General features: G+C 68.6%; 67 protein-coding genes (1 of these 67 only partly in view). 35 read left to right on the top strand and 32 right to left on the bottom strand.

What is annotated here, in order from left to right:
* From NR810_RS07095 to NR810_RS07085, 3 genes are all read left to right on the top strand, one after another.
* The coding region (locus tag NR810_RS07095) for an IS4 family transposase (protein ID WP_306817904.1) at positions 1-314 on the top strand (314 nt) is incomplete at its 5' end.
* Positions 315-508: 194 nt separating this feature from the next.
* The gene (locus NR810_RS07090) at positions 509-1,051 is read left to right on the top strand and encodes a YqhA family protein (protein WP_257449277.1); all 543 of its coding nucleotides are present in this window, start codon (positions 509-511) and stop codon (positions 1,049-1,051) included.
* Between the two features lie 51 nt (positions 1,052-1,102).
* On the top strand, positions 1,103-2,338 hold the full coding sequence (locus NR810_RS07085) for a M48 family metalloprotease (protein WP_257449275.1): 1,236 nt from the start codon (positions 1,103-1,105) through the stop codon (positions 2,336-2,338).
* Positions 2,339-2,462: 124 nt separating this feature from the next.
* Here the strand turns inward: NR810_RS07085 and NR810_RS07080 are convergent, their stop codons facing one another.
* Together NR810_RS07080 and NR810_RS07075 are read right to left on the bottom strand one after the other, a co-directional pair.
* On the bottom strand, positions 2,463-2,978 hold the full coding sequence (locus NR810_RS07080; RefSeq protein ID WP_257449273.1) for a tetratricopeptide repeat protein: 516 nt from the start codon (positions 2,976-2,978) through the stop codon (positions 2,463-2,465).
* A 7-nt stretch (positions 2,979-2,985) separates the two neighbouring features.
* Positions 2,986-4,122, bottom strand: a complete 1,137-nt coding sequence (locus tag NR810_RS07075) for a hypothetical protein (protein ID WP_257449271.1) — start codon at positions 4,120-4,122, stop codon at positions 2,986-2,988.
* A gap of 208 nt (positions 4,123-4,330) precedes the next feature.
* On the opposite strand from NR810_RS07075, the gene ruvX reads away from it, so the two are divergent.
* The 4 genes from ruvX (at position 4,331) to NR810_RS07055 (ending at position 7,526) form a co-directional block, all read left to right on the top strand.
* Positions 4,331-4,786 (top strand): Holliday junction resolvase RuvX, encoded by a 456-nt coding sequence (gene ruvX, locus NR810_RS07070; RefSeq protein ID WP_257449269.1) that lies wholly within the window; start codon positions 4,331-4,333, stop codon positions 4,784-4,786.
* Between the two features lie 159 nt (positions 4,787-4,945).
* Positions 4,946-5,899: a hypothetical protein gene (locus NR810_RS07065; RefSeq protein WP_257449267.1), complete on the top strand. Its 954-nt coding sequence runs from the start codon at positions 4,946-4,948 to the stop codon at positions 5,897-5,899.
* A 264-nt stretch (positions 5,900-6,163) separates the two neighbouring features.
* Positions 6,164-6,961: a YsnF/AvaK domain-containing protein gene (locus tag NR810_RS07060; RefSeq protein ID WP_257449265.1), complete on the top strand. Its 798-nt coding sequence runs from the start codon at positions 6,164-6,166 to the stop codon at positions 6,959-6,961.
* 199 nt (positions 6,962-7,160) lie between these two features.
* Positions 7,161-7,526, top strand: coding sequence for a response regulator (locus NR810_RS07055; protein ID WP_257449256.1), 366 nt, complete (start codon positions 7,161-7,163; stop codon positions 7,524-7,526).
* Here NR810_RS07055 and NR810_RS07050 read toward each other — a convergent pair.
* On the bottom strand, positions 7,504-9,963 hold the full coding sequence (locus NR810_RS07050) for a GAF domain-containing sensor histidine kinase (RefSeq protein ID WP_257449254.1): 2,460 nt from the start codon (positions 9,961-9,963) through the stop codon (positions 7,504-7,506). The genes NR810_RS07055 and NR810_RS07050 overlap by 23 nt on opposite strands.
* Before the next feature lie 264 nt (positions 9,964-10,227).
* Here NR810_RS07050 and NR810_RS07045 point away from each other — a divergent pair, with 264 nt between their 5' ends.
* Complete coding sequence (locus tag NR810_RS07045) at positions 10,228-10,539, top strand: type II toxin-antitoxin system RelE family toxin (RefSeq protein ID WP_257449252.1); 312 nt, start codon at positions 10,228-10,230, stop codon at positions 10,537-10,539.
* A gap of 87 nt (positions 10,540-10,626) precedes the next feature.
* Complete coding sequence (locus NR810_RS07040; RefSeq protein WP_257449251.1) at positions 10,627-13,074, top strand: sensor histidine kinase; 2,448 nt, start codon at positions 10,627-10,629, stop codon at positions 13,072-13,074.
* Positions 13,075-13,131: 57 nt separating this feature from the next.
* Here the strand turns inward: NR810_RS07040 and NR810_RS07035 are convergent, their stop codons facing one another.
* From NR810_RS07035 to NR810_RS07025, 3 genes are all read right to left on the bottom strand, one after another.
* Positions 13,132-14,826 (bottom strand): M28 family metallopeptidase, encoded by a 1,695-nt coding sequence (locus NR810_RS07035; RefSeq protein ID WP_257449249.1) that lies wholly within the window; start codon positions 14,824-14,826, stop codon positions 13,132-13,134.
* Between the two features lie 72 nt (positions 14,827-14,898).
* Positions 14,899-15,804 carry an SPFH domain-containing protein gene (locus NR810_RS07030; protein WP_257449247.1) on the bottom strand — a complete coding sequence of 302 codons (906 nt, stop codon included), beginning with the start codon at positions 15,802-15,804 and terminating at the stop codon, positions 14,899-14,901.
* Positions 15,801-16,832, bottom strand: coding sequence for an SPFH domain-containing protein (locus NR810_RS07025; protein ID WP_257449245.1), 1,032 nt, complete (start codon positions 16,830-16,832; stop codon positions 15,801-15,803). The genes NR810_RS07030 and NR810_RS07025 overlap by 4 nt, the downstream gene beginning before the upstream one ends.
* Before the next feature lie 112 nt (positions 16,833-16,944).
* Here NR810_RS07025 and NR810_RS07020 point away from each other — a divergent pair, with 112 nt between their 5' ends.
* The 3 genes from NR810_RS07020 to NR810_RS07010 all read left to right on the top strand — a co-directional run bounded on the left by NR810_RS07020 (position 16,945) and on the right by NR810_RS07010 (position 19,336).
* Complete coding sequence (locus NR810_RS07020) at positions 16,945-17,295, top strand: hypothetical protein (RefSeq protein WP_257449243.1); 351 nt, start codon at positions 16,945-16,947, stop codon at positions 17,293-17,295.
* Positions 17,296-17,341: 46 nt separating this feature from the next.
* A complete protein-coding gene (locus tag NR810_RS07015; protein WP_257449241.1) occupies positions 17,342-17,710 on the top strand; it encodes a hypothetical protein in 369 nt (122 codons plus the stop codon).
* Positions 17,711-17,911: 201 nt separating this feature from the next.
* Complete coding sequence (locus tag NR810_RS07010) at positions 17,912-19,336, top strand: RtcB family protein (RefSeq protein WP_257449239.1); 1,425 nt, start codon at positions 17,912-17,914, stop codon at positions 19,334-19,336.
* Here NR810_RS07010 and NR810_RS07005 read toward each other — a convergent pair.
* The gene (locus NR810_RS07005) at positions 19,240-20,130 is read right to left on the bottom strand and encodes a hypothetical protein (protein WP_257449237.1); all 891 of its coding nucleotides are present in this window, start codon (positions 20,128-20,130) and stop codon (positions 19,240-19,242) included. The two genes, NR810_RS07010 and NR810_RS07005, sit on opposite strands and share 97 nt — an antisense overlap.
* A gap of 56 nt (positions 20,131-20,186) precedes the next feature.
* On the opposite strand from NR810_RS07005, the gene NR810_RS07000 reads away from it, so the two are divergent.
* Both NR810_RS07000 and leuS read left to right on the top strand, forming a co-directional pair.
* Positions 20,187-20,345 (top strand): hypothetical protein, encoded by a 159-nt coding sequence (locus NR810_RS07000; RefSeq protein WP_257449235.1) that lies wholly within the window; start codon positions 20,187-20,189, stop codon positions 20,343-20,345.
* 477 nt (positions 20,346-20,822) lie between these two features.
* On the top strand, positions 20,823-23,309 hold the full coding sequence (gene leuS, locus NR810_RS06995; protein ID WP_257449233.1) for a leucine--tRNA ligase: 2,487 nt from the start codon (positions 20,823-20,825) through the stop codon (positions 23,307-23,309).
* Positions 23,310-23,473: 164 nt separating this feature from the next.
* Here leuS and NR810_RS06990 read toward each other — a convergent pair whose 3' ends face one another.
* Positions 23,474-24,127 carry a hypothetical protein gene (locus NR810_RS06990; RefSeq protein WP_257449231.1) on the bottom strand — a complete coding sequence of 218 codons (654 nt, stop codon included), beginning with the start codon at positions 24,125-24,127 and terminating at the stop codon, positions 23,474-23,476.
* Positions 24,128-24,663: 536 nt separating this feature from the next.
* Positions 24,664-25,536: an SDR family oxidoreductase gene (locus tag NR810_RS06985; protein ID WP_257449229.1), complete on the bottom strand. Its 873-nt coding sequence runs from the start codon at positions 25,534-25,536 to the stop codon at positions 24,664-24,666.
* 123 nt (positions 25,537-25,659) lie between these two features.
* Here NR810_RS06985 and NR810_RS06980 point away from each other — a divergent pair, with 123 nt between their 5' ends.
* Positions 25,660-26,388, top strand: a complete 729-nt coding sequence (locus NR810_RS06980; RefSeq protein WP_257449227.1) for a TetR/AcrR family transcriptional regulator — start codon at positions 25,660-25,662, stop codon at positions 26,386-26,388.
* A 257-nt stretch (positions 26,389-26,645) separates the two neighbouring features.
* On the opposite strand, the gene NR810_RS06975 is transcribed toward NR810_RS06980, so the two are convergent.
* The 3 genes from NR810_RS06975 to NR810_RS06965 form a co-directional block, all read right to left on the bottom strand.
* Entirely contained in the window at positions 26,646-26,906 is a 261-nt protein-coding gene (locus NR810_RS06975) for a hypothetical protein (RefSeq protein ID WP_257449225.1), read from the bottom strand.
* Between the two features lie 217 nt (positions 26,907-27,123).
* Entirely contained in the window at positions 27,124-27,528 is a 405-nt protein-coding gene (locus tag NR810_RS06970; RefSeq protein WP_257449223.1) for a hypothetical protein, read from the bottom strand.
* 13 nt (positions 27,529-27,541) lie between these two features.
* A complete protein-coding gene (locus tag NR810_RS06965) occupies positions 27,542-28,027 on the bottom strand; it encodes a hypothetical protein (RefSeq protein ID WP_257449221.1) in 486 nt (161 codons plus the stop codon).
* Between the two features lie 555 nt (positions 28,028-28,582).
* Here NR810_RS06965 and NR810_RS06960 point away from each other — a divergent pair.
* A complete protein-coding gene (locus tag NR810_RS06960; RefSeq protein ID WP_257449219.1) occupies positions 28,583-28,819 on the top strand; it encodes a hypothetical protein in 237 nt (78 codons plus the stop codon).
* A gap of 61 nt (positions 28,820-28,880) precedes the next feature.
* On the opposite strand, the gene NR810_RS06955 is transcribed toward NR810_RS06960, so the two are convergent.
* The 3 genes from NR810_RS06955 to NR810_RS06945 all read right to left on the bottom strand — a co-directional run bounded on the left by NR810_RS06955 (position 28,881) and on the right by NR810_RS06945 (position 32,557).
* The gene (locus tag NR810_RS06955; protein ID WP_257449217.1) at positions 28,881-29,657 is read right to left on the bottom strand and encodes a carboxypeptidase-like regulatory domain-containing protein; all 777 of its coding nucleotides are present in this window, start codon (positions 29,655-29,657) and stop codon (positions 28,881-28,883) included.
* A 195-nt stretch (positions 29,658-29,852) separates the two neighbouring features.
* Positions 29,853-30,872 (bottom strand): DUF4440 domain-containing protein, encoded by a 1,020-nt coding sequence (locus NR810_RS06950; protein WP_257449215.1) that lies wholly within the window; start codon positions 30,870-30,872, stop codon positions 29,853-29,855.
* A 29-nt stretch (positions 30,873-30,901) separates the two neighbouring features.
* Positions 30,902-32,557, bottom strand: coding sequence for a formate--tetrahydrofolate ligase (locus tag NR810_RS06945; RefSeq protein WP_257449213.1), 1,656 nt, complete (start codon positions 32,555-32,557; stop codon positions 30,902-30,904).
* A gap of 118 nt (positions 32,558-32,675) precedes the next feature.
* Between NR810_RS06945 and NR810_RS06940 the strand changes: the two genes are divergently transcribed.
* Entirely contained in the window at positions 32,676-33,557 is an 882-nt protein-coding gene (locus NR810_RS06940; protein ID WP_257449211.1) for a class I SAM-dependent methyltransferase, read from the top strand.
* A 10-nt stretch (positions 33,558-33,567) separates the two neighbouring features.
* Here the strand turns inward: NR810_RS06940 and NR810_RS06935 are convergent, their stop codons facing one another.
* Both NR810_RS06935 and NR810_RS06930 read right to left on the bottom strand, forming a co-directional pair.
* Positions 33,568-34,437 (bottom strand): phytanoyl-CoA dioxygenase family protein, encoded by an 870-nt coding sequence (locus NR810_RS06935; protein ID WP_257449209.1) that lies wholly within the window; start codon positions 34,435-34,437, stop codon positions 33,568-33,570.
* A 119-nt stretch (positions 34,438-34,556) separates the two neighbouring features.
* Positions 34,557-35,912 carry a hypothetical protein gene (locus tag NR810_RS06930; RefSeq protein ID WP_257449207.1) on the bottom strand — a complete coding sequence of 452 codons (1,356 nt, stop codon included), beginning with the start codon at positions 35,910-35,912 and terminating at the stop codon, positions 34,557-34,559.
* A gap of 308 nt (positions 35,913-36,220) precedes the next feature.
* On the opposite strand from NR810_RS06930, the gene NR810_RS06925 reads away from it, so the two are divergent.
* Positions 36,221-36,571 (top strand): HU family DNA-binding protein, encoded by a 351-nt coding sequence (locus tag NR810_RS06925; RefSeq protein ID WP_257449205.1) that lies wholly within the window; start codon positions 36,221-36,223, stop codon positions 36,569-36,571.
* 48 nt (positions 36,572-36,619) lie between these two features.
* Here NR810_RS06925 and NR810_RS06920 read toward each other — a convergent pair whose 3' ends face one another.
* Complete coding sequence (locus tag NR810_RS06920) at positions 36,620-37,546, bottom strand: pirin family protein (RefSeq protein WP_257449203.1); 927 nt, start codon at positions 37,544-37,546, stop codon at positions 36,620-36,622.
* Between the two features lie 186 nt (positions 37,547-37,732).
* On the opposite strand from NR810_RS06920, the gene NR810_RS06915 reads away from it, so the two are divergent.
* The gene (locus NR810_RS06915; RefSeq protein ID WP_257449201.1) at positions 37,733-38,140 is read left to right on the top strand and encodes an OsmC family protein; all 408 of its coding nucleotides are present in this window, start codon (positions 37,733-37,735) and stop codon (positions 38,138-38,140) included.
* Positions 38,141-38,176: 36 nt separating this feature from the next.
* Here the strand turns inward: NR810_RS06915 and NR810_RS06910 are convergent, their stop codons facing one another.
* From NR810_RS06910 to NR810_RS06900, 3 genes are read right to left on the bottom strand one after another with little or no spacing between them, the layout of a single operon-like run.
* Positions 38,177-41,458 (bottom strand): efflux RND transporter permease subunit, encoded by a 3,282-nt coding sequence (locus NR810_RS06910; RefSeq protein ID WP_257449199.1) that lies wholly within the window; start codon positions 41,456-41,458, stop codon positions 38,177-38,179.
* Positions 41,459-41,461: 3 nt separating this feature from the next.
* Positions 41,462-42,895: an efflux RND transporter periplasmic adaptor subunit gene (locus NR810_RS06905; protein ID WP_257449197.1), complete on the bottom strand. Its 1,434-nt coding sequence runs from the start codon at positions 42,893-42,895 to the stop codon at positions 41,462-41,464.
* A gap of 13 nt (positions 42,896-42,908) precedes the next feature.
* Entirely contained in the window at positions 42,909-44,348 is a 1,440-nt protein-coding gene (locus NR810_RS06900; protein ID WP_257449196.1) for a TolC family protein, read from the bottom strand.
* 223 nt (positions 44,349-44,571) lie between these two features.
* Here NR810_RS06900 and NR810_RS06895 point away from each other — a divergent pair, with 223 nt between their 5' ends.
* Entirely contained in the window at positions 44,572-46,017 is a 1,446-nt protein-coding gene (locus NR810_RS06895; protein ID WP_257449193.1) for a sensor histidine kinase, read from the top strand.
* Between the two features lie 3 nt (positions 46,018-46,020).
* Complete coding sequence (locus tag NR810_RS06890; RefSeq protein ID WP_257449191.1) at positions 46,021-47,421, top strand: sigma-54-dependent transcriptional regulator; 1,401 nt, start codon at positions 46,021-46,023, stop codon at positions 47,419-47,421.
* Positions 47,422-47,439: 18 nt separating this feature from the next.
* Here NR810_RS06890 and NR810_RS06885 read toward each other — a convergent pair whose 3' ends face one another.
* The gene (locus NR810_RS06885; protein WP_257449189.1) at positions 47,440-47,853 is read right to left on the bottom strand and encodes a cupredoxin domain-containing protein; all 414 of its coding nucleotides are present in this window, start codon (positions 47,851-47,853) and stop codon (positions 47,440-47,442) included.
* Positions 47,854-48,007: 154 nt separating this feature from the next.
* Positions 48,008-48,289, bottom strand: a complete 282-nt coding sequence (locus NR810_RS06880) for a type II toxin-antitoxin system RelE family toxin (RefSeq protein ID WP_257449187.1) — start codon at positions 48,287-48,289, stop codon at positions 48,008-48,010.
* Positions 48,290-48,611: 322 nt separating this feature from the next.
* On the opposite strand from NR810_RS06880, the gene NR810_RS06875 reads away from it, so the two are divergent.
* Together NR810_RS06875 and NR810_RS06870 are read left to right on the top strand one after the other, a co-directional pair.
* Positions 48,612-50,174, top strand: a complete 1,563-nt coding sequence (locus NR810_RS06875) for a sensor histidine kinase (protein WP_257449186.1) — start codon at positions 48,612-48,614, stop codon at positions 50,172-50,174.
* Positions 50,167-53,061: a PAS domain S-box protein gene (locus tag NR810_RS06870; RefSeq protein WP_257449184.1), complete on the top strand. Its 2,895-nt coding sequence runs from the start codon at positions 50,167-50,169 to the stop codon at positions 53,059-53,061. Before NR810_RS06875 ends, NR810_RS06870 begins: the two co-directional genes overlap by 8 nt.
* A 4-nt stretch (positions 53,062-53,065) precedes the next feature.
* Here the strand turns inward: NR810_RS06870 and NR810_RS06865 are convergent, their stop codons facing one another.
* Together NR810_RS06865 and NR810_RS06860 are read right to left on the bottom strand one after the other, a co-directional pair.
* Positions 53,066-55,363, bottom strand: a complete 2,298-nt coding sequence (locus NR810_RS06865; protein ID WP_257449182.1) for a PAS domain-containing protein — start codon at positions 55,361-55,363, stop codon at positions 53,066-53,068.
* Positions 55,364-55,530: 167 nt separating this feature from the next.
* Complete coding sequence (locus tag NR810_RS06860; RefSeq protein ID WP_257449180.1) at positions 55,531-57,123, bottom strand: ArnT family glycosyltransferase; 1,593 nt, start codon at positions 57,121-57,123, stop codon at positions 55,531-55,533.
* A gap of 242 nt (positions 57,124-57,365) precedes the next feature.
* Here NR810_RS06860 and NR810_RS06855 point away from each other — a divergent pair, with 242 nt between their 5' ends.
* The 6 genes from NR810_RS06855 (at position 57,366) to NR810_RS06830 (ending at position 68,389) form a co-directional block, all read left to right on the top strand.
* Positions 57,366-60,590: a CHASE3 domain-containing protein gene (locus tag NR810_RS06855; protein ID WP_257449178.1), complete on the top strand. Its 3,225-nt coding sequence runs from the start codon at positions 57,366-57,368 to the stop codon at positions 60,588-60,590.
* 501 nt (positions 60,591-61,091) lie between these two features.
* Entirely contained in the window at positions 61,092-63,164 is a 2,073-nt protein-coding gene (locus tag NR810_RS06850) for a PrkA family serine protein kinase (RefSeq protein ID WP_257449176.1), read from the top strand.
* 21 nt (positions 63,165-63,185) lie between these two features.
* A complete protein-coding gene (locus tag NR810_RS06845; RefSeq protein WP_204225908.1) occupies positions 63,186-64,295 on the top strand; it encodes a DUF444 family protein in 1,110 nt (369 codons plus the stop codon).
* Between the two features lie 20 nt (positions 64,296-64,315).
* Positions 64,316-65,809, top strand: coding sequence for a SpoVR family protein (locus NR810_RS06840; protein ID WP_257449173.1), 1,494 nt, complete (start codon positions 64,316-64,318; stop codon positions 65,807-65,809).
* A gap of 164 nt (positions 65,810-65,973) precedes the next feature.
* Positions 65,974-67,146 carry a peptidoglycan DD-metalloendopeptidase family protein gene (locus tag NR810_RS06835; protein ID WP_257449170.1) on the top strand — a complete coding sequence of 391 codons (1,173 nt, stop codon included), beginning with the start codon at positions 65,974-65,976 and terminating at the stop codon, positions 67,144-67,146.
* A 160-nt stretch (positions 67,147-67,306) separates the two neighbouring features.
* Complete coding sequence (locus NR810_RS06830; RefSeq protein WP_257449168.1) at positions 67,307-68,389, top strand: class I SAM-dependent methyltransferase; 1,083 nt, start codon at positions 67,307-67,309, stop codon at positions 68,387-68,389.
* A gap of 18 nt (positions 68,390-68,407) precedes the next feature.
* Here the strand turns inward: NR810_RS06830 and NR810_RS06825 are convergent, their stop codons facing one another.
* Complete coding sequence (locus tag NR810_RS06825; protein ID WP_257449166.1) at positions 68,408-68,995, bottom strand: DUF2378 family protein; 588 nt, start codon at positions 68,993-68,995, stop codon at positions 68,408-68,410.
* 303 nt (positions 68,996-69,298) lie between these two features.
* On the opposite strand from NR810_RS06825, the gene NR810_RS06820 reads away from it, so the two are divergent.
* Positions 69,299-71,815 (top strand): glycogen/starch/alpha-glucan phosphorylase, encoded by a 2,517-nt coding sequence (locus tag NR810_RS06820; protein ID WP_257449165.1) that lies wholly within the window; start codon positions 69,299-69,301, stop codon positions 71,813-71,815.
* Positions 71,816-71,899: 84 nt separating this feature from the next.
* Here NR810_RS06820 and NR810_RS06815 read toward each other — a convergent pair whose 3' ends face one another.
* From NR810_RS06815 to dnaE, 5 genes are all read right to left on the bottom strand, one after another.
* Positions 71,900-72,352, bottom strand: coding sequence for a hypothetical protein (locus NR810_RS06815; protein WP_257449164.1), 453 nt, complete (start codon positions 72,350-72,352; stop codon positions 71,900-71,902).
* A gap of 215 nt (positions 72,353-72,567) precedes the next feature.
* Positions 72,568-78,171 carry a lamin tail domain-containing protein gene (locus tag NR810_RS06810; RefSeq protein WP_257449162.1) on the bottom strand — a complete coding sequence of 1,868 codons (5,604 nt, stop codon included), beginning with the start codon at positions 78,169-78,171 and terminating at the stop codon, positions 72,568-72,570.
* A 132-nt stretch (positions 78,172-78,303) separates the two neighbouring features.
* A complete protein-coding gene (locus tag NR810_RS06805; protein WP_257449152.1) occupies positions 78,304-79,107 on the bottom strand; it encodes an SDR family oxidoreductase in 804 nt (267 codons plus the stop codon).
* 5 nt (positions 79,108-79,112) lie between these two features.
* The gene (locus tag NR810_RS06800; protein WP_257449150.1) at positions 79,113-79,940 is read right to left on the bottom strand and encodes a crotonase/enoyl-CoA hydratase family protein; all 828 of its coding nucleotides are present in this window, start codon (positions 79,938-79,940) and stop codon (positions 79,113-79,115) included.
* Positions 79,941-80,008: 68 nt separating this feature from the next.
* Complete coding sequence (gene dnaE / locus NR810_RS06795; RefSeq protein WP_257449149.1) at positions 80,009-83,581, bottom strand: DNA polymerase III subunit alpha; 3,573 nt, start codon at positions 83,579-83,581, stop codon at positions 80,009-80,011.
* Positions 83,582-83,937: 356 nt separating this feature from the next.
* On the opposite strand from dnaE, the gene NR810_RS06790 reads away from it, so the two are divergent.
* Both NR810_RS06790 and NR810_RS06785 read left to right on the top strand, forming a co-directional pair.
* Positions 83,938-84,387, top strand: a complete 450-nt coding sequence (locus NR810_RS06790) for a Spy/CpxP family protein refolding chaperone (protein WP_257449147.1) — start codon at positions 83,938-83,940, stop codon at positions 84,385-84,387.
* Positions 84,388-84,475: 88 nt separating this feature from the next.
* The gene (locus NR810_RS06785; RefSeq protein ID WP_257449145.1) at positions 84,476-85,291 is read left to right on the top strand and encodes a M14 family zinc carboxypeptidase; all 816 of its coding nucleotides are present in this window, start codon (positions 84,476-84,478) and stop codon (positions 85,289-85,291) included.
* Between the two features lie 19 nt (positions 85,292-85,310).
* Here NR810_RS06785 and NR810_RS06780 read toward each other — a convergent pair whose 3' ends face one another.
* Positions 85,311-86,312: an MBL fold metallo-hydrolase gene (locus tag NR810_RS06780; protein ID WP_257449144.1), complete on the bottom strand. Its 1,002-nt coding sequence runs from the start codon at positions 86,310-86,312 to the stop codon at positions 85,311-85,313.
* A 169-nt stretch (positions 86,313-86,481) separates the two neighbouring features.
* Between NR810_RS06780 and NR810_RS06775 the strand changes: the two genes are divergently transcribed.
* The 3 genes in view from NR810_RS06775 to NR810_RS06765 are tightly spaced (at most 52 nt apart) and all read left to right on the top strand, a layout consistent with a single transcriptional unit that may run on beyond the window.
* The gene (locus NR810_RS06775) at positions 86,482-88,068 is read left to right on the top strand and encodes an FAD-binding oxidoreductase (protein WP_257449142.1); all 1,587 of its coding nucleotides are present in this window, start codon (positions 86,482-86,484) and stop codon (positions 88,066-88,068) included.
* 27 nt (positions 88,069-88,095) lie between these two features.
* Complete coding sequence (locus NR810_RS06770) at positions 88,096-89,709, top strand: glycerol-3-phosphate dehydrogenase/oxidase (RefSeq protein ID WP_257449140.1); 1,614 nt, start codon at positions 88,096-88,098, stop codon at positions 89,707-89,709.
* A 52-nt stretch (positions 89,710-89,761) separates the two neighbouring features.
* On the top strand, positions 89,762-89,924 hold the 5' portion of the coding sequence (locus NR810_RS06765) for a cytochrome P450 family protein (RefSeq protein ID WP_257449138.1). It continues 1,037 nt past the right edge of the window; 163 of the gene's 1,200 nt are visible here — the first part of the coding sequence; its start codon is at positions 89,762-89,764; its stop codon lies off the right edge, out of view.

The following is an 89,924-nucleotide window of genomic DNA, read 5'->3' as shown; positions in this document are numbered from 1 at the left end:
GCGTGCTCTTCAGCGTGGCCGTGAGGATAGAGCGACTCAAACGCCTGGCCCGAGAGGCCCCGGAGCTACCAGCGGACGTGGAGCTGTCACGCTGGGAGATTCGGGGTCTGCAACTGCGCTACGACACCCAGGGCTTGCGCCGTGAGGACATGCCCAACATCGCCCAGGCCGTCTTGTGGATTGCTCGCCTGGGCGGCTACTCCAAATCCTCAGGAGGTCCGCCCGGCTCAATCACCATCGGCCGTGGTCTCAAAACCCTGGCCATCATCGCCGATGACCTCCAGCGTCTCCAGGAGCTGGGCCTGAAAATGTGACTAATGCTCAGCTCTGGGAGAGGGTTGGGGTGAGGGTCTACCGGCCAGCCCGAGCCCCTCCTGGGGGAAGCCACGGCGTCAACTGCCCATCACGGACCTGCCCTGTCCGACCATCGCCTCCGGACAACGCGCTCGCCAGATTGCACGAGACGACGCCCACCAGGGCGAGTCTGCGGCGAGGGATACGAACCCGGATGAGGAAGCTGGAAAGAGCCTTCGAGCAGGTCCTCTGGGCCAGCCGCTTCATCATGGTGGGCGGGGTCATCTTCAGCGCGCTGATGGCGGTGGGCGCCTTCTACATGGCGACGCTGGATGCCCTATCGCTGCCGGGACTGCTGCGCGACTACACGGGCGCGGTGGGTGGGGAGGGGGACCGAACGGAGCTGCGCGCCAAGATCCTCACGCTCATCGTCAAGTCGATGGACGGCTACGTCATCACGGCCATCCTGCTCATCTTCTCGCTGGGCCTGTACGAGTTCTTCATCGGGAAGCTGGAGGTAGCGCGTGAATCCCCCCTGGCCCCGCGCCTGCTCCACATGGGGGGGTTGGAGGATCTCAAGGGGCGTATCGCCAAGCTGCTGGTGCTGGTGCTCGTCATCGAGTTCTTCCAGCGGGCGCTGCAGCTGAGCTTCACGCATGCGCTGGACCTGCTGTACCTGGCGCTGGGCATCGTCCTGATCGGGCTGACGCTCTACCTGGGCAGGCTCAAGCCGAGAGGCTCCGACGAGGAGCACTGACGGGCCCCCCCTGGGAACGGACGGGGCCGAGGGTCTACGATTCCCCGGCCCATGGACCCCATCTTCACACCCGAGCAGCTCGCGGAGATCAAGGCCTACCACCTGCCGCTCTACATCCGGAGCGCGGTGAGCCCGGCAGTGTACCTGGGAGTCCTGCTGCTCATCCTGGGCGTGCTGGTGAGGCCCTTCTACCGGGGAGCCGAGGCATGCGCGGCCTGGCTGTCCCAGCGGCTCGCGTTCCTACGGACGGCGCCGGTGCTGCGCGTCGTCATCCAGGCCATGGACCGGCTCTGGGGCGAGCCGGGCTGGGGCGCGGCGATCCTCTTCGCGCTGTTCGTGGACCTCTTCCTCGAGCTCGTCTACGCCCCGTCGAACACGTACTTCGGCTACGTGCTGGAGCACCGCTACGGCATGTCGGCGTACACGCCGCTGCGGTACGCGCTGGACGAGCTCAAGGGCATCGCCATGGAGGGGGTGGCCACCTCGGCGCTGGTGCTGGGTCTATACGGGCTGGCGCGGCGGGTGAAGCGCTGGTGGCTGGTGCTGGGCATCCCCTCGGCGCTGCTGCTGTTGGTGGCCTCTGCGCTCGACCCGTATCGCAGCCGCGTCTTCTTCGACCAGGAACCGCTGGAGCAGGGCCCCTTGCGCGAGCGCATCACGGCGCTGATGGCGAGCGCGGACATCCCCTTCCAGGACGTGCTGGTGGAGAAGACGTCCGTGGCCAGCAAGCGCCTCCAGGCCTACTTCGCGGGCCAGGGCCCCACGCGCACCATCGTGCTCAACGACGTCCTGATCCACGAGCTCGCGCCGGACGAGCTGCTCGCCGCGGTCGCACACGAGGCGGGCCACGTCCACGAGCCGAAGTGGCCGGGGCGCATCGCCTCCTCGCTGGCGCTGGTGGCGCTGCTCTTCGCCATCGACCGGCTGCTGCGCTCCTCCGCCACGCGAGGCTGGTTCGGGACCACGCGCTTCGCGGACATCCGCACCCTGCCCCTGCTGTGGTTGCTCACCTTCGCCATCTTCTTCCTGAGCACGCCCCTGTCCGCGGCCTTCTCGCGCGAGCGCGAGCGCGAGGCCGATCGCTACGCCCTGCGCCTGACCCAGGACCCCGGCGCCTTCCGCCGCATGCTGGTGAAGGCCGCCCGGGTGAACAAGATGGACCCCGAGCCGCCGCGCTGGGTGGTCCTCAAGGGCCACAGCCACCCGCCCATTGGCGAGAGACTCGCCGCGGTACCACCCCCGGCGCCCGGCCCACAGGCCCCGCCCGCCGCGCGGGACGAGCCCTGAAAAAAGAGCGCCAGCGGGCGGGCCCACCTCCTCGGTGAAACCCACCCGCCGGCAGCTCCCGCCGGGCCGCATGACCCCTTGACCGCACCCCTCCGCGGCCCGGCGATTCCCACGGGCCCGGCCACTACGCCTGGGCCTTCGTCTCCTTCATCTTCTCCACGGCCGCCAGCGCGATGGCCTTCACCAGCGCCCTGGCCCGCCGGCCCGCCGACGTCTCCCCGTTCGGGTCCGCCTCCACCGCGTTGGCGATGTCCGTGAAGCCCTGCCGGTTGCCCTGCCGCAGGTACAGCTCGCCGCGGTTGACCAGCGCCACCGGGTTGCGCGGATCCCTCTCCAGCGCCGCCGAGTACTCGGTGATGGCGTCCTGCAGCCGCCCCAGCTTCTGGTACACCGTGCCCAGCGCCGCGCGGCTCGCCGTGTCCTTCGGGTTCCCCTCCACCAGCCCCTCGAAGAGGATGCGCGCCTCCTCGCACCGCCCCGCCGCCGCCAGGTCACACCCCACCTGCGCGATCGCCCTCGCCTCCTGGAAGGTCATCCCCTCCACCTCCGCCCAGGTCATCTCCCCTCGCACGAACGCCTTCAGCTTCTCCGTCGTCGCCGTATCCATGAGTCCTCCCTCGTACTTGATGACGCGTCCCATCTACGCCTCACGCGCTCCGCATGTTGGAGAGCGCCGTCTTGGCCATCTCGTTGAACTTCATGGACATCGTGCTCATCATCTCGAACATCATCTTCCGCTTCTCCATGAGCTGCTGGAGCCGCATCGTGATGCGCTCGATGTCGCGCTGGGCATCCGCGCTCGCCTTCTCGTTGCCCTTCTCGTTCGAGATGCCAGCCTTCTTGTCCTGGGCCGCCGCGAGGGCATCCATCGTGTCGAGGATCTCCCCGTCCATCCGCTCCGTGAGCGCCATGAGGATGGCCTGGATCTTCTCCTCGAGGCCCATGCGCGGGTCGTTGATGATGTTCTTGACGCTGGAGCTGGCCGAACCGCTGCTGGTGGACGGCGTCGACGACACCGGCTCATCGGTCCTCTTCCCACCGGCCGGAGGCTGGGTCCCGACGGGCTTGCCCGGCGGGGGCGGCGGCGCGGCCTGGCTCTCACCGCGCACGCCGTACTTCGCGATCCGCGTCTCCACGTCGCTCAGCGCCGCGCGCACGTCCTTCGTGCTGAAGGTGCCGTCCACGAACCCGCCCTTCTGGCTCGCCGTGTCGAGCTGGGTGCGGTACTCGGGATGGGCCAGCAGGAACCGCGCCGCGTTCCGCACCGACTCCGGCATGCTCGCGCTGTCGGCCACCTTCTCGAGCGTCTGGCGGGTGAACTTGCCGTTCTTCACGTTGTCCACCGTGTCGAACAGGGTGAAGTTCGCATCCAGCGTCTTCAGCGCCTCGCGGTACTCCAGGATGCTCGGGTCCAGCGCACCATCGGAGCGCACTTCGCCCGGCGCCGCGGAGCCCTTCGTCCCCTGCGTCGCCGGTGGGGCATCCTGGGTCGAGCCCTTTCCCCCCGGCTTCGCGTAGCCCTCGCAGGCCACCTTGTCGTCCTTCGAAGACACGAACTCGGTGACGGCCGCCTGGTTCTGCGACAGCTCCTTCGCGAGCCCCATCACGCCGTCGGCCGCCAGCAGCACGTTGCCCGTCACCGCCCCCGCCAGGGTCTTCGCCGCGTTGGTGATGACCGGCGGCAGTCCCACCGCGTTGCCCAGTGCATCGATGAGCCCGCCGCCCGAGAGAAAGTTCACACCGCCGCCGATGGCCTTCCCAAGACCCCCCAAGAAGTCACTCATGGATCCTCCCGCGCGATCCGAGAGGCTCCATGCCTCCTTCCGCCGCGCCGTGTTCCGCGCCCGACGCATTGCAGCGGCGATGCCGACTCCGGAGTGGGGCCCGACTCCAACGAATTCAGCGGGTTGGGACGCTCCCCTGGCCAGGCGACGTCCTGCCCCACGGACGGAGCGGTCCACGTCGGGAGATTGCGATTAGATTCCGCCGCGCATGCGCGCGCTCGGCCTCGACTACGGAACCAAGACCATCGGTGTCGCCGTCTCGGATGGGCTGGGACTCACCGCCCAGACGGTCACCACCATCCGCCGGACCAACCTCAAGGCGGATCTCGCCGCCCTGGGCGAGCTGGTCCGAGAGTACGAGGCCGAGCGCTTCGTCGTCGGGCTCCCCCTCAACATGGACGGCTCCGAGGGCCCTCGCGCCGAGGCCACCCGCAAGTTCGTGGACGCCCTCACCCAGACGCTCGGCCTGCCCGTGGAGCTGTGGGACGAGCGCCTGTCCACCGTGGCCGCCCAGCGCACCCTGCTCGAGGCGGACCTGTCGCGCGCGAAGCGCCGCGAGGTCATCGATCAGATGGCCGCCCAGTTCATCCTCCAGGGCTGGCTCGATGCCCGGCGCCCGGCGCACGAGGAGCACGAGGCCTACGATGACGACCCGGAGACGTGAGTGAGGAGAGTCCGTGCCGTCCTGCGGCCCGGGAAACGCCCTCCCCCTACCTTCCTCCACGGCCTTGAGAACGGGTGCAGCGGGGATGCTCTCTCTTCGAGCCGGGGTGTCCACCTTTGGAAAGCAAGGGACTGATCCCTTTTCCTCCAGAGGTGGGCCATGGCGACGACGACACAGGACAGAGCACGATTGGGCTTCCTGGCGGGCCCTCCAGTGAAGGTGAGCTGGGGCTCCATCTTCGCGGGGGCCGTGACCGCGCTGGGGTTGTGGGTGTTGCTGTACGCGCTGGGTCTGGCCCTCGGGTTGTCCTCCATCAATCCGCAGGACACCGGAAGCGCGAGGTCCTCCGGCATCTTCACCGGCATCTGGAGCCTCGTGTCACCGTTGATCGCCCTCTTCGTGGGCGGCATCGTGGCCGGACGCGGTTCGGGGGCCCAGACGAAGGCGAGCGGAGGCATCCACGGGCTCGTGATGTGGGGTCTCACCACGCTCGTGGGCCTCTGGTTGCTCGGCAATCTGGTGTCCGCCCTGGCTGGCGGCCTGTTCTCCGTGGGCAAGACGGCTGTCCAGGCCACCGGCTCGGCGGTGTCGGCGGGGGCCTCCCAGTCCGGAGACCTCGGCCAGGTGGCCCGCGGCTTCGGGCTCGATGCCGATGATGCCCTGCGCCCCGTCAACGAGCGCCTGCGCGCGGAAGGCAAACCCCCGGTGACGGCGGACCAGCTCCAGGCCGCCACGAAGGACGTGGTGCAGACGGCGGTGCGGCAGGGCCGGCTCGACCGGCAGATCCTCGTGAGCTCCATCGCCCAGAACACGGCCCTCTCGCGCGCGGATGCCGAGGATGTGGCGAGCCGGATCGAAGCGCAGTTCAACAGCGTCCAGGCCCAGGCGGGTCAGGCGGCCCAGACAGTGCAGACTGGCGCGCTCCAGGCGGCGGATGCCACGGGCAAGGCGTTCTGGGGCGTCTTCGGCGCCCTCTTCCTGGGGCTCATCTCCGCCATCCTCGGGGCCACGGTGGGCGTGAGCAAACACCAGCGCATCTACGCCGAGGGCGCGGTGGTGACTCCGCCACCGGAGGGCGGTCTGCCTCCCACGCGCCGCGAGGTGTACCCGTAGGCGCACCGACGCGATGAAGCACGGCGGCGGGCCCGGGGCGTCACTCCGCCCCACTCGCCGCCAGATCCGAACCGCCCGGATTCCTGGCCGATACCTGGAACGGAATGCGGCCGGACAACCAACGCGCTCCTGTGCCCCGGGACAACAGTCCCCATCCTCACTCCTGGCCGCCGCGCTCGTCTCCCCTCCCCTGGCACCCGCCACGAACGACGGGGAACGGAAGGAGCGCGGTCCGCCAACGTGACCACGAAACAGGAGGCAGCCATGTTCCAGCGCAGTCAGTTGAAGGAAGGCATGACGGTCCGCAGCTTCGACGGCGAGAAACTCGGCAGGGTGTTCGCCTTGAGCGACGACGCGTTCCACATCGAGAAGGGTCTCTTCTTTCCGAAGGACTACCTCGTGCGGTACGCGGACGTCTCCGACATCCGCGATGGAGAGATCATCCTGCTACACGGACGGGAGAGCCTCCGCCGCCTATCCGGCGACGAGAAGTACAGCACGGCGAGCGGGCTGGGCACGGACACGACGGCTGGCATGAGCACGGGTGCGGCGAGTGGTCTGGGCCTGGGCGCGACGGATACCGGACTCAGGGCGGATGCGAGCACCACCCGCACCGAGCGCTCCTGGGAAGGCCGCGACACGGACGAGGTCGCCATCCCGGTACACAAGGAGGAGCTGGACGTCGCCAAGCGCGAGGTCCAGGCCGGAGAGGTGCGCATCCACAAGGATGTGGTGGAGGAAGTGAAGACGGTGGACGTCCCGGTACGCCGCGAGCGCGTCCGCGTGGAGCGCCGCGACGTCAACCCGGACCGGCCCGCGATGAACGCCTCCTTCCAGGACGAGACGGTGGTGGTGCCCGTGCGCGCCGAGGAGGTGGACATCCACAAGCGCGCGGTGGTGGATGAGGAGGTCGTCATCCACAAGGACGCCATCGAGGAGGAGCGCCGGGTCGCGGAGCCGCTGCGGCACGAGGAGGTGGACGTCCGCACGTCGGGGGAGACGGAGGACTCGCGCAAGCTGAACCTCGGTCCCGATGACGATCCGCTCCTGCGCCGACGCTGACAGCCCGGAGGCAGACCCGTGCGGGTTCATGGGCGACCAGGCAATCGGGGGCACGGTGGCCCCAGACCCGCACGAGCCAACATTCGTCCCATTCCCTCCTCCCACCTGGGAGAAGCACTCCGCCAGGGCGCATCCAGCACTACGCCCAGCGAGTGCCCGACGTGCCCAGGTTGGGGGGGAGGAACGCAAAACCACACTTATGACCGAGCCCCCGAGCTCCAGGCCCATCCTGGTCATCGATGATGACCCCGACATCCGCGAAGCCGTCCGAGAGGTCCTGGAGTTCGATGGCCACGAAGTCGTCCTCAAGGCGAACGGACGCGAGGCGCTGGAGGCACTCCCCCACCTGACGCAGCCGTGCCTCGTGCTGCTGGACATGATGATGCCGGTGATGGACGGCGCGGCGTTCCTCCAGCACTTCCGGCGGATTCCCGACTACAACACCGTCCCCGTCATCCTCTGCACGGCGAGCATCCATGCCCCCCCGCCCGGAGCGCAGGGGCTCCTCGGCAAGCCCTTCGAGCTGGATGCCCTGCTGGCCATCATCCAGGAGCACTGCCACTGACCGCTTCGCCACGGGCTTCCGGAGCGCCTCCCACATACCGGGGCAGCCGGACGGTGAAGGTCGTCCCGTCCCCCTCGTGGGAGCGCACCTCGACGGTGCCACCATGGGCCTCGGCGATGCGCTGGACGATGAAGAGGCCCAGCCCCAGGCCCGAGCTCGGGTGGCCATCACCTCCCATGGCCCGCCGGAAGGGCTCGAAGATGCCCGACAGCAGCTCGCACGGAATGGGCGGCCCCTCGTTGTGCACCTCTACGCGCACAGTGTCGCCCTCGTCGTACAGCGTGAAGTCCACCCGCGTGTCCGGAGGGCTGTAGTCGAGCGCGTTCTTGCCCAGGTTGCCCAGGAGCTGGGCCAGCCGGTCCGGGTCCCACGCCCCCCGGAAGGAGCCCTCCGCCACCAGCCGCAGCTCCCGTCCGGGATGGCTGATCTCCAGCTCCTCCACCACGTGACGGCACTGGTGCCTCAGGTTCATCGGCTGGCGATGGATGGGGATGCCGCCCCCCAGCCGCCCCCGCGTGAAGTCGAGCAGCTCGCCGATCATCCGCCCCATGCGCTCGCCACTCGCGGCGATGCGGCGCACGGTCTTCAGCCGGTGGGGGGGAAGGTCATCGGCGTGCAGCAGCGAGTTGGCGGACAGGAGGATGGCGTTGAGCGGGTTGCGCAGGTCGTGCGAGACGATACCCAGGAAGCGCTCGCGGAACTCCGCCGTCTGGCGCAGCGTCTCCTCCTGGCGCTTGCGCTCGCTGATGTCCATGACGACGCCTCCCACGCCGAACACCCGCCCGTCCCGTGCGCGCACCGGGAAGTAGTCCCCCGCCCAGTGGTGGAGGGCACCCGGGTCATTCGCGGGGGCCCCGCTGAACTCGTGTCCCCGGACCGCCTCGCCCGTCTCCAGCACCCGCCGCATGAGGGACTCGATCACCGGCGCACTGGCGGGGACCACCTCGGACACACTCTTGCCCAGGTGGGCCTCCACGGGCAGGCCATTGGCGGAGGCCAGCGCCTCGTTGATGCGCACGTAGCGCAGCTCCGTGTCGAGCAGGGCCAGGCCCGCGGGAGCCGCCTCCACCAGGGCATCCACCTGCGCCTCCCGCAGGAGCCGCTCGGTCTCGTCCCGGGCGATGACCACGGCCCCGGCCCGGGAGCCATCCGGCAGGCGCAATGGAGAGATCGTGCCCACGCAGGTGCGCACCGCGCCATCCGGGCGCCGCACCTTCCACCGGGCATCGCTCACCGCCTCCCCCTGAAGCGACCAGTAGAGGAATGACTCCTCCAACGGCAGGGGACGCTCGTCCAGGGTGAGCAGTCCGTAGGACTCGGTCCACTCGGAGGGACCCACCTCCTTCAGGCCGATGCCCATCAGCCGCTCGGCCTCGGCGTTGACGATGCGCACCACCCCCCGCGCGTCCACCATCACGATGGCGTCGCCGCTCTGCTCGATGATGAGGTGCAGCAGCTGCTTGTGCTCCTCCGCCTCCTGGCGGGCGGCGCGCTCACTCGTGGCCAGCTGCGTCTGCACGACGAGCGCGGTGGTCCGGCTCACCATGGCCCGGAAGAGCAGCTTGTCCTCGTTGGAGAACTCGAAGGCCGTGCGGCTGCCCATGTGCACCACGCCGATGACCTCGCCGCCGTACAGCAGCGGAACCCCATAGAGGGCGCGAGTGCCCCGGGCCCGGATGGCCTCGCTCCTCACCAGGGGATCCGTCGCCGCCGAGCGCAGCTCCACCGGGCGCCCCTCCGCGGCGATCTTCCCGCAGAAGCCCTCACCCACCCGAGAGGTGAAACCGGAGGTCACCTCGTCCTCCAGCCCCACCGAGGCGCGCACCCGGAGGAGGTCTCCCTCGCGCAACATCAGGCTGACGGAGTCCACCGCCTCGGTGGTCTCCAACATGACGCGCAACAGCTTGGGCAGGAAGGTGTCCAGGTCCTCCGTGCCGAGCGCCGCCTCGGAGATGCGGTCGAGCGCCACCAGGGTGCGCTCACGGGCCTTCGCATAACGGGAGACGGCGGCGGCCACGGCCTCGTCGAACGTCCGGTTGAAGTGCAGCATCTCCCGCATCGCCAGGGCCATGTGCTCCGCCCCGGCCGAGGCCACATGCTCCCCATAGAGCTGGAGGACACAGGCCCGGAGCAGGGCGTACTCCTCGGCCACCGCGTCCAGGTCGAAGCCCGAGTCCAACCGCTCCAGCGCATGCACCTCCGGCACCGCCTCGAGCGTCGGATGCTCGTCCGTCTGGGCGCTCTCCACCACATGGGCCATGCGCTCCAGCAGCTCCGGGAGGTGATCCAACAACCGGGGCCGCGAGAGATCCCGCGTGTAGGGCAGCTGGCGTACCTCCACCTCCCAATGCGACAGGATGTGGGAACCGTGCCGCCGGATGAAGTCTCCCAGACCGCCCCGCCCCTGCTCCCCATCGACTCTGTCGTGCTTGACCATGCGCAGAGGGGGAAACGCCCGCCGGACCGCGTTTTCAGCGGCTTCCTCCCGGGTCCCCGGTTGCCCGCTCCTGGGGTAGGCGGCCAGGCGTCGCACCGTTTGAAGGTTGAAAGCGATTGAAGGCAGCCGGTCGAGCGCCGTCCGGGTTGAAACTCATTCGTCGGATGCCCAACGGGTGCGAGAGATCCGCGCCGGAGAGGAGCGCCCCTCCTGGCACAGGAGGATTGCCTGCCCTAGCTTCGCGTCTCGGGGGGCACGGGGGAGATGCGCAACTTCAACCCTCAACGACAGCCGTACACCGTGGACATCGCACCGGCGGCCTGGCGTCAGCTCGGCGCGGTACCGGGGGAGATCTTCCAGCGCATCCGGCGCGAGCTGGACGCCCTCGCCGCCCTGTCGACGCAGCGGCCCCCGCCCGGCCTGGAGGCATTGATGCACTCCAGCCTCCCCACCCTGTCATTCTTCGTCGAACGCTTCGTGGTCATCTACGAGATCGACGATGACCGCCAGGTCGTCACCCTCCTGGAAGTCTCCCAGCGGCTGCCCATCGACTCCGAGCCGGAGGATGGAGGATAGAACTTCCAGGAGGAGTGACTCCCGCCGCCGTTGGGACTGGTACAGGGGGCCGAGCATCCACATCGTCTGGGCTCGGGAACCAACTGAATGCCCAGGGTCGCTGACTTCATCGAGAAGAACCGCGAGCAGCTCATCGAGCGCTTCGTGCGGGAAGCAGGCAAGCTGGAGTCCGCCCGGGGGCTCAAACCCCATGAGCTCGTGGACACGCTGCCCGAGTATCTCTCGACGCTGACGGCCATCTCCCGCCAGGGACAGCGGAACGAGCCGGAGAAGACGAGGAAACGGCTGGAAGAGACGCACATCAGCCTGCGCCTGCGGCACGGCTACAACCAGGAGGAGGTCACGGGAGAGTACGTCCTCATCGGCCGGCTCATCACCTCCCTGTGGGAGGGCCTTCCACGAGAAGAGCAACCCCACCCGGAGGACGCGGCGCTTCTCTTCGCGGAGCTCCAGGATGCGATGAACCAGGCGGTGGCCACGTTCAGCGGCTACTCCCTGGAGGACCGGCAGCGGGAGAAACGCGCCCTGCGCCGCCTCGACGCGCTCGCGTCCGAGCTCATCGGAGACGCGGAGAACCCGCCTCCCCTCCACGAGCGGCTCGGGGCCCTGGTGGAGGTGGTGCAACAGGCCATGAAGGCGGACGGAGCCGCGCTCCTGCTCGTGGACCCGGGCGGCACGAGGCTCCTCCCCACCACGTCCACCGGCGCGTGGAGCACCGGGGCCGCCACCGACCCGGTCCCGGTGGACTCCAGCTCCTTCGTGGCCCGGGTGGCTGCCTCCGACGAGGCCGTGGAGCTGGCGGACGCGGCGAGCACCAACCTCGAGGTGCCCGAGACCGTTCGCCGAAGCGGCGTGCACTCGCTGCTGGGCCTGCGGCTGTGGCCGCACGGCAAGCTCCTCGGGGTGCTCTACATCGGCACCACGCAGCTCCGTCCCTTCGAGCCCCAGGCGAGGCGCTACCTCGAGACGCTGGTGGAGTACCTCTCCGGCATCATCGAGAAGGCCCTCCTGCTTCAGCGCTTCCGCCAGGCCAACGAGCGGCTGCGCCAGTCCGAGACGCGCTACCGGCTGGCGACCGAGGCCATCAGCGATGCCGTCTGGGACTGGGACCTCCTGACGGATGGCCTCTCCTGGGGCCCGGGCGTCGAGAAGCTCTTCGGACACACCCGCGAGCAGCTCGGCGGGCACATCTCCGGCTGGTACGACCACATCCACCCCGAGGACCGGGAGCGGGCCGTCCAGAGTATCCACGCGGCCATCGACGGCGAGGCGGAACGCTGGCGGGGCGAGTACCGCTTCCGCCACCGGGACGGGCATTACGTCGATGTCACCGACCACGGCCTCATCGAGCGGGACGCCAAAGGCAGGGCCTTGCGGATGGTGGGGGCGATGCAGGACGTCACCGCACGCAAGGCGGCGAGCGAGGCGCTCCGGGCGAGCGAGGACCGGCTGCGTCAGACGTTGCGCGCGGCGGAGCTGGGCACCTGGGACATGGACCCCGTGACGGGCGCGCTGCGCTGGGACGAGCGGTGCAAGGCCCTCTTCGGCATGCCACCCGAGGCGGAGGTGACGTACGACTCCTTTCTCGAGGGAATCCATCCGGAGGATCGCGAACGCACGAATGGGGTGGTCCAGCGGGCGCTGTCCGGGGAGAACGGGGGGGAGTACGACACCGAGTTCCGGACGAGGGTGCCAGACTCGGGAGTGGAGCGCTGGCTGCGCGCGACCGGCCGGGTCTTCTTCGAGGAGGGCCGGGCCGTGCGCTTCATCGGCACCATCCACGACATCTCCGACAAGAAGCGTCAGGAGGCGGAGAGGCGGACGCGGGCGGAGTTCGAGGAGCAGCTCATCGGCATCGTCTCGCACGATCTGCGCAATCCCCTCAATGCCATCAACCTGTCGGTGGCGGCGCTGCTGCGCAATGAAGACCTGAGCGAGCGCCAGGCGAAGGGCATCGCGCGCATCGCGGCGGCGGCCGAGCGGGCGACGCGGTTGATTCGCGACCTGCTCGACTTCACCCGGGCGCGGCTCGGAGGGGGCATCCCCATCGAGCGCAAACCCTTCGATCTCCACCTCCTGACCCGGCAGACCGTGGAGGAGGTGCGGTTCGCCCACCCGGAGCGGGAGGTGGAGCTGGTGCAGAGCGGCCAGGGCCGGGGCGAGTGGGACGGGGATCGGCTGGGGCAGGTGGTCACCAACCTGTTGAACAACGCACTGACCTACAGTCCGCCAGACACGCGCGTGCGCGTGGAGACGCGCGGTGAGGACGGCACCTTCCTCCTTCGCGTCCACAACGAGGGTAAGCCCATCCCCGTCGAGCTTCTCCCGCGCCTGTTCGAGCCGATGATGCGCGGCACGAGGAAAGGGGACACGTCGAGCCGGAACATCGGGCTGGGCCTCTACATCGTGAACCACATCGTGCAAGCGCACGGCGGCATGGTGGAGGTCTACTCCACCGAGGCCGAGGGGACGACCTTCACCGTCCGGATTCCCCGCGGAGCCGCTTCCTCCTCGAAGAGGAGATCCGCCGTTTGACCGTCTTGCGCGTATAGGCGGCGAGCTCCCCGGAAAGCACAAGGGAGAGTGTCCGTGTCATGGCTTTTCCTGGAGGGCCGAACCTGCTCGCGCGGCCGCGGACCGGTCACGCACGGCCTTGAACTCAGACCCTGGCTTCCAGTTCGGCCAGCGATTCGAGCTCGCCAGGTCGCGGCCCAGCTCATAGAGCAACTGCATGTCCTGGGCGGCGCCGCGCAAGTCCCAGTCGGCGCGCCACGCGTCGCAAGGCTTGTGGTAGCAGCGCGCGGTGTAGTCCGCGACCCAGCGATCTCCCGCTTCCCTGCCCCCGTTCACCAGGTCCGCGCCACCACCCAATCCCATCAGTAGCAGCACCGGCACGCCACGCCTGGCCAGGGAGAAGTGGTCGGCGCGGTAGAACAGACCCCGCTCGGGTTTCGCATCCGGCGTCACCGTGCGCCCCTGCTTCGCGGCGGCCTGGGCGAGCGCGTCCTCGAGCTCGTTCTGACCATGGCCCACCAGCACCACGTCACGGGAGGGCCCCGCCGTCTGCAACACATCCATGGTCAGGTTGGCCACCATGGTGTCGAGGGGCTGGAGCGGATGCGCACCGTAGTACTCCGAGCCCAGCAGGCCCGGCTCCTCGGCGGTCCAGGCGGCGAAGAGGAGCGAGCGCGCGGGCCGGGGTCCCGCTTGGAACGCGCGGGCGATCTCGATCAGTCCGGCCAGGCCAATGGCGTCATCCACGGCGCCGCGGCGGATCCTGTCGCCCGAGGCATCGGCGGGACCGATTCCGTAGGCATCCCAGTGGGCCGCGTACATGATGGACTCGTCCGGGCGTTCCTTCCCCGGCAGGCGCCCAATCACGTTGTGGCTGTCGGCGCGCGTATGGATCAGGGCGTAGTCCGCGCTGAAGCTGGCGCCCTTGAGCGCCACCGGCTTGAAGCCCGCCTTGCGCGCCTCGAGCTTCAGCGTGTCGAGCGACAGTCCCGAGCGGGAGAACAGCTCGACGGCGACGTCGCGCTGGAGCCAGCCCTGCAACAGCACCTTCTCCTTGGTGGGGTTGGCGCGGACGATGTCGAAGCTCTCGCCGGTGCCGGACTGGAGCGTGGACCAGCCATAGCCCGCCCCCGGCGTCTCGTGGATGATCAGCGCGCCGAGCGCCCCCTGCCGCGCCGCCTCCTCGAATTTGTAGGTCCAGCGGGCGTAGTAGGTCGCCGCCCGGCCCCCGAACCTGCCAAGGACGGGCTCTCCCTCCTGGGCCTCGAAGTCCGGATCGTTGATCAGGAAGACGGCGATCTTCCCGCGCAGGCTCACGCCCTTGAAGTCGTTCCACTCCCGCTCGGGAGCCGAGACCCCGTAACCGACGAACACCAGCGGGGCCTTGTCGATCTTCACGCGGTCCACGGGGCGCAGGGTGGTGACGATCGCCTCCTGTCCCTGGCGCAGCGGGGTCGTCTTGCCTCCGGCACGCAGGCTCAGCCTGGCGTCACCGTTGCGCACCTGGAAGTGGACCAGGGGCACCTTCTGCGTCCAGCCGCCGTTCTCGCCCCCGGGTTCCAGGCCCACGGCCTTGAACTGGCTGATGAGGTACTCGACAGTCCTGGCCTCGCCCGGCCCTCCCGGTGCACGGCCGGCGAACTCGTCGGAAGCGAGTGTCTGGATGATGCGTGACACCCGGGCCGGATCGATCGGCCCCGAGTCCTGCGCCCGGCTCACCTCCGCATGCAGCAGACAGACCACGAGGACCAGGGCACCAGGGGGGACGCGCATCGACACTCTCCGGGAAGTCGGGAGCGCGACCCTAACGTGAACCCGGGGTGGAGGGGTGCTCCGAGGAGCACCTCACCGGGAGGGGACCGGTGCCGCCGCCACCAACTGCGCGAGCAGCTCGCCCTTCTCTCCCTCGGGGATGAGCGTCACCTTCGCGGCGCTCTCCTGGAGCCGCTGCACCTCGAGGATCTCGAACATCGCCGACGCGACGGCCGGGTCCTCGGAGATCCGCTGCAACGCCGCGCCGACGATCCTCGGACGCAGGGCCGCCGCCTTGGCGAACTCGATGGCGGCCTGCCGCTCGGCGGTGCTGGTGATGATGCTCACCTGGTTGGCTCCGTCCTGGCGGATGGCCGAGGTCACCTGCCTCAACCGGTTCACCACCTTCTCCTCGATCTGGCGGATCATCCCCACGTCACGGAAGTGCACCTTGCGGATGTAGACCGAACCGAGCTGGTAACCGTAGGCATGCGACATGGGAGAGACCTCGGTGCGTACCGTCCGGCTCATCCCGTGCCGGCTCTCGAGCATGGTGGCCAGCTTCATGTTGGACAGGCAGCGCACGGTGGCGTTGCTCACGTTGGCCGCCAGCGAGCCGCGCGGATCCGCGTTCTCGAACAGGTACTTGAGGGGATCCGAGATGAACATCTCGTACCAGATGCCAATCCCCATCGGCGCGCCCTCCTCGGAGTTCACCGCCTGGCTGCGCAGGTACTGCTGGTCCAGCCGCAGGTCGAGCACGTGGCAGCGTCCCACCCAGTTCACCAGGAGCGCCTTCCACCCGAGCCGGGCCCAGAGGAAGTGCAGCCCAGGCTCGTCGAGCACGGCCACCACCTTGCCCAGGAACACGTAGACCCGGCACGTGCGCTCCTGCACGGTGACGTAGAGGCCGAACATCCGGCACAGACCCAGGAAGATGGGCTCGCCCACCGCCATGATGACGAAGCCGAGGATGGCGCCCATGAGGAAGCCCATCATGACTTCACCCCCAGCACGACCTGGCTCGCCTTGGAGAAGAGGCCGAGGCGGGTGTTGCGCAGGTAGGCCTCCAACGCGCCGGGTCCGCTCTGGTGGAGCATCGAGAGCTGCGCGGCCAGGGCGGTCAAGGGCTCCACCTCGGCCTGGGCCTTCAAGGTTTCGATCTCCACGGCCCGGCGGGACTGGACGATCTTCTGGTCCGCCGCCGCCTGCGCGAGGCTGATGTCCGAGGAGACGTGGTTGTGCGCGGTGTTGATGGCCGCGAGCGCCGACTCCACCTCCGCCGGGGGATCGATGCCGGTGATGAGCGAGGCATCCAGGACGATGCCGTAGCGCGACAGGCTGCCGCGGCACTCCCGGTCCATGTGCTCGTTGAGATCGCGCAGGTTCTTGCGCAGGTCGTTGATGGAGACACCGGAGACGGCCGTCGCCTCGACGGCCTGCAGGGTGCCCTCCTCGGCCAGGTGCGGAGGTGGTGCCTCGAAGCTGGCGATGCGCTCGCGCAGGATGGAGATGAAGTAGCCCATCACGTGCGCGATGGGGTTCTTCACCGCGAAGAGATAGGCATAGAGGTTCTGCTCGGAGACACGGTAGCGCAGCTGCCCGGTGAGGCCGGTGTTGAGCTGGTCCTTGGTGACCGCCTCGAGCACCGTGCCACTCTGGTTGGCGCTCGGGGACTCGGGGTCATGGGCCATGCTGAGCGTCTGGGTGGACACCGACACCTTGACCACCCGCTCCCAGGGCCATTTGAAGTAGGGGCCGCCCGGCTGGATGACCTCGAGCTGGGGATAGACGTAGCGGTCCTCATCCGCGCGAGCCAGGCCCTCGCTGACGGGACCCCGCTTCGTCGTGGGCTCCCCGGCGAGCCTCACCGCGCGTCCGAAGCGCACCTTCACCGCGCGCTCGCTCTGGTCCACGGTGAAGAAGCCGGTGAGCACGCAGCGCATCACGAACCAGCCCACGGCTCCAAAGACGATACCCGTGCCCAGACCCGCGAGCTCGAGCCCCAGCGCTTGCAGCAATTCCATCGGCCACTCCTCGGAAGGTGTCGCGAACGAGCGGACATCATCCGTCGTGCATTGCCAAGCCCGAATGTCCCAGCTTGCCTCTTCAACCTCCCCTCTCCGACAATCCGTGCCCATGGCTCCTTTCAATCGACGATGGGCTCCCACCCGGTGGCTCTGGCTCGTGGCGCTCACGCTGACGGCGTGCACCGGCCTGGACTTCGGTGGAGACGACGGAACGGGGGAGCCCACCCAGATGGAATGCACCACGGAGCTGCGGCCCTACTTCGATGGCGAGGGGTGCTGCGGCGAGCCGGTGGGAGAGCCGCTCTGCTACACCGGGCAGATCGCATTCTGCGAGGTTCGCGACGCCCGCCACGAGCCCATCCGCTGCTACTACAAGCACAACGGCGTGAAGCTGCGCTGCGGCAGTTGCAGGAACACGAACGACTGCGTGGCCGAATCAGTCCGGGTGTGTGCGGCATGACGCGCCCACGTCAGAGCTCCGACAGCCCCCTGACCCGCCCCACCCCGTGAAGCTCGAGCGCCACGTCGGAGGACTCTCGCTCGCCCGCAAGGCCAACTACCTGCGCGCGCGGGGCTGGCATGAGGAAGAGGGCGGCTGGTCGAGCGGGATCTTCGGCCTGCTGCCGATGGCCAAGGCCGTTCACCACCAGCTCACCGACGACCTCAGCCAGGCGCTCCGCGAGCGTGGGTGGCAGGTGCTCGGATTCTCCGAGCGGGGTTATGTGCGGATGCGCGATGGCGAGGGCGGCAAACCGTGCTCGCTGCCGAAGGCGCTGCGCATCCAGGCCCGCCGCGAGAAGCGGCCAGTCGCCGAGCTGACCTACGAGCTGTTCCTCGCGGCACTGCTCGAGGAGGATGGCCCACCCCGTCCATGACCCAGACACGGGTCCGTCGCTCTGAGCGCGCCCGGGAGCACGCGCCTTCCTGATCCACCGTCAGGCACGGAGGGGCCGCTGCGTCCCTGGAAGTAGCGGACGCTCCGGCGTCCACGACCGCGGCTGCTGACCCGAGGTCTCGAATCCATTCGTCCAGGTCCCCCGTGCCCCTCCGGGCGCGGGCCAGATTCCGAGAAGGTCATGCAGCCGAAATCGAACCGGCTCCTGCGGGCACTCGCCCGTGAGGGGCTCGATGTGACGTACGACGGTCGTGTCTACACCGTGCGCCTCCAGGGCGACACGAACGCGCCTCCCGCCGAGGTGCTCCTCCCACCCGACCTGCCCGTGGAGGGCAAGGCCTTCCAGCAGCTCGCCGCGCTCGCCGCGCTGAAGCACCCGGGCGGCGGCACCGTGAAGCGCGTGCGCGCCACGCCGGACTTCCACCCGGGAGACTCCGGGGTGGCCATCGGCTCGGTGGTGCACACGGAGGGACTGGTGGTGCCCGGCGCGGTGGGCACCGATATCAACTGCGGCATGCGCCTGCACGTCGCGGACATTCCCGTGGAGGCCTTCCTCGCCCGCCGCGATGCCTTCGTCGAGCGGATGAAGGGCCACTACTTCTTCGGCACGCGGGACGTGGCGCTGGGCTCGCGCGCGGTGGAGGCGCTCCTGCGCGACGGCCTGCCCGGCTGGCTCCTGGAGACACAGGAGCAGCCGCTGGGCATGGTGACGAAGGCGGACCTGGGGCAGCTCGACCGGGAGTCCACGCGGGTGTACCTGGGTGGAGCGCTCGAGGGAGACCCGGCCTGGGCGCCCACGGGGCTGCGCCGGGAGGGCGTGGTGCGCGACCCCGGCCTGGCCACCATCGGAGGGGGCAACCACTTCGTCGAGGTGCAGCGGGTGGAAGCGGTGGTGGACCGCGCCCGGGCGTGGGAGTGGGGTGTGCGCGAGGGACAGCTCGCGTTCATGGTGCACTCCGGCTCGCGGGACATGGGCAGGCACGTGGGGCTCACGTGGCAGGAGCGCGCGAGGGCGGCGTGGCCGGTGGGGGCGCCCTTTCCGGAGAGCGGGATTCTTCCGCTGGCGGACCCGGAGCAGGTGCGCGAGTACCTCCGGGCCGAGGCCACGGCGGCCAACTACGCCTTCCTCAACCGGCTGCTGCTGGCGGAGCTGTTGCGGCTCACCCTGCGGGAGCTGTTCGGGGACGTGGAGGCGCCGCTCGTCTACGACGTGCCGCACAACATCACCCTGCCCTGGGAGGGTGGGTGGCTGGCTCGCAAGGGGGCATGCCCGGCGGAGGCGGAGCAGCCGGTCATCATCCCCGGCTCCATGGGGGCGGCGTCCTATCTGATGGTGGGGCTGGGCAACGAGCGGGCGCTGGCCTCGGCGTCGCACGGGGCCGGGCGGGCGCGCTCGCGCTTCTCCATGGCGCGGGGCGGAGCGGATCACCGGGAGGAGGCGCTGGGCCTGACGGGGGTGGACTGCATCACCCTGCGGGCCGAGCGCCGCATCGAGGAGGCTCCGGCGGCCTACAAGCCCATCGGCCCGGTGGTGGCCTCGCAGGTGGAGGCCGGCATCGTCCGGGAGGTGGCGCGGATGAGCCCGCTGATGACCTTCAAGGCCTGAGGCGGGGGGGGCTCACGGCGTCTCGCCGAGCGAGCGCAGCAGGTTGCGATAGGCGGCGGCCTGGTCTGAATCCGGCGCGTGCGCACCCCATCGAAGGCCGGGCCGATCAGGTCATGCATGGCCTCGAGGTCACCCGTGGAGTCCGCGGCGAGCCCCTTGTCCAGGGAGGAGAGGATGTCGCCGAACCGCTCGGGGGGCAGGCCGTACATCTTCCGGACGCCGTCGAGCTGGTGGATGTAGCGGGCCCCATCGGGCGAGCACAGGAGCATCCGCATCAACGCCGGATCCTGCTGGGCGAGCTTCATCGCGGAGTCGCGGTCCAGCTTCGTCTGGTCCAGCGCCTGGAGCGCGTCCTCGCGGGCGTGGAAGATGATTCCGCCCACCTCCTCGCCGAAGCACTTCATGAGCAGCTGCTGCATCTGCTCCGAGTCCTTCCAGTTGCGCTCCAGCCCCTTGACCACTTCCGCCCCGAGCGTCAGCACCAGCGAGCCCGCGCCCAGCGCCGCCGCCAGACCGCCCGTGGAGGCGAACACCGCGGCCCCGCCCGCCACGATGGCCGTCACGTCTCCCGCGATGCTCATGGTCGACGAGAGGCTCCAGTCGAACTTGGAGACGTTCTGCACGAGCGAGATGCCACCGGCGAGGATGCCCATCACCGGCCCCACCTTCGACAGGGCCTTCTCGCTCAGCTCCAGTCCCACCGTGGAGGCCGCCGTGCCCGCGGCCTGCGCGAGGATCTTCGCGCCGTAGGGGGTGCTCCCGAAGGCCGCCAGCGCGCTGGCCGTGTCCTTCACGCCCTCGACTCCGTCCCCCTTGGCGAAGGCCTCGGCCGCCGTGGAGGCGAACGGGCGTGGGCCCGGGCATAGGCTGCGGGGTGGGCTGGGGCTGGGTGGGCGTGCGGGTGGGCGGCGGCGAGCCGTTGCTCGGCGGGGTGGGAGTGCCTGTGGGCGGAGGCTGCGGGGTGGGGCCCGGCGTGGGCGCGGGCGGCGGGCCCGACTTCGCCTGGTAGGTGTTGGGCCGCGCCTCATTGGAACGGGGCGCACTGCGGGTCCCGCTCAGGTCAAGGCGTGGCCGCTCCGTCCGTGCCTCGAAGCGGCTCTCGGCACCGTGGCCCGTGGATTTCCAGGAAGGGGTCTCGTCCTTCTTCTTCCCCTCGGATTTCTCGGAGCGCTCCGCGTCCTTCGTGGAGGACACCTTCGGCTCGGAATCCTTGTGCGAGACCTCGGCTCTCCTGCTTCCGCCGTCCGTGATGCGAGTCATGCCAAGGGCGGCGGCTTCGATTCCCGCCGCCGCCAAGGTTGTGCGCTCCGCCCCAGGATGGCGAGATCGGCAGCCACCCGGCGCTCGAGTTCGAGGTCGACACCGCGAAGGGTCTTCATGGGATGAAAGACTAATCCCAATTTTCAAGAATCCCCGGCCCGCTCCAGCGCCCGGAGGACAGGGTGGAGCCACCGCGGCCGCGGGGCGCGTGCTACACACGGCGGCCATGTCCACCGAGCGTCCCAAGTACGATCCCTCGGCCATCGAGCCCAAGTGGCAGACCCGTTGGGAGCAGGAGAAGACCTTCGAGGCCCGGCGCCATCCGGGCCGCCCCAAGGCGTACATCCTCGACATGTTCCCCTACCCGTCCGGCTCGGGGCTCCACGTGGGCCACCCGGAGGGCTACACGGCCACGGACATCGTGGCGCGCTACAAGCGCATGCGCGGCGTGGACGTGCTCCACCCCATGGGCTGGGACTCGTTCGGACTCCCGGCCGAGCAGCACGCCATCGAGACGGGCACCCACCCCGCGCAGACGACGGCGAAGAACATCGCCACCTTCAAGCGGCAGCTCAAGTCGCTGGGTTTCTCGTATGACTGGTCGCGCGAGCTGGCCACGACGGACGAGGCCTACGTCCGCTGGACGCAGTGGATCTTCCTCAAGCTCTTCGAGCGCGGGCTCGCCTACCAGGCCGAGCTGCCGGTGAACTGGTGCCCGGCGCTGGGCACGGTGCTGGCCAACGAGGAGGTCATCGACGGCAAGAGCGAGCGCGGAGGCCACCCGGTGGTGCGCCTGCCGCTGCGCCAGTGGACGCTGCGCATCACCGCGTACGCGGACCGGCTGGAGCAGGAGCTCGAGGGGCTCGACTGGCCGGAGACGAAGGAGAAGCAGGTCCACTGGATCGGCCGCAGCGAGGGTGCCGAGGTGGACTTCGCCCTGGAGGGCCGGAGCGAGAAGCTGCGCATCTTCACCACGCGCCCGGACACCCTCTTCGGGGCCACGTACATGGTCATCGCGCCCGAGCACCCGCTGCTCGAGTCGCTCACCACCCCGGAGCACCGGCAGAAGGTGCTCGCCTACCGGGCCTCCGTGGTCAGCAAGAGCGACATGGACCGGACGGCGCTCACCAAGACGAAGACGGGCGAGTTCACCGGCGCCTACGCGCTGCATCCGATTACCGGGGCGCGGCTGCCCATCTGGGTGGCGGACTTCGTGCTGGGCTCCTACGGCACGGGCGCCATCATGAGCGTGCCGGCGCACGACGAGCGCGACTTCGAGTTCGCCCGGGCCTTCGGGCTGCCGGTGGTGGAGGTCGTCTCGCCGGACGGGCAGCTCCACGACACCGCCGGCTGGACCGAGGCCGTCACCGCGGAGGGCGTGGCGGTGCGCTCGGGGTTCCTCGACGGCCAGCGCACGTCCGAGGCGAAGGCGGCGATGATCGCCCACCTGGAGCAGAAGGGGCTGGGGACGCGCCGGGTGCAGTACCGCCTGCGCGACTGGGTCTTCTCGCGCCAGCGCTACTGGGGCGAGCCCATTCCCGTCTACTTCCCGGTGGAGCTGCCCGCGGGCTCGACGGATCCACGCAAACACCCGCACACGGTGCGCTACGACCAGCCCATCCCCGTGGCCGAGAGCGAGCTGCCCGTGCGCCTGCCCGAGCTGGAGGACTTCAAGCCCTCGGACGACCCCGCGGGCCCACTGTCGCGCGCGCTCGACTGGCGCTTCTTCCAGAAGGACGGCAAGTGGTACGCGCGCGAGACGAACACCATGCCCCAGTGGGCGGGCTCGTGCTGGTACTACCTGCGCTTCCTCGACCCGCACAACACGCGGGAGGCCTTCTCCAAGGAGGCCTATGACGCGTGGATGCCGGTGGACCTGTACGTCGGCGGCTCCGAGCACGCCGTGTTGCACCTGCTGTACGCGCGCTTCTGGCACAAGGTGCTCTTCGACTGCGGCGTCGTCTCGCACCCCGAGCCGTTCGGGAAGCTCGTGCACCAGGGCATGATTCTCGGGGAGAACAACGAGAAGATGTCCAAGTCGCGCGGCAACGTCGTCAACCCGGACGAGGTCGTCCAGAAGCACGGCGCGGACGCGCTGCGGGTGTACGAGATGTTCATGGGCCCGCTCGAGGCGGTGAAGCCCTGGCAGACCCAGGGGGTCACCGGCGTGCGGCGCTTCCTGGAGCGCGCCTGGAACACGCTGGCGTTCGTGAAGGAGGAGCCAGGGGCGGCGGAGGCCACGCTCGACGAGGAGACGCTGCGCCTGCTGCACAAGACGGTGAAGAAGGTGGGCGAGGACATCGAGGCGCTGCGGCTCAACACCGCGGTGAGCGCGCTGATGATCCTCACCAACCGGCTGGCGGACATTCCCCGCGTGCCGCTCGAGGCGGCGAAGACGTTCGCGCTGCTGCTCTCGCCCTTCGCGCCACACCTGGCCGAGGAGCTGTGGGAGCGGCTGGGCGGGACGAAGAGCCTGGCCTACGAGCCGTGGCCCTCCTACGACGCGGCCCTCACGGTGGACGACGTCGTCGAGATGGGCGTGCAGGTGAACGGCAAGCTGCGCAGCAAGGTGAAGCTGCGGCGGGACGCCACCGAGGCGGACGTGCGCGCCGCCATCGCCAACGACCCGAACGTGCTGGCCCACACGCAGGGCAAGACGGAGAAGAAGTTCGTCTACGTGCCCGGCCGCATCATCAACCTCGTGGTGGGCTGAGCGCCGCGAGCCGCACGCGCGGGAGGGGGGCGGTGGAAGCCGCCAACCCGGTGTCGCTGGGCTGGGACACCCGGGAACGGGGAAGCCAGTGCGGTTCGTGGCTCCCGTTCCCGAGGATCTCGCGCGCTTCTTCGCGGCGGCGGGGATTGCTGCTCCCTCGTGAATCAGAAGGTCAGGCCCACACCCGCCTTGAGACCCGTGATACCCACTTCTCCGCGCACCCACAGGCTCTCCCCGAGCTTGTAGTTCACGCCCCAGGCGGTGTTCCACCAGAAGCCGCCATACCCGAGACTGCTCGGGACCGACGAATCGGTCCAGAAGTTGAATCTCCAGCCCAGGCCCAGTTTGGCGAAGGCGGTGAACTTGGGCGTGATGTGGAAGGACCACTGGCCCTCCACGGGAATGAGCAGCCCCAGGTAGCCATAGTCGAAGCCCGACAGCAGGCCGTAGTTGGCGTACCAGAAGTCACCGCCGAACTCGATTTCGATCGAGTCATTCAGCGGCCGGATGAACCCCTCCTTGACGATGGGAATGCCGTAGCGGACCGCGGCTCCAGCGCCGAACCCATACCCCCAGGGGAGGATGCCGTAGAAGGACAGCATCTGCTTCCGCTCGTGGGGTTCCCCCCTGTCGAGGAGCCCGCCGGGTTGCTTGAAGGCGGAGGTGCGCCCCCCCTCAGACGCCCCCTGCTCCTCGCTCTCCGCGTTGGTCGCGCTTGCCTTGGTCTTGGCCGGCTTCGCCTGCGCAAGCGCGTCAACGGGGACCCCCACTCCGACCAGCAGCACGCCCAGAACAAGATACCCAGCCCATCGCTTCATATTTCGATGCCCCTCCCTGAGTCGCGAAACAGGGCGGGGACTATAGCGGCAAGAGACCCTTCGCGGTGAAGGACTCGCGCCACGGAGCAGAAGCCCGGGCCCGCTCCTCGCCGGCCAGGGATGGGGACCCTCCGTGCGCTCCCAGGGAGCAGTCCACGGCGTCCTGACACATACTCCCAGGTGAGCGATACGCGGGTCCGTCCACCCGGGCTGGATGGGCTCAGTCCGCCAACAGCGTGGCGAGGTTGTCCCGCACCGCCGCATACAACACCGTCCGCTCCGGCCGCTTCCGCCGGTACTCCCACCCGCCCTCCCCCCTGCCCCTCCCCAGTCACACCGCGCCAGGGCACACGCTACTGCCAGGCTCCCACGAAACTCCGCCAGCCCCGCTCTGGGAGTGCCAGGCGGCGGGTTCGATTCCCGCCGCCTCCGCGAGAGGTTGCCCGCCGCCTCGAGTCGACCCCACTCCTCACGAGGAGGCGCGGATCGTTTTGGGGGACCCAATCGGTTGCTCACGCGGCCCTTCTCTCCCCGGGCTAAGCCGTTCGACCCATCTTCTCGGCAATCACCTCGCGCATGCTCGTCGGCGCACGCCCGAGCAGCTTCTGCAGCGTGGGATCGACGGCCGCGAACTCGCCGTTGTGGCTCGCGCGGTAGAGGCCGAGCGATATGGCAACCGCGGGCGCGGGCATGCCGGACGCCACCAGCTTCGCGCGCATCTCGTCCTCCGACACGGTGCTTCGACGGATCGGACGTCCGAGGACGCTCGACGCGATGTCGCACAGCTCTCCGAAGTCGAGCGCCTGCGCTGCCGTGAGCGGCGGCATGGGCCCGTCGTACCGGCCCTCGTTCGTCAGAACCACCGCTGCCGCCTCCGCGAGGTCGGCGTGCGTGGTCCAGGAGACCTTTCCGTCCGCGGGCGCCTCGAAGACTCCCGTCCGCAGGCTCCGCTCCAGCAGGAACATCGCACTCGCGGCGTAGAAACCGTTGCGAAGCGCGGTCCACGCCAGACCGGACTCGCCCAGCATCTGCTCCGTCGCCGCATGGTCGAGCATCGGGGAAAACGCCGATAAACGGCTCGCGGCCATGTGGCTCGTGTAGACGATGCGCCGCACGCCGGCGGACCGTGCGGCGTCGATGGCGGAGCGATGTTGGGCGAGGGGATCGCCACCGTACGCAGCCGCATTCGATGAGACGAGCAGGACCTGGGACGCGCCCTCGAAGGCGTGCGCGAGGCTCTTCGGATCCGTGAAGTCGCCTCCGCGCACCCGGATGCCGCGTGCCGCCAGTTCCTGGGCCTTCCGCACGTCTCGGACACTGACGGCGATCTGGTCCACCGGGACGCGGCTGACGAGTTTCTCCACGATGAGACGGCCGAGTTGCCCTGTCGCTCCGGTCACGACGATCATGAAACGCCCCTTGCGGAATCAGTGGAAACATCATTTCGCTACCATCGATAACATAGCGATGGGTAACGGCGTTATCAAGTCGCTGTTATCGGCGTTTCAGTCGCCACGTGCTATGTCGGACCCATGGAGGACCGCGAGAAGTTCGCCGCCGAAGATGCCGAGGGCCCTGATGTGCGCACGCGCATCATCGCGGCCGCCGCTGAGCTCATCTCCTCCGGAGGTCCCGATGCCGCGACCACGCGGGCCGTGGCCGCCGCCTCCGGTGTGCAGGCGCCGACCATCTACCGGCTCTTCGGCGACAAGCGGGGCCTGCTCGCGGCCGTCATCGAGCACGTGCTGAAGAGCTACGTGTCGAAGAAGTCCGCGCGCACGCCACACCCCGATCCGCTTCAGGACTTTCGCGATGGCTGGGATACGCACGTCGCGTTCGGCCTCAGCCATCCAGGGCTGTTCGCGCTCATGAGCAGCGATCCGCACCTGGCGTGGCAGTCTCCTGCCGTCAGCGACGGGAACGATGTGCTGCGGCGGCGCATCCGGAACATCGCGCGTGCGGGTCGGCTTCGGGTCAGTGAAGAGCGGGCTCTCGGCATCGTATCGGCGATGGGCACCGGGGCCGTGCTCACGCTGCTGCGCCAGCCCGAAAGGCAACGCGACCTCGGACTCGCCGATGCGGCGCGCGAGGCGGTCGTGGCCGCGATCACGAGCGAGGCGGCAACACCGGCGAACGCGGATGTCCGCGCGGTGGCCGCGGCGCTGCGTGCCTCGATGGACCGGCTCACCGTTCTCACGAAAGGCGAGAGTGCGCTGTTGAGCGAACTGCTCGATCGCATCGCGGACGCCGAGCCGGGATGACGATCAGGGGCACGAGAGGCTCGAGCCCTTGCCCGATGGGCGCATCGCGGTACGCATGGAACTGAGTGCTCGATTCGTGACCCCTTCGTTACATGCTCCAGGCTTCATTTTGCCGTGAACGACTCGGCGTCGAGGCGCTCGGCGCGGGGAATGCCTATATCACAATGTTTTATCAAGCCGGATCGGGGAGGAGCCGCGCGTCCCCTCCAATCCCAGTCAGAGCCCCTCATTCACGTCTCGGCTGATGTGGTCATGAATCAGGGCTCGCCGAGGAGATTGAGCACGGCCTGAGGGCGTGCGCGGTCGTAGCCGATGCCCGAGCGCAGAGCCTGCTGAAGCTGGCTCATGTCGTCGAAGATCAGGTTGTGCGTGGCCCGCTGGCGCAGGGGCCTCCACAGCCGCTCAATGGGCTGGAGCTGCGGGCTGTCGGGTGGAAGGCGGTACAAAGACAGGTGCGGGCAGCGCCCCAGAGCCCAGTTCACCGGACAGGCGCGGAGGTGGAGCTTTCCGCGTGGCAAGAGTCGGCCATTGCTTCCGGTGCCCTTGGCTATGTCGTGGTGGGTGCCGAGAGGGAGCCGGGGCAACTGGGTTGCCCTTGCACCCTCAAACCATGGGAAGCGCAAGGGCCCCGCACCGTCACCCTCGGGAACGTGACGTTCCCGGCTGTCAAAGGAAGCCCGACGCGCGAGTAATGTCGTCGGGGTTGCTCCGTGCTTGGGTCTCGGTAGGGGCTGCCTACTTTTTCCCGGGGTCGTTGGGTTTCTTTTTCGCTAGCTCGTCCGGCAATGGGGTCTGGAGGAATCTAAAACCTTGCCCACCGCGCTGGGGGATGACTTGGAAGCCCCGGCCAGCGATTCGGACAAGCTCGCCATCTCGGGGCGTGGCGCTGGCAAGCCATGCGTCCGCCTCTTCTCTCGTTGCGAAAGTCTGGGAAACGGTCACGTACTCAGCGGCGGGCGTGTAGAACTTACGGAAGAACTCGCGGTAATCGTCCAGCTTCTGGTTTTCACGGACGTAAAGCAGCGCCACGGCGGCGACCCGGATCGCCTCGTCTTCTGGTGATCCCTCTTGGTATTTCTCGTTGACGGTGCGCAGCGTATTTAGAACGGAGTCAACATCAAAGTTGAGATTGTATTTCATCGGCATATCCAGATCAGGAGGCAGCAGCGGCAACAGGAACCAGAACCAGCCAGCCCAGAGGGTTTACCGCCAGGGCAAAGGTGACCCCCGCAACAACGACAATCGCGCCAACAGTCATTTCGCCCTTATGACCACTGATCCACTCAATCGCGCGATCCACGCTGGAGAAATTCAACTTCTTTTCCTTTTCTCTCAGTGCTTGTTCCTGCTCTTTGTCGCATTCCGCAAACTGCTCTCGACAGGTCTTTATGCATCTTTCGTGATACCAACCGCTTTGCTCCTCGCTGTGTGGCCACGGATAGCGGTTGTCCCAGCAGCGTTGCATGCACTCCACGTGCTCTTGTTGGCAATCATGGCCACCAGAACCGCCAGTAGCGATCGCGGCACCCAACCCCTCAGCGCTTTTGGAGACGACATAGATTCTGGATTCCGGGCGCTGCGCATGAGCGCATCCAACGCACGCCATGGCTACGGCCGTTATCAAGGCAATCAGCCTCATCTGTTGTCCTCCTGACTCTGTCTCTACGGTCTCGCGTTGCTATTCGGGTTCGGCGGTTTGAGCTTTTGCCTCCCACATGCAGGCAACTAGTTTTTTTGTGGTTTCCCTCGTATTTCTGGGCTGGCGAATCTGGCCCAGAAACTCAGTTTCACGCCGAGTGTACCGAAGGGGCGCCGCACAGGTCGTACCGCCCCCCATGCCTGTCTGGTGGAGCACACTCCAACAGCAGCCAATGCTCGGGTCTGGTGGGGAAGGACAGCGGCGCGGCACCGAACGCGCCAACACCTCGGGCGCGGTGAGAGGGGCCAGGGCATCGCGTTAGACGCACCAGCCTAGGGCGAGCAGCCGGCTACCGCTCAGCAGGCCACCCAGTGCTCGCGAAAGGACACCCCCGAGTGCCAGAACCATGAGCGCGCCGTTCGTGCGAAGAAGGCACTGCTGAGCCAAGGCCCGGCTGCCCTGGACTCCGCGCTGGAGATCATCCAGCGCAATTGCAAGGTGAGCCTGCCGAGCAGCAGCCCTCCAGACAAGAGCTGGCGCAGGTGTATTGGCGGATTGACAGCACTGTATTTCTTTTCTTCGCGCGAGCAGGATGAGCAGCTCTTGTCCTTCTTCGAGAAGGACCCTGTGCTTCTACGCCTTGCCGCAGAGGAACGGGACTTCGCCTGGTTCCACAACCGGTTCCATCAGGAGCGCTGGCGCAAGCTGTTCGACACGTTGGCTTCCTCGCAGACAAATCCGTTCGCCCCCACCATGCAGCGGTTCCAGTATCGAATCGAACTGTTGCGGTAGTCCGACCTCATTTTGAGCTCGCCGCGCGAGCTGCTCATCCTCTCCTGGCAAAGGCTCCCCCTCAGTAGGGGTTGCCCGGCGGCGGTGGCGGTGGCGCCACCTCGAGGGACACCTCTTGCGGCGCGACGGCCACCTCGAGCCTGCGCACCGGCTTGCCCTCGACGCGCAGCTCGACCGGGCCCGGCTCCGCATCGAGGGTGCACTCCCCCACGGCCGGCTCGTGGGTCACCTCCACGTCTCCCGCGGTGCAGAAGCTGAGCCGCTCACCACCACGGTACGCCGCGACACGGTACAGGCCCCCGGCCGGCTGCTTCGTCTTCTCGTCGAGGAGCTTCACCTTCACCAGCGTCCGCCGCTCGCGCAGCACCACCTTCGCCGTCTCACCGGCGGGCACGAAGACCGGCTTGAAGCCCATCTTGCGGAAGCGGAACTGCTCCGGCGGCACCTCGGGACGCAGCTTGAACTTGAAATGGCCACTGTCGTCAGTGCTCTCGCCCGGCTCGATGCGTACCTGGGCCAGCGGCACTCCCTGCGCATCCACCACCTGCCCCTCGTAGACAAGCCAGGCGATGCGCCGCAGCGTCACTGTCATCTCTTCACCCGGCATCACCGGTAGCCGGTTGCGCGGCGGGTCGAAGTCGTCGGGCGCCTGCGACACCGATACTTCGTTCGGCGTGAAGGGCAGTTCCGCGCGGAACCGGCCATCGGGCCCGGTCCAGACGGACTCCTGCGGGTGGTAGGTGCCGCAGCCGTTCTTGTCGACGTGGCCGCTGAGCCGGGTGGTGTCGGTCAATGTCAACGAGACGTGCGCCACGCCCTCGCCCGAGTCGTCCACCACGCGGCCCTCCACCACGGAGGGGACCGGCGGGTTGCTGACATTCGGGGCCGCATCACGGGTACAGCCCCACGGCGTAACGGCCAAGATGAGCGGAAGGAGGAGCCGACGCATGGAGGGCAGTATAGCCGTTACGTCGCGCTCACCACGAAGGGACCTGGGGAGGTAGAGGCCGTTGTTGGAGCCGGAGTTTCAGGCTCAGGGTCCATCCGGGCCCGGGTTCCCGTTTCCGCTATCAGCGACGTAGCGCCACTGTCCATCCGGCTGTCGGCGCCAGACGGAGAGGTACTTCACGTACCGGGTGTCGGGATTGCCATCCGGACCGGGCGAGACGGAGACGGCACGGCCCACGGTATAGGCCATGTCGCCCGAGCTGGCGCCGCCGCCGAGCCTGGGTTCCCAGCGCAGCTCCACCTTGTCGCGGGTGAGGGGCGCGTAGTTCCGCACGATGGCCTCGCGGCCGAAGAAGCCGCTGGGGCCGCCGGGGATGATGGCATTGGGCGCGGCCCAGTCGATGAAGGCCTTGCCCATGCCCTCGCGCGTGGACTGCTCGGAGAAGGCGGAATCGGCGGCGAAGGCTTCGGCGAGCACGTCGGAGGGGGACGCTGGCATGGCCGGTGCCGCACTGACGGAGGTCACCGAGAACGAGGGCGGCACGGACAGCGGACCGCGAGCACGGCCGTACACGGCGGCCGCGAGCCGCCACGGCCCGTCGGGCGTGCGCGTCCACACCGCGAGGTAGCGCTGGTATCTCTTGCCGGGCTTCAGCGCGGGAGATGCACCCGAGGCCCCCGCCGTGCCGCCGGTGGAATCGAGCAGCACCTGCCCCACCGTGTACCCCATCCGCCCGTCGGCGCTCACGTCCCAGACCAGGGCCTCGGCGCCGATGGCCCCATCTCGCTCCAGCGGCTCGGCGGTGAGCCGCGCGCGGATGGCCTCGGCGCCGCGCAGCGTGTAGTGCTCATCCAGCAACAGCAAGGCATCCCCGGTGGCGGCCGAGGCGATGCCCTCCGCGGACCCCTTGCGAGACATGGTCTCGGCCATCGTGGCATCGGCGGCGCGGAGCGTCTCACGCGCCTCGGTGGCTGACAGCGCCTTCTCCGTGGAGTCGGAGGCCACCTCCGAAGAAGTGGGTGTCCGGCCGGCGGCGCCCGGACCGGCGCAAGCCGTGGTGACCAGTGACACGAGGACGACGGCTCCCGCGAGCTGTGGCTTCATGGCTGACTTCCCTCCCGAGGTCTTCAATGTCATTCGCCCTGCATCAGTCCGGTGACGCTGCCGTCATCGTGGACGGTGACGCGGCGTGCGGCCGGCTCGCGAGGCAGGCCGGGCATGGTGAGGATGTCGCCGGTGAGCGCCACCATGAAGCCCGCGCCCGCGGACAGGCGCACCTCGCGCACGGTGAGCGTGAAGCCGCGCGGCCGTCCCAGCTTCGCCGGGTCGTCGGAGAGCGACAGGTGCGTCTTCGCCATGCACACCGGCAGCTCCGCGCCGCCCAGCTCGCGCACCGTCCGCAGGTCCTTCAGCGCCCCCGCGGTGAAGACCACGTCGTCCGCGCCATACACGGTGCGGGCAATGGCGCGCACCTTCTCCTCGGGAGACTGCGACAGCTCGTAGAGGAAGCGCGGGCGCGGCGGCGCGGCGTCCGTGCGGTCCAGCATCTCCAGCACGCGGTCCGCCAGCTCCAGCGAGCCGTCTCCTCCGCGCGAGAAGCCCTCGCACACCGCCAGCTCCACACCACGCGCCTTGCCGAAGGCGCGCAGTTCGTCCAGCTCCGCCTCCGTGTCCTGCGGGAAGCGGTTGACGCACAGCACGGCCGGCAGGCCGAAGGCGGCCACCGACTCCAGGTGCTTCTCCAGGTGCTCGAAGCCGCGCACGAGCGCCTCACGGTCCGGCTCCGCCACGCGCTCGGCCGCCGCGCCGCCGTGGTGCTTCAGCGCGCGCAGCGTCACCACCAGCACCACACCCCGGGGCCACAGCCCCGCGCTCCGGCACTTGATGTCGAGAAACTTCTCCGCGCCCAGGTCGAAGCCGAAGCCGGCCTCCGTCACCACCTCGTCCGCGTATGCCAGCCCCATCCGCGTGCCCAGCACGGAGCTGCACCCGTGCGCGATGTTGCCGAAGGGCCCCGCGTGCACCAGCGCCGGGCCGCCCTCGCGCGTCTGCACGAGGTTGGGCATCAGCGCGTCCTTGAGCAGCGCCACCATGGCCGCCGCCGCGTCCACGTCCCGCGCGCGCACCGGCTCGCCGTCCGGGGAATGGCCCACGACGACGCGGCCCAGCCGCGCCTCCAGATCCTTCAGGCCCTCGGCCAGGGCGAGGACGGCCATCACCTCGCTGGCGGCGGTGATGTCGAACGCGGCCTCGCGTGGCACGCCGTGCGCCTTGCCTCCGAGGCCGACGATGACGTTGCGCAGGAACCGGTCGTTCATGTCCATGGCGCGCCGCCAGCGCACGCGCGTGGAGTCGATGGCCACCGGCTGGCCGTAGTACACGGCGTTGTCCACCAGCGCCGCGAGCAGGTTGTTCGCGGTGGTAATCGCGTGCAGGTCCCCGGTGAAGTGCAGGTTGATGTCGGCCGCGGGCTCCAGGCTGGCCTGCCCGCCGCCGGTGCCACCGCCCTTCACGCCGAAGACGGGACCGAGCGACGGCTCGCGCAGGGCGGCCACCGCGCGGCGCCCGCGCTTGCGCAGCCCCATGGCCAGCGCCACCGACATGGTCGTCTTCCCCTCGCCCGGAGGCGTGGGAGTGATGGCGGACACGAGCACGAGCCGGCCCTGCTTCCCGCCCTGCTTCGCGAGCGCGTCCAGCGACACCTTGGCGCGGTGGGTACCCCAGGGGAGCACGTGGTCGGAGGACAGGCCCAGCTCGGCGCCCACTTCGGTGATGGGTCTCAGCTTCATGCCGCGACTCTCGGCGCGGTAGAGGCACGGGTCAACGGCCGTGGTGCGTGGCGCGGACATCCGGGACGGTGAGCCCCCACCTCACCACCCTCCGCGCGGGCCGGTAGAGTGGCCGTGCATGAGTGACCGCAAAGAACGAATCGAGGCGTTCTACCGTTTCCTCTGGCCATTCCTCGCGGCCGAGAAGTCGGAGTACGCATACCTGGATGAGTCACCGGGCGGGCGCCCGGTGTCGGAATCCCTGGGTGAGATTCCGGCACGGCGGGGCATGGGTGCTGGCTCACGGCTCGTTGACGTCGGCTGCGGCAAGGGGAAGCAGCTGGTCGAGCTGGGAAAGCGCCTGGGCTGCGACATCATCGGGGTGGACCCGCTCGAGCAGAACCTGGAGCTCGCCGCGGAGCGGGTCCGGAAGGAGTCGCTGCGGCAGCGGGTGATCCTCCGGAAGGGATCCATCGAGAAGATTCCCCTCGAAGACGCCTCGGTGGACTTCGTCTGGTGCCTCGACATGTTCAACCATGTCGAGGACATCGAAGGAGCGCTCGAGGAGTGCGCCCGCGTCCTCGAGCCGGGCGGTTCGATGATGAACTGCAGCGCCGTGGGGACGGACCTGCTCGAGCCCCGTGAGGCGCGGCGGGTCACGAACCGCCTCGGTATCAACCTGGACACGCTCTCGCTGGAGCGGATGGCCGCCGCCTACCAGGCCGCCGGGCTGCGCATCGTCGAGTATGGCACGACGACGGACGAGGGCTCGCCGTTCCTGGAGGTGTTCGATGACGACATGGCGCGCCACGCGCTCCGGTTCGGCAAGATGCTCCGGTCGCGCTCGCGAATGACCGCGCGGCTGGGGCAGGAAGCTTTCGACATCCTCTCCGCCTATGACGAGTGGAACATCTTCCTACTGCTCGGGAAGATCACCTACGGCGTCTGGGTCCTGGAGCGCGTCCGGGATGGAACCAGGCGCTGGGGAGCCTGGGATTCCACGGCCAGCCAGAGTGGCTGACCGGGGAGTCTCAGACGTCCGCCTTCACCAGTCCTTCGATGGTGTGAGCCTGGACGATCGGCTCCAGCTCATCGACCACACGGAAGATCAGGTGCTGGCGCACCTGCTCCGGCAACGACTCGAAGTACCGGCGGCTGACCTGCAGGTCGTGCCGCTCCGCGTTGCGGGCATCCGGCGCGTCCACGCCCAGCACGAGGGTCGGCCGGGGCTTGTCCGAGTGGTTGGCCGTGCCCCGGTGGATCGTCAGGGCGGAGCGCGCCGAGATGTCGCCCATCTTCGGCATCCGGCGCTGGGCGCGCTCGAGATACCGGGGATAGAACGACCGGGGCGGGAACATCCCGTGCTCGAACTCGGGGGAGAAGTCCCACTGCGTGCCGGGCGCGATCTCGAAGGGGCCCATGTTCTCGGTGACGTCGACGGTGGTGAGGTTGAACGCCAGCGAGTTCAGGCGCCGGCCCTTCAGCGTCTCCTCCGGGGAGGGGAAGTCACGGTGCCAGGGCTGGTTCTGGGCTCCAGCGAATGGAATGTCGAAGCCAAGCTCGACAATCTTGTAGTCGGGGCCGAGCACCGACTCGCACACCGCCACCACCCACGGGTGCGTAACGAGGTCGACGAAGCCACGGAGCCGCTCCGGGTGGATCTCCACGTAGTAGCGATTGGGGCCTCGCCCGAGCGCACCGCCCGGCCTCTTGACGGCCTCCTGGAACAGGAGATCGATGTCCTCTCCCACCTTCTGTACCCAACCGCGCTCGAAGGCGCCCTTCAGGGCGATGATGCCGTCCCCATAGATGCCGCCCATGATGGCCGCGGTGTCGTACTTCGGCTGGGGAGCCGCCTGCCTGGGGGTACTCTCGAGGTCCTCCTCCGAAGTCCTCGCCATCCCCATCGCAGCCTGAAGGTCCTGTCCGTCGTGTCTCATGCGCACTACAACCCCTGACATCTACCCAGGCCCCGGAGCACGCTGGCCCACCAGACGGGCCAGCCTGGGTCTGCCCGGGCCTACGGTCCCCGGAGGACGGTCAATCCCTGGTCGGTGAGGACGAGTAGCATGCTCGGCTTCACGGTGGGCTCGTAGACGAGCTGCAAGACGCTCTGGCCGGACACCTGAGGCACCCGGGCCAACGTGGTGCCGTCCGGCTCCAATCGCCAGAGGCCCGCGCCATCCGTGCCGATGTAGAGCGCTCCATCGTCCGTCGCCGCGAGCGCCAGGACCCCCTTCGCCGGCAGCCCGGTGAGCTTCGACCAGTTCCCCGCCGAGCGGGACTTTGGCGTCATCGCCCAGAGACCGAACTCCTTGCTCCCCAGGTAGTAGCGGCCCGAGGTGGTCTGCTCGAAGGCACGCCAGAAATCATCCGCCGCCTGGCCGTTGAGCACCTCGTTGAAGCCCTTGAATCTCCAGGGCGTGGGGCCCTCCCAGGTCTTCTCGCGATCCCACTCCTCGAGCTTCGGGCTCGGGACGAGCACGCCGAGCATCTGCTCGTTGGCGACGAGGACGTCTCCGTTCGGCGCGATGCCGAGCCCGTACATCGGCGGGCATTGGAGCGACTCGCTCTCGTTTCCATCCTCATCGGTGGTGATGAGGTACCAGCCCGGATGACGATGGCTGTTGTACGTGAGCCCCTGGATGCGGGTCACCCCGTGGTTCGTCGTGATGTAGAGGTCGCCGCGATACGGGCCGCGCGTCACGCGAGCGCAGTTCAGGACGCTCCGGTCCTCCTCGTAGTGGAAGTCGTTCGTGTTGTGGATGCCGATCTTCCTGCCCTCGTTCGACGAGCCGGTGGTGCGCCAGATGTGCTCCTCGAGCACGACGCTCCCATCGGACTGGAGGCGGACCGCATCCAGGTCTCCCTTCTGGTACTCCGCGAAGCGCTCGGGCGTGTAGAAGTCCTCGCCCGGCCAGGGGATGTACGTGCGCTGCCGGATCCTCGGATCCTTCTTCATCTCGGCGGCGCGATACCCCACGTAGGCGCGCCCGGCCTCCCCCCCGCAGATGACCGTCGAGTCGATCGCGAGCGAATCCCGGCCGAACGGCAGGCGCGCCTGACCGACCCCCGTGGTCCACGTCGGGACCGTATCTCCCGGACGCAGCACGCCGATGCGGTCGCCGTCGAGGAGCCAGAGGTTCAGCCCCTCATCCAGCCCAACGCTCCGCGGTCTACCGACCCCGAACGCCCGCGTGTAGTCGAGCACCGCGTCCGTTGGCCACGGCCCCGCATCCGGCGGCTCGCCGGCATCGGGCGTCCCCGCGTCCCCCGGCTCGCCGGCATCGGGCGCCGTCCCCGCGTCCCCATCCGGAGGAGTGCCGGCATCCACGGGGAGAACAGGAGGCGTCTCCGGGGGAACTTCGGTTCCCACCTCCGCCCCGGGCTCCTGATTCGCCTTCGGGTCGACTGTCCTGGGCCGGTCACCGCAACCCACCGTGAGCAATGAAATAACCGCGAGTCCTGCCCCCACTGCGCCTGCGCGAAGTCCCATGCGTTCACCCATCGATAGGTGGGCTGTTCGCAAGTCCCGGGCCGACGGCGCCAGCGGCCCGCGTGAACCGTGAGCGTTTCTCTCGTTGCCGACTCACATTTGAGCGACTATGGGCATTGCAGACCGCGCTGGCGCCGATTTCCCGGGCACCAGCCACTACCCCCAGCCGTTTCCACAGGAGAATCCAGATGGCCACGAAGACCAAGACCGCCACCGCGAAGAAGGCCGCCGCCTCCGACAGGGGCCCGACCAAGTCCGAGCTGCTGGTGTCCATCGCCGAGCAGACCGGGCTGAGCAAGAAGCAGGTCAGCTCCGTGTTCGAAGCGCTCAGCGGGCAGATCCAGAAGAGCCTGGGCAACCGCGGCTCCGGCAAGTTCGTGGTTCCCGGCCTGATGAAGATGAAGGTGGTGAAGAAGCCGGCCACCAAGGCGCGCAAGGGCATCAACCCCTTCACCGGCCAGGAGACCATGTTCAAGGCCAAGCCGGCCCGCAAGGTCGTGAAGATCCAGCCGCTCAAGGCCCTCAAGGACATGCTCTAGAAGAGCGTGGGAGGGGGGCGCGGCGGCTGGACCAAGGGGAGTCCTGGCCTACGGGTAGCGTACGGGGGCCGGCTCCTCGGGCAGCGGGATGAACTCCGTCTCCTGCGGGACCCGGGCGAAGCGCCCGGCCTTCCAGTCCGCCTTCGCCTCCTCCAGCCGCTCCTTCGAGCTCGAGACGAAGTTCCAGAAGATGTAGCGCGGTCCATCCATCGGCTCGCCGCCGAGGAGCATCATCCGCGATGACTCCGAGGCCTGGAGGGCGATCTCGCTCCCAGGACGGAACACGAGGAGCTGGCCCGCGCTGAACTCGATTCCGTCGATCTCCACCGTGCCCTGGGCGAGGTAGAGCGCGCGCTCCTCGTGGTCGGCCGGAATCACCAGGCCCGCTCCCGCCTCCAGCGCCGCGTCCGCGTAGAACAGGTCCGAGAGCGTCTCGACCGGCGAGCGCTTCCCGTAGAGCGCTCCCGCGATGAGGTGCATCCGCACGCCCTCGCCCTCCAGGAAGGGCATCGTCGCGGAGGCATGGTGGACGAAGGCCGGCGCGGTCTCCTCGTACTTCTTCGGCAGCGCCACCCAGGCCTGCAGACCGAAGACGGGCCCGCCCGCGGCCCGCGTCTCGGGTGCCGTGCGCTCGGAGTGGACGATGCCGCGCCCCGCGGTCATCCAGTTCACCTCGCCGGGCCGGATGGGCTGCACCATGCCCAGGCTGTCGCGGTGGAGGATTTCGCCATCGAAGAGGTAGGTGACCGTGGACAGGCCGATGTGGGGGTGCGGCCGCACGTCGAGCCCATGACCCGCCTGGAACACCGTGGGCCCCATCTGGTCGAGGAAGATGAAGGGCCCCACCATCCGGCGCTGGGCCGAGGGCAGCGCCCGCCGCACCTCGAATCCATCACCCAGGTCCCGGGTGCGGGTGACGATCAGGGTCTCCATCCCAGGGGGAAGGCGTGTCTCGTTCGTTTCATCCCAGCTCATGTGGTGCTCCTTCCGTCTGGTCAGGACAGGTCGACGGGAACAAACATGACAGTGCCCCCCGATCTTCACTAGAGGCCGAGGACAAGAAGGACTGTTCCATGGATGGAACAACGCCTTCCCCATCCTTCCGTGTATGAAGGGAACACGTTCTGGACATTCCCGTCCGGACCCACCCCAGGAGACCGCATGTCCACCCATTCGCAGACCGAGCAGAGCGGCGCGTTCCGCCAGGTCATCCACGTCGGCCCCCACACCTTCCACGCCGACGTCTCCCCTCCTCTGGGCGGCCAGGACTCCGCTCCGGGGCCCCACGAATACTTCGATGCCGCGCTGGCGTCTTGCAAGACGCTCACGGCCCACTGGTACGCGAAGAAGCACGGCATGGCCCTGGAGCGCGTCGAGGTCCACGTCGAACGCGACGACTCGCGCGAGCGGCAGGGCACCTACTCGCTCCGGGTGAAGCTCGCGTTCCACGGCGCGCTCTCCCAGGAAGAGAAGCAGAAGCTCCACGCCGCCGTCGCTCAGTGCCCCATCCACAAGTTGATGACCACGACGACCGTCGAGATCGTGACGGAGCCCCTCGAGGCGGTTTGAAGCCGCTCGGGAGCTCGCCCAGATGGGTTGAACGCGTTACGGGGTGCTCGGGGCCGGGAGCGCGGGACCCGGCACCACCTCGCGGCGCTTCCACAGGAAATAGACCGCCGGGTAGACGAGCAGTTCCAACAGGAAGCTGGTGGCCAGGCCGCCCACCATGGGCGCAGCGATGCGCTTCATCACGTCCGCGCCCGTTCCCGTGGACCACATGATGGGGAGCAGGCCCAGCATCGCCGCCAGGACCGTCATCGCCTTGGGCCGTACGCGCTTCACCGCACCGTGGATGATGGCCTCCTCCAGGTCGCCCTCGGTGCGCAGCATCCCGCGCTTCTTCGCCTCGTCGTGGGAGAGGTCCAGGAAGAGCAGCATGAAGGCCCCGGTCTCCGCGTCCAGGCCCATCAGCGCGATCATCCCCACCCACACCGCGATGGAGATGTTGTAGTCGAGCGCCCAGAGCAGCCACACCGCGCCGATGGCCGAGAAGGGCACCGCCAGCATCACCAGGCCCGCCTTGAAGGCGGATTTCGTGTTCATGTACAGCAGCCCGAAGATGAGGACGAGCGTGAGCGGGATGACGAGCTGGAGCCGCTCCCGGACGCGCAGCATGTTCTCGTACTGTCCGCTCCACGTCATGGAGTAGCCGGCAGGCACCTTCACGCTCGCGGCCACCGCCTCCTTGGCGCGATCCACGAAGCCACCCACGTCGTACTTCGACGTGTCGAAATCCACGTAGACGTACCCGGTGAGCATCCCGTTCTCATTGCGAATCATCGAGGGGCCGTGCGCGAGCACCACGTCCGCGATGGCCTCCATGGGAATCTGGCCCTTACCGTCGGGAAGGGGCAGCAACACCCGCTTCAGCGCCTGGAGGTCCTCCCGGTAGTCCCGTGCGTAGCGGACATTGATGCCGTAACGCTCGCGGCCTTCCACGGTGGTGGACTGGTTGTCGCCTCCCACCGCCGTCATCACCATCATGTTCGCGTCGTCCACGCTCAGGCCGTAGCGGGCCAGCTCGCCGCGCTTGAGGACGAAGTCCAGGAAGTAGCCACCCGCCACGCGCTCGGCGAACGCGCTCCGGGTGCCCTCCACTCGCGCCACCGCGGCCTCCGTCTCGCGAGCGATCCGCTCCACCGTCGCCAGGTCCGCTCCCATGATCTTGATGCCCACCGGCGTGCGGATGCCCGTGGACAGCATGTCCAGCCGGCCCTTGATGGGCATGGTCCAGGCGTTGGAGATGCCCGGCAGTTGGAGCGCCGCGTTCATCTTCGACTCCAGCTCGGCCTGGGTGATGCGGTCCCTCCAGAAGGGGCGCAGCATCCCCTTCAGCCACTCGGGCGCCCATCCGCTGTACCAGCGCGGTACCTCGCGCCATTGGGACTCGGGGCGCAGCAGCACCGTCGTCTCCATCATGGTGAACGGGGCGGGGTCCGTGGAGGTGTTGGCGCGGCCCGCCTTGCCGAAGACACGCTCCACCTCGGGGAACTGCATGAGCAGCTTGTCCTGCACCTGCAGCACGCGCTGCGCCTCCGTGACGGACATGCCGGGCTCCACCGCCGAGGGCATGTAGAGGATGGTGCCCTCGTTGAGCGGAGGCATGAACTCGCTGCCCAGCTGCAGGTACAGCGGGATGGTGGTGGCCACCAGCACCGCGCTCACCGCCAGCGTGGCCTTGGCGTGGCGCAGCACGAAGCGGCAGGGGCCCTCGTAGATCCGGTGCATCAGCCGGCTGATGGGGTGCCGCTCCTCCGAGTAGTACTTGCCCACGAAGGCCTGTGTCGCCGCCCACGCCAGGAACTTCGGACGGAAGTGGAAGGGCTCCACCCGGGCGAAGAGCATCCGCATGGCCGGGTCGAGGGTGATCGCCAGCAGCGCGGCGATCGCCATGGCGAGGTTCTTCGAGTACGCCAGCGGCCGGAAGAGGCGGCCCTCCTGGTCCACCAGCGTGAAGATGGGCATGAAGGCCACGGCGATGACGAGCAGGCTGAAGAAGACGCCCGGCCCCACCTCCATCAGCGCTTCCAGCCGCACCTGGTGGAAGTCGCCCTTCTTCCCGTCCTTCATCCAGTGGTGGATCTTGTTGTACGCGTTCTCCACCTCGACGATGGCGCCGTCCACCAGCACGCCGATGGAGATGGCGATGCCCGCCAGCGACATGAGGTTGGCGTTCAGCCCCAGCGCGTACATGGGGATGAAGGCCAGCGCCACCGACACCGGAATGGTGACGATGGGCACGATGGCCGACGGCACGTGCCACAGGAAGATGAGGATGATGAGGGAGACGATGAGGATCTCCTCCACCAGCTTGTACGTCACCGTGTTGATGGCGCGCTCGATGAGGTCCGAGCGGTCGTAGGTGGTGACGATCTCCACGCCCTCGGGCAGCGAGGGTTTCAGCTCCTCGAGCTTCGCCTTCACGCGCTCGATGACGTTGAGGGCGTTCTCCCCCTGGCGCATCACCACGATGCCCCCCACCACGTCTCCCTCTCCATCCAGGTCCGCCACGCCACGGCGCAGCTCGGGCCCCAGCGTCACGCTGGCCACGTCCTTGATGGTGACGGGCGTGCCACCCTGGGCCTTGAGGACGAGCTGCTCGATGTCCTCCACGTTCTTCACGTAGCCACGGCCCCGGACCATGTACTCGCGCCCGGCCACCTCCACCAGCCGGCCCCCCACGTCGTTGTTGCCCTGACGGACCGCGCGAACCACCGCGTCCAACGACAGCCCGTAGCTGGCCAGCGTGTTGGGGTTCACCGTCACCTGGTACTGGCGTACCTGCCCGCCCACGGTCGCCACCTCGGAGACGCCCGGCACGCTCTGGATGGCATAGCGCAGGAACCAGTCCTGGTAGGAGCGCAGCTCGTCCAGCCGGTGCTTGCCGCTCTTGTCCACCAGCGCGTACTGGAACACCCACCCCACGCTGGTGGCGTCCGGACCCAGCTCCACCTTCACGTCCTGCGGTAGCTGGGGCGTTATCTTCGACAGGTACTCGAGCACCCGCGTGCGCGCCCAGTACATGTCCGTGCCGTCCTCGAAGATGACGTACACGTAGCTGAAGCCGAAGTCGCTGAAGCCCCGGACCGCCTTGACCTTCGGGGCGCCCAGCAGCGCGGTGGTGATGGGATAGGTGACCTGGTCCTCGACGATGTCCGGGCTGCGGTCCCACCGCCCGTAGACGATGACCTGGGTGTCGGACAGGTCCGGCAGCGCGTCCAGCGGGGTGTTCCGCATGGTCCACCAGGCGCCGACCAGCGCCACCACCGTGGCCGCGATGACGAGGTACTTGTTCTCCGCCGAGAAGCGGATGATGGCTCGAAGCATGGCTCAGTGGCCTCCGTGGCCGGAGGCGGCGGGGGGTGCATCCGCCGAGGGCGAAGAGGGAGCGGGAGACGCCTTCGCGCCCCCCGAGGAGGAGGCGGCCAGCGCCGCCAGCGACGCGCGCAGGCGTGACTCGGAGTCGATGAGGAAGTTGGCACCGGTGACGACCTGCTCGCCGGCCTTCAGGCCCGATGTCACCTCCACGCTCTTTCCATCCGACTCGCCCAGGCGCACCTCGCGCGGCTGGAAGCGCCCATCCCCGAGCGCCACGAAGACGACCTGGGTGGTGCCCGTGGGGACGACCGCGTCGGCCGGAATCTTCAGCCCCTCGCGCGTCGTGCCCCGGAGCACCACCTCCCCGAACATCTCGGGGCGCAGGTCTCCGTCGGGATTGGGGAACTCCAGGCGGACCTTGAGGGTGCGCGTGGCCGGATCGAGCACCGGGTCGAGGAAGGCCACCTTCCCGGCGAAGACACGGTTGGGGAACGCCTTGAGCTGAAGCGTGGCGGTCATGCCCACCCGCACGTGGCGCAGCTCGCTCTCGTACACGTCGGCCAGGACCCAGACGCGTGACAGGTCGACCACCTCGTACGGCGTGGCCCCCATCTCCAGGCGCGCCCCTTCCACGACGTCCTTCTTGGTGATGACCCCGGAGATGGGCGACACCAGCGTGAGCGAGCGCGTGGCCTCGCCCGTCTCCGCGAGCCGCTCGAGGGTGGACTGAGGGATGTCCCACAGTTGCAGCTTGCGCCGGGCCGCCGCGACCAGGGCGTCACCATCCGTCGCCATCCCGCCGGTCTGACTCAGCGCCTGGCGGGTGCGCAGCGCCAGCAGGTATTCCTCCTGGGCCGCGAGCAGCTCGGGGCTGTAGACGGAGAAGAGCGGCTCCCCCTTCCGCACCGGCTTGCCCGTGAAGTCCACGTACACGCGCTCGACGAACGCGGGCACCTTCAGGGTGACGCGGCGCACGCGCGTCTCGTCCATGGCCACGCGGCCGGTGGTCCGCCACGTTCCCCCTACCCTCCCCTCCGTCACCGGCGCCGTGCGCAGGCCGATGAGCTGCTGGCGCGAGGGGTCGATGGTGACGGGGGCCAGGCCCTCCACCGCGGCGGTGCCCGGCTCGCCGGGAGAAGCCGACGCGGGCGTCATCGCCACCAGGTCCATGCCGCAGATGGGGCACTTGCCCGGGTGGTCCTGCACGATGCTCGGGTGCATCGGGCACTGGTATTTCGTGGCCGCCGGCTCGGAGGCGCCCGGGGTGGTGGTGGCCGAGGGAGCCACCGCATGGGCATCGTGCGCTTCGTCCTGGTGCGCCAGCAGGTGCACGACGCCGCCGCCCAGTCCAGCGCTGGCCAGCGCCGTGGCGATGAGCGCCGCGGCGCCGAAGCGGCGGCGCGCGGGGGGCTGAGAGGGGGGGATGGGTGGAGTCACGAGGGACATGGGTTCTCCGGGGCTACATCCCCGACATGGAGGAAGAGGTTGAGGGGGCCGCACCGGGAGCGCCTCCCGCTGGGGCGGCGCCGCGCGCGGGAGCGGATGGGGCGCTACCCGCCCCGGGCATGCCGCCCGCGCCCTGACCGCCGCCGCCCATGGACGCCACGGGCTCCAGGCTCACCTCGGCCTGGGCGATGGCGAGGCGCTGCGCGTCGGCGAGCGTCAGCAGGTAGTCCTCCTCGTCGCGGATGATGCCGGTGTTGGCCTCCAGCACCGAGGCGAACGAGGCGCGCCCGACCCGGTACTGCGTCAGGGTGCTCTCGGCGGTCGCCGCCGACTGCATCAGGAGGCCGTCGCGGTAGATGGCAGCGGTGTCGCGCAGCGCGGCCAGCGCGATGAGGCGCTCCCGCACCCGCAGGCGCAGCTCCTGCTCCAGGACCTCCACCGCACGTGCCGCGGCCTCGGACTGGGCGCCGCTCTCGGCCATCACTCGGTTCTGCTTGCGCCCGGAGAAGATGGGCAGATTGACGCCAACGTTGGCCTGCCACATGGGAGGGAAGTCGCCGCCACGCGGCATCACCCCCGCGCTCACGGTGAAGTCAGGCAGGCGTTCACGGCGCGCCAGTGCCATCTGCTGCCCGGCCTGCTCCACCCATGCGCGCCGCTCGGCCAGCTCGGGGCTGCGCTCGAGCGCGTCCCTCTCCGCGACTTCCGGGTCACCGAGCTCTGGCATCCCCAGGTCGCGCACGCGCGTGGTGGTGGGCAGGGGCGCGTCCAGGGGCCGGCCGCTCAGCCAGTTCAGGGTCTGCACACGGCCGCGCTCCTCGGCGAGCAGTGCCAGCTGACGCTGGCGCAACCGGTTGAGCTCGAGCTGGGCGCGCAGCAGGTCGGACTGGGCCCCCTCGCCGGTCTCGTAGCGGATGCGGGCCATCTCGGCGGACTGCTTCCAGAGCGTCTGAAGCCGCTCCAGCAGCACCAGCCGCTCGCGCGTCAGCAGCAGGTCGAGGTAGCCCCTGCGCACCCTGGCCTCGATGGACAGCCGCACGCGCACCACCTGCGCCGACACGGCCCTGGCGCCGAGCCGCGCCACCTCGGTGCGCAGCTCGCGCTTGCCCGGGAAGGGCAGCGCCTGGGAGGCCATGATGCTGAAGTAGCTCCCCTCCATCTCGCCAATCATGAGGCCGTCGAAGCCGTCGTTCTGGATGCCCACCTGAAGCACCGGATCCGACAGGGCACCCGCCTGGGGGACACGCTCCCGCGCGGCCCGGGCCTGAACCTCGGCCTGGTGCAGCTCCGGGCGCGACTCGAGGGCTTCCGCGAGGAGCCGCTCCAGCGTCAGGTCCGCCGTCAGCACCTGCACGGGGGCCGATCGAGTGGGCGACGTGCGTGTCTGCGCCTGCGCGGACGCCGCCAGGGGCGAGAGCAGCACCAGCGCGAAAGCGAGAAGCCTTCCTGGCATGTCATGAGTGAGTCTCACGGTCAGGGTTTGTGCAGGGCGCATGCCATGGGAGATATCCCGCTCGGCAGAGCGGAACCCCGGGGGCCGCGTGCTCCGTCAGGAGCCCGGGGCGTCACGGTGTAACCCCGGGAATCACAACTCCCCTCCTCTGGAACGCGCGCATAGGCTGGAGGAGGACAGGTGGCACCCGGCTTGCGTACTACTGATGGAGGAGAGCTCATCCATGCAGGTCCCCTCTGGTACCGCCCGACGTCTCAGCCTGGCCCTCGCCGCCCTGGTCTCCCTCTTCGTGGTCTCCTCGGTGCTGGTCCTCGTGCACATGCGAGAGATCCATTCCCGCCTGGTCGAGATGCAGGCACGACAGCATGCCGTCCGCTCGGCGCTCGAGGTGGCCAGCGCCATCCGGGACTCCTATGCGCACCAGGCCCATACCCTCATCCTCGGCAACGCCAGCCACCTGCACTTCTATGAGACGGCCGCCAACCGGGTCACCCGGCTGACCGAGGAGATGAAGGCACAGGCCTCCGAGCCCGAGGAGCGCGCCTGGGTGGCGGACATCGAGCGCGCACAGAAGTCGCTGGACACGCTCTTCCGCGAAGCGCTCCTGCCCGCGGTGCTCGCGGGAAGGAAGGAGGACATGGACCGCGAGCATGGCCGGGCGCTGGGGCTCGTGTCCCAGATGGAGGAGCGCACGGATCGGCTGGTGAGCCATTTCAACCGCTCGGTGGATTCGGCCGAGGCCCGCGTGAGCGAGCTTCAGAGCTCCGCCTTCCAGTGGACCCTGTTCTTCCTGGTGGGCGCGCCGCTGCTGGCCATCGGCGTGGGCGTCTACATCGTCCGCTCCGTGGCCCGGCCCGTGGCCCGGCTGCGCGAAGGCGCGGCGCGGCTGGCCGCCGGAGACATGCACGCGCGCATCGACATCGCGACCCCCGACGAGTTCGGCGAGCTGGCCCGCCAGTTCAACGCCATGACGGCGGCGCTGCGCGAGCACCAGGAGCGGCTGGTACAGAGCGAGAAGCTCGCCGGCATCGGCAGGCTGGCGGCGGGCGTGGCCCATGAAATCAACAACCCGCTCACCGTCATCCTCGGCTATGTGGGCATGATGAAGAAGAAGGCGGAGGGGAGCTTGCGCGAGGACCTCCAGGTCATCGAGGACGAGGCGGTGCGGAGCCGCGACATCGTCGAGGATCTGCTCGCGCTCTCGCGTCCCCTCCCCGCCGAGCCGGAGCCGGTGGACTTGCGCGCCCTGTGCGAAGAGGTGGTGGAGCGGCTGAGGCAGGGAGGCCAGCTTCGAGCCGTGCAGGTGGACGTGGAAGGCGAGGCGCGTACCGCGGGGCACCTGACGAAGCTGCGCCAGGTGGTCCTCAATCTGATTCGCAACGCGGTGGATGCCTGCGGAGAGAAGGGGCAGGTCCGGGTGCGCCTGTCACAGACGGAGAAGGGAGCCGAGGTGCACGTGGAGGACACGGGCCCGGGCCTGAGCGTCGCGGCACGCGAGCGCCTCTTCGAGCCCTTCTTCACCACGAAGCCCAGCGGGACGGGGCTGGGCCTGGCCATCAGTCAGAGCATCGTGCAGGCACACGGTGGCAACCTGGAGGCTGCCGCCGGTACGGGGCCGGGCGCACACTTCACCGTGTGGCTGCCAGCCATGTCGCCGGGGAGGGCGTGAGGCATGGAGACGCGCGGACGCGTGCTGGTGGTGGACGACAAGGAGAACATCCTCAAGCTCTTCGCCCGGCTGCTGGGCGACACCTATGAGGTGACGTGCGCGGAGGACGGGGCTCGTGCGCTGGCGCTGGTGGCGGCCCAGGAGTTCGACGTCGTGGTATCCGACGTCCGCATGCCCGGGGCGGACGGCTTCGAGGTGCTGCGCGCCGTCAAGTCCCGCTACCCCGACACCGAAGTGGTGATGATGACGGGCTACGCCACGGTGCCGGATGCGGTGGAGGCGATGCGGGCGGGCGCCTTCGACTACCTCCAGAAGCCCTTCCTCCCCGACGCCCCCACCGAGCTGGTCGCACGGGCGATGGAGCGCCGGCGGCTGCGCCTCCAGGCGGAGGGGATGGGGCGGAAATCGCCAGACGCGGGCTTCTCCTTCCTCGGGGCCGTGGGCCGCAGCGCGGCGATGCAGGAGGCGCATCGGCTCATCGAGCAGGCGGCGCGCCTGGACATCACCGTGCTGCTGACGGGCGAGACGGGCACGGGCAAGGAGCTGGCGGCGCGGGCCGTCCACCTCAACAGCGCCCGGCGTGAGCGCCCCTTCGTGGCCGTCAACTGCGGCGCACTACCGACGGAGCTCGTGGAGAGCGAGCTGTTCGGCCACGGAAAGGGCGCCTTCACCGGCGCGGCCCAGGCCAAGGAGGGCCTCTTCGAGGAGGCCAACGGCGGAACGCTCTTCCTGGACGAGGTGGGGGACCTGCCGTTGAACGCGCAGGTGAAGCTCCTGCGCGTGCTGCAGGAGAAGGAGGTGCGGCGCGTGGGGGAGACACGGCCCGTGTCCGTGGACGTGCGGGTGGTGGCGGCCACCCACCGCGACCTGCGTGCCGCGGCGGCCCAGGGGCGCTTCCGGGAGGACCTCTTCTACCGGCTCAATGTCTTCCCGGTGCAGTTGCCGCCCCTGCGCGAGCGCAAGGAGGACATTCCCCTGTTGGCCGCCCACCTCCTGGACAAGCACTGCAAGGCGATGGGGCGCACATTGGAGGGGATCACCCCGGAGGCCCTGCGCACGCTCATGGGCTACCCATGGCCGGGGAACGTGCGTGAGCTGGAGAACGCCCTCATGCGAGCGGTGGCGGTGGCCACCGGCCCCAGCGTGACGGAGCGGGACCTGCCGCCCGAGGTGCGGGAGCGTCAGGAAGGAGCCCTGCCGGGTGCGGCGGCGAAGCAGCTTCCCTACCGGGACGCGCTCGACCTGGCCAGGGACCGCTTCTCGCGCGAATACCTCACGGCGCTGCTGCGCGATTACGAGGGGAACGTCACCCGTGCCGCCGAGCACGCCGGTATCGAGCGCGAGAGCCTGCACCGGCTGCTCAAGCGCTACAGCATCCGCTCCGACGACTTCAAGCCGCGGTAGGGGCTGGCCCCGGGCACGCTATCGGATGGTGACGATCCCGCTGATGTGGTCCATCGCGCAGGCGTAGCGCAACGTGCCCGACTCGCTGGGGGTGAACTCCACCGTCACCGGCGTGTCCAGGGGGAGCGGCTGGTTGATGCCCAGGTCCTCCAGGATGATCTCCGTGGCGCACGTCTTCTCCGTCTTGCGCGTGACCACGAGGCGGACCGGGTGTCCCGCCTTCACCTGCACGTTCGAGGGCTCGAAGCCCTTGGAGGTCACCGTGAGCTCCACGGTGCGGACTCCGTTCTTGCCGGCCGGGGCGGCAGCCGCCTTGGCCGAGCCTCCGTGCGCGGGCCGTGCCCCTTGCTTGCCGTGCTCGTCACACGCGGCCGCGGGAGTGGCGGCGGCCAGGGTCAGGGCAGCGAGGGCTCCCAGCAGGATCTTCTTCATGGATGGGTCTCTCCCGGAGTGAGGGTGACCTTGCCCGAAGCACAACGTATGCCGGGGTATATTCACTCCTGTTTTCGCGGGGTTGGCGCCACGTAGTTCCTGGCCGGAGTGCCCAGGCGGGTTTCCCTGTAACCCGCCCGGTCACGGGTGCTCCTCACGGAAGACGGCGGGCGATCTCCCGGAGCGTGAGGCGCCTGCGGTCGGGATCCACCTCGAAGACGGCGGCATACCCATCGACCAGGATGGAGCGCGTCTCGACGGTCCTGATGAGCTTCTGCGGCAAGGGCACGGGAGTCGCCGGCCTCAACCGGGCCGCGGTCGCATCCAGTTCCTCACGGATGCGCTGGTACGTCTCCAACGGCAGGTGGGCCAGCTGCCGCCAGGCGGCGGCGCTGACTTCCACGGTGTACTTGTCGAGGCTCTCGGGTCTACGCATTTCGGGCCTGCTTCAAGCAGCAGTCATGCCAATTCCACCCTCTGTCATCTCCAGCACTTATCCAGGGGGTCGACAGACGGGCTGGAGTTCTTACAAGCGAACGCTTGAAGGATTTTCAGTCCAGTACCGATCATCCGGGGCACCAACCCCCTGGCGTGGACTCGCACGGCAGCCTGCTGGCCGCGCCGTTGCGGTGGGACTGCCCATGCCGCCCGGAAGCTCCCTGCATATGTGTCCCCTGGGGGACTCCACTTCCGCCCCGCGGGCTTGTCTCGCGGCCGGGGCGGCTTCACGCATGGACGGGCAAGCGCTGACAGGCTTCATGAAACCGGACACGATCGCCACGGGCGCCACCCAGGTGTCTCCCTGGAGGGGATGGGAGGTGCTCGCCGCCTCGCAGTTCGCATCCTTGTGGGAGGCCCCCATCGGCATTGCCTTCCTGGATGGGGAGCTGCGCTTCGTGCGCATCAACAAGGCGCTGGCCGACATCAACGGCCTGCCCCCCGAGGCGCACATCGGCAGGAGCATGCCCGAGGTGCTCCCGGAAACTCCCTCGGAGCTGGTGGGGGCGCTCCGGCGCGTGCTGTCCACGGGCCTGCCGCTCGTCGACATCATCCTCGAGCTCCGCACGCCCGCCACCGGAGACGAGGACCACCACTACCTCGTCAACTACCATCCCGTGAGGAACGACGCGGGGGACATCATCGGCCTGGGCGCCACCGTCCAGGACATCACCCGGTGGCGGGAGACCGAGCGGGCGCTCCAACTGAGCGAGGAGCGCTTCCGCTCACTGGTGCTGTCTACCGCCCAGGTGGTGTGGACGACGGATGCCGAGGGCCGGGTGGTGGAGGACAGCCCCAGCTGGCGAGCCTTCACCGGCCAGACGGTGGAGCAGTGGATGGGCATCGGATGGTTCAATGCCGTCCACCCGGAGGATCGCCCGCGGGTCCGTCAGGTCTGGCTCGAGGCCGTGGCCCAGCGGAAGCCCTACCTGGTGGAGTACCGGGTGCTGCGGCCCGATGGGCGCTACACCCCCACCCTCGCCCGAGGAACCCCCGTCTTCAACGCCGATGGCTCGCTGCGCGAGTGGGTGGGCATCAATACCGATATCTCCGCCAGCCAGCGGGCACAGGAAGAGCGAGAGCGGCTCCTCGAGGAGCTGCGGCAGGCCGTGCGCGCCCGGGACGAGTTCCTCACCGTGGCCGCGCACGAGCTGCGCACGCCCCTCACCACCCTCACGCTCCGGTTGCACTCCCTCTGGCGCGACCTCCAGGCCGAGCCCGGCACACAGCTGGCTCGCAAGGCGATGGACCAGTTCGAGGCGATGCGCCGGCAGGTGAAGCGGCTCTCGGAGCTGGTGGACGGCTTGTTGGACGTGAACCACCTGGAGGGGGACCGGCTCGAGGTACGGGTGGAGCACCTGGAGCTGTGCACGCTGGCACGCGAGGTGGCGGACCGGCTCGCGGGCGAGGCCACCAGGGCCGGATGCACGTTGGAGGTGGAGGCGGAGTGTGAGGTGCCGGGCCTCTGGGACCGGAAGCTCCTGGAGCAGGTGCTGTTCCACCTGCTGAGCAACGCGCTCAAGTACGGTGCCGGCCGGCCCGTGCGCCTCCGGGTATCGCAGGTGGAGGGGTGTGCCCGGCTGACGGTGCGGGACGAGGGCATCGGCATCGCGCCGGAAGACGTGCCGCGCATCTTCGGCCGCTACGAGCGCGCGGTGTCCGAGCGGCACTATGGAGGACTGGGGCTGGGCCTCTACATGACGCGGCGGTTCGTCGAGGCCCTGGGTGGCACGGTGCGCGTCGAGAGCACCCCCGGGGCGGGCGCCACCTTCACCGTGGAGCTGCCGCCGCGGCCCCCCAGCGAGGAAGACGTCCGTGAGTAGCGAACCGCACCCGCCGGAGCTCCCGCACCTCGCGCTGACGGACCTGCTGCTGGCCCGGAGCGAGGAGCTCGTCCAACACTGGAGCGCGAGGCTGCACGAGGGGCTCGCGCCCGGTGAACCCACCCGGTCCGAGCTGGGGGACCACATCGGCGACATCCTCCGGGAACTGTCCGGGGTGCTGCGCCGACCCCTCCCCGGCGGGAAGAGCCCCAGGGCCCGGGAGCACGGGGGCCAACGCCCGCGCGACGGCTTCGACATCCAGGCGCTGGTGCGCGAGTACCAGGTGCTGCACGAGTGCATCCTCGAGCTGGTGGAGGAGACGGACGTGTACGTCACCCTCGGCGAGGTGCGCGCTCTCGGCGGCTTCATCACCGCCCGCATCGCCGAGGGCGTGGCCGAGTCCCTCCGCCAGCGCGACGCGCGCCAGCCCCCCGCGCCCGGCGGCCCCTCCCCGGAGCTCACCGCGTGTCAGGAGGCCCAGGCCGTGCACGCCTCGCTCCTGGCCCGGGAGAAGCACGCCCGCCAGCAGGCGGAAGAGGCCCTGGCCCTGCTGGACACGCTCCTCACCACCGCCCCGGTGGGTCTGGCCTTCCTCGACAAGGGGCTGCGCTACGTGCGCATCAACCAGATGCTGGCGGACATCAACGGCATCCCCCTCGAGGGCACCGTGGGCCGCCACCTGCGCGAGGTCATCCCGGAGCTCGCCGCCCACCTGGAGCCCATCTACCGCCGGCTCCTGGAGACGGGGGAGCCGATGATCGGCGTGGAGCTCTCCGGCACCACCGCCGCCACCGGCGGGGAGGTGCGCCACTGGCTCGTCAGCCACTACCCGGTGCGCAACGCGGCCGGGGAGCTCCTCCTGCTGGGCTCCTCGGTGCTGGACATCACGGACCGCAAGCGGGCCGAGGAGGCCCGGAGCGCGAGCGAGGAGCGCTTCCGCCTGCTGGTGGAGGAGGTGGAGGACTACGCCATCATCATGCTCGACCCGGAGGGCCGGGTGGCCAGCTGGAACGCGGGCGCCGAGCGCATCAACGGCTACGAGGCGCGGGAGGTGCTCGGCCGGCATGTCTCCGTCTTCTACACGCCCGAGGACGTGGCGTCGGGGGAGCCTTGCGGGCACATCCAGGCCGCGGCCACCCAGGGCCACTGCCGGGCGGAGGGGCTGCGCGTGCGCAAGGACGGCCAGCGCTTCTGGGCGGACACCGTCATCACCGCCCTGCGCGACGAGCACGGCGTGCTGCGCGGCTTCTCCGACGTCACCCGCGACGTCTCCAAGCGCAAGCAGGCGGAGCAGGCGCTGCGCGAGACGACCCAGCGGCTCCAGGCCATCCTCGAGACGGCGGTGGACGGCATCATCACCATCGACGAGCGGGGCACCATCCAGAACCTCAACCCGGCCACGGTGCGCATCTTCGGCTACTCCCCCGAGGAGCTCATCGGCCAGAACGTCAGCATCCTGATGCCCGAGCCCTACCGGGGCGAGCACGACGGCTACATGGCCAACTACCTGCGCACGGGCGTGCGCAAGGTCATCGGCCTGGGGCGCGAGGTGAGGGGCCGGCGCAAGGACGGGAGTGTCTTCCCCCTGGAGCTCTCCGTCAGCGAGACGCGCCTGCCCCAGGGCCGCTTCTTCACGGGGCTGGTGCGCGACATCTCCACGCGCAAGCGCGCCATGGAGGCCCAGTCCCTCTTCGTCGAGGCGGGCACGCTGCTGTCCCAGTCACTCGATGTGGCCACCACCCTGAGGAAGCTCGCCTCGCTGGCCGTGTCGCGCCTGTGCGACTACTGCATCGTGGATCTGCTCGGGGAGGATGGGCAGTTGCACCGGCTGGAAGTGGCCACACGAGAGCCGGGGCTCCAGCCCCTCATCCGCCGCACGGTGTCCTACGCCCCCCTGATTGGAAACCACAGCCCCCTGATCCGGGCCCTGGAGCGCGGCAAGGCGATGGCCGTGCCCGTCGTCACGCCCGAGTGGCTGGACTCCGCCGCGGTGAACGCGGAGCACCGGGCCCTGCTGGAAGAGCTCGGACCGAAGTCCGTGGCCGTCGTGCCCCTGGTGGCCCGGGGCCGGAAGCTCGGCATCATCTGCTTCGCCTGGCTGCGCTCCCGCGCCTCGACGATGGCGGCGGACGTGGAGGTCGCCAAGGGCCTGGCGGACCGCGCCGCCGTGGCCATCGACAACGCGCGCCTCTACCAGGAGGCCCAGGAGGCCGCCCGGGTGCGCGAGGACGTGGTGGCCATCGTCAGTCATGATCTGCGCAACCCCCTCAACGCCATCACCCTCTCGGCCACCACCCTGCTCAAGCGCGAGGACGTGGACGAGCGCACGGCGAAGGCCATCCGCCGCATCTACGCGGCGGCGGACCGGGCCAGTGGGATGATCCGCGACCTGCTCGACTTCACCCAGGCACGCGTGGGGGGCATCCCCATCCACCGCCGGCCGCTGGACTTCCACGCGCACGTGCACCACGTGGTGGACGAGGTGCAGGGAGCCCACCCCGAGCGGCACATCGACTTCCACGCCCGCGGCGATGGCCAGGGTGAATGGGACGAGGGCCGCCTGGCCCAGGTCGTCACCAACCTGGTGGGCAATGCCCTCCAGCACAGCCCCGCGAGCACACCCGTGCGGGTGTCCACCTGGAGCGAGGGCCCGGGCGTCTGCCTCGAGGTCCACAACGAGGGCGCCCCCATCCCCGCCGAATTGATACCCACTCTCTTCGAGCCCTACCGGCAGGGACCGGAGGCCGGAGCGGGCCGGGGCAGCCTGGGCCTGGGCCTCTTCATCACCCGGCAGATCGTCCTGGGCCATGGCGGTACGCTCGAGGTGCGCTCCTCCGAGAACGACGGCACGACGTTCACGGTGCGGCTCCCCCGGCACCGGCACTGAGGCCCTACGCGGGAGCCCTGGACGCACGAGAGAGTGCCTGGGCGCACAGCTGCCCCAGCGCGACGAGGAAGTCCCGCTCCTCGGGAGGGAAGCTCCGCTTGTCGGGGAAGGACAACCACAAACACCCCAGGGACCGCTCCTCCACCCGCAGGGGAAGCCCGACGCGCGCCTGGTAGATGGGCGACAGCCACGCGAAGCTGGGGTAGTTCGCCGTCAGCTCCTCGGCGGACGTGAACCAGTGCGCCTCCTCGGCGAGCACCACGTCGCCATAGGGCGTCCGCTCTCCCGGGGGGATGTGGCGCAGGCGGCGGATGAACTCCTCGGGGTAGCCCACGTCATGGAGGCTTCGGAGCGAGCCATCGCGCTCCTGGAGGAAGACGACGCCCGCGTGCGTGCCGGCGTGCAGGAGCCCCTCGGTGAGGATGGCGCGCGCCACCTCCTCGGGCGTGGCGGCCCGGGAGAGCGCCGCCGCCACCGCCTGGAGACGGGAGGCCCGCCCCTGCGCCTCGCGCGCCTCGCGGTACAGCAGCGCGTTGTCCACCGCGAGCCCCGCCCGCCGGGCCAGCTCCCGGGCCAACGGGATGTCCTCCTCGGTGAAGTGCCGGCCACTCTCGGCCTGGCTCAGCGAGAGCACGCCCAGCACCCGCCCCCGCGCCTCCAATGGCAGCAACAGCGTGGAGGTCAGCCCCAGGGCACGGCCCACGCGCAGATGCTCCTCGCTGCGCGTCAGGCCGGACAGGGCCTCGTCCGTGAGGGCCTTCACGAGGACGGGCTCGCCGGTGCGCAGCACCTGGGCCACTCCGCCATGGACGTTCTTGTCGATGGGCCAGCGGCGCGCGATCTCGAAGGCGAGCGACACCTTCTCCGGGTCGCGGTGCACGGAAACCACCCGCTCCACCGCGCCCGAGGGGGAGAGCAGGTCCACCGTCACCCAGTCCGCCAGGCGGGGCACGAACAGCTCGGCCAGCCGCTGAAGGACGGCCGCGTCATCCAGGGAGGAGAGCAGCTCGCCCGCCTCCGCGAGGAGCCGGAAGCGGCCCTCGCTCTCCCGCAGCGCCCGCTCGCGGTTGCGCGACTCCGTCACGTCGCGGGTGACGGCGAGCACCGACACCACCGCGTCCCGCTCGTCCCGCTCGGGCACCAGGTGCGCGTCGTAGTGCCGGAGCCCCTCGGACGTGGAGAGGTCGAAGGAGAGCGACGCCGCCTCCCCCTGGAAGGCCTCGGAGATGGCCCGCGATGCGCTCTCCACCCTGTCCGGCGGCAGGCCGAGCTCCTCGCTGGTCCGGCCCAGGAAGCTCTCCGCGGGCTGGCCCGTGGTGCGCTCGATGCGGCGGTTGACGTAGAGGAGCCGGTGCTGGCGGTCGAAGCGGGCGACGAGGTCGGGGATGTTGTCGGCCAGCCGGCGGTACTCCGCTTCCCGCTGGCGCAGCGCCTGCTCGGTGGTCTCGAGCCGCCGACGCGCGTTCACCTGCTCCGTCACCTCCACCGCGTGGGTGAGCAGCCACTCGACCTGTCCCTGGTCGTCGAGGAGGGGTTGGTAGACGAGGTCGAAGAAGGCCTCCTCCGGGTGGCCGTCCCCGCGCCGGTCGAGCGCCACGGGAAATTCCCGGCCCACGAAGGGCTCGCCGGTGCGCATCGCGTGCCGCAGGGCCTCCATCACCCCCGGTTGGGAGAGGATCTCCGGCATCACCTCGCGCAGGGGCTTGCCCAACACGACGGGGCGGCCGAGCACCTTCTCGTAGAGGGGATTGGCGAACTCGAAGATGAACTCCGGCCCGCGGGTGATGGCGATGGCCGCCGGGGTCTGCACCAGCAGGCCCAGCAACCGCGAGCGCTCAAGCTCGGCCTGCTCGCGCTCCGCCTGCTCCTTGAGCCGCTCCCGGTGCAGGAACAGCTCGACGAACACCTCCGCCTTGGCGCGCAGCACCAGGGGATCGAACGGCTTGAAGAGGAAGTCCACCGCGCCCAGGGCGTACCCCTGGCTGGTGAAGTACGGGTCGGCCGTCATCCCGGTGACGAAGATGATGGGAGTGCGGCGCGACCGCTCCCGCTCGCGCATGAGGCGCGCCACCTCGAAGCCGCTGATGTCCGGCAGGTGGACATCCAGCAGCACGAGGGCGCAGTCCTTCTCGAGCAGCAGCCGCAGGGCCTCCCCACCCGACGAGGCCGTCAGCACCTCCTGGCCCAGGGGTGAGAGCAGCGCCTCCATGGCGAGGAGCTGATTGGGGCTGTCCTCGACGAGCAGGATGCGCGCCTGCTGGGGGAGGGAGGACTGCGCGGAAAGGGGGGCGGCGGACATCATGGCGCGGGGGTGAACATCTCGAGCTGGGGAGTCAGGAGCCCGGCGCTCATCGTTCTCTCATGAGAAGGAGGGCCCGGGCCATTCCTTCCAAGGCGAGAAACACCCGATGCCAGGAGGGAGGCCCTGTGTGTGTCACATGGCCAACCCTGGCGCGAGCAGCCCGGCCCTCAGCGGCGCCGGTAGACGTGCAGCGGCGCGGAGAAGCCGTCCAGTTCCTCGTACGCCACGCCATCCAGCGTCAGCGTCCGGCCCTCCAGCTTCGCGCCGGGGTCCTTCAGCAACGCGCCGTTGTCGAAGCGCACGAGGTACTCTGGCTGGGCCTCACGCAGGTGCTTGCGGAAGGTCGCCCAGCGCACGCGGGCGAGCCGCTCGTCCGGCAGCGCGGAGAAGAAGGCGAGCTGGAGGTCCAGGTAGCTCGGGTCCTCGTCGAGGATGGCCGCGCCGCCCTTGGCGGCCACCTCGTCCTTGAGGAAGCGGGCCACCTGCATCAGCGGCACGGGGTTGGTGGAGGTGGGGCTCACCGGCCGCAGGCTGTCGTGCAGGCCGCCGTCGACGCGGAAGGTGTAGAGCCCCAGGGCCACCGGCACGGCCACCGCCAGCACCGCGCACGCCGCGGCCACGGCGCGGCGCACCCCGGCCCCGCTCTGGCCCACACACGCCTCGAAGCCCGGCACCACGAAGGGCAGCAGGAGGGCCACCTCCGTCACCGTGAAGCGCCCCAGCGGCTGGAAGTCCATCAGCACCGAGGCCCGGAAGGTGAAGTACGCGGCGGGCACCACCGAGGCGAGCACCAGCCAGCGCACCTCCGGCTGCTCCCGCCACATCCGCTTCATGCCCACCATGCTCAGCAGCGCCACGCCCGGCGACAGCGTCAGCAGCGCCACCCCCGGCCAGAAGCCCAGGTTCTCCAGCCGGTAGCGCCACGTCCCCACCCGGGCGATACCGTCCCGCACCCAGTCCGCGTGGAACTGCTCCACCGCGCGGATGGGGTAGAAGGGGTCCCCGTGCGCCAGCTCGTTGCCCTGCATCCACAGCAGCGGGAAGGGCAGGCACAGCAGGCCGAAGCTCACCGCGCGCGTGGCACCGGCCACCCGGTCGTTGCCCCAGAGGAACAGCGCCACGGCGAGCAGCGGCATGAAGAGCCACGCGTCGTAGCGCGTGGCACACGCCAGGTTGAGCACCGCCGCCGCCCCGAAGAGGGGCCCCAGCCGGTTCTCGTCCAGCCCCCGGGCGATGAGCGCGAACACCGACAGCATGAGGAAGAGCGAGAGCGCCTCGCTGGCCGCCGTCGTGGACATCTGCAGGTGCATGCCCCACACGGAGAAGGCCAGCCCGGTCCACACCCCGGAGCGCCAACCGAAGACGCGCCGCGTGAGGGAGAAGAGCGGCACCACCGACAGCACCCCGAAGAGCAGACTCACCAGCCGGCCCGCGAGCGCCTTGTCGGGGACCAGCTCCAGCGCGAAGGCCACCAGGTACAGGTGGAGCGGTCCGAACTGGAAGGCCCCGTCCCCATAGGAGGTGATGAGGTGCGGCTGGCGCAGCCAACGCTCCGCCAGCTCCACGCGCGCCACCGCGTCACCGTAGAAGTTCTCGTTGAAGGGCATCAGCAGCAGGCGCGGGAGCAGCGCCGCGGCGATCAGCAAGCCCACCAGCAACCGGGTGCTCGGCTCCCGGGCCGCGTCGGACACCGTGGAGAGGACGGGGTTGGAGCCAGAGGGACGAGGCGGGGAGGCGGGAACGGTCGAAGCGGACGGCATGGGGTCGCGGAGAATACGCAGGCGCGGCCCAAAGCCAAGGGAGCTACCCGCCGAGGGGGTGTTTTTCCACCCTCCATCCCTGAACGCCTGCCCGTGGAGCAGGCGTGTTGGTGGGTGTTCATCCCATCTCTCCAGGAGAGGCGGCCGGGCCGTGATGTGTTACGGACCGGGTGCGCGCCACGACCGCTCTCACCGGGACCACCGGTGGAGGGGTTGGAGCGGCGCCTCGGAAGAAGGCCCGCATGGCAAGTATCCCCTCCCCGCGCTCCCCCATCCCCAGGCGCCCGCGCCGGTTTCCACTGCCGGTCCTCGCGGGACACCTCGCGGCCTCACTCGCCGTGCTCCTCATCGCCGGCCTCTTCCTCCGCTCGACCCACCAGCTCTCCAGTACCTCGGGCCGTGTGGCGCATACCCTGGATGTCATCAACGAGGCGGACCGCCTCCTCTCCCTGTTGAAGGACGCCGAGACGGGCCAGCGCGGCTACCTCCTCACCCGGGAGGAGCACTTCCTCGCCCCCTATGAGGAAGCGCTCCTCCACATCGGCCCCTCGAAGGAGCGCTTGCGCTCGCTCCTGTCGGAGAATGACGCCCAGCGCCAGCGCCTCGAGCGGATGGACACGATCATCCAGCGCAAGCTGGAGGTGATGGAGCAGACCATCTTGCTCCTACGCGAAGGCCAGTCCGCCGAGGCGATCGAGCGTGTCCGTGCCGGTGAGGGCAAGCGGCTCATGGACGAGCTGCGCGTCCTCGAGCGCGAGTTGCGCGAGGAGGAGCAGCGGTACCTGGAGGAGCAGAACACGCAGCTCGCGCAGGCCTCCGGGCGCGCCGACAACATCGTGCTGGCGGGCAGTGGCTTCCTGCTCTGCTTCGTCGGGTTCGCGGCGTTCAGCTTCATGAGGGACTGGCGGGACCGGGAGCGCATGCAGGACCTGCGCGTGCGGGAAGAGGCGGAGCGGCAGCGGGCCCGGCTCCAGACCATCCTCACGCAGGTGCCCGCGGCGGTGGGCGTCTACCGGGCGGCGGATCAGGTCTGCGAGCTGGCCAACCCCGCCCTCGAGCGGCTCCACGGCAGGCCCCTGGTCGGCCGCGCCCTGTGGGATGCCTTTCCGGAGCAGAAGGGCACCGCGCTCTTCGACATCTTCAACGACGTGTTCCGGACGGGCCGGCCCTTCACGACCACGGGCATGCGGGTGATGTTGGATCGCCGCAACGACGGCCAGTTCACCGAGGGCTATTTCAACATCACCTACCAGCCCATGTGGGACGGGCAGGGCCAGGTGGAGGCGGTGCTGCTCTTCGCGGTGGAGGTGACGGAGCAGGTGCATGCCCGGCAGGCGGCGGAGACCGCGCTCGCCGAGCGCCAGCGCGCCGAGCAGCTCCAGGGCGAGTCCGAGGCACGCTTCCGGCTGCTCGCGGAGACGCTGCCCCAGCTCATCTGGACATCCCGGACGGACGGGTACACCGAGTACTTCAACCCGCGCTGGTACGAGTACACGGGGCAGACGCCGGAGCAGGCGCTCGGGCAGGGCTGGAGCCAGGCCCTCCACCCGGAGGATGTCAGGCATGCGCTCGAGAGCTGGAAGCGCGCGGTCGCCACGGGAGAGCCCTATGGCATCGAGTACCGCCTGCGGCGGGCGGATGGGGCGTACCGCTGGTTCATCGCACGCGGCCTGCCGTTGAGGGACGCCGCGGGACACATCACGCACTGGTTCGGCACCTGCACGGACATCGACGAACAGACGCGCGGCGCGGAGTCGCTCCTCTTCCTGTCCGAGGCGAGCGTGGCCCTGGCGGCCTCGCTGGACCACGCGGCGACACTCCAACAGGTGGCACGCCTCACCGTGCCGGTGCTGGCGGACTGGTGCATCGTGGACCTGAAGAGAGAGGACGGCGGCATCGAGCGTGTCGAGGTGACCCACGCGGACCCCACGCAGGCCCCGCTGGCGGACCAGCTCCGCCGCTACCCGCCCACCGGGAACGAGCATCCTTCCGCCCGGGCGATGCACTCGGGCAGGACGGTCCACCTGCCGGAGATGACCCGGGAGAGCGTGGCGCGCTCGGCGAGCAACGCCGAGCACCTGCGGATCACCCAGGAGCACATGAAGCCGCGCTCCCTGGTGGCCGCGCCGCTGCTGGCGCGGGGACGGACGCTCGGCGTGCTGACGTTCGTCACCACGGAGACCTCCGGCCGCCGTTATGAGGAGGAGGACGTGCTGCTGCTCGAGGAGGTGGCGCGCCGGGCGGCGATGGCCCTCGACAACGCGCGGCTCTTCTCCCTGGCGCAGGAGGAGCGCAAGCACGCGGAGGAGGCCAACCGCCTCAAGGACGACTTCCTGGCCACCGTCAGCCACGAGCTGCGCACGCCCCTCACGGCGATGCTCGGCTGGGTGAAGCTGCTGCGCAGCGGGCGGCTTCCCCCCGACAAGCACGCCAAGGCGCTGGAGACGGTGGACCGCAACGCCCAGGCCCAGGCCCAGCTCATCGAGGATCTGCTGGACGTGAGCCGCATCATCACCGGCAAGCTGCGGCTGGAGACGCAGCCGGTGCACCTGGCGGAAGTGGTCCAGGCGGCGATGGAGTCGGTGCGGCCCGCGGCGGACGCGAAGGAGATCCGCTTCCAACCGGAGCTCTCCGAGCCGGAGGACCTGGTGATGGGAGACCCGGGCCGGTTGCAGCAGGTGGTGTGGAACCTGCTCTCCAACGCGGTGAAGTTCTCTCCCACGGGGAGCCGCGTGAGGGTGCTGCTGCGGCGCGTGGACAGCTCGGTGGAGGTGACGGTGGCGGACGAGGGGCCGGGCGTCCCCGCGGACTTCCTGCCGCACATCTTCGAGCGCTTCCGCCAGTTGGAGGGCGGCACCACGCGGCGGCATGGAGGACTGGGCCTGGGGCTCGCCATCGTCCGGCACCTCGTCGAGCTGCACGGCGGAACGGTGCACGCCGAGAGCGAAGGCCCGGGCCGGGGGGCCACCTTCACGGTCCGCCTGCCCCCCGTCCTCCCCCGGCAGGCGGCGCCGGACTCCGCCGCGCCCCGGAAGCCGGTGGCCCTGCCCTCCGTCAGGCCGTCCCTCCACCCCGTGCTCGCGCAGCGGCGCATCCTGGTGGTGGACGACGAGGAGGACAACCGCGAGGTGCTGAAGATGATGTTGGAGGAGTACGGGGCGCACGTCCTCACCGCGGCCTCCGCTGCCGAGGCCCTGCGGGCCGTGCGCGAGCACGGACCCGAGCTGCTCATCTCCGACATCGGCATGCCGGGAGAGGATGGCTACCAGCTCATCACCCAGGTGCGCGCGCTCCCGGCCGAGGAGGGTGGCGGAGTGCCAGCGGTGGCCCTCACGGCCTATGCCCGGGTGGAGGACAGGGCGCGTGCCCTGACGGCCGGCTTCAACATGCACGTGGCCAAGCCCGTGGAGCCCTCCGAGCTGCTGACGCTCCTGTCCAACCTCATGTCCCTGTCGCAGACGGGCTAGCGGGGAAGGAGCTCGCACGTCCACCCTCGTCCCCACGCTGGCGCCCAGCGCCCTCACCTTCTGTGCGCTCGGCCTGCTGTCCTCTACCCGACAGAGGTCCTGCCCACCTGGGCCGTGTCCGCCGCGCGCCGACATGTAGAGCAGGCGGGGACGCTGCCCCACAGTTGACCGTCCAATTTCCGCCCTTCCCCTCGTACTGTCGTTCACTGAAGACCGAGTTTTGTAGAGCCCCCTCCCCGCGGCCCGCGCCACCCTTATAATGGAGTGTGCCTTTTCACCCCGTGGAGGCGGGGCCGCCGCATCGGCGACGCGCCCTTCCGACACGAGCTGGCCACGCGGTCCCACCCCGCGGCGGGGTCCCGAAAAGGGCAGGTCGGGCGTTCGTGTCGTTCTGGGACCCGTCGTGGGTGGTGTTGGAATGGCCCATTACACCCCCAGGTTCACTTTTTGGCCCTCTAAAGGCGCGGAAATCCCGCGCTCCGGGTGGCTCGAGGGAGAGACATGAAGGACGTAGAGAACAAGGCTTCATCTTCCTGGGTCGCGAGGATCGCCGCGTTGCAGGACGCGAAGACCTACGCGGAGCTCCATTGGGAGGGCTCCTTCGAGGACTACCTCGAGATCGTCCGGAAGAACCCCAAGGTCACCCGCACCGCCTTCCAGAGGATCTACGACATGATCCTCAGCCACGGGAAGACGGAGTACATCGACAACAAGAAGAAGCTCATCCGCTACCACTTCTTCAGTGACGAGAAGTTCGGCGGCCGCGACGCCATCTTCGGCCTGGACGTGCCGCTGATGAAGCTGGTCAACGTCTTCAAGTCGGCGGCCCAGGGCTACGGCACCGAGAAGCGCGTCATCCTCCTGCACGGACCGGTGGGCTCCTCCAAGTCCACCATCGCACGCCTGCTCAAGAAGGGCCTGGAGGACTACTCCAAGTCCCCCGAGGGCGCCGCCTACACCTTCTCCTGGCTCACGGACAAGAAGGGCGCGGACGGCGTCACCGTGCGCGAGAAGATGAAGTGCCCGATGAACGAGGAGCCGCTCAACCTCATCCCCCGGGAGTGGCGGCCCAAGGTGCTCGCCGAGCTGTGCCCGCCGGAGAGCGGCTACACCATCCCGGATGGCAGCGAGCTGTGCCCCGCCTGCCGCTTCGTCTTCAAGGAGCTGATGACGCAGTACAAGGGCGACTTCGGCAAGGTGATGGAGCACGTCCGGGTCAACCGCCTGGTCTTCAGCGAGAAGGACCGCGTGGGCATCGGCACCTTCCAGCCCAAGGACGAGAAGAACCAGGACTCCACCGAGCTCACCGGTGACATCAACTACCGGAAGATCGCCGAGTACGGCTCGGACTCCGACCCGCGCGCCTTCAACTTCGACGGCGAGTTCAACATCGCCAACCGCGGCCTCATCGAGTTCGTCGAGGTGCTCAAGCTCGACGTGGCCTTCCTCTACGACCTGCTGGGGGCCTCGCAGGAGCACAAGATCAAGCCCAAGAAGTTCCCCCAGACGGACATCGACGAGGTCATCATCGGGCACACCAACGAGCCCGAGTACAAGAAGCTCGAGAACAACGAGTTCATGGAAGCGCTACGCGACCGTACGGTGAAGATCGACATCCCGTACATCACGAAGCTCTCCGAGGAGGTGAAGATCTACGAGAAGGACTTCAACTCCCGCGCCATCAAGGGCAAGCACATCGCCCCGCACACGCTGGAGATGGCGGCGATGTGGGCCGTCCTCACGCGCCTGGAGGAGCCCAAGAAGCACAACCTCTCGCTCTTGCAGAAGCTCAAGCTCTACAACGGCAAGACGCTCCCCAACTTCACCGAGGACAACATCAAGGAGCTGCGCAAGGAGGCCAGCCGCGAGGGCCTCGAGGGCATCAGCGCCCGCTACATCCAGGACAAGATTTCCAACGCCCTGGTGAGCGACAAGGGTGAGGGCTGCATCAACCCCTTCATGGTGCTCAACGAGCTGGAGGCCGGTCTCAAGGGCCACTCGCTCATCAACAGCGAGGACGCCCGCAAGCGCTTCCGCGAGATGCTCACCTCGGTGAAGCAGGAGTACGAGGACATCGTCAAGAACGAGGTCCAGCGCGCCATCAGCGCCGACGAGGACGCCATCGGCAAGCTGTGCGGCAACTACATCGACAACATCAAGGCCTACACCCAGAAGGAGAAGGTGAAGAACAAGTACACCGGTCTCTACGAGGAGCCGGATGAGCGCCTGATGCGGTCGATCGAAGAGAAGATCGACATCCCGGACAGCCGCAAGGACGACTTCCGCCGGGAGATCATGAACTACATCGGCGCGCTGGCCGTGGACGGCAAGAGCTTCAACTACCGGACCAACGAGCGGCTCCACAAGGCGCTGGAGCTCAAGCTGTTCGAGGACCAGAAGGACAGCATCAAGCTCAAGAACCTCGTATCCACGGTGGTGGACAAGGAGACCCAGGAGAAGATCGACCTGGTCAAGGACCGGCTGATGAAGAACTACGGCTACTGCGAGATCTGCTCCACGGACGTGCTGAACTTCGTGGCCAGCATCTTCGCGCGTGGTGACGCCAAGGAGTAGCCACCCAAGAAGGGGGTAGTCGTGTCACTGCGGATCCACCAGGACCACTCGCGCTTCAAACAGATCGTCCGCGGGAAGATCAAATCCAACCTGCGCAAGTACGTGCAGAAGGGGGAGATGATCGGAAAGAAGGGGAAGGACACCATCGCCATCCCCATCCCCTTCATCGACATCCCCCACTTCAAGTACGGCCACAAGGAGCAGGGGGGCGTCGGTCAAGGGGACGGTGAGGTGGGTCAGCAGCTCTCCCCGGGCGCGGTGCAGCCCGGGGACGGGCACCAGGCCGGCCAGGGAGAGGGTGACCACTCCCTGGAGGTCGACGTCACGCTCGATGAGCTGGCGCAGATCCTGGGGGAGGAGCTGCAGCTCCCCCACATCGAGCGCCGGCACAACGAGAAGATCGTCACGCAGAAGATCAAGTACACCGGGGTCAACACCACGGGCCCCGAGTCGTTGCGCCACTTCAAGCGCACCTACAAACAGGCGCTGAAGCGGCAGATCGCGATGGGGACGTATGACCCGGCGCGGCCCATCATCGTCCCCACGCGGGAGGACCGGCGCTACCGCAGCTACAAGCTGCAGGAGCTGCCGGAGACGAACGCGGTCATCATCTACATGATGGACGTGTCGGGCTCGATGGGAGACGAGCAGAAGGAGATCGTCCGCATCGAGAGCTTCTGGCTCGATACGTGGCTGCGCCACCAGTACAAGGGACTGGAGGCGCGCTACATCATCCACGACGCGGTGGCGCGCGAGGTGGACCGGGACACGTTCTTCCACACCCGCGAGTCCGGCGGCACGATGATCTCCAGTGCCTACAAGCTGTGCCGGGACATCATCAAGGCGGACTACCCGAAGAGCGCGTGGAACATCTATCCGTTCCACTTCTCGGACGGGGACAATTGGAGCGCGGACGACACGCGGCAGTGCATCGAGATGCTGCGCGAGGACATCCTCCCCAGCGTGAACCAGTTCGCCTACGGTCAGGTGGAGAGCCCCTATGGCAGCGGCCAGTTCATCAAGGATCTGCGCGAGGCCATCGGAGACTCCAACAACGTCGCCCTGAGCGAGATCGCGGACAAGGACGCCATCTACGCCTCCATCAAGGATTTCCTCGGTAAGGGCCGCTGACGCGGCCGCCGGAGCTCGCGATGCCCAAGAGCCTCACCCCGCCGTTGAGCAAGCTGAAGGAGGAGATCGAGGGCTACGCCCGCCAGTTCGGTCTCGACTTCTTCGAGACCATCTTCGAGGTCGTCAGCTACGACGAGCTCAACATGGTGGCCTCCTATGGAGGCTTCCCCACGCGCTATCCGCACTGGCGCTGGGGAATGGAGTACGAGCAGCTGTCCAAGGGATACGAGTACGGGCTCAGCAAGATCTACGAGCTCGTCATCAACAACGACCCCTGCTACGCGTACCTGCTGGAGAGCAACTCGGACGTGGATCAGAAGCTCGTGATGGCGCACGTGTACGGCCACTGCGACTTCTTCAAGAACAACTTCTCCTTCCGGCACACCAACCGCCGGATGATCGACGACATGGCGAACCACGCCACGCGCGTGCGCCGGTGGATCGACAAGATTGGCGTGGAGAAGGTGGAGGACTTCATCGACCGGACGCTGTCGCTGGAGAACCTCATCGACCAGCACGCGCCGCACATCCGCCGCAACCCGGACCCGAAACGGGCCGAGGACGAGATGAAGTCCAACGAGCGGGTGGAGGGCTTCAAGGTGAACCGCGAGTACATGCGCGGCTTCATCAACCCGGCCGAGTTCCTGGACAGCCAGCGCAAGAAGGTGGAGGACGAGAAGCTCAAGGCGAAGAAGTTCCCGGAGCGCCCGCAGCGGGACGTGCTGCTCTTCCTGCTGGAGCACGCGCCGCTGGAGCCGTGGGAATCGGACGTGCTGTCCATCATCCGGGACGAGGCCTACTACTTCGCGCCGCAGGGCCAGACGAAGATCATGAACGAGGGGTGGGCCAGCTACTGGCACTCGACGATCATGACGCGGCGGGCGCTGAAGGATGACGAGGTCATCGACTACGCGGACCGGCACTCGGGGACGATGGGGACGAGACCCGGAGCGCTCAATCCCTACAAGCTGGGCATCGAGCTGTGGAGGGACATCGAGGAGCGCTGGAACAAGGGCCGGTTCGGCAAGGAATGGGACGAGTGCGATGACCTGAGGGCGCGGCGCTCGTGGGACAAGAAGCTGGGAGTGGGCCGGGAGAAGATCTTCGAGGTGCGCAAGCACTACAACGACATCACCTTCATCGACACGTTCCTGACGCCGGAGTTCGCGATCGAGCAGAAGCTGTTCGTGTACGGCTTCAACGAGAAGCGCAACTCGTGGGAGATCCTGGACCGTGAGTTCCGGAAGGTGAAGAACAAGCTGTTGCAGGGGCTGACGAACTTCGGGCAGCCGATCATCGAGGTGGTGGACGGCAACCACGAGAACCGTGGGGAGCTGCTGCTGGCGCACAAGCACGACGGGCAGGATCTGAAGGGCGACTACGCGCGAGAGACACTGCGCAACCTGCAATCGCTGTGGCGGCGGCCGACGTGCATCATCACGAAGTACGACAACAAGGGCGTACTGCTGCGCTTCGACGGTCAGAACCACACGGAAAAGAAGATCGACCTCTAACCAGGCCGGACCCGTGTATGCCCCCTCTCCCTCTGGGAGAGGGCTGGGGTGAGGGTCGTCGGGGCCCGTAGAGCAGCCGGGCAGCCGAGCCCTCGCCGCCATGTGGAAATCTTCTGTCGGAAGTTAGGCACAGGCCTGTAGCTCCACTACACTGCGCGGGCCCCATGAGACTCGCCGCCACCGTCCTGTGCCTGGGTGTGCTGTTCGCCGCGCCCTTCGCCGAAGCCTCGACCACGCAGTACACCGTCAAGAACCGCCGTATCGAGCCGAACCAGCCGCTGGCGGCGGCGCTGCAGGAGGCAGGGCTGCCGACCGAGCAGGCCGGGGCGGTGATCTCCGCGCTGGAGGGCGTGTTCGACTTCCGCAAGTCGCGGGTGGGAGACCAGTTCCGGCTGGTGATGAAGGGTGGCGAGCTGGACTTCTTCGACTACCGGCAGAGCTCGGTGGACGAGTGGCAGGTGAGGCGGGACGGGGACAAGTTCGTCGGGAGCAAGCGCACCATCGAGGTGGAGAAGCAGGTGGGGTTGGTCTCGCTGGAGATCAACAACTCGCTCTACGAGGCGGCGCTGGCGGCGGGGGAGGATCCGCTGATCGGCATGGTGCTGGCGGACGTGTTCGCCTGGGACATCGACTTCTACCGGGACGTGCGCAAGGGGGACAAGGCGAGGGCGCTGGTGGAGAAGTTCGTCTCCAAGGGCCGCATCCTCCGGTACGGAGAGGTGCTGGCGGCGACGTACGAGGGCGAGTCGGTGGGCCACAAGCGGGTGTTCCGCTACGAGCTGCCGGACGGGAAGGCGAGCTACTTCCAGGAGGACGGGGCGAGCGCGCGCAAGGCGTTCCTGAAGAGCCCGCTGAAGTACGCGCACGTGACGAGCCGGTTCGGCAGCCGGTTCCACCCGGTGCTGCAGTACGTGAAGGCGCACAACGGGGTGGACTACGCGGCGAGCGTGGGCACGCCGGTGTGGGCGGTGGCGGACGGCACCGTCACCGTGGCGCACAACACGGGAGCGGGCGGAAACACGGTCTGCCTGCGGCACACCAACGGCTTCGAGACGTGCTACCTGCACCTGTCCAAGTTCGGCGCGGGCGTGCGCGCGGGGGCGCGAGTGAGCCAGAAGCAGGTCATCGCCCTGTCGGGCAACACGGGCCGGAGCACGGGCCCCCACCTGCACTACGCCCTCAAGCGCAACGGGGCCTACGTCAACCCGCTCAATCAGAACTTCCCTCGCACCGAGCCGCTGCCCAAGAGCCTGCTGCCGGACTTCCGCGCGAAGATCGCCCCCATGGCGCAGCAGCTGGACGCCGTCTCCGTGGCCTCGGCGGACGCCAGGAAGTAGCCTCTTCCCGGTTTGTCTTCCTGACCTGGGATGTTGGGTGGATAGGATTTTTCGGCTCTGACCGGGATATGCATCGTCCCCTCGGGCCCCTCGGCGAGGACCGACCTGCCTGATAGGATGGACGGTTATTGCCGTCATTCCCCCCACCCCCCCAGACAGAATGTCCGCGATCGCAGAGTTCATCCAGACAGCCGAGGAGCTCCACCGGGGACTCGCCCGGCTCAGTGAAGAGTTGCAGCAGGGCTTGCCGGAGCGCCTGGCCCGCTTCCCGAGAGATCCCGAGCAGCGCCACCAGATGCAGTTGGAGCAGGTGGCGCTGCTGAAGAAGCGCCTGCCGGAGGTCTCCAGCTGGCTGGACGGCCTCTTCGCGCGGCTCACCACGCTGGACAGCCAGCTGACGGAGGAGGAGCGGGAGCGGGCGCTGGAGCACCACCGCTCGGCCGTGCAGCCCTTCTTCCTGCAGAGCCCCTTCGTGCGGCGCGCGGTGGACAAGCCCCTGGGCTACCCCGGGGACTACGTCACGGTGGAGATGATCTTCGAGAGCGAGGATCGCGGCGTCTCGACGCTGGCGCGCATCCTGACGCACTACTCGCTCAACTGCGGGCCGGGCCGGGCGCACCGGGCGCGCGTGCCCTGGCTGCTCGGCCAGCTGCGAGGCCAGGAGCAGAGGCTGGGACGGCCCCTGCGGGTGCTGTCCTTCGCCTGCGGGCCCGAGCACACGCTGCGCGACTACACCGCCCTGGGCGGCACGGGCAGCTTCACCCTCTGCGACTTCGATCCGACGCCGCTCGACTACTGCCGCCGCCAGTTCGACAAGCTCTCGCGCCTGCCACGCAACGACGTGCCCATGCCGCAGCTGAACTTCGTCCAGCTCTCCACCTACCAGCTGCTGCGCCACCGGGACGCGCCGGAGCAGCTGCGCAACCCCGAGGGCCCCATGGACGTCGTCATCGCCGCGGGCATCCTCGACTACCTCAAGGACAACGTCATCGCCCGCTTCCTGGACACCATGACGTCCCTGCTGGCGCCTGGCGGCCTGCTGCTGCTGACGAACCTGCACCAGGAGAACCCCTGGCGCTCCTTCATGGAGTACGTCTGCGACTGGTACGTCATCCACCGCACCCGGGAGCAGTTCCAGTCCCTGTGCGAGGGGCCGGCCAGCCGTGGCCTCGAGACGGTGGAGACGGTCGTCGACGCGCCCTCCGGCACCAACATCTTCTGGGCCGGACGCAAGAAGGGCTGAGCGGGAGCGGGACGGTCCTCAGTCGTACTCGACGAGGTACTGCGCGTGGTTGATCGCGATGACCGTCCCCGTCACCTTGCCGTTGCCGCGCATGACGCGCACGGCCTCGGTGAGCGTGCCCTCGTGGAAGTAGATGGGCTGCATGTCCCCCTTGTAGTCGAGCCGGAAGCGGTTGGGCCCCAGGTCCTCGTACGAGCGGCTCCCGTAGCTCACCAGCGTGGAATACACGGTCTGCACTGAAGTGAAGAGCCGCTTGGGATCATTCATCCCGATGAGCTTCACCAGCGTGTTGCCCACGTAGGACTTGAAGAAGCCCGTCGCGGTGGAGGCGCCACAGGCCCGGATCGCATCCTCCACCGAGGGGTACTGCGACTCCAGCACGTCCGCGGCCGTGTAGATGAGCCGAAGGAAGTCCGCCACCGGGTACGAGAAGAAGTCCACCGGCATCTTGAGGACCCGGAGCTGCTGCAGCAGCCGTTCCACGCCCGCGCTGCCCGTCCGCTGCTCCACCAGTCCATACACGGACTTGAAGATGAAGCCGCGCACGGTGTCCTCGGGCTTGCAGATGGCGATCCGCTGAGCGAGGTCGTTCTTGTCGCTAGGCATGAAAAAACCTTCCGGATTCCAGGCCGGGGGCGGGTCTGGATTCTCGTGCTTACTACCAGACTCTTCGCCGGATCGGCCAAGTCTCTGTACCTCCGCCCCCCCACATCCGGGAGGGTGGATGCCCGCCTCCATGGCATGCGGGCGCGGACCCGGGGTGGGACAGCCTGCCCCCTCTGGAAGCACTCATTTTTTCTTTCGGTGCGACCGGGGCGAGAGACAGGTACCCTGGCCTACCCCGCGTACGGTTCAACAGTGAGCACCGTGCGCATCTCGCAACCTGAACATCCCCGAAGAGCTCCACGAATGTCGAACCTCGCACCCGTCGCCGACCTGCCGAACACCTCCGCGACCGACACGCACGACACGGGACGTGAGCCCAGCCGCACCGGGCTCGACCCGCGCAATGTCCGCCGAGGCTTCCTCGAGCACGTCCGCTTCTCGCGCGGAAAGAACCCGGAGACGGCCACTGCCCACGACCGCTTCATGGCGCTGGCGCTGGCCGTACGCGATCGCCTCGCCGACCGGTGGGTCCGCACGGCGCGCACCTACAACGCGCAGGACGTGAAGCGCGCCTATTACCTGTCCGCCGAGTACCTGCTGGGACGCGCGCTGGGCAACAACCTCATCAACATCGGCATGTACGACGCGGCCGAGCAGGCCCTGCGCGAGGTGGGAGTAGACCTGCCCTCGCTCATCGAGATGGAGCCGGACGCGGGCCTGGGCAACGGCGGCCTGGGACGCCTGGCGGCGTGCTTCCTCGACTCGCTGGCCACGCTCGGCTACCCCGGCATGGGGTACGGCATCCGCTACGAGTTCGGCATCTTCACCCAGGACATCGTCGACGGCTACCAGGTGGAGCGCGCCGACGAGTGGCTGAAGTTCGGCAACCCCTGGGAGATCGTCCGCCCCGAGAAGGCGGTGCCGGTGCGCTTCTTCGGGCGCGTGGAGCACCACCAGGGCGCCGACGGCCGGCCCGTGGCGCGCTGGGTGGGCGGCAAGACGGTCATCGGCGTGCCCTACGACACGCCCATCGCAGGCTACGGCAACAACACCGTCAACACCCTGCGGCTGTGGCAGGCTCGCGCCAGCGAGGAGTTCGACCTGCTCCTCTTCAACGCCGGTGACTACGAGCGCTCGGTGGTGGAGAAGAACGACTCGGAGGTCATCTCCAAGGTCCTCTACCCCAACGACGCCTTCCAGGCCGGCAAGGAGCTGCGCCTCAAGCAGCAGTACTTCTTCGTGGCGTGCTCCATCGCGGACATCGTCCGGCGCTACCTGAAGAACCACACGGACTTCAACGACTTCCCCAAGAAGGTCGCCATCCAGCTCAACGACACCCACCCGGCCATCGCCGTGGCCGAGCTGATGCGCGTGCTGGTGGACGAGAAGCGCCTGCAGTGGGACGAGGCGTGGGGGGTGACGCAGGCCACGTTCGGCTACACCAACCACACGCTGCTGGCCGAGGCCATGGAGAAGTGGCCCGCCACGCTCTTCGAGCGGCTGCTGCCCCGCCACCTGGAGATCATCTACGAGGTCAACCACCGCTTCCTGCGGCAGGTGCAGATCCGCTACCCGTTCGACAACGACCGGATGCGGCGGATGAGCCTGGTGGAGGAGGGCCCGGAGAAGAAGATCCGCATGGCGCACCTGGCGGTGGTGGGCAGCCACAGCGTCAACGGCGTGGCGGAGCTGCACACCAACCTGCTGCGGCGCGACGTGCTGCCGGACTTCGCGGAGATGTACCCCGAGCGCTTCAACAACAAGACCAACGGGGTGACGCCGCGGCGCTGGCTGCTGTGGAGCAACCCGCGGCTCTCCAAGCTCATCACCAGCCGCATCGGTGACGGCTGGGTGTCGGACCTGGATCAGCTCCAGAAGCTGGCGCCCCACGCGGAGGATCCGGTGTTCCGCAAGGCCTTCGCCGAGGTGAAGAAGCAGAACAAGGAAGACCTGTCGCGCTACCTGCGGGACACGTGCTGGGTGAACCTGGACCCGAACGCCATCTTCGACGTGCAGATCAAGCGCCTGCACGAGTACAAGCGCCAGCTGCTCAACGCGCTGCACATCGTGTCGCTGTGGATGAAGGCGCGGCGCGACCCCAGCACCATCATCGCCCCGCGCGTGTTCCTCTTCGGCGCGAAGGCGGCCCCGGGCTACCACCTGGCCAAGCTCATCATCCGGCTGGTCAACGGCATCAGCGAGGTGGTCAACAGCGACGCGGGCACCACGGGCCTGCAGGTGCTGTTCGTGCCCAACTACCGGGTGAGCCTCGCCGAGCGCATCATCCCGGCCACGGACGTGTCCGAGCAGATCTCCACCGCGGGCATGGAGGCGTCCGGCACGGGCAACATGAAGTTCATGATGAACGGCGCGCTCACGCTGGGCACGCTGGACGGCGCGAACGTCGAAATCCGCCAGGTGGTGGGCGACGACAACTTCTTCCTCTTCGGCCTCACGGCGGACGAGGTCATCGCCCGCAAGCGCGCCGGCTACCGGCCGCGTGACGAGTACGAGCGCAACGTCGAGCTGCGCGAGGCGTTGGATCTCATCGCCTCGGGCTTCTTCTCGCCGGAGGACAAGAACCTCTTCAAGCCCCTGGTGGACAGCCTGCTGGAGGAGGACCGTTACCTCGTGCTGGCGGACTTCGCCGCGTATGCCGCGAAGCAGGAAGAGGTGGCGCGCACCTACAAGGACCAGGACGCATGGACGCGCAAGGCCATCTTCAACGTGGCACAGGCGGGCATCTTCTCCTCGGATCGCACCATCAAGCAGTACGCCGAGGAGATCTGGCAGGTGAAGCAGACGCCCGTGGGCCCGTGAGCCCGGGCTGAAGGAGTGCCCGTGGCCCGCCGGGGCCACGGGCGCCCTGCCCCTCCGGTGATGGGCGGCCCGGAGGCCGGGGACTCAGCCGACGTGGATGCCGGACAGGCCGAAGTGATGCCGGATGCGCTCGGCGTCCGCGCCGAGTCCGCCCTCCTCCAACTTCTGGGTCACGTACCTCAGGGCCGAGCCCATGTCCGGGACGATGACGTGCGGCATGGGCATGGCCTTGAGGTGGAAGATGAGGCTGAGCACCAGGCGCACGGGTGCCGAGGTCACGATGGTGGCATTGCCGATCACCTGCTCACGCAGGAGGGCCTCGTGCTGGCGTGTCCACTCCGCCTGCAGCTGACGCTGATGGGCCGTGAAGAGGCCCACCTGGCTCAGGTCCGAGACGACGACGTGCCGCTCCCCCCGCTGTGCGTAGCTGAGCGATCGGGCGAGGAATGCCTCGAACTCCGCGTCCGTCAGCGAGCCGGTGAGGCGGATGACGAGCAACGGCCAGAGCGAATCGTCAAAGGAGATGATCGCGCTCACGGCGCCTGGCTCCTCCTACCGCAGGTGTCTCCCAGGAAGATGTCTGCCCGGGAGACGAAGGGCACCTGTCCCTTCGGGCAGCGCACCCGGTCAACCCTGACCGGCCGACTGCCCACCCAGCAGCCGAGCTCACACCATGGACGAGATGCCGTCCGAAAGAAAGAGGCCGCCCCGGTCACCCGGAGCGGCCTCTCGAACATTAGCGAGGTGAACGACTACGGCAACTCGGCGGGACTCGAGGAGTTCTGCGGCTGACGGACCGCGCGCTGCACGAAGTCATTCGCGTTGTTGTCGGTGTCGGTACCGTTGCCGTGGTTGGCATCAACACCCCCCACCGCCATGGTCTCGGAGGTGGAGGAGGAGTACGCCTTACGCTCGAGGCTACCGCCAACAGCCGGGTGGGACGGAGCAGTGGAGCCCTCGGGATGGTTCCCGGTGCCATACCCCAGCTTGTCCACCGTGTTCGGATCATTGAGATTGGTCGTAACCAATCCAGGCCCGATGCGGATGTTACCGCCACCTGTGGTCGAAGCAGACGTATCGAAGTTGTAGGAAGCGTCCTTCGCGCCGGTGTAGTTGGCACCCCCGAGCAGGAAGTACTTCCTGGGCTGGATGATGGTACCACCGGGGGCGGTGGTCGAGTTGATCGTGACCGTGCCGGTGTAGTTCGAGCCAGCGGCCGACTTGTACTGCACCGTCCACCCATTGAGATCCACGGGGCTGTCGGTCGGGTTGTACAGCTCGATGAACTCATCGGTCGAGCTGGTGCCGGAACCAGTACCCCCGGAGAACTCGCTGATGACCACGTGGTTGGTCAGCACGGGAGGCGGCGGAACAGAACCCACCACCGTCACGCTGCCGTAGCTACCCGCGGGCGGAGTCACGGCCCCGCTCTGGTCGCAGTACACGTAGTCCGAGTAGTCACCCGTGGCCGGATCCTGGAGCCGGTAGCGGAAGCCGTACTTGTACGTGCCCGGGGCGGAGGGAAGGGTCAGCGTCCCCATCATCTCGTCGTTGTCGTTGCTGGTGGTGCTGTAGTAGCCGCCGTTGAAGAACACGGGAGACCACGTCCAGGCCGCCGGGTTGGTGGAGTCCGTGCCGTAACCCAGCTCGGCGGACACGAACGGGTAGAAGTCGTTCCCGAACGTGTTCCGGTCGGTCACGCCCGGCTCGTAGAACTGGCTGTAGATGGTCCACGAGGAGCCCGGCTCCACGGTGGCCGGGTAGTTGCCATCCACGGACGGGAACGTCTTCGGGCTCTGGATGACGCAGTAGTCCACCGGCGCGGTGGCGGCCACTCCGCAGGTGGAGTTGGGCGCGTTGGGCGTGCCGTAGTCTCCGCCCGCCAGCTGCGTCTCCGCGTCACACCAGTACCAGGACTGGGCATGGGCCTTGGTGCCCATCACGACCGACGAGAGGCTCATCGCCTTGCCACGGGTCTGCGGGAAGTCCGCCGAGTACGTGAAGTCCTCCACCGTGGTGGCGCCGTGGCTGAGCCGGATGACCCCCGAGCCGCTGAGGGAGATGGCGTTGCCGTAGGCGGCGTTGGCGGAGACCCCACCGTTGGAGGCGGTGTCCGCGTCCTGCGCCAGGACGAACGTCCCCTTGCCGTCGATCACCACCGGAACGGAGCCGCCACCACCCACCGTGTAGGAGGTGGTCGATTCGCCGTTGACGTACTCCACCAGCAGGCCATTGAGGTCGAGCAGGTTCGAGGTGTTGTTGGACACCTCGATGTACTGGGTGGTGCCCGTGTTGGGGTTGTGCATCACCTCGGAGATGCTCAGCTGATCCGCCGCGGGAGCGGCGGCCGTGTCGCACGCGTCCTTGAAGCAGACGCCGCTGGGGCCGGGGCACGTGGTGGTCGTCTGCGACTGCTGGCAGGTAGGGTTGTTGTCCACGACCACGCAGGTCTCCGTGGTCGTGGTCAGCGAGACACCATCCGCGCCGCAGGTGGACGAGGGCGCCGCGCAGTCGGGGACGCACGGGCTCGCGTTGGACGTCATCGCCGAGGTGACGAAGAACGAGCTGTTGCCCGCGTCGTCCCAGACCTTCAGGGCGAAGTAGTAGGTGGTCGAGGGGCTCAAGCCGGTGACGGTGGCCGTCTCCGGATCCGGGCTCCCCGGGGCCTGGGGGGCACCCGTGAGCACCTGGTCGGTCAGGGACTCGAACGACTCCGCGGTGATCGCGCTCGTCGAGTAGCGCAGGTCGTAGCTGGTGGCGGTGCCGGCGGCTCCGTCATCACCCACGGGCAGCCAGCTCAGCTTCACCTGGGTGCTCGTCCTGCTCACCACGGTGAGCGGCGCGACGCTCGGTGCGGCATCGTCCGTAATGTTGAACGCGGCACTGGTGGCGTCGCTGAGTGGCGTCCCCATGGCCCTGATCTGGAAGCCCGTGCCCTGCTGATCCACGGTGAGATCCGGGAAGTTGGCGATGCCGTGCTGCGGAGCGACGGTCAGCACGCCGCCCAGCACGGCCGACACGTTACCGCCGGACAGGGCCAGCGTAATGGCGGGCGTCGCGACGTCGACGAGGTTTCCGAACTCGTCGGTGATGCCCACGGTCACCGAGCCCAGCGACGTGCGCACCCTGGCGCTCTGAGGCTGGTCGCGGAACGCGAGCAGCTTGGGCACGTCGGGGTTGATGCTGATCGACTTCCCATCGCTCAGCGAGCCGCTGGACAGATCCTTCACGGCCAGCGGCTGATTGCCCGCGGTCTTCAGCGTCACCTGGAAGGACTGGTGGCCGTTGTCCGCGGCGACGAACGTGTAGTCGCCGGGCAGGACGGCCTTCGGATCCGTCGAAGCGGAGAAGCCGATGGTGCCCCTGTAGCCGGTGGCCACGTTGCCGAAGGAGTCCTTCAGCGTCACGTCGACGGTGAACGAGGTACCCGCGGTGAACGGGCCCGTGGGCGCCGCCAGCGCGAGCGTCAGGGCGTCGGCCGGAGTGACCGTCTCCACCGTGTCGGAGGCACTCAGACTCCGAGCCGCGTCCGTCACGGTCAACTTGGTGGCAACGGCCTTCTCCAGCGTGAAGTCGAACGCGCGGCTGCCATTGTCCTCGGGGAGGAAGGCGTAGTCGGCCGGCACCGTGACCCTATCCGCCGGGTCCGCGGAGAAGTGCACCGTCCCGGAGTAGTCCTTCACGATGTTGTCGTGGGCATCGAACGCGGTGACCGTCGCACGCAGCGGGTCGCCGGCCTTCACGGAGCCCGGAGCATCCAGCACGAGCTTCGCCACCGTGTTCCACGTCACCGAGGTGTCGGCCGTGGCGAAGAGGGCCGGAGTGGCCTTGTCCTCCACCCGGAGGGTCTGCGTGCCCACGGTGAGCATCTGCACGGTGAACTTCTTGAGGCCCTGGTCGGCGGCCGTGAAGGTGTACTCGCCCAGGGGCGGCGCCTTCGCGTCGGTGGAGGTGAAGAGCACCGTGCCGGTGTAGCCGGTCTCACGCTGGTCGGAGCCGTCGAGCTTCTCGACCGTGATCTCCACCGAGTCGCCGGCCTTCATCGTGGGCGGCAGACCCGTGAGCACCAGCTTGCCCAGGGGCGGCTCGGACACCTCCACGTCCAACGTGGCGGCCGTCAGACCCGACGCGGAAGCCGTGACGGTGCGCGAGCCCGCGGTCTTCAGGACCACGCCATCGAAGGTGTGCTGCCCCTTGTCGGCGGCAGTGAAGGGCCAGGCCGCCGGCAGCTCCGCGGCGGTGTCATTGGAGGAGAGCGCCACCGAACCGGCGTATCCCTCCGCGGGGTTGTCATAGGCGTCGAACACCTTCACCGTCACGCTGATCGCGGAGGAGGCGACCGTCGTGCCCGGGCCGGAGATCTCCAGACGGGAGGCAGGGGCGTGGGCGATGTCGAAGGGCGTACTGGTGGCGGGGGTGATGCTGCCCGAGGCGACGGAGGCCTCCAGGGTGTAGCCCTTGCCGGCCTTCTCGATCCGCACGGAGTCGAACGTGGCCACGCCATTGACGGCGTTCATGCTGAGCGTCCCGAGGCCCGTGGCCCCATTCACCTTCAGCGTCACCAGCGAGGTCTCGTTGCCAACGGTCACGCCATTCGCGTCCTGGATGGCCACCTGGAAGGAGGCCAGCTTCACGCCGGCCGTCCCGCTCTGCGGCTGCGTGGTGAAGACGAGCTTGGAGGCCGTGGTGAACGGCGTGGTGAAATCGAGCGTGGAGACGACGGAGTTGTTCGCGTTGTCCGTCACCGTCAGGGCCACGTAGTACCTGAGCCCGGGGGTGAGGTTCGTGAGCGACACCGTCTCGTTGCTACCGGACGGCTTGGGAGCCGCCATGGACACCGTCTGGGCACCCGAGAGGTCCGGGTTGGTGGAGTAGCTGAAGTCGTAGCGGGTGGCCCTTCCGAACGACCCATCATCACCCGGCGCCGTCCAGGAGATGGTGGCGGAGGTGGCGGTGAGGGCCGTCCGGAACAACTCCGGCTGGGTGGGCTTCACGTTGTCCGTGATGGTGAAGGGGTTGCTGAGCGCGGAGACGAGCCCGGGCGCGGAAGCGGTCAGCACATAACCCGCGGCGTCATCGGCGGTGGAGAGGTTCTGGAAGGAAGCCACGCCGTCCACCGGTGCCACCGAGGCGGCGCCCGCCAGCGTCCCGCCCTTGTCGAGGGCGAGCGACACCAGGGGTGTACCCGCGGCCGTCCGGTTGCCGGCGGCGTCCAGCAGCACCACCGCCACGCTGAAGGCCGTGCGCACCGGGCTGTTGGGCGGCTGACTGGTGAAGACGAGCTTCGCGGGGGGACCGGCCACCACGTCCAGCTCGAGCGAAATCGTGAGGGCCGCGTTGTCCTTGTCCGCCACCGTCACCTTCCGGGCGCCACCCGCCCTCTTCAGGACGATGCCGTTGGTGAAGACGTGCCGGCCCGCGTCGGCCGCGGTGAAGGTGTAGTCCGAGGGCAGCACGTCGGCGCCGTCATCGGAGGAGAAGTGCACGGTGCCGGTGTAGCCCGTCACCGCGTTGCCGAAGACGTCGACCGCGGAGACCTCGAGGCTCAGCGGGCTGCCGGACGTCACGGGCGACACCACCGGGGACAGCTTCAGAGAGGCCAGCGCGGCGGGCGCCACGTCGAAGGCCGGGCTCGTCGCGCCCGTCAGCCCCTCGGCGCTCGCCGTCAGGGTGTAGCCCCGCGCGGCCTTCTCGAGCACCAGCCCGGAGAAGCGCGCCACGCCCTTCACCGCCTGCGCCGACACCGTCCCCTTCAGGCTGGCACCCGCCGGGCCGGAGCCGATCGCCACCGTGACGGTGTTCGTGGCCTCCGTCATCGTCTCGCCATCCGCGTTCTGGATGGCCACGTCGAACACCCCGAGCTCCGCTCCAGCCGTACCGGAAGGAGGCGCCGAGATGAAGGCCAGCTTCGAGGCCGACAGGACGACGAAGTCCAGGGTGGGCCGCGCCGACAGCGTCACCGGGCCCCCCTCCGCCTCCACGGACGCCGTCACCGTCTTCGTCCCGACCACGGTGGACGTCACCTTCACGGTGGTCACACCCTGTGCGTCGGTGGTCTCGGGCTGCGTCACCGCGTTGCCCTCGCCGGAGACCGACACCTTCACCGTGCGGCCCGCCAGCGGCGTTCCATCCGCCTTGCGCACCGTCACCGTGATGCTGGCGGCGTCCTGACCGTTGGCGCGCAAGCCCACGGCCTTGTCCACCTCCACCGTCGAGCGATCCGGATCCGGCTGCTCACGTGCGGACGGAGGATTGACGACCGGGTCACCACAACCCGAGCCGCATCCTACGGACAGGCCGAGCAACAGCACGCTCCACGCGACCAGTCGCGCGAGCGTGGGGGGTCCATGCATCATGAACGTCTCCAGGCAGAGAGGGCAGGCCCTCACCCGCTAACGAGAGGGCAAGGACAGAGTGCTTTCTATCAGACACTCCCTCCCTGGAAAAACTCAGTGCCAGAAGACGGAATTGTTACACGCCCGCCTGCTTCACATCCCCATGGCCTGGAGCATGAGGCCGGAGCCGAGCAGGGACTGGCCGCCGTCGCAAACCATGATGGAGCCGGTGATGTACGAGGCCGCATCCGACGCCAGGAAAAGCGCGAGTTGCGAGATATCCTGCTTGGTGCCGAAGCGGGCCAGGGGCAGGGCCTTGGTGAGCTTCTCGCGGGCGTCGTCGCCAGGGGCGAGCCGGCGCATGCCCTCGGTGTCGTCGATGGGGCCGGGGGTGATGGAGTTGATGCGCACACCCGCCCCACCCCACTCGATGGCGAGGGTGCGGGTGATCATGTCCACGCCGGCCTTGGCGGCGCAGACATGGGCCTGCATGGCCATGGGGAGGTAGGCCTGGGGCGCGGAGATGTTGATGACGGAGGCGCCCGGCTTGCGCAGGTGCTCGTAGGCGGCGCGGCACGCGTTGAAGGTGCCCAGCACGTCGATCTCCAGCACCGACTTGAAGCCGTTGGAGGACATGCCCAGCGCCGGAGCGGGGAAGTTGCCCGCCGCGCCGCACACGAGGATGTCGATCTCCCCGTACGCGTCATGGGCCGCCTGGAAGGACTTCTCCACGGCCTCGTAGTTGCGGACGTCCGCGGGCACGCCCATGGCGGTGCCATGGGCCTGGAGACCCTTCACGGCCGCCTCCAGCTTCTCCACGTTGCGGCCGTTGATGACGACCTTGGCGCCCGCCTTCACGAACGCCTCGGCGATGCCGAGATTGATACCGCTGCTACCGCCGGTGACGAACGCCACCTTGCCCGCCAGCAACCCGTCCCGGAAAACACCCTGAGCCATGTGATTCATCTCCCCTGGAAGCGCGGAGGCCGCCGCTCGGCGTATGCAGCGAAGGCCTCGGCGAGGTCATGCGACTGAAGGAAGGCGGAGTTCCACACCGCCACGTAGCGCAGACCGTCCGCCACGGACTTGTCCGCGCAATACTCCATCACCTGCTTGGCGCCCTGGACGACCAGGGGCGGATTCTCGGCGATCTTCCGCGCGGTGGCGCGTGCCGCGGCCAGCAGCTCCTCGGGGGTGGCGAAGACCTGGTTCACCAGTCCCATCTGGAGGGCACGGTCCGCGTCGATGTCGCCACCGGTATAGGCGAGCTCGCGCGTGTTCCCCTCGCCGATGATGCGCGGCAACCGCTGGAGCGCACCGAGGTCCGCGGTGATGCCCACGCGCACCTCGCGCAGGGAGAACTTCGCCTCCCGCGAGCAGTAGCGGAAATCGCACGCGGCGATGAGGTCGATGCCTCCGCCGATGCACCAGCCGTGCACCGCGGCCAGCACCGGCTTGCGGCAGCGGGCGAGCCCCTCGGTGGCGGCCTGCATCTTCTCGATGAGCTGGAGGAGCCGGGTGCGCTCGAGCGCGAGGTTGCCCTCTCCCACCAGCAGCGGCCCGAGCGACTCCATCATCGCCATCAGGTCCAGGCCGTAGGTGAAGTGGGCGCCCTCGCCCCGCAGGAGGATGACGCGCACCGAATCATCCGCGTCGAGCGTCCGGAGCACCTCCGGCATCTCACGCCAGAAGTCCGGCCCGAGCGCGTTGCCCTTGCCGGGGCCGGTGAGGACCACCTCGGCGATGCCATCCGCCTGCTCGATACGAAGAGACTGGTATGTGGCCGTCATTCAGGGCCCTCCCTCGCGAGGAAGGGCCACTTGAGCAGAACGCCCGGGCAGCGTCCACGCCCGCGCGCTCAGCCGAACTCGACCACCTTCATGCCGAAGAGCCGCTCCACGGATTGGATGAGCTCGTCGCTCACCTGCACCTTGAGCGCGGTGTTGCCGATGAGCGCCTCGGCCTCGTTGGAGAACAGCAGGCTGACGGCCACCGGCGTGGCCCCCGCGTACTGTTTGGCGATCTCCGCCAGCTTCGCCAGCCGATCGTCCGTGGCCAGATCCACCGGCAGCCGCAGCTCCAGCCGCTTGGTGCGCTTCTCTCGCACGGCCTTGAGGCTCTGGATGTCCTCGACGATGAGCTCCGCCACCGGCGTGTCCTCGTCACGCTGGTTGATCTGCACCGTGCCCGTCACGAGGATGGGGTCATCGCTCTTGAGCAACGGCTCCCAGTGCTCGAAGCCGGGCTTGGGCCCCGCCTTCGTCCACTTGCCGTCCTTGCCCATCACGTTGCGCGTGCCGTCCTTGCCCGGGAAGCACACCAGCTCGATGGAGCCCGACAGGTCCTCCAGCGTCACCCACGCCATGCGCTTGCCCGTCTTCGTGGGCCGCTCGCGCAGGGCCGCCACGATGCCGGCGATGGTGAGCTTCTCGTCCTTGCGAGCACGCTGCACCGCGGTGATGGGCCGCGCGTAGCGCTTGAGCTCCTTGTCGTACTGGTGCAGCGGGTGGCCCGACACGTAGAAGCCGATGGCCTCCTTCTCCAGCGCCAGGCGCTCCTTCTCCGACCACTCCTCCACCTGGACGTAGTCGTCCTTCATCGCGCCGCCGCCCGACGACCCGCCACCCAGCATGCCGAAGAGCGAGCTCTGCCCCGCGGCCTTGTCCTTCTGGCTGCTGGAGCCGCGGCTCATCGCGCGCTCGATGCTCTCGAAGAGCTGCCGCCGCGGGCGGTTCTCGAAGTCGAAGGCGCCCGCCTTCACCAGCGCTTCCAGCACCTTGCGGTTCACCTTGCGCGAGTCCACGCGCTCGCAGAAGTCGAACAGGCTCTTGAAGGGCCCCTCCTTGCGCGCCTCGACGATGGACTCGATGGCGCCCTCGCCCACGCCCTTGATGGCGCCCAGGCCGAAGCGGATCTTCCCCTCCACCGCGCCGAAGGCCATGTCCGACTGGTTCACGTCCGGCGGCAGCACCTGCACGCCCGACTGGCGCGCCTCGCCGATGTGCAGCACCACCTTGTCGGTGTTTTCCTTCTCGCTCGTGAGAAGGGCCGCCATGAACTCCACGCGGTAGTGCGCCTTGAGCCAGGCCGTGTGGATGGTGACGAGGCCGTAGGCCGCCGAGTGGCTCTTGTTGAAGCCGTACTCGGCGAACTTCTCCATGAGGTCGAAGATCTCGCCGGCCACCTTCAGGTCGACGTTGTTGTTCTTGCACCCCTCGAGGAAGCCGGCCCGCTCGGCCTGCATGACCTCGGCCTTCTTCTTGCCCATCGCGCGGCGCAACAGGTCCGCACGGCCCAGGGTGTAGCCTCCCAGCACCTGGGAGATCTGCATCACCTGTTCCTGGTAGACGATGACGCCGTAGGTGTCCTTGAGAACGGGCTCCAGCGCCGGGTGCGGGTACGTCACCGGCTCGCGGCCGTGCTTGCGGTTGATGAAGACGTCCACCATGCCCGAGTCGAGCGGACCCGGGCGGTAGAGCGCGCCGGCGGCGACCACGTCTTCGAAGCAGGACGGCTTGAGCTTCATCACCATTTCGGTGAAGCCGCTGGACTCCATCTGGAAGACGCCGGCCGTGTCGCCCTCGGCCATCAGCTTCCAGACATCCGCGTCACCCTCCAGCGGGATGTCCTCGCGCAGGATGGGCTTGCCATTGGGCGGGTTGCGGTTGATGAGGTTGAGCGCGTTCTGGATGACGGTGAGCGTCTTGAGGCCGAGGAAGTCGAACTTCACCAGGCCGGCGGCCTCCACCTCGTCCTTGGCGAACTGGGTGATGAGGGTGTCCTCGCCCGGAGGCTGGTAGGTGGGCACGAACTCCCACAGCGGCTTGTCGGCGATGACGACGCCGGCCGCGTGCATGCCGGGCTGACGGTGCAGGCCTTCCAGCGCGAGGGCGATCTCCAGCACGTCCTTGGTGGTGACGTCCTTGCCCTCCACCTGCCCGATGGCGGTGGGCTTCTCCATCATCTCCTTGAGACGCGGCTCCTGCTCGATGGCGTCCTTGAGGGTGATGCCGAGCACCTCGGGCACCAGCTTGGCGATGCGGTCACCCTCGCTGAAGGGCAGCGCGAACACGCGGCACACGTCGCGCAGCACGCTCTTGGCCTTGAGCGAGCCGAACGTGATGATCTGCCCGACGTTGTTCTCGCCGTACTTGCGGCCCACGTACTTGATGACCTCGTCGCGCCGGTCCTGGCAGAAGTCGATATCGAAGTCCGGCATCGACACGCGCTCGGGGTTGAGGAAGCGCTCGAAGAGCAGGTTGTACGGGAGCGGATCCAGGTCGGTGATGCGCAGGCAGTAGGCCACGAGGGAACCCGCGCCCGAGCCACGGCCCGGCCCCACCGGAATCCCGTGCTGCTTGGCCCAGTTGATGAAGTCCTGGACGATGAGGAAGTAGCCGCTGAACCCCATCTTCTGGATGACGCCGATCTCCAGCTCCAGGCGGGCCTTGTAGGGCTCGCGGTCCACGGGCGGCTTGCCTGCGCGGTAGCGCGCCAGGTCGATCTCCTTGAAGCGCTCCTCGAGGTTGGCGCGCGCCAGCTCCGCCATGTAGCTGTCCGGCGAGTGGCTGTCGGGCACCTTGAAGGTGGGCAGCATGGGCTTGCCCAGCTTCAGCTCCAGGTTGATCTGCTCGACGATGCGCTGGGTGTTGTGGACGGCCTCGGGGGTGTCCTTGAAGTACTCCAGCATCTCCTGGGGACTGGTGACGTAGAGCTTGTCCGTGGAGTGCTTCATGCGCTTGCCATCGGCGAGCGTCTTGCCGCTGGCGATGCACATGAGGAGCTCGTGCGCGCGCGCGTCCTCTTTCTTGATGTAGTGCGCGTCCGCGGTGGCGCACAGGGGGATGGCCAGGTCCCGGCTGAGCTGCTTGAGGTTCTCGTTGGCCTTCTCCTGCTCGGGCATCCCGTTGGATTGCACCTCGAGGAAGAAGTGCTCGGGCTCGAAGATGCCCTTGTACTCGAGCGCCGCCCTGCGGGCGTGGTCCATGTCCCCGCGGAAGGCCGCGCCCGTCACTTCACCACCCAGGCACGCGGTGAGCGCGAACAGACCCTTGCTGTGGTCCTTGAGCAGCTCCTTGTCGATGCGCGGGTGGTAGTAGAAGCCCTCGCGGTAGGCCATGGACGAGAGGTACTTGAGGTTGTCGTACCCCTCCTTGTTCTTGGCCAGCAGGATGAGGTGGTGGCCCACCTTCTCCGAGCGGTCCTTGCGGCCCTTGGGACCGGCGACGTAGGTCTCCATGCCGATGATCGGCTTGATGCCCGCGTCCTTGGCCTTCTTGTAGAAGTCGATGGTGGCGAACATGTTGCCGTGATCCGTCACGGCCACGCTCGTCATCCCCTTCTCCTTCACCGTCTTGATGAGGTCCTTCATCCGGATCGCCCCATCGAGGAGCGAGTACAGGGAGTGCAGGTGCAGATGGGTAAAGGACATGGCTGGAAGGTAGTCAGGAAGAGGTCGTACAGCACCACATTTGTTCAGGGTCGCGGAGAGCGCCAGTTCTCTGCCAGGCGATGCGTCCAGGGCCAGAAAATCGGCCTCGGCGCCTTGTGCCATGCCCCGCACGGGGCGTGAAGGAGCCACCGGGTCGGGTGTGGGGCACACGGCCTGACACCTGGGCTTCCCCTCGGAAGCCTCCCCGTGGGGCGGCCAGGGAGGCGGGCGGCCTTCACACTTCTTTACACCACCCGAAAGCCCTCGAAATGGGCCCCTCGCATCCTCTCACCGTCGCCGATTGACGGCGTCCACGAAAGAACGAGGGGCCCGGAAGGCCCCCGGGAGCATACGTCATGACCACGAAGAACAAGCTGCTCATCGCCGGTTCCGCCGTCCTCGCCTTCGTCATCCTCACGGGCTTCCGCGGGGGCCACTTCGGCGGCCCGCGCGACCCCGAGCGCGTGAAGCAGATGATCACCTGGAAGATGGATGACCGGCTGGAGGACCTGAAGGCGACGGACGCCCAGAAGCAGGCGCTCCACGGGCTGAAGGACTCGCTCTTCGAGGACGGCAAGCGCCTCTTCGAGGAGCAGAAGGACTCGCGGGGCCGGATGCTGGAGCAGTGGGAGTCGCCCAACCCGGATGCCAGGGCCGTGCACTCCCTGGTGGATGAGCGCGTGGACGCCTTCCGGGCCTTCGCCCACAAGGTGGCCGATGCCGCCCTGGAGGCCCACCGCATCCTCACCCCGGAGCAGCGCCAGCAGGTGACGGCCGGAGTCCGTGAGCACATGAACGCCCACTAGCACTCGATTGCATGCGGAAGCACACATGGGGGTTGGACCGGGGTCCAGTCCCGTCCCCGGCCCCTCCCCCAGTGAGTACCCTGGGGGAGTGCCACAGAACTACGAAGAGTACGCCCGCCGCATCCGCGGCTACGTCGATATCGCAGAGGTGAACGAGTACGCCCGTGTGCTCGAGGGGGGTGTCGAGTATCCCCTCTTCCGGCTCACCGTGCCCGGCGAACGTTGGTTGGTGATCACCTCGGGCTTCCATGGCGAGGAGCCCGCCGGCCCGCTCACGCTGTGCCGTTACTTCGCGGACATCGCCGCCTACGCCCGCGAACGCCAGGTGGGCCTGCGCGTGTACCCGTGCATCAACCCCTCGGGCTTCGAGGACGGCACCCGTTACAACCGCAGCGGGGAGAAACCCAACAACGACTTCATGCGCTACGAGACGGCGCCCGGCGTGTGGAAGGGCGAGCTCAACCGCGGCGAGCCCTTCCTTCGCTGGGCCCTCTACGACGGCGGCCCCAAGGAGACGCGCGCCGTACGCGCGGACATCGTGCGCCACCCCGCTCCCGTGGCCGCGCTCGACATCCACCAGGACAACTACCTGCCGGGCGCCGCCACCTACGCCTATACCTTCGGGGACAAGAACCTCTACCGGCCCATCATGAGGGCCGCCTCGGAGCACGCCCAGGTCATCCGCGATGAGAAGGTGGACGAGGTCAACCGCACCGACGCGGATGGCCTCATCGAGTACAACGATGGCAGTGTCACGGACTACTTCCTGCGCAGCGGGGTGCCCTACACCGCGACACTGGAGACCACCACCCGGACTCCGCTAGAAGCCTGCCACGCCATCAACCTCATCTGGATTCGCGGCTTCATCGACCTGGCCGCGCGTGGGAGCGGGAGCACCTCATGATTCACCAGGCTCGGGCGCCCTACCCTTCCTGGCCGAACCGGTGGAGCTGCCCCACCGCGCCGGGCACCACCACGTCCCCGAGCGCGCGGACGAGGGCCTGGGTCGCCCTCCATCCCGTGCAGTGCCCCGGGACGAGCCGCTTCAAGCCGAGCGCCTGGATGTCCCGCACCGTGTCGTCGATCCATTGCTCGTTGAACGGCCCGGAGAGGTGCAGTCCCCCCATGGCCGCGTGGAGCGGCACCGAGGGGAAGCGCCCCGCCGCATCCTTCAATACGTTCACGATGCCCGCGTGCGAGCACGCGCTGAAGACCACCAGTCCCCGGTCCCGCACGTGCACGGCCAGGTAGCGCTCGTCCATCACCAGCGGGTCGGGGACCCAGCTCCCGTCGTCCGCGCGGTGGAACTGCTGTGGCAGCCCCTTTTCGTAGGGCGTCACCCGGGCGATCTCCCCGCTGACGAAGAACATGTCCTCGAGGAGCGTGCGGGCCTCGGACGCGTTCACCACCGCGCCACCGGCGGCGGTCAGCTCCTCCACCGAGGGCACATCTCCCAGCGGCAGGACGCGGCCATCTGCGAGCATGAAGGCACGCTTGTCGAACATGCCCGGGTTGACGTGCATGGGGACGTCCCGGCCACCGTTGGTCGCCTTGATCATCCGCAGGGCCTGGGGCAGCCCGCCCGCATGGTCGAAGTGCCCATGCGACAGGACGACACTCTCGATGGAGCCCAGGTCCACGCCGAGCCGCTGGGCATTTCGCTCGAAGGCATAGGCCTCCGGCCCCGCGTCGAACAGCACGGTGTGCCGGGTACTCCCGACATGGGCCGTCACCACCAGTGAAAGGCCCCACGCCGCGCAGCAGAGGCACGAGCCGGTGAGCTCCTTCATCCCGGCTTGCACGAGGTTGGGCCCCTCCGGCGTCACCGTGGATGGAACCGTGGAGAGCAGATCGAGCACGTTGTCGACGACGACGAACACCTCGAGACGATCTACCGCGCGAAGGGATGGGACGGTCACGGACATGGGCGACTCCTTGGGGTCTTGCGGACGGCGCCCCTATACCAGTCCCGCTCCACGGCCGGGGGCCTCTCTTGCCAGTCCCGGAGGCGCCCCGCACACTGTGCTCGCGCGGGCCTGCACGGCCAGCGAACCCGGGAGCATCTGGGCCGAACGCCCCCGTCAGGAGGAAGCCGTGAGGCGCTGGAATGGTTGGGGACACGCCGCCGTCAGCTACCCGCTGCCGGACACCACCGCCGCCGTCCTCACGGAACGGGTCGGCCAGGGCACCGCCCCACGGGATGCCACGCTGTCCGAGGTGATGGCCTCCGTGCCACCCTCGCGCCTGCCGCCGCATCCGCTCGTCTCCACCGGGCCCGAGGTCCGCGTGCGCCATGCGCGCGGGCAGAGCTTCCCCGACCTCATCGTCATGCGCTCCGGGCACGTGCCAGCCTTCCCGGATGGCGTGGCCGTCCCCCGCCAGGCGGAGGAGGTGCGCGCGCTCTTCGCCTACGCGCAGGAGACGGGCGCTCGCATCATCCCCTATGGCGGAGGCACCAGCGTCGTCGGCCACGTCAACGTCGAGCCCGGTGATGCCCCCATCCTCACCGTGTCCCTGGAGCGTCTCCAGCAGCTCCACGCGCTCTCCGAGGAGGACCGGCTGGCCACCTTCGGCGCGGGCGTGAGCGGCCCCCGGCTCGAGGAGCAGCTGCGCACCCGGGGCTACACGCTCGGGCACTTCCCGCAGTCCTTCGAGCAGTCCACGCTCGGCGGATGGATCGTCACCCGCTCGCGCGGGCAGCAGTCCCTCGGTTACGGGCGCATCGAGAACCTGTTCGCCGGAGGGCGGCTCGAGGCCCCCGCTGGAACCGTGGAGCTGCCCACCTTCCCCGCCAGCGCCACCGGGCCGGACGTGCGCGAATTCATCCTCGGCTCGGAGGGGCGCATGGGCATCCTCACCGAGGCCACGGTGCGCATCTCGCCGTTGCCCGAGCGGGAGGAGTTCCTCGCCCTCTTCTTCCCCGACTGGGAGCGGGCACGGACCGCCGTGAGGGAGCTGGCGCAGAGTGGCGCGCCGCTGTCCATGCTGCGCCTGAGCACCGCCGAGGAGACGGCCATCAACCTCGCCCTGGCCGGTCACCCGCGCATGGTGGGGCTGCTGTCCGGAGTGCTCGCGCTGCGGAGCGTGGGCCCGGACCGCTGCATGCTGGTGCTCGGGCTCTCCGGGAGCGCTCGCACCGTGGAGCACGGCCGGAGGATGGCGTTGGACCTGGCCGGCGGGCACGGCGGTGTGCGCGTGCCCGTGCTCGGGGAGAAGTGGAAGAAGGGCCGCTTCCGCTCGCCCTACCTGCGCAACGCCGCCTGGGAGCGCGGCTGGGGAGTGGACACCGTGGAGACGGCCACCTCCTGGAGCAACGTGCCCCGGCTGCTCGCCGCCGTCGAGGGCGCACTCCGCGGGGCACTCGCGGACCGGGGCGAGGAGGTACTCGCCTTCACCCACTTGTCCCACGTGTACCCCAGCGGCTCCAACCTCTACACGACGTTCATCTTCCGCCTGGGCTCCGAAGCCGGGGAGACCCACGCCCGCTGGCTCGCGCTCAAGACGGCCGCCAGCCGCGCCATGGTCGCCCACGGTGGAACCATCAGCCACCAGCACGGCGTGGGCACGGACCACCGGCCCTATCTGGAGGCGGAGAAGGGGCCGCTCGGCGTCGCCGCCATCCGCCAGCTGCTGGGAACCTTCGATCCAGCGGGCCTGCTCAACCCGGGCAAGCTCGTCTGACACGCCGTTGGGGGGAGTCGTCACACCATGTCCGCATCCACCGCACGAGAGGCGCTCTGGGGAGCCCTCGCACGGCCCTGGGATTTGATCATCATCGGAGGCGGAATCACCGGCGCCTCCGTCCTGCGCGAGGCCACCCGCGCGGGCCTGAAGGCCCTGCTCGTCGAGCAGCGGGACTTCGCCTGGGGCACCTCGAGCCGCTCCACCAAGCTGGTCCATGGAGGACTGCGCTACCTCGCCAACGGCGACGTGCCCATGGTCCGCCAGTCCATCCGTGAGCGGAAACGGCTGCTCGCCGAGGGCAACGGCCTGGTGGTGCCCCTGGACTTCCTGCTCGCCAGCCACCCGAGGGAAGGTGGCAAGCACTGGCAGGGCCGCGCCGGCATCTTCGTGTACGAGCTCCTCACCGGCAGGTGGCCTCGCGGCAATCACTCCTCCCATCGGCTCCGCGAGCTGGTTCCCTCGCTCGTGCAGGAAGAGGGGCTGCTCGGCGTGCCCTACGACGAGGCCTGGGTCGACGACGCGCGGCTGGTGTTGCGCATCCTCCGCGAGGCCATGGCCGCGGGAGGCTCGGCACTCAACTACGTGCGTGTCACCGGCCTGCTCCGCGAGAAGGGCCGCGTCACGGGCGTCGAGCTGTCGGACACCGTGGGGCGGCGCTCCGCCACCGTCCGGGCCCGGGCCGTCGTCAACGCCACGGGCGTGTGGGCCGATCAGGTGCGCGCGCACCTGTCCGCCGCGCCCAGACTGCGCCCGCTGCGCGGCAGTCACCTCGTCTTCTCCTCCAGGCGCTTCCCGCTCACGCACGGCATCAGCTTCCGCCACCCGCGCGATGGGCGCTTCGTGTGCGCCGTGCCCTGGGAGGACTCCACGCTCGTGGGGACGACGGACCTGGACCACCGCCCCTCGCTGGACGAGGAGCCCTCCATCTCTCCCGAGGAGGTGGCCTATCTGATGGAGGCGGTAGAGGCGCGGTTTCCCTCGCCGCGGCTCACGCTCGACGACGTGGTGTCCTGCTACGCGGGCGTGCGGCCCGTCATCTCCTCCGGCGAGAACGACCCGTCCAAGGAGTCGCGCGAGCACCTCGTGCTCGAGGAGGAGGGACTGGTTACCGTCACGGGCGGCAAGCTGACCACCTGCCGCGCCATCGCGCACGATGCCCTGCGCGCCCTGCGGCACCGGCTGCCCGGGCTGGCCGCGTTGAAGACAGAGGGGCCCTTCCTCGATACGCCTCCTTCGCTGGACGGAGTGCCCCTGGCGGCGCCGGTCCGCATGCGCCTGCGGGGGCGCTACGGCGCGGACGTGCCCGCCCTGGTGGAGGCCGCGCGTCCCGGTGAGCTCGACGCCATCCCCGGCACCTCCACGCTCTGGGCGGAGCTGCGCTGGGCGGCCCGGAGCGAGGACGTCGTCCACCTGGAGGACCTGCTGCTGCGGCGCGTGCGGCTGGGTCTGCTGCTGCCCAACGGTGGTGAGGAACACCTGCCCGTCCTCCGCGAGCTCTGCCAGCGGGAGCTGGGCTGGGACGATGCGCACTGGGAGTCCGAGGCCCGGGCCTATCTGACGCTCTGGCGCACCCACTACGCGCTGCCCGGACAACAAAGAGCTCCACGGGAGTCCCAGGCCCTCGCCGCGCATCGCTAGAATGAATCCCCCCCGCGAGCTTCCCGCATCCTCCTCTTCTCGGAGAACCCCCATGCCCGGAAGAAGCCTTGACCTGTGGTCCCCCGCCCACCGCGCCAACCCGCGGCCCCTCTATGCGCGCATGCGCGAGCAGTCGCCCATCGTCCGGTTGGTGGAGCCCCTCCGGCAGATGCCTTTCTGGGTGGTGACCCGCTACGACGACACGGTGGAGGTGT

The organism is Archangium lipolyticum, assembly GCF_024623785.1.
Classification (GTDB): domain Bacteria; phylum Myxococcota; class Myxococcia; order Myxococcales; family Myxococcaceae; genus Archangium; species Archangium lipolyticum.
This window is presented reverse-complemented; position numbering and strand designations above follow the sequence as displayed.

Excerpts from the sequence above, each read along its gene's own strand:
- NR810_RS06880 (WP_257449187.1), bottom strand. The coding sequence starts at position 48,289 with ATGCGTAGACCCGAGAGCCTCGACAAGTACACCGTGGAAGTCAGCGCC.
- NR810_RS07060 (WP_257449265.1), top strand. The coding sequence starts at position 6,164 with ATGTTCCAGCGCAGTCAGTTGAAGGAAGGCATGACGGTCCGCAGCTTC.
- NR810_RS06865 (WP_257449182.1), bottom strand. The coding sequence starts at position 55,363 with ATGATGTCCGCCGCCCCCCTTTCCGCGCAGTCCTCCCTCCCCCAGCAG.
- NR810_RS06805 (WP_257449152.1), bottom strand. The coding sequence starts at position 79,107 with ATGGCTCAGGGTGTTTTCCGGGACGGGTTGCTGGCGGGCAAGGTGGCG.
- NR810_RS07035 (WP_257449249.1), bottom strand. The coding sequence starts at position 14,826 with ATGCGCGTCCCCCCTGGTGCCCTGGTCCTCGTGGTCTGTCTGCTGCAT.
- NR810_RS06990 (WP_257449231.1), bottom strand. The coding sequence starts at position 24,127 with ATGAAGCGATGGGCTGGGTATCTTGTTCTGGGCGTGCTGCTGGTCGGA.
- ruvX (WP_257449269.1), top strand. The coding sequence starts at position 4,331 with ATGCGCGCGCTCGGCCTCGACTACGGAACCAAGACCATCGGTGTCGCC.
- NR810_RS06780 (WP_257449144.1), bottom strand. The coding sequence starts at position 86,312 with ATGTCCGTGACCGTCCCATCCCTTCGCGCGGTAGATCGTCTCGAGGTG.
- NR810_RS06985 (WP_257449229.1), bottom strand. The coding sequence starts at position 25,536 with ATGATCGTCGTGACCGGAGCGACAGGGCAACTCGGCCGTCTCATCGTG.
- NR810_RS07025 (WP_257449245.1), bottom strand. The coding sequence starts at position 16,832 with ATGGAATTGCTGCAAGCGCTGGGGCTCGAGCTCGCGGGTCTGGGCACG.
- NR810_RS06835 (WP_257449170.1), top strand. The coding sequence starts at position 65,974 with ATGAGACTCGCCGCCACCGTCCTGTGCCTGGGTGTGCTGTTCGCCGCG.
- NR810_RS06855 (WP_257449178.1), top strand. The coding sequence starts at position 57,366 with ATGGCAAGTATCCCCTCCCCGCGCTCCCCCATCCCCAGGCGCCCGCGC.
- NR810_RS06965 (WP_257449221.1), bottom strand. The coding sequence starts at position 28,027 with ATGAGGCTGATTGCCTTGATAACGGCCGTAGCCATGGCGTGCGTTGGA.
- NR810_RS07030 (WP_257449247.1), bottom strand. The coding sequence starts at position 15,804 with ATGATGGGCTTCCTCATGGGCGCCATCCTCGGCTTCGTCATCATGGCG.
- NR810_RS06840 (WP_257449173.1), top strand. The coding sequence starts at position 64,316 with ATGCCCAAGAGCCTCACCCCGCCGTTGAGCAAGCTGAAGGAGGAGATC.
- NR810_RS06920 (WP_257449203.1), bottom strand. The coding sequence starts at position 37,546 with ATGAGCTGGGATGAAACGAACGAGACACGCCTTCCCCCTGGGATGGAG.
- NR810_RS06935 (WP_257449209.1), bottom strand. The coding sequence starts at position 34,437 with ATGGCGAGGACTTCGGAGGAGGACCTCGAGAGTACCCCCAGGCAGGCG.
- NR810_RS06885 (WP_257449189.1), bottom strand. The coding sequence starts at position 47,853 with ATGAAGAAGATCCTGCTGGGAGCCCTCGCTGCCCTGACCCTGGCCGCC.
- NR810_RS06810 (WP_257449162.1), bottom strand. The coding sequence starts at position 78,171 with ATGATGCATGGACCCCCCACGCTCGCGCGACTGGTCGCGTGGAGCGTG.
- NR810_RS07020 (WP_257449243.1), top strand. The coding sequence starts at position 16,945 with ATGGCTCCTTTCAATCGACGATGGGCTCCCACCCGGTGGCTCTGGCTC.
- NR810_RS06945 (WP_257449213.1), bottom strand. The coding sequence starts at position 32,557 with ATGAAGCTGAGACCCATCACCGAAGTGGGCGCCGAGCTGGGCCTGTCC.
- NR810_RS06790 (WP_257449147.1), top strand. The coding sequence starts at position 83,938 with ATGACCACGAAGAACAAGCTGCTCATCGCCGGTTCCGCCGTCCTCGCC.
- NR810_RS07080 (WP_257449273.1), bottom strand. The coding sequence starts at position 2,978 with ATGGGACGCGTCATCAAGTACGAGGGAGGACTCATGGATACGGCGACG.
- NR810_RS07075 (WP_257449271.1), bottom strand. The coding sequence starts at position 4,122 with ATGAGTGACTTCTTGGGGGGTCTTGGGAAGGCCATCGGCGGCGGTGTG.
- NR810_RS06890 (WP_257449191.1), top strand. The coding sequence starts at position 46,021 with ATGGAGACGCGCGGACGCGTGCTGGTGGTGGACGACAAGGAGAACATC.
- NR810_RS06850 (WP_257449176.1), top strand. The coding sequence starts at position 61,092 with ATGAAGGACGTAGAGAACAAGGCTTCATCTTCCTGGGTCGCGAGGATC.
- NR810_RS07040 (WP_257449251.1), top strand. The coding sequence starts at position 10,627 with ATGCCCAGGGTCGCTGACTTCATCGAGAAGAACCGCGAGCAGCTCATC.
- NR810_RS06950 (WP_257449215.1), bottom strand. The coding sequence starts at position 30,872 with ATGAAGCCACAGCTCGCGGGAGCCGTCGTCCTCGTGTCACTGGTCACC.
- NR810_RS06770 (WP_257449140.1), top strand. The coding sequence starts at position 88,096 with ATGTCCGCATCCACCGCACGAGAGGCGCTCTGGGGAGCCCTCGCACGG.
- dnaE (WP_257449149.1), bottom strand. The coding sequence starts at position 83,581 with ATGTCCTTTACCCATCTGCACCTGCACTCCCTGTACTCGCTCCTCGAT.
- NR810_RS07045 (WP_257449252.1), top strand. The coding sequence starts at position 10,228 with ATGCGCAACTTCAACCCTCAACGACAGCCGTACACCGTGGACATCGCA.
- NR810_RS07010 (WP_257449239.1), top strand. The coding sequence starts at position 17,912 with ATGCAGCCGAAATCGAACCGGCTCCTGCGGGCACTCGCCCGTGAGGGG.
- NR810_RS06895 (WP_257449193.1), top strand. The coding sequence starts at position 44,572 with ATGCAGGTCCCCTCTGGTACCGCCCGACGTCTCAGCCTGGCCCTCGCC.
- NR810_RS06825 (WP_257449166.1), bottom strand. The coding sequence starts at position 68,995 with ATGCCTAGCGACAAGAACGACCTCGCTCAGCGGATCGCCATCTGCAAG.
- NR810_RS07065 (WP_257449267.1), top strand. The coding sequence starts at position 4,946 with ATGGCGACGACGACACAGGACAGAGCACGATTGGGCTTCCTGGCGGGC.
- NR810_RS06860 (WP_257449180.1), bottom strand. The coding sequence starts at position 57,123 with ATGCCGTCCGCTTCGACCGTTCCCGCCTCCCCGCCTCGTCCCTCTGGC.
- NR810_RS06800 (WP_257449150.1), bottom strand. The coding sequence starts at position 79,940 with ATGACGGCCACATACCAGTCTCTTCGTATCGAGCAGGCGGATGGCATC.
- NR810_RS06820 (WP_257449165.1), top strand. The coding sequence starts at position 69,299 with ATGTCGAACCTCGCACCCGTCGCCGACCTGCCGAACACCTCCGCGACC.
- NR810_RS06910 (WP_257449199.1), bottom strand. The coding sequence starts at position 41,458 with ATGCTTCGAGCCATCATCCGCTTCTCGGCGGAGAACAAGTACCTCGTC.
- NR810_RS06915 (WP_257449201.1), top strand. The coding sequence starts at position 37,733 with ATGTCCACCCATTCGCAGACCGAGCAGAGCGGCGCGTTCCGCCAGGTC.
- NR810_RS06830 (WP_257449168.1), top strand. The coding sequence starts at position 67,307 with ATGTCCGCGATCGCAGAGTTCATCCAGACAGCCGAGGAGCTCCACCGG.
- NR810_RS06970 (WP_257449223.1), bottom strand. The coding sequence starts at position 27,528 with ATGAAATACAATCTCAACTTTGATGTTGACTCCGTTCTAAATACGCTG.
- NR810_RS06940 (WP_257449211.1), top strand. The coding sequence starts at position 32,676 with ATGAGTGACCGCAAAGAACGAATCGAGGCGTTCTACCGTTTCCTCTGG.
- NR810_RS06900 (WP_257449196.1), bottom strand. The coding sequence starts at position 44,348 with ATGCCAGGAAGGCTTCTCGCTTTCGCGCTGGTGCTGCTCTCGCCCCTG.
- NR810_RS06980 (WP_257449227.1), top strand. The coding sequence starts at position 25,660 with ATGGAGGACCGCGAGAAGTTCGCCGCCGAAGATGCCGAGGGCCCTGAT.
- NR810_RS06905 (WP_257449197.1), bottom strand. The coding sequence starts at position 42,895 with ATGTCCCTCGTGACTCCACCCATCCCCCCCTCTCAGCCCCCCGCGCGC.
- NR810_RS06875 (WP_257449186.1), top strand. The coding sequence starts at position 48,612 with ATGAAACCGGACACGATCGCCACGGGCGCCACCCAGGTGTCTCCCTGG.
- NR810_RS07085 (WP_257449275.1), top strand. The coding sequence starts at position 1,103 with ATGGACCCCATCTTCACACCCGAGCAGCTCGCGGAGATCAAGGCCTAC.
- leuS (WP_257449233.1), top strand. The coding sequence starts at position 20,823 with ATGTCCACCGAGCGTCCCAAGTACGATCCCTCGGCCATCGAGCCCAAG.
- NR810_RS07050 (WP_257449254.1), bottom strand. The coding sequence starts at position 9,963 with ATGGTCAAGCACGACAGAGTCGATGGGGAGCAGGGGCGGGGCGGTCTG.
- NR810_RS07090 (WP_257449277.1), top strand. The coding sequence starts at position 509 with ATGAGGAAGCTGGAAAGAGCCTTCGAGCAGGTCCTCTGGGCCAGCCGC.
- NR810_RS07055 (WP_257449256.1), top strand. The coding sequence starts at position 7,161 with ATGACCGAGCCCCCGAGCTCCAGGCCCATCCTGGTCATCGATGATGAC.
- NR810_RS06925 (WP_257449205.1), top strand. The coding sequence starts at position 36,221 with ATGGCCACGAAGACCAAGACCGCCACCGCGAAGAAGGCCGCCGCCTCC.